This is a genomic window from Algoriphagus oliviformis (genome assembly GCF_017254915.1).
GTDB classification, from domain to species: domain Bacteria; phylum Bacteroidota; class Bacteroidia; order Cytophagales; family Cyclobacteriaceae; genus Algoriphagus; species Algoriphagus oliviformis.
Map to the genome: position 1 here is coordinate 57672 of NZ_JAFKCT010000005.1, position 114870 is coordinate 172541.

Annotated in this window: 104 protein-coding genes, 3 tRNA genes and 2 pseudogenes (2 of these 109 running past the window's edge); 60 read left to right on the top strand and 49 right to left on the bottom strand. The window is 52.6% G+C overall.

Annotation, left to right across the window (positions count from 1 at the left end):
* Positions 1-435: the 3' end of an L-dopachrome tautomerase-related protein gene (locus J0A68_RS12915; protein ID WP_236025587.1), read on the top strand. Its footprint begins 696 nt before the window's first position; 435 of the gene's 1131 nt are visible here — the last part of the coding sequence; its start codon lies beyond the left edge, outside the window; it ends in the stop codon at positions 433-435.
* Between the two features lie 58 nt (positions 436-493).
* On the top strand, positions 494-907 hold the full coding sequence (locus J0A68_RS12920; protein WP_206578634.1) for a cupin domain-containing protein: 414 nt from the start codon (positions 494-496) through the stop codon (positions 905-907).
* 167 nt (positions 908-1074) lie between these two features.
* Here J0A68_RS12920 and J0A68_RS12925 read toward each other — a convergent pair whose 3' ends face one another.
* A complete protein-coding gene (locus J0A68_RS12925) occupies positions 1075-1341 on the bottom strand; it encodes a hypothetical protein (protein WP_206578635.1) in 267 nt (88 codons plus the stop codon).
* Between the two features lie 516 nt (positions 1342-1857).
* On the opposite strand from J0A68_RS12925, the gene J0A68_RS12930 reads away from it, so the two are divergent.
* The 5 genes from J0A68_RS12930 (at position 1858) to J0A68_RS12950 (ending at position 5561) form a co-directional block, all read left to right on the top strand.
* On the top strand, positions 1858-2121 hold the full coding sequence (locus J0A68_RS12930) for a TIGR03643 family protein (RefSeq protein ID WP_206578636.1): 264 nt from the start codon (positions 1858-1860) through the stop codon (positions 2119-2121).
* A complete protein-coding gene (locus J0A68_RS12935; protein ID WP_206578637.1) occupies positions 2121-3233 on the top strand; it encodes an FAD-binding domain-containing protein in 1113 nt (370 codons plus the stop codon). The genes J0A68_RS12930 and J0A68_RS12935 overlap by 1 nt, the downstream gene beginning before the upstream one ends.
* Positions 3234-3257: 24 nt before the next feature.
* On the top strand, positions 3258-3887 hold the full coding sequence (locus J0A68_RS12940) for a flavin reductase family protein (protein ID WP_206578638.1): 630 nt from the start codon (positions 3258-3260) through the stop codon (positions 3885-3887).
* A gap of 65 nt (positions 3888-3952) precedes the next feature.
* On the top strand, positions 3953-4099 hold the full coding sequence (locus tag J0A68_RS12945) for a DUF2256 domain-containing protein (protein WP_206578639.1): 147 nt from the start codon (positions 3953-3955) through the stop codon (positions 4097-4099).
* Entirely contained in the window at positions 4083-5561 is a 1479-nt protein-coding gene (locus J0A68_RS12950; protein WP_206578640.1) for a cryptochrome/photolyase family protein, read from the top strand. Before J0A68_RS12945 ends, J0A68_RS12950 begins: the two co-directional genes overlap by 17 nt.
* Positions 5562-5902: 341 nt before the next feature.
* Here J0A68_RS12950 and J0A68_RS12955 read toward each other — a convergent pair whose 3' ends face one another.
* The 4 genes from J0A68_RS12955 to J0A68_RS12965 all read right to left on the bottom strand — a co-directional run bounded on the left by J0A68_RS12955 (position 5903) and on the right by J0A68_RS12965 (position 11090).
* The gene (locus J0A68_RS12955) at positions 5903-8260 is read right to left on the bottom strand and encodes an alpha-L-rhamnosidase-related protein (protein ID WP_206578641.1); all 2358 of its coding nucleotides are present in this window, start codon (positions 8258-8260) and stop codon (positions 5903-5905) included.
* Between the two features lie 91 nt (positions 8261-8351).
* A complete protein-coding gene (locus J0A68_RS12960; RefSeq protein ID WP_317195117.1) occupies positions 8352-9767 on the bottom strand; it encodes a carboxylesterase/lipase family protein in 1416 nt (471 codons plus the stop codon).
* Positions 9764-10021: a hypothetical protein gene (locus J0A68_RS22855; protein WP_236025588.1), complete on the bottom strand. Its 258-nt coding sequence runs from the start codon at positions 10019-10021 to the stop codon at positions 9764-9766. The genes J0A68_RS12960 and J0A68_RS22855 overlap by 4 nt, the downstream gene beginning before the upstream one ends.
* 112 nt (positions 10022-10133) lie before the next feature.
* On the bottom strand, positions 10134-11090 hold the full coding sequence (locus J0A68_RS12965; protein WP_236025589.1) for a TolB family protein: 957 nt from the start codon (positions 11088-11090) through the stop codon (positions 10134-10136).
* 144 nt (positions 11091-11234) lie between these two features.
* Here J0A68_RS12965 and J0A68_RS23025 point away from each other — a divergent pair, with 144 nt between their 5' ends.
* On the top strand, positions 11235-11705 hold the full coding sequence (locus J0A68_RS23025) for an NUDIX hydrolase (protein WP_317195112.1): 471 nt from the start codon (positions 11235-11237) through the stop codon (positions 11703-11705).
* A 25-nt stretch (positions 11706-11730) separates the two neighbouring features.
* Positions 11731-11985, top strand: coding sequence for an NrtR DNA-binding winged helix domain-containing protein (locus J0A68_RS23030; RefSeq protein WP_317195113.1), 255 nt, complete (start codon positions 11731-11733; stop codon positions 11983-11985).
* A gap of 84 nt (positions 11986-12069) precedes the next feature.
* Here J0A68_RS23030 and J0A68_RS12975 read toward each other — a convergent pair whose 3' ends face one another.
* The 15 genes and pseudogenes from J0A68_RS12975 to J0A68_RS13045 all read right to left on the bottom strand — a co-directional run bounded on the left by J0A68_RS12975 (position 12070) and on the right by J0A68_RS13045 (position 23719).
* Positions 12070-12456, bottom strand: coding sequence for a DUF2255 family protein (locus tag J0A68_RS12975; RefSeq protein ID WP_206578642.1), 387 nt, complete (start codon positions 12454-12456; stop codon positions 12070-12072).
* The gene (locus tag J0A68_RS12980) at positions 12453-13679 is read right to left on the bottom strand and encodes a PQQ-dependent sugar dehydrogenase (RefSeq protein WP_206578643.1); all 1227 of its coding nucleotides are present in this window, start codon (positions 13677-13679) and stop codon (positions 12453-12455) included. Before J0A68_RS12980 ends, J0A68_RS12975 begins: the two co-directional genes overlap by 4 nt.
* A gap of 84 nt (positions 13680-13763) precedes the next feature.
* A pseudogene (locus J0A68_RS12985) lies at positions 13764-14087 on the bottom strand ((R)-mandelonitrile lyase); the annotation flags it as partial.
* 84 nt (positions 14088-14171) lie between these two features.
* Entirely contained in the window at positions 14172-14633 is a 462-nt protein-coding gene (locus J0A68_RS12990; protein WP_206578644.1) for a cyclophilin-like fold protein, read from the bottom strand.
* A gap of 8 nt (positions 14634-14641) precedes the next feature.
* Positions 14642-15703: an NAD(P)-dependent alcohol dehydrogenase gene (locus tag J0A68_RS12995; RefSeq protein WP_206578645.1), complete on the bottom strand. Its 1062-nt coding sequence runs from the start codon at positions 15701-15703 to the stop codon at positions 14642-14644.
* 181 nt (positions 15704-15884) lie between these two features.
* Positions 15885-16382, bottom strand: coding sequence for a cupin domain-containing protein (locus J0A68_RS13000; protein WP_206578646.1), 498 nt, complete (start codon positions 16380-16382; stop codon positions 15885-15887).
* 610 nt (positions 16383-16992) lie between these two features.
* Positions 16993-17859: a helix-turn-helix domain-containing protein gene (locus tag J0A68_RS13005; protein WP_206578647.1), complete on the bottom strand. Its 867-nt coding sequence runs from the start codon at positions 17857-17859 to the stop codon at positions 16993-16995.
* A 145-nt stretch (positions 17860-18004) separates the two neighbouring features.
* Positions 18005-18862, bottom strand: coding sequence for an aldo/keto reductase (locus J0A68_RS13010; protein ID WP_206578648.1), 858 nt, complete (start codon positions 18860-18862; stop codon positions 18005-18007).
* Positions 18863-19270: 408 nt separating this feature from the next.
* Positions 19271-19516 (bottom strand): hypothetical protein, encoded by a 246-nt coding sequence (locus J0A68_RS13015; RefSeq protein WP_206578649.1) that lies wholly within the window; start codon positions 19514-19516, stop codon positions 19271-19273.
* A gap of 68 nt (positions 19517-19584) precedes the next feature.
* Complete coding sequence (locus J0A68_RS13020; RefSeq protein WP_206578650.1) at positions 19585-19893, bottom strand: hypothetical protein; 309 nt, start codon at positions 19891-19893, stop codon at positions 19585-19587.
* 4 nt (positions 19894-19897) lie between these two features.
* Complete coding sequence (locus J0A68_RS13025; RefSeq protein WP_206578651.1) at positions 19898-20836, bottom strand: zinc metalloprotease; 939 nt, start codon at positions 20834-20836, stop codon at positions 19898-19900.
* A gap of 100 nt (positions 20837-20936) precedes the next feature.
* Complete coding sequence (locus tag J0A68_RS13030; protein WP_206578652.1) at positions 20937-21284, bottom strand: hypothetical protein; 348 nt, start codon at positions 21282-21284, stop codon at positions 20937-20939.
* A 360-nt stretch (positions 21285-21644) separates the two neighbouring features.
* Entirely contained in the window at positions 21645-22124 is a 480-nt protein-coding gene (gene ku, locus J0A68_RS13035; protein ID WP_206578653.1) for a non-homologous end joining protein Ku, read from the bottom strand.
* Between the two features lie 198 nt (positions 22125-22322).
* The gene (locus J0A68_RS13040) at positions 22323-22730 is read right to left on the bottom strand and encodes a response regulator (RefSeq protein WP_206578654.1); all 408 of its coding nucleotides are present in this window, start codon (positions 22728-22730) and stop codon (positions 22323-22325) included.
* 518 nt (positions 22731-23248) lie between these two features.
* Positions 23249-23719: a PRC-barrel domain-containing protein gene (locus J0A68_RS13045; protein ID WP_206578655.1), complete on the bottom strand. Its 471-nt coding sequence runs from the start codon at positions 23717-23719 to the stop codon at positions 23249-23251.
* Positions 23720-24121: 402 nt separating this feature from the next.
* Between J0A68_RS13045 and J0A68_RS13050 the strand changes: the two genes are divergently transcribed.
* Positions 24122-24484, top strand: coding sequence for a hypothetical protein (locus tag J0A68_RS13050; protein ID WP_206578656.1), 363 nt, complete (start codon positions 24122-24124; stop codon positions 24482-24484).
* Positions 24485-24902: 418 nt separating this feature from the next.
* Entirely contained in the window at positions 24903-25088 is a 186-nt protein-coding gene (locus tag J0A68_RS13055; protein ID WP_206578657.1) for a CsbD family protein, read from the top strand.
* A gap of 271 nt (positions 25089-25359) precedes the next feature.
* On the opposite strand, the gene J0A68_RS13060 is transcribed toward J0A68_RS13055, so the two are convergent.
* Positions 25360-25433: transfer RNA gene (locus tag J0A68_RS13060), tRNA-Ile, on the bottom strand.
* A gap of 98 nt (positions 25434-25531) precedes the next feature.
* On the opposite strand from J0A68_RS13060, the gene J0A68_RS13065 reads away from it, so the two are divergent.
* On the top strand, positions 25532-26161 hold the full coding sequence (locus tag J0A68_RS13065; protein WP_206578658.1) for an HAD family hydrolase: 630 nt from the start codon (positions 25532-25534) through the stop codon (positions 26159-26161).
* The gene (locus tag J0A68_RS13070) at positions 26154-27263 is read left to right on the top strand and encodes a site-2 protease family protein (RefSeq protein ID WP_206578659.1); all 1110 of its coding nucleotides are present in this window, start codon (positions 26154-26156) and stop codon (positions 27261-27263) included. The genes J0A68_RS13065 and J0A68_RS13070 overlap by 8 nt, the downstream gene beginning before the upstream one ends.
* A 137-nt stretch (positions 27264-27400) precedes the next feature.
* Here the strand turns inward: J0A68_RS13070 and J0A68_RS13075 are convergent, their stop codons facing one another.
* The 6 genes from J0A68_RS13075 to J0A68_RS13100 form a co-directional block, all read right to left on the bottom strand.
* Positions 27401-27697 (bottom strand): rhodanese-like domain-containing protein, encoded by a 297-nt coding sequence (locus J0A68_RS13075; RefSeq protein ID WP_206578660.1) that lies wholly within the window; start codon positions 27695-27697, stop codon positions 27401-27403.
* Between the two features lies 1 nt (position 27698).
* Positions 27699-29540 carry a T9SS type A sorting domain-containing protein gene (locus tag J0A68_RS13080; protein WP_206578661.1) on the bottom strand — a complete coding sequence of 614 codons (1842 nt, stop codon included), beginning with the start codon at positions 29538-29540 and terminating at the stop codon, positions 27699-27701.
* Between the two features lies 1 nt (position 29541).
* Positions 29542-30300, bottom strand: a complete 759-nt coding sequence (locus J0A68_RS13085; protein WP_206578662.1) for a PASTA domain-containing protein — start codon at positions 30298-30300, stop codon at positions 29542-29544.
* A gap of 124 nt (positions 30301-30424) precedes the next feature.
* Positions 30425-33496, bottom strand: a complete 3072-nt coding sequence (locus J0A68_RS13090; protein ID WP_206578663.1) for a M43 family zinc metalloprotease — start codon at positions 33494-33496, stop codon at positions 30425-30427.
* Positions 33497-33509: 13 nt separating this feature from the next.
* Positions 33510-33758 (bottom strand): NifU family protein, encoded by a 249-nt coding sequence (locus J0A68_RS13095; protein WP_206578664.1) that lies wholly within the window; start codon positions 33756-33758, stop codon positions 33510-33512.
* Between the two features lie 6 nt (positions 33759-33764).
* Complete coding sequence (locus J0A68_RS13100; RefSeq protein WP_206578665.1) at positions 33765-34859, bottom strand: Mrp/NBP35 family ATP-binding protein; 1095 nt, start codon at positions 34857-34859, stop codon at positions 33765-33767.
* 162 nt (positions 34860-35021) lie between these two features.
* Here J0A68_RS13100 and dnaG point away from each other — a divergent pair, with 162 nt between their 5' ends.
* The 5 genes from dnaG to J0A68_RS13125 all read left to right on the top strand — a co-directional run bounded on the left by dnaG (position 35022) and on the right by J0A68_RS13125 (position 41848).
* Positions 35022-36959: a DNA primase gene (gene dnaG / locus J0A68_RS13105; protein ID WP_206578666.1), complete on the top strand. Its 1938-nt coding sequence runs from the start codon at positions 35022-35024 to the stop codon at positions 36957-36959.
* 63 nt (positions 36960-37022) lie between these two features.
* Entirely contained in the window at positions 37023-38255 is a 1233-nt protein-coding gene (locus tag J0A68_RS13110) for a bifunctional 3,4-dihydroxy-2-butanone-4-phosphate synthase/GTP cyclohydrolase II (protein ID WP_206578667.1), read from the top strand.
* A gap of 59 nt (positions 38256-38314) precedes the next feature.
* The gene (locus J0A68_RS13115) at positions 38315-38989 is read left to right on the top strand and encodes a hypothetical protein (protein WP_317195114.1); all 675 of its coding nucleotides are present in this window, start codon (positions 38315-38317) and stop codon (positions 38987-38989) included.
* Positions 38990-38995: 6 nt separating this feature from the next.
* Positions 38996-39775 (top strand): 5'/3'-nucleotidase SurE, encoded by a 780-nt coding sequence (gene surE / locus J0A68_RS13120; protein ID WP_206578668.1) that lies wholly within the window; start codon positions 38996-38998, stop codon positions 39773-39775.
* 93 nt (positions 39776-39868) lie between these two features.
* The gene (locus J0A68_RS13125; RefSeq protein WP_206578669.1) at positions 39869-41848 is read left to right on the top strand and encodes an ATP-binding protein; all 1980 of its coding nucleotides are present in this window, start codon (positions 39869-39871) and stop codon (positions 41846-41848) included.
* On the opposite strand, the gene J0A68_RS13130 is transcribed toward J0A68_RS13125, so the two are convergent.
* The 4 genes from J0A68_RS13130 to J0A68_RS13145 form a co-directional block, all read right to left on the bottom strand.
* Positions 41798-42670, bottom strand: coding sequence for an ABC transporter substrate-binding protein (locus J0A68_RS13130; RefSeq protein WP_206578670.1), 873 nt, complete (start codon positions 42668-42670; stop codon positions 41798-41800). The genes J0A68_RS13125 and J0A68_RS13130 overlap by 51 nt on opposite strands.
* A gap of 72 nt (positions 42671-42742) precedes the next feature.
* On the bottom strand, positions 42743-44068 hold the full coding sequence (locus J0A68_RS13135; RefSeq protein ID WP_206578671.1) for an MFS transporter: 1326 nt from the start codon (positions 44066-44068) through the stop codon (positions 42743-42745).
* 32 nt (positions 44069-44100) lie between these two features.
* Entirely contained in the window at positions 44101-46539 is a 2439-nt protein-coding gene (locus tag J0A68_RS13140; RefSeq protein WP_206578672.1) for a glycoside hydrolase family 31 protein, read from the bottom strand.
* Between the two features lie 193 nt (positions 46540-46732).
* Positions 46733-47761: a LacI family DNA-binding transcriptional regulator gene (locus J0A68_RS13145; protein WP_206578673.1), complete on the bottom strand. Its 1029-nt coding sequence runs from the start codon at positions 47759-47761 to the stop codon at positions 46733-46735.
* A gap of 405 nt (positions 47762-48166) precedes the next feature.
* Between J0A68_RS13145 and J0A68_RS13150 the strand changes: the two genes are divergently transcribed.
* Positions 48167-49483, top strand: coding sequence for a DUF5723 family protein (locus J0A68_RS13150; protein WP_206578674.1), 1317 nt, complete (start codon positions 48167-48169; stop codon positions 49481-49483).
* Positions 49484-49622: 139 nt separating this feature from the next.
* On the opposite strand, the gene J0A68_RS13155 is transcribed toward J0A68_RS13150, so the two are convergent.
* Both J0A68_RS13155 and J0A68_RS13160 read right to left on the bottom strand, forming a co-directional pair.
* The gene (locus tag J0A68_RS13155) at positions 49623-49817 is read right to left on the bottom strand and encodes a hypothetical protein (RefSeq protein WP_206578675.1); all 195 of its coding nucleotides are present in this window, start codon (positions 49815-49817) and stop codon (positions 49623-49625) included.
* A gap of 90 nt (positions 49818-49907) precedes the next feature.
* Entirely contained in the window at positions 49908-51023 is a 1116-nt protein-coding gene (locus J0A68_RS13160; RefSeq protein ID WP_206578676.1) for an alanine racemase, read from the bottom strand.
* A 299-nt stretch (positions 51024-51322) separates the two neighbouring features.
* Between J0A68_RS13160 and alaS the strand changes: the two genes are divergently transcribed.
* Genes alaS through J0A68_RS13175 form a run of 3 tightly spaced genes read left to right on the top strand, consistent with a single transcriptional unit; the run spans position 51323 to position 56543 of the window.
* Positions 51323-53947, top strand: a complete 2625-nt coding sequence (gene alaS, locus J0A68_RS13165; protein WP_206578677.1) for an alanine--tRNA ligase — start codon at positions 51323-51325, stop codon at positions 53945-53947.
* 18 nt (positions 53948-53965) lie between these two features.
* A complete protein-coding gene (gatB, locus tag J0A68_RS13170; protein ID WP_206578678.1) occupies positions 53966-55426 on the top strand; it encodes an Asp-tRNA(Asn)/Glu-tRNA(Gln) amidotransferase subunit GatB in 1461 nt (486 codons plus the stop codon).
* A gap of 4 nt (positions 55427-55430) precedes the next feature.
* On the top strand, positions 55431-56543 hold the full coding sequence (locus J0A68_RS13175; RefSeq protein ID WP_206578679.1) for a TlpA disulfide reductase family protein: 1113 nt from the start codon (positions 55431-55433) through the stop codon (positions 56541-56543).
* Between the two features lie 394 nt (positions 56544-56937).
* On the opposite strand, the gene proC is transcribed toward J0A68_RS13175, so the two are convergent.
* Positions 56938-57738, bottom strand: a complete 801-nt coding sequence (gene proC / locus J0A68_RS13180; protein ID WP_206578680.1) for a pyrroline-5-carboxylate reductase — start codon at positions 57736-57738, stop codon at positions 56938-56940.
* Between the two features lie 184 nt (positions 57739-57922).
* Here proC and J0A68_RS13185 point away from each other — a divergent pair, with 184 nt between their 5' ends.
* The 7 genes from J0A68_RS13185 to rfbB all read left to right on the top strand — a co-directional run bounded on the left by J0A68_RS13185 (position 57923) and on the right by rfbB (position 62697).
* Entirely contained in the window at positions 57923-58345 is a 423-nt protein-coding gene (locus J0A68_RS13185) for a hypothetical protein (protein ID WP_206578681.1), read from the top strand.
* Positions 58346-58357: 12 nt separating this feature from the next.
* Entirely contained in the window at positions 58358-58804 is a 447-nt protein-coding gene (locus J0A68_RS13190; RefSeq protein ID WP_206578682.1) for a hypothetical protein, read from the top strand.
* A gap of 10 nt (positions 58805-58814) precedes the next feature.
* Complete coding sequence (locus J0A68_RS13195) at positions 58815-59021, top strand: helix-turn-helix transcriptional regulator (RefSeq protein WP_206578683.1); 207 nt, start codon at positions 58815-58817, stop codon at positions 59019-59021.
* Between the two features lie 78 nt (positions 59022-59099).
* Positions 59100-59294 (top strand): hypothetical protein, encoded by a 195-nt coding sequence (locus J0A68_RS13200; protein ID WP_206578684.1) that lies wholly within the window; start codon positions 59100-59102, stop codon positions 59292-59294.
* Between the two features lie 85 nt (positions 59295-59379).
* The gene (locus J0A68_RS13205; RefSeq protein WP_206578685.1) at positions 59380-60546 is read left to right on the top strand and encodes a glycosyltransferase family 4 protein; all 1167 of its coding nucleotides are present in this window, start codon (positions 59380-59382) and stop codon (positions 60544-60546) included.
* A 39-nt stretch (positions 60547-60585) separates the two neighbouring features.
* Positions 60586-61638, top strand: a complete 1053-nt coding sequence (locus J0A68_RS13210) for an NAD-dependent epimerase (RefSeq protein WP_206578686.1) — start codon at positions 60586-60588, stop codon at positions 61636-61638.
* A 3-nt stretch (positions 61639-61641) separates the two neighbouring features.
* Positions 61642-62697, top strand: coding sequence for a dTDP-glucose 4,6-dehydratase (gene rfbB, locus J0A68_RS13215; RefSeq protein WP_206578687.1), 1056 nt, complete (start codon positions 61642-61644; stop codon positions 62695-62697).
* 143 nt (positions 62698-62840) lie between these two features.
* Here the strand turns inward: rfbB and J0A68_RS13220 are convergent, their stop codons facing one another.
* The 3 genes from J0A68_RS13220 to serA form a co-directional block, all read right to left on the bottom strand.
* Positions 62841-63344 (bottom strand): hypothetical protein, encoded by a 504-nt coding sequence (locus tag J0A68_RS13220; protein WP_206578688.1) that lies wholly within the window; start codon positions 63342-63344, stop codon positions 62841-62843.
* Positions 63345-63349: 5 nt separating this feature from the next.
* Complete coding sequence (locus tag J0A68_RS13225; RefSeq protein ID WP_206578689.1) at positions 63350-64615, bottom strand: sulfite oxidase; 1266 nt, start codon at positions 64613-64615, stop codon at positions 63350-63352.
* Positions 64616-64776: 161 nt separating this feature from the next.
* A complete protein-coding gene (serA, locus tag J0A68_RS13230; RefSeq protein WP_206578690.1) occupies positions 64777-66669 on the bottom strand; it encodes a phosphoglycerate dehydrogenase in 1893 nt (630 codons plus the stop codon).
* 216 nt (positions 66670-66885) lie between these two features.
* Here serA and J0A68_RS13235 point away from each other — a divergent pair, with 216 nt between their 5' ends.
* Together J0A68_RS13235 and J0A68_RS13240 are read left to right on the top strand one after the other, a co-directional pair.
* Positions 66886-67401, top strand: a complete 516-nt coding sequence (locus tag J0A68_RS13235; protein WP_206578691.1) for a DUF4920 domain-containing protein — start codon at positions 66886-66888, stop codon at positions 67399-67401.
* Entirely contained in the window at positions 67401-67604 is a 204-nt protein-coding gene (locus tag J0A68_RS13240; RefSeq protein ID WP_206578692.1) for a hypothetical protein, read from the top strand. Before J0A68_RS13235 ends, J0A68_RS13240 begins: the two co-directional genes overlap by 1 nt.
* A gap of 42 nt (positions 67605-67646) precedes the next feature.
* Here the strand turns inward: J0A68_RS13240 and J0A68_RS13245 are convergent, their stop codons facing one another.
* Both J0A68_RS13245 and J0A68_RS13250 read right to left on the bottom strand, forming a co-directional pair.
* Positions 67647-68531, bottom strand: coding sequence for an HAEPLYID family protein (locus tag J0A68_RS13245; RefSeq protein WP_206578693.1), 885 nt, complete (start codon positions 68529-68531; stop codon positions 67647-67649).
* A gap of 39 nt (positions 68532-68570) precedes the next feature.
* Complete coding sequence (locus J0A68_RS13250; RefSeq protein ID WP_206578694.1) at positions 68571-68969, bottom strand: hypothetical protein; 399 nt, start codon at positions 68967-68969, stop codon at positions 68571-68573.
* Positions 68970-69090: 121 nt separating this feature from the next.
* Here J0A68_RS13250 and J0A68_RS13255 point away from each other — a divergent pair, with 121 nt between their 5' ends.
* From J0A68_RS13255 to J0A68_RS13280, 6 genes are all read left to right on the top strand, one after another.
* Positions 69091-69462 carry a DUF983 domain-containing protein gene (locus J0A68_RS13255; RefSeq protein WP_206578695.1) on the top strand — a complete coding sequence of 124 codons (372 nt, stop codon included), beginning with the start codon at positions 69091-69093 and terminating at the stop codon, positions 69460-69462.
* A gap of 25 nt (positions 69463-69487) precedes the next feature.
* A complete protein-coding gene (locus J0A68_RS13260) occupies positions 69488-69853 on the top strand; it encodes a DUF2237 family protein (protein WP_206578696.1) in 366 nt (121 codons plus the stop codon).
* Positions 69854-70074: 221 nt separating this feature from the next.
* A complete protein-coding gene (locus J0A68_RS13265) occupies positions 70075-70755 on the top strand; it encodes a TetR/AcrR family transcriptional regulator (RefSeq protein WP_206578697.1) in 681 nt (226 codons plus the stop codon).
* The gene (locus J0A68_RS13270) at positions 70745-72442 is read left to right on the top strand and encodes a peptidase domain-containing ABC transporter (RefSeq protein WP_206578698.1); all 1698 of its coding nucleotides are present in this window, start codon (positions 70745-70747) and stop codon (positions 72440-72442) included. Before J0A68_RS13265 ends, J0A68_RS13270 begins: the two co-directional genes overlap by 11 nt.
* Before the next feature lie 4 nt (positions 72443-72446).
* Positions 72447-73799: an HlyD family secretion protein gene (locus J0A68_RS13275; protein WP_206578699.1), complete on the top strand. Its 1353-nt coding sequence runs from the start codon at positions 72447-72449 to the stop codon at positions 73797-73799.
* The gene (locus J0A68_RS13280; RefSeq protein ID WP_206578700.1) at positions 73796-75181 is read left to right on the top strand and encodes a TolC family protein; all 1386 of its coding nucleotides are present in this window, start codon (positions 73796-73798) and stop codon (positions 75179-75181) included. Before J0A68_RS13275 ends, J0A68_RS13280 begins: the two co-directional genes overlap by 4 nt.
* Positions 75182-75188: 7 nt before the next feature.
* Here J0A68_RS13280 and J0A68_RS13285 read toward each other — a convergent pair whose 3' ends face one another.
* Entirely contained in the window at positions 75189-76499 is a 1311-nt protein-coding gene (locus J0A68_RS13285; RefSeq protein ID WP_206578701.1) for a tagaturonate reductase, read from the bottom strand.
* Between the two features lie 44 nt (positions 76500-76543).
* On the opposite strand from J0A68_RS13285, the gene J0A68_RS13290 reads away from it, so the two are divergent.
* A complete protein-coding gene (locus J0A68_RS13290; protein WP_206578702.1) occupies positions 76544-76825 on the top strand; it encodes a DUF1330 domain-containing protein in 282 nt (93 codons plus the stop codon).
* 467 nt (positions 76826-77292) lie between these two features.
* Here J0A68_RS13290 and J0A68_RS13295 read toward each other — a convergent pair whose 3' ends face one another.
* Positions 77293-78927 carry a UxaA family hydrolase gene (locus J0A68_RS13295; RefSeq protein WP_206578703.1) on the bottom strand — a complete coding sequence of 545 codons (1635 nt, stop codon included), beginning with the start codon at positions 78925-78927 and terminating at the stop codon, positions 77293-77295.
* A 49-nt stretch (positions 78928-78976) separates the two neighbouring features.
* On the opposite strand from J0A68_RS13295, the gene J0A68_RS13300 reads away from it, so the two are divergent.
* Positions 78977-79969, top strand: coding sequence for a sugar kinase (locus J0A68_RS13300; RefSeq protein WP_206578704.1), 993 nt, complete (start codon positions 78977-78979; stop codon positions 79967-79969).
* Positions 79969-80637: a beta/alpha barrel domain-containing protein gene (locus J0A68_RS13305; protein WP_206578705.1), complete on the top strand. Its 669-nt coding sequence runs from the start codon at positions 79969-79971 to the stop codon at positions 80635-80637. The genes J0A68_RS13300 and J0A68_RS13305 overlap by 1 nt, the downstream gene beginning before the upstream one ends.
* Before the next feature lie 81 nt (positions 80638-80718).
* Here J0A68_RS13305 and J0A68_RS13310 read toward each other — a convergent pair whose 3' ends face one another.
* Positions 80719-81357, bottom strand: coding sequence for a peroxiredoxin (locus J0A68_RS13310; RefSeq protein WP_206578706.1), 639 nt, complete (start codon positions 81355-81357; stop codon positions 80719-80721).
* A 196-nt stretch (positions 81358-81553) separates the two neighbouring features.
* On the opposite strand from J0A68_RS13310, the gene J0A68_RS13315 reads away from it, so the two are divergent.
* From J0A68_RS13315 to J0A68_RS13335, 5 genes are all read left to right on the top strand, one after another.
* Positions 81554-81886, top strand: a complete 333-nt coding sequence (locus J0A68_RS13315) for an arsenosugar biosynthesis-associated peroxidase-like protein (RefSeq protein WP_206578707.1) — start codon at positions 81554-81556, stop codon at positions 81884-81886.
* Positions 81886-82941 (top strand): arsenosugar biosynthesis radical SAM (seleno)protein ArsS, encoded by a 1056-nt coding sequence (arsS, locus tag J0A68_RS13320; RefSeq protein WP_206578708.1) that lies wholly within the window; start codon positions 81886-81888, stop codon positions 82939-82941. Before J0A68_RS13315 ends, arsS begins: the two co-directional genes overlap by 1 nt.
* Positions 82942-82943: 2 nt before the next feature.
* Positions 82944-83549: a TIGR04282 family arsenosugar biosynthesis glycosyltransferase gene (locus J0A68_RS13325; protein ID WP_206578709.1), complete on the top strand. Its 606-nt coding sequence runs from the start codon at positions 82944-82946 to the stop codon at positions 83547-83549.
* Between the two features lie 41 nt (positions 83550-83590).
* Entirely contained in the window at positions 83591-84238 is a 648-nt protein-coding gene (locus J0A68_RS13330; protein ID WP_206578710.1) for a DUF6134 family protein, read from the top strand.
* 450 nt (positions 84239-84688) lie between these two features.
* Entirely contained in the window at positions 84689-85759 is a 1071-nt protein-coding gene (locus J0A68_RS13335) for a VOC family protein (protein WP_206578711.1), read from the top strand.
* Here J0A68_RS13335 and gap read toward each other — a convergent pair.
* Positions 85756-86769 (bottom strand): type I glyceraldehyde-3-phosphate dehydrogenase, encoded by a 1014-nt coding sequence (gap, locus tag J0A68_RS13340; RefSeq protein ID WP_206578712.1) that lies wholly within the window; start codon positions 86767-86769, stop codon positions 85756-85758. The genes J0A68_RS13335 and gap overlap by 4 nt on opposite strands.
* Before the next feature lie 184 nt (positions 86770-86953).
* On the opposite strand from gap, the gene J0A68_RS13345 reads away from it, so the two are divergent.
* The 4 genes from J0A68_RS13345 (at position 86954) to J0A68_RS13360 (ending at position 91759) form a co-directional block, all read left to right on the top strand.
* A tRNA-Glu gene (locus J0A68_RS13345) sits at positions 86954-87025 on the top strand.
* Positions 87026-87083: 58 nt separating this feature from the next.
* Positions 87084-87155 (top strand) — tRNA-Glu (locus tag J0A68_RS13350).
* A 339-nt stretch (positions 87156-87494) separates the two neighbouring features.
* A complete protein-coding gene (locus tag J0A68_RS13355; RefSeq protein ID WP_206578713.1) occupies positions 87495-90908 on the top strand; it encodes a HEAT repeat domain-containing protein in 3414 nt (1137 codons plus the stop codon).
* Positions 90905-91759, top strand: coding sequence for a PIG-L deacetylase family protein (locus J0A68_RS13360; protein ID WP_206578714.1), 855 nt, complete (start codon positions 90905-90907; stop codon positions 91757-91759). Before J0A68_RS13355 ends, J0A68_RS13360 begins: the two co-directional genes overlap by 4 nt.
* 121 nt (positions 91760-91880) lie before the next feature.
* Here the strand turns inward: J0A68_RS13360 and trpS are convergent, their stop codons facing one another.
* Positions 91881-92855 (bottom strand): tryptophan--tRNA ligase, encoded by a 975-nt coding sequence (gene trpS / locus J0A68_RS13365; protein WP_206578715.1) that lies wholly within the window; start codon positions 92853-92855, stop codon positions 91881-91883.
* A 70-nt stretch (positions 92856-92925) separates the two neighbouring features.
* On the opposite strand from trpS, the gene J0A68_RS13370 reads away from it, so the two are divergent.
* From J0A68_RS13370 to J0A68_RS13380, 3 genes are read left to right on the top strand one after another with little or no spacing between them, the layout of a single operon-like run.
* On the top strand, positions 92926-94023 hold the full coding sequence (locus J0A68_RS13370; RefSeq protein ID WP_206578716.1) for a DUF1573 domain-containing protein: 1098 nt from the start codon (positions 92926-92928) through the stop codon (positions 94021-94023).
* A 55-nt stretch (positions 94024-94078) separates the two neighbouring features.
* A complete protein-coding gene (locus tag J0A68_RS13375) occupies positions 94079-97792 on the top strand; it encodes a T9SS type A sorting domain-containing protein (RefSeq protein ID WP_206578717.1) in 3714 nt (1237 codons plus the stop codon).
* A gap of 10 nt (positions 97793-97802) precedes the next feature.
* The gene (locus tag J0A68_RS13380) at positions 97803-98672 is read left to right on the top strand and encodes a hypothetical protein (protein ID WP_206578718.1); all 870 of its coding nucleotides are present in this window, start codon (positions 97803-97805) and stop codon (positions 98670-98672) included.
* Positions 98673-98822: 150 nt separating this feature from the next.
* Here J0A68_RS13380 and J0A68_RS13385 read toward each other — a convergent pair whose 3' ends face one another.
* On the bottom strand, positions 98823-99206 hold the full coding sequence (locus J0A68_RS13385) for a hypothetical protein (protein WP_206578719.1): 384 nt from the start codon (positions 99204-99206) through the stop codon (positions 98823-98825).
* Positions 99207-99388: 182 nt separating this feature from the next.
* Positions 99389-101845 carry an alpha-glucuronidase family glycosyl hydrolase gene (locus J0A68_RS13390; protein ID WP_206578720.1) on the bottom strand — a complete coding sequence of 819 codons (2457 nt, stop codon included), beginning with the start codon at positions 101843-101845 and terminating at the stop codon, positions 99389-99391.
* A gap of 219 nt (positions 101846-102064) precedes the next feature.
* Between J0A68_RS13390 and J0A68_RS13395 the strand changes: the two genes are divergently transcribed.
* On the top strand, positions 102065-102889 hold the full coding sequence (locus J0A68_RS13395; protein ID WP_206578721.1) for an HpcH/HpaI aldolase family protein: 825 nt from the start codon (positions 102065-102067) through the stop codon (positions 102887-102889).
* Between the two features lie 23 nt (positions 102890-102912).
* Positions 102913-105042: an SMP-30/gluconolactonase/LRE family protein gene (locus J0A68_RS13400; protein ID WP_206578722.1), complete on the top strand. Its 2130-nt coding sequence runs from the start codon at positions 102913-102915 to the stop codon at positions 105040-105042.
* 77 nt (positions 105043-105119) lie between these two features.
* Here J0A68_RS13400 and J0A68_RS13405 read toward each other — a convergent pair whose 3' ends face one another.
* Both J0A68_RS13405 and J0A68_RS13410 read right to left on the bottom strand, forming a co-directional pair.
* Complete coding sequence (locus J0A68_RS13405) at positions 105120-106988, bottom strand: gamma-glutamyltransferase family protein (RefSeq protein ID WP_206578723.1); 1869 nt, start codon at positions 106986-106988, stop codon at positions 105120-105122.
* An 18-nt stretch (positions 106989-107006) separates the two neighbouring features.
* A complete protein-coding gene (locus tag J0A68_RS13410) occupies positions 107007-108065 on the bottom strand; it encodes a carboxypeptidase-like regulatory domain-containing protein (RefSeq protein WP_206578724.1) in 1059 nt (352 codons plus the stop codon).
* Positions 108066-108248: 183 nt separating this feature from the next.
* On the opposite strand from J0A68_RS13410, the gene J0A68_RS13415 reads away from it, so the two are divergent.
* From J0A68_RS13415 to J0A68_RS13425, 3 genes are all read left to right on the top strand, one after another.
* Entirely contained in the window at positions 108249-109664 is a 1416-nt protein-coding gene (locus J0A68_RS13415) for a DEAD/DEAH box helicase (RefSeq protein WP_206578725.1), read from the top strand.
* 76 nt (positions 109665-109740) lie between these two features.
* Complete coding sequence (locus J0A68_RS13420) at positions 109741-110571, top strand: N-acetylmuramidase domain-containing protein (protein WP_206578726.1); 831 nt, start codon at positions 109741-109743, stop codon at positions 110569-110571.
* A complete protein-coding gene (locus tag J0A68_RS13425; RefSeq protein WP_206578727.1) occupies positions 110571-111014 on the top strand; it encodes a DUF1572 family protein in 444 nt (147 codons plus the stop codon). The genes J0A68_RS13420 and J0A68_RS13425 overlap by 1 nt, the downstream gene beginning before the upstream one ends.
* Positions 111015-111022: 8 nt before the next feature.
* Here the strand turns inward: J0A68_RS13425 and J0A68_RS23170 are convergent.
* Positions 111023-112247, bottom strand: a pseudogene (locus J0A68_RS23170) (APC family permease).
* A gap of 343 nt (positions 112248-112590) precedes the next feature.
* On the opposite strand from J0A68_RS23170, the gene J0A68_RS13435 reads away from it, so the two are divergent.
* The 3 genes from J0A68_RS13435 to J0A68_RS13445 form a co-directional block, all read left to right on the top strand.
* Positions 112591-113295: an NUDIX hydrolase gene (locus J0A68_RS13435; protein ID WP_236025591.1), complete on the top strand. Its 705-nt coding sequence runs from the start codon at positions 112591-112593 to the stop codon at positions 113293-113295.
* A 302-nt stretch (positions 113296-113597) separates the two neighbouring features.
* The gene (locus J0A68_RS13440) at positions 113598-114191 is read left to right on the top strand and encodes a TetR/AcrR family transcriptional regulator (protein ID WP_206578728.1); all 594 of its coding nucleotides are present in this window, start codon (positions 113598-113600) and stop codon (positions 114189-114191) included.
* A gap of 126 nt (positions 114192-114317) precedes the next feature.
* On the top strand, positions 114318-114870 hold the 5' end (the start) of the coding sequence (locus J0A68_RS13445) for a M1 family metallopeptidase (RefSeq protein ID WP_236025592.1). Its footprint extends 1286 nt past the window's final position; only the first 553 of its 1839 coding nucleotides appear in the window; the start codon lies at positions 114318-114320; the stop codon falls past the right edge of the window.

A 114870-nucleotide genomic window follows, 5' to 3' on the forward strand; every position in this document is an offset into this window, starting at 1 on the left:
GCGCTAAAAGTGAATTCGGATGGAATCGCCCTTAGTCCAGACCGAAAATACCTCTACTTTAAGCCCCTTACCGATGACCGGTTGTACAGAATCGAGACTGGATTGCTGAGGGACTTTAAGGAAACGGATGCCCAAATAAGCCGGAGCGTGGAAGATCTGGGGAGATTCGTGACCACCGATGGGATGATTTTTGACAAGCAGGGCAATCTCTACTTTGGAGACCTTGAGGCCAATGCGATGGTGAAGATCAGTCCTGATCTACAGATGCAGACCATCGTCAAAGATGATGAAAAACTGCTCTGGCCGGACAGTTACAGTATTTCCGAAGACGGCTACCTCTACCTCACCACCTCGCAGATACACTTGATGCCTTGGTTTCATCAGGGCCAGGAGAAGTTCAAAAGGCCTTTCGCCGTGTATCGCATCAAACTGTAATCTCTATCATATCCTAGTTTTTGCCTTGATGATAGATTCGTCCCCAAAAAATATGAAAATGAAAACAATGCTCTTTTTGGTTGCTCTGCTCTGTTCGGCAGCGCTACATGCCCAGACTGTTCAGACATTTACCTTGGAAGAGTTACCGACCAAGCCCGTAAACGAGCTGCTGAACCGGGCCATGATCTCTGGAGAACAGGGAACGATTGGCTATTTCACCTATAAGAAAGGTGCTGTCGTACCTACACATCAGCATCCAAACGAACAATACTCTCTCATCACCAAGGGGAGTGTAAAAGTGACCATTGGTGAAAGGGAGTACATCGTGAAGGCGGGTCAGGGGATTATCATTCCTCCCAACTTGCCGCACAGTTTCGTTGCCTTGGAGGATGATACCATCGATATTGATTTTTTCGCCCCGCCAAGAGCGGACTGGATCGACGGCACCGACAATTATTACAAGGATAACTGAAGCCAGTTTGGGATGGAGACGAGGCAAGTTTGCGAACGGGTCGTCATCCATTGTGCCGGTTGGTGACGTTGCACCCCGGAAGTTTCAAGGCAGTTTGGTATAGTCAAAAAAAAGATCCCGGATGGCAGGTCCGGGATCTTGACGTTTTGCTCCAATCTATCTGACGGCTAGGCCAGGGCCTTGGGAGATGTCGTGGATTGGGGTAGGGGCTGGGAAGGTCTTTTTTCCGACCTTGACCCTTGATGCATCTGAGGCGTCACCGGCCTAAGGTAAGATACCAAGCCGGTACTTTTTAGCCATTGGTCAAGCTCCCGCTGCTCAGACTCCTGGAGCAGTTCTTTTGCCTTTCTGTATTCCTTTGCGACCAGGCCGCCGTCAAAGCTGACCTTTTCAAGTATGGTTTTGTAATATTCCAGAAATGTGTTTTTTGCCATCTTCAAAAATTCGTTTTGGGTTTTACATCTCGGCCAGTCCAATGCTGGCTTCTCTGGATTTCCGTCGGTGGCCCTTCCGATGCCAAAATCATCCAGCAGGTCAAACAATCTCCCGCCGGGAAAGGGCTGGGCTAGGCAGGTGGGCCATTCCTTTTCTCCACTGTGTTCATTGTTCTTTCAAGTTAATGGTTAAACAACTAGACAAGCCTGAGCCGGACGCTTCTGGTACCTGTTGCGAAGCTCTTGGCCCATGGCCGAATGAATCGCGATTCTTTGAAAATCCGACGTTCAACCGCCATGCCAATGGCGCTGAGGCGTTTTTCTTGACAGTTTTTTGCTGAAAAATTGTCAGCGTTGTCAGTGGGAATTTAGCGCCCAGACCGAAAAGCCGGGGAAATGCATCGCCGCTGCCCCCTGAAAATGCCTGCTTAGTGATCGGTCGCTAAACATTTTTTGCCGTTTGGGCTTTTTCTACTTGGACAACAGATCCCCTGGTCTGGGGGATAGCAGCAAGCCATGACAGCAAGAGAACTGGATAGGATCATAGAAATGGCCTGGGAAGATCGCACGCCCTTTGAAGCGATCAAATTCCAATTTGGGATGGGTGAAGCCCAAGTGATCAGCTTGATGTGCAAGGAGCTGAAGGCGAGCTCCTTCAAGATGTGGAGGAAAAGGGGGAATTCTGGCGTCAGCCAAAAACACCTGAAAAAGCGAAGTCTTGAAATGCTTCGTTTTAAGTGTTCCAGACAGAAAAGCATTTCCCAAAACAAGATCTCCTGATGTACACCTTCCCAACGGATATCTCTTCGATCGAACATCGGCTGCGACATATCCAGCCCATTGCCTACGCGTCTACCAGAAACTTCAAAGACGGGCAAGTGACGCGGTTGAGCCCCTATATTTCTCGCGGGGTGATTTCTACCAAGCAGGTGCTGGCACATATCCAGACACTGGAGTTGCCCTTTACCCAGGTGGAAAAATTGGTTCAAGAATTGGCTTGGAGGGACTACTGGCAGCAGATCTGGATCTCCAAAAAGGAGGGGATCATGCGGGATTTGAAGCACGTTCAGAGTCCAGTGACCAATTTTGAAGTACCTAAGGCGATCCTAGACGCGCAGACCGGGATCTCCGCGGTGGACGAGGCTATCGTGGAATTGTATGAAACGGGATACATGCACAACCATATGCGGATGTATGTGGCCTCCATTTGTTGCAACATCGCCAAGTCGCATTGGCTTGAGCCTGCCCGATGGCTGTACAGCCACTTGTTGGACGGGGATCTTGCCAGTAACCATCTGAGCTGGCAGTGGGTGGCGGGAGCCAATTCCAGCAAAAAATACTACGCCAATCAGCGCAATATCAACCGCTATTTCCAAAGCGACCAACAGCATACTTTTTTGGACGTGGAGTACGATGAGTTTGACAATCTGCGGACTCCCGACCTTCTCAAAGAGACCCAGCCGCTTCGAGTGGATCTCAAACTGCCACAATTGGAGATTCCGAAGTTGGCGAATTCAAAAACCACCCTGGTTTACAACTACTACAATCTGGATCCCTATTGGCATCAGGACAGGGAGGTGCAGCGGGTATTGCTTTTGGAGCCGTCGTTTTTCGCCAAGTATCCTATCCATCAGAAGTGCCTGGACTTTGCGATGGCTTTGAGCCAAAATATAGCAGGCATCCAGCCCTTCGTGGGGGAGTTTTCGGACTTGGCCGCCTTGGTGGATGCCCAAAATCTGGTTTTCAAAGAGCATCCTACAAATTCCCACTACCATGGCCGGGAGGAGTCCAGAGAATGGATGAGCTCCGTCGTGGGCTACTATCCTTCTTTTTTTGCCTTTTGGAAAAAGTGCAGAAATGAGATCGCCACAGCCTATGAATTTGCCAAGTGACCCATCACCAAGCCGCCCCAAAACATGCAACTACAAAAAGAAGAACTCGAAAAACTAGACCGGAAGTACCGCCTGAATCTGATCAACTCCATCTCCGGGATAAAGCCTGCCAACCTGATCGCTACCAAGTCCGTGGACCAAAAGGAAAATGTCGCGATCTTTTCCTCCGTAGTCCACCTTGGTTCTGATCCCGCCCAGCTGGGATTCGTCATGAGGCCACAGTCCGAGGTGCCCCGGGACACCTACCCGAATATTGTCGAGACGGGATGCTATACGATCAACCAGGTGCCGGAGTCACTGATCAAAAAAGCCCACTACACCTCGGCAAAGCTGAAAAAAGGCGACTCGGAATTTGCCCGAATGAAGCTTCAGCAGGAGTACATCGGGGGATTTTACGCGCCCTTTGTCAAAGAAAGCCAGATCAAGATCGGGATGAAGCATTTGGAAAGTATCCCCTTGCCCAACGGATGCATCTTCGTGGTCGGGACGGTCGAGCTGTTGGCAGTTCCCGACGCTGCGGTCAATGCCCTGGGGCAGCTGGATATGGCTGGTGTCTCCGGCGTCGGGATTTCTGGGCTGAACAGCTACTATGGGCTCAGCAGATTAGATACCTTCCCCTATGTCCGCGAGGGGGAGATCCCGGATTTTGAATAGCTGTCGCGACCTGGCGGGGGAGATCAATGCCCCGCTGTGAGGATCTCTTGCAAACCTGAAATCGGATGAAGAAAAACGAACTTCCCCAAAAAAACTGTCCAGTCTGCAACAGGCCCTTTTCCTGGAGGAAAAAATGGGAAAAGAACTGGGGAGAAGTCAAGTATTGCAGCGAAAGATGCAGAAGAAACAAACCCCATGACCCAAGCGATTAGCCTTGTTTTTCCCCACCAGCTTTTCCATTCCGGACCTTTGCTGGAAAACGCGCACGACATTTATCTGGTGGAGGAACGGTTGTTTTTCAGCCAATACCGATTTCACAAGCAGAAGCTCGCCTTCCATCGGGCTTCGATGAAAGCCTACCAGGACTTTTTGGAGAAAAGCGGAAGGACTGTCCGATACATCGAGAGCTCGTCAGAGCTAGCCGACATCCGCAAATTCAGGAAGGAAATCGATCGGGAAGGGATCGACGCGATCCACTGCATCGATCCGGTGGATGATTGGCTGGAGAAAAGACTCAGGAAAATGGCGGCTTCTGTCGAATTGACATTCTACGAAAGCCCTGCTTTTTTGAACACCCGTGAGGAGCTGTCCGATTTTTTCAATCCAAAGAAGGAGTCTTTTTTCCAGACTGCTTTTTATAAGCAGGAGCGGAAGAAAAGGAAGATTTTGGTGGATGGGAATATGGAGCCGGAGGGAGGAGAGTGGACGTACGATTCGGAAAACAGGAAGAAATATCCCAAGGGCAAGACTCCTCCATCCGTCCAATTTCCGGATGTTTCTCCATTTTGGGAGGAAGCGCTGGCCTATACCAAAAAGCATTTCGCGGATAATCCGGGCAAGCTGACCCAAGCGCCCATCTATCCGATTGACCAGCTCCAGGCAGAGGCTTGGTTGGACGAGTTTTTTCGACATCGGTTTCATGAGTTTGGGGACTATGAGGATGCGATCGTGAAAAACGAGTCTTTGTTGCACCACAGCCTCCTTTCCCCCTTGATCAACGTGGGACTCCTGCTTCCCGGATTGGTTTTGGAAAAGTGCCTGGACTTTGCGCAAAGCGAGAAAGTCCCCCTCAATTCCGTGGAGGGATTTGTCCGTCAGCTCATGGGGTGGCGGGAGTTCGTTCGGGGGATGTATTGGTGCAAGGGCGGCTATTCCCGAACCAAGAACTTTTGGGGTTTCAAGAGGAAGATCCCGGCCAGTTTTTATGACGGCACGACGGGTATTTTGCCCGTGGACGAGACGATCAAAAAGGTCCTGAGCACGGGATATTGCCATCACATCGAGCGGCTGATGGTACTGGGGAATTTCATGTTGCTCTGCGAGTTTGATCCGGATGAGGTGTACCGCTGGTTTATGGAGCTGTTCATCGATGCCTACGATTGGGTGATGGTGCCCAATGTGTATGGGATGAGCCAGTTTGCCGATGGGGGGCTGTTTGCCACCAAACCCTACATCGGAGGGTCTAATTACCTCAGGAAGATGGGCGACTACCCCAAAGGCGAATGGGAAGCGGTGTGGGACGGGCTCTTCTGGAGCTTTGTCGCCAGACACTCGGATTTTTTCCAATCAAACCCAAGGCTCTCCATGATGTACCACACCTGGAATCGAATGGGGGAGGACAAGAAGGAGAGCCATCTCCGCAAGGCAGACAAGTTTCTCGAAGGCATTTCGTAGCGGCGAAATGGCGGATTTGATACCTGTGTTTTCGAGAAGCCTATGTCCCTTGAATGCGCGGCACGCAGGGGAGTAATTCTGTGACTAGGGATCTATTGGTAGATCGCTTCATCCTTTTGCCCGATGATAGCTGCGCCAGCGCCTCATTCAGGTGCCGGTAATACTTGCGATCAGGGCCAGCCTGGTTTGAGAGTATGTCGATTTTTGCGATCCGATGATAGATCCCTGAGGCGGAGAAAGCCATCGTCGAGTAAACTTCTATATGCAAGGACTACCGAAGCCCAAGCTGGACCGGATGATGGATATCGGCTAGGGCTGTAGCGGAACAATCACCATGAATTCTAATTCAAAGAGATGCGGTTTGTGCCTTCTTGAAGCGGATACAGGGTTCCCTGGAATACCAAAGAGCCTACGACTCCTTTAGGTAAATGTACCGTCGCTGATTTGGCAGGTCCTAGGTCATAGCTCACCTCAATCTCCCCGTTCGGATGGGGCATTTTTCCGGACAGTTCGGTGAATTCTCCCAAATGTGGCTCTATTTTGACTCGGCGAAATCCCGGCCCGTCACTGTCGATCCCAAGTATTGTTCTGTAGAATTCGATATTTGGGCTTGATCCCCAGGCGTGACTGTCGGATCTGGTTTTGTCCAGATCGGAAGTTTCCGCCCAAGTAGTCAATCCCATGTCAATCGCTTTTCGCCAAACGTCCAGATAGGTCAGGTACTCGTCCCCTTTTCCCACATCCACCAAGGCCTGGTGGATGTAATATTTGAAATAGATGGTCGCTTCGACCATGTTGTTTTCCAATGCGAGCATTTTATCTCCAACAGCTCTAGCGCTCTCACCTTCGACAAGTCCTGAGAGGATAGCCAAGGCATTGGCATGCTGGGAAAAAACATCCTTTTCGGATCTGTCAGCAAACAACCCTTTTCCGGCATCCCAATACTTTCTTCGAATAGTAGCTTTCAGTTTCTCCGCTTCTTGGAGGTAGTTGGCTCCCAGTTCGGGGATTCCCAAATGCTTCTCCAAGTCTGCCGCATACTGCAAGGTCAGAACCATTTGCAAATCCAAAATAGCCGAATTGCCATCTGCGCCCATTGGGGGAATACCCGGTCCCCACTCAGGTCCAGTCGCCCAATCCACAAATGACCAAAACGGGAGTGTCCCCAAAGACCCGTCATCACCCTGTACACTTTGAAAATACTGGATCACAGACCGGGAGGAGTTGAGCTTGGTTTTCAAAAACTCCAAATCAGAACCATACATCAGATAGTCATGAAGCATTCCCACATACCACATGGAAAAGGGAGGAATGTACTGAGGGCTAGCTGATGGATACCGGCTGAAAGTCACACCTTCCGGCTGCTGGGAATAGGAGATTTGGTTGATCGAATTTTTGGCCAATCGGTCGTCTCCCGTGTTGTAATAGGAAATCATCATCTGAATCCTCCCATCTCCAATGTACTGCAGCTGCTCGTAGTAGGGGCAATCCAAGTAGGAATCCACCGCACAAAGGCGGGCTGTTCTCCACCCGATTTCCAGGATTTTTTGGAGTTGTGGGTCATCGGATCCAAACTCCGCCTTTAGCTCAAATGGAAATCCGGTAAATGTCGCTTCCATTCCCTGAAGTGTCAAAGGCTCGTCCTTGGTCTCCACCTCCAGTTGGATGTATCGGTAGGTTCTATAATTCAGCGGGGTAAATCGTTGCTTTTCTGAGCCATCGGTGACAATCTGGTCAAATCTTCCGACCATCGTTTTTCCCGCTATCTCATTTCTGTTTCCCTTGGATCTTTCTTCACCATACAGCGCTTCTGCATACGTGATCTTGACGGTAGCGTCTTTTCCTTTGGCAAAGGTAAAAGTGGGGTAAGCGTTGGTCAGGTAGGTCTGGTCGAGCAAGATGCTGGCTTTGGAATTGGCGGGAACTTGAATGGGCGAATTGCCGAAGGTTTCCAAAGCCACGGAAACGCCCTCCGTTCTTCGGATTGTGGGTTTTTTCTCCGGGGAAAACTCAAAAGTTGGGATTCCCGAAGGAATCAGCATCCAGCCCATCGGTGCTCCGAAGGCTCCAACTTTTGACTTGGGGACTCCGGGGAAAGATGCTTGTGCCGCTGGCCAAGCTTCGTCATTGAGGTCCGGAGACTGCCAGTCTTTGATGTAGTTTTCCATCTGGATGTTTTCTCCCGGTCCAGCAGCATAATATCCGTAAACCCTCACCTGAATCGGAGCGTAAGCTTCATCTTTCCTCGCCTTCCAAGAATCGTTGGTAGCAATGGCAGACGCATCACCTTCACCATCCACTATAAACCCCGTGCGCAGCGAAATCTGGGCTTCGGCTTTTCCAGCTCCTTCGTTCCAGACCTTGGCAGCAATCGTGTTTTTGCCGGATTTCAAATACGGAGCGATATCGTAAGTGTCAAAAAACCAATGCTCGATGTCGTTCCTGGCAGGTCCCACACCGATAAACTCCCCATTGACATAAAGGCGGTATTTATTGTCCGCAGACACATGGATGACATACTTGTCAGGCTTGGCAGAAAGATCGAAACCCTTTCTAAACACATAAACGCCATACTCGGCGGGTTTGCTTTCTGCGGCAGTAATCCATCTGGCATTCCAGTTTTTGGTCAGAAAATCTGGATTGATCTCCTGTGAAAATGCGAATTGGCTGCTTAACGAAACAAAAACCAGTAATAACATCCACGTACTAATTCGGGATTTGCTGTTTGGTATATGGGCTGCGGAAATCATAAAGGTTAAGTTTTTGGGTTTAAGAAACGATAGGTTTAAATCAGCTGGTGACTAGTTTTCCGATTTCTCTCCAGGTATCCAACTCATCGTGGAACCGATTCTCGATCACTTCGCAGTCGGCATCGATTCTCAAAGTAGGGCGGGTTTCCAGATTATAGGCTGGCCATACCGGCTCCCCTTCAGCGGAGGGTACTCCCGTTTTGGCGAAGTTGCACCAGTATTCGGCAAAATTGTGAGAAGCTTTGAAGCGGTCAGGTTTACCCCCTCCAAATCCCATTCTCGGCGCTTCTCCTTCTTTTGGAGGAACCTCATTGTTGAACTTGAAGGAAATGTCCATGGCATGGGGAGTTCCCATTTCGTATTCAGTGCCTGGGATTTTCATGTCGGATTTATAGCCGAAGTTGTAGAGATACACCGGTGCACCCCCTTGTTTGGCTTTCTTTTCGGCGATCTCTATCGAGCCTAGTCCCATCATGTTTATGGAGGAAATCGCCACAAATACATCAGGAGCTGAGGCTTGTGGATTGGCCTTTCGATAGGTCTCGACCAAGGCTTGCGCATCGGTCCCAAAGGGACCTTTGAGCCTTTCGGTGATTTCTTCGAAATTCATCGAGAAAGGCGCGATATCTCGGCTTTGCCATGCGAAAAAATTGTATTCATCTTCATTCCAGCCTACCAAAAGCGGTTTGTTTTTGGAGATTTCCACTGCCTTGGGGTCGAATGGATGGTGGGGCAACACGACTCCATCCACCACTGGCCCAAACCCCCAAATCGGATTTTCGCCGATTGGCCCATTGAATTTGGGTTGAAAAGGAGGGACGGTAGGGATGGTGTTTTGGATCTCCAACAGTTTTTCGGCCGGGATGTCCAAGAGCTTTTTCCAGTCACTTGGATCTATTTCCAACTTTTCCAGCACTGCGAGGGTTGTTTTCTGAGCCTGTTCTCTGCTCAGCATTCTGGCTCCGGGGCCGCTTTCGATGGATGTTTTGTTGAAAAAGGGAGCCGCCTCCGGCATGGCATACAGACAGGCGGTCTTTCCTCCTCCTCCCGATTCACCAAAGATCATTACGTTGTCCGGATCTCCTCCAAAATTTGCAATGTTGTCATGCACCCACTTGAGTCCCAGGGCAATATCCTGCACCCCCCTGTTTCCGGAGCCGGTGTATTCTCCCCCGGCTATTTCATCCAGATAAAGAAACCCCAACAGACCCAGGCGATGGTTTGTCTGGACAACGACTACGTCAAAATTCCTGGCCAAATTGGCACCGTCCTGTCCTCCAGATCCACCCGAACCGATGACATAGCCGCCACCATGTCTGTAGAACATCACCGCCCGTTTCTTCCCATCATTGGCTGGAGTCCAGACATTGAGATACAGGCAGTCTTCCGATGGGGCAGGCTCACCTCTTCGTGGACCTTGGATTGCCGGAGCTCCTAGTTCCAGGGTGTCCTTTATTCCGGTCCAAGGCTCCGGATTGAATGCTTTTTTGAAGCGGTTTGCTCCCGAGGCTTTCCTCCGTAGGGAATTCCCTTGTAGATGTTTACTCCCTCTACCCGTGAGCCTCGGATCTGGCCGTACAAGGTGTCAGCTAAGACGAATTCTTCTTTTGGACTAGTAGAAGAAAAGCCTGAAAACGGCAAAGAAATCAGTGCGGTCGAAGCCGAGAGTTTCACAAGGAAATCCCTTCTTCCAGGAGAAAATTGTTTCATGAGTTTTTAGCAGGTTTATTATCTATAATTAAGATAATGTGATTTAAGGTAGTGAGGATAAGAGGGTATGTCTGTCCTGTACTGGTAGGTTTCAGGCCGTTGGATTTGAGTGTCAGTTCAGCTTATAGCTTACAAAAGCAATCTTTCGACTATCCGGACTCCATGAGGGGACGTTGATTGTGCCCTGACCTCCAAAAAATTCCGGAGTCAGGTCTTTGATTTCTCCAGTGTTTAAGTCCATCAAACGGAGCTTCACCTGCTTCCCAAATGGATGTCCTTCTTTTTGGTCTTCCAGATAAGAGATATAGACTATCCATTTCCCATCCGGTGATGGGTGGGCAAACCAATTGGAGTAGCTGTCAAAGGTCAGCTGCTCAGGATTGGAGCCATCTGCTTCTATTCTCCAAATTTGCATTTGGCCTGTCCGGTAAGAATTGATATAGATGTGTCTTCCGTCTGGGGAATAGTCTGGCCCGTCGTCTAGGCCCTCCGTATCGGTAAGGCGGGTTTCTTTCCCCCCTTGGACAGGAATTGTGTAGATGTCAAAGTTTCCATTTCGCTCTCCCGTGTAGGCGAGTGTTTTTCCATCCGGACTCCAGCCATGCCAGAAGGACATCACCTCAGTGGTCACTCTTCGAGGTGTCCCGCCTTCGATAGGCAAGAGATAGACGATTGATTTATAGGATTTGGGGGACGGGTCGTTTTGATCATTGTGACTGATGGCGAGCCATTTTCCGTCGGGAGATATGCCGTGGTCATTGTTGCAGGCAGTGGCAAAACCAGTGTTTAGATGGCTGGTTTCCCTGCTGTCCAGATCCAGGGTATAAAGGCTGCCCAAGCTGTTTAGAATAAGGTAATTGTCAGGGTGCCAGTTGGGGGCTTCAAAATGCTTTGGCATAGTGGCCAATGTGTCTATCACACCGGTGGTGATGTCCACGGAATGCACATAGCTGGTGGTGTCCTGGCCAGTCTGGGCAAAGAGACAGAGCGGTGACACCAACAGGAAAAAAGTGAAGGAACAGCACTTTTTCATTTTCGGAAATTCCAGATAGCTAGGGATGGGCAGCATGAGTTTATTGGGTTTTTGGATTAATTGGTTAAAATGTACTCACTTTTCCACATTATCTAAAATATAGATAATAAGGATCTGGCATCCGGAAACCGGCGTATGGTCTGGTTTTCAAAAAAAAATGAAATTTGAGTTCTCGTTGCTATGCCAAAATTCGACGTCACGCTATATATCGCCCAGCTTTCCATCGACTGCGTAGTATTCGGCTATGAAGATGGTGAAATCAAGGTATTGCTTTCCAAGCCCAGTTACCTCCAGGATTTTTGGTCCCTTCCCGGGGGGTATGTTTTGAAAACTGAAGGGACGGACCAGGCCGCGTGTAGAATCCTGACCGAAAGGACGGGGTTGGAAAACATATTTCTGGATCAGTTTCGCGTGTTCGGCTCGGAGGGCAGGGTGGTAGGCAGTGAGCAGGTCGATCAGATCAAAGCGGGCCTTATTGCGTTGAATCCCGAAATGTATGACGAGGAAATCGTCTCTTGGATGGCGGAGAGGTTTGTCAGCATCGGGTATTATGCCTTGGTGGATATCAAAAAATGTGAAGCCCAAAACCGGAATGTTGGAGGAAGCACTGACTTGGTTTTCATTGGCACAGGTACCGAAGCTGACCTATGACCATTTTTCAATTTTGGAGCATGCATTGGATTCTTTGCGATTGGGTTTTGACAAGAAGCTGATCGGGTTTGAGCTGTTGCCGGAAACATTCACCATGAAGGAAGTCCAGAGCCTGTATGAAGCCGTGTTTGAGAAAAGCTTTCCCATGAACAATTTCCAGAAGAAGATTCTTGATTTGGGCATTTTGGAGCGACTTGAAAAGAAGTTTACCGGAGCTGCCAACAAGGCTCCGTACCTCTATAGACTCAAAAGGCAGAAGTCTGTCTCCTTGAGCAGCTGAGCTGCGTCTGCTGGTTCGGGCCAGGCATCTGAGGCTTTGCTTCGATGTCGGGTTCGATGGGCTTTTTGGTCTCAGGAGTGCTCTTTATTGCCAAGGGAGAATTTGCACAGTGGCTGATCTAGCCCTTGCGCTGATCATGGAGTTTAGGTAAGGACTTTCGGCATATTTCTTTCTGTAAGCCTGGTCTATTTTCTCGTTTATTTCTCCTTGGACGGACTTGAATTTTACTTTTTTGTCCATGCCTGCTGCGGAAATTTTCCCCATCCCTTGGTTCATGGCTGACTTGAACCACCGAGAGGAAGTGCCATGGTAGGCTCTCACAAACAATTGATCATCCACGGATACAGACCATATCCAAGTAAGGGGGCCGTATGTGATTCCATCCTCCCGGAGTGCGGCGATGTGGAAATCATCTTTCGAAGCGATTGTTCTGATCTCATCAGAACTTAGTGTCTCTGACAATTGATTCATTTTTTGGTACTGATACGATATAGTCTTCCGTTTTCATCATCCGTGATTGCGTATAGGGCATCATCCGGACCTTGGACGACATGCCTGAACCGTTGTTTTTCCTCTGTCAACAGTCTCTCCTCACCGACAATGCGGCCGGTCGCGTTGTCGATTACTAGTCGGGCAATATGCATCCCCCGGAGCATCGCCACAAAAAGGTTGTTTTTCCATTCAGGGATTAGGTCTCCATCGTAGAAGGTCATCCCACTGGGCGCTACGGCAGGGTCATAATAATAGACCGGAGACTCCATTCCAGTCTTTTTGGTCAATCCGGTTCCGTCAACTGGGGATCCGTCGTATTCCAATCCAAAGGAAACCTGAGGCCATCCATAGTTTCCCCCTTTCTTGATTCGATTGATTTCATCTCCGGCTCTCGGGCCGTGTTCGGATTCCCACAGCTCCTGAGTGGCAGGATTGAAAGCCAGGCCTTGTGGATTTCGGTGTCCTAGCGACCAAATTTCAGGAAGGGTGTTTTCTGCATTTTCAAAGGGGTTTCCTTTGGCAGCTTTTCCCTCCGGTGTGATGCGGATTATTTTTCCCAAAGCAGCATTCATTTCTTGGACGTCCTTTCTTCCATTTCTGAATCGGTCTCCAAAAGTGACCAAGAGCATACCCTCCGAATCAAAAAGCAATCTGGATCCAAAATGAAATTTACCACCTTGGGTGGGTTTGATTTCATAGATGATTTTTACGTCTTGGATTTCAGTCTCGTCTCTCGAAAGTACTCCAGATGCGACTTGATTCATGGCTTCACCCTCATAGGTGGAGACGTAGGTCCAAAAAACCTTTCTGGAAGTCTCGAAGTCTGGAGAAAGTTTGATGTCAAACAGTCCTCCCGAGCCCTCATATCGAACTTCCGGTACGCCTTTCAACGCAGGGCCAACTTGGCCTTCTTTCGATATTAGTTTTATTCTTCCTGGTTTTTCGCTGACTATTAGTTTTCCATCAGGTAGGAAATCCATTCCCCAGGGAAAATTGAGCTTATCGGTAATTGTTTCGACCGAGTAGTCCGTTTGTGTCCTGACGCCTGGGGCTCGGGTCTGTTCTTGGAAATCAGGGCATTGGGATTGGGCTTCTTTTGAAGCTTTTTCCACGGATTGAGCGGACACGTCCTGTCCAAGAGATGGATTGGTGTGAAGTAGGATTCCAAAAATCAAGAGCTTCACAAGCCGGTGGTTTTTCATGGTTACACGGGTTTACAGTCAGGATTATAGATTGAATCGACGCCATCTCTTTTTCCGGGAGTTGCCGAGAATCAGCTGTAGGACTTATTCATTGGCATATTGTTCGTCAGATACCTGTTCCATCCAAGTGACCACTTTTCCGTCGACTTCTTCTTGGATTGCGAGATGGCTCATGGCGGATTTTGGAGAGGCGCCGTGCCAGTGTTTTTCCTCCGGTTCGAAATAGACGACGTCGCCGGGACCAACTTCGATGATAGGACCTCCCTCTTTCTGAACGCATCCCAACCCGGATTGGATGATGATCGTCTGACCGGCTGGATGGGTGTGCCAGGCTGTCCTTGCTCCGGCTTCGAAGGTGACCATTGCGCCTTGGGCGACGGTCTTGGGCTGTTTGGCAAATACGGGTTCTACTCGGACCTGTCAGGTAAACCAGTCTCCGGGGCCTTTGAAAGATCCCCGAGTTCCATTTTTGGTAATCTCCATGTTCGTTATTTAAGGTTTGAAAAGAGTTGCCGTGTCTACGTGTTTGATTGCTTGCACCAAGCCATCTACGTTTTCAATGTTTCCCAAAGGAATCAATCCCGAGGCATAAGCGGCATCTTTGTAAAAGATCGCTACATCGCCCCAGGGGGCATAGTACATGATATTTCCCTTTACCGGCTTTGCTCCACTGGGAGCTTCGTTTTTGGAGAGTTTTTTCGGAGGGTAGAAAATCTTTTCCAGTCCCGCAAAGTCTTCAAATTCAACGGATAGGGGGAGTTGGTCTAAAAGACTTTTGGAAGCAGGATTGTCCAACAGTTCCACTGGGAACTGCTCTTGTCCTACTTGAATGATCAGGCTTGGTGAATCAGTCATAGCAGAAGATAGGGAAGAAATCTCTTCTTTGCCGCCTGCAGGGATTGGGGTTGCTGCAACGACCGCCAGCAGGACGAGCAATATGAGACGAGATTTCATGCGGATGATTAAAAGGTGGCGGCGTCGATCACGTATCTGTAGCGGGCTTCCTTATTGACTACTTTGCCCCAGGCTTCGTTGATTTCCTCGGCGGAAATGATCTCGATGCTCGGTCTGATGCCATTGGCGGCACAATAGTGGATCACTTCCTGGGTTTCGGGGATGCCTCCGATCAAGGATGCGTTGAAGTTTACCCTGGCAAAAGAAAGCATCAGATTGTTGATGTTGATTTCGGATTTGATCGGCATGCCCACGAGCGTAAATGATCCGTAAGGTTTTACGCACATGATATAGGGGGTGACGTTGAACTGGTAGGGGATGGTACAGATCATGTAGTCCAGTGTCTTGCCGTAAGCCTGCATGGACTTGTATTCTTCATCCACGACGATTACCTCTTTGACCCCCCAGGACTTGATGTCCTCTACTTTATCGGCAGTAGTGGTAAACGCGTAGACTTCCGCTCCTTTGGAAACGGCGATTTTGACGGCCAGATGCCCCAGCCCACCGATACCTGCAACGCCCACCTTGTCTCCGGATTTGAAGTTGGCCTTCATCAATGGAGAGTAGGTCGTGATCCCTGCGCAGAGCAGTGGTGCTGCTTCTTCGAAGGAAATGCTCTCGGGGATATGTACCGCAAAATGGTCTCTTACCACGATTTTGTCGGAGTATCCGCCTTGGGTAATGCCGGTAGGTTCCGCGGGATTCGGGAAGCCGTAGGTAAATTTGGTCTGTCCTCTCTCGCAAAACTGCTCTTCCCCATGGGTACAGCTTTCACATTCCATGCAGCTGTCGACCATGCAGCCCACGCCGGCACGGTCGCCTACCTTGAATTTGGTGACGTTCTTTCCCACCGCGGAGACGATTCCCACGATTTCATGGCCCGGCACCTGTGGATAGATTTGTTTTCCCCAATGGCCTTTTTCCTGGTGAATATCAGAATGGCAGATGCTGGCGAATTTTATATCAATGAGGATGTCGTCATCGCCAACCGGTCGGCGTTCGAATTCGAATGGACTGAGCTTGCCTGATTCGTCTGTGGCAGTATAGCCTCTGGTTTTTATGTTTTCCATAAAAGCTTGTTTAAGTGATTGGACATGGGGATGCTGTGGATCGGCCATCAGCTGAAGAGGGCTGGAGAGCGATACGGCAGCTCCGGCAAGGGCAGATTGCAGGAGGAATTTTCTCCGGGAGCTACCTGGTGTTGAATCCTTGGAGTTGGTCATGATTTCTAGTTGGCTTGGTTGGTCTGTTTTAGTCCTTGTATTGCTGGTCGGCGACTGCTTCCATCCATTGGACTATTCCCTTTTCCGTATTGGGGAGAATGTAGAGCTGCTGCATGCCTTGGTCGGGACTCGCACCGTGCCAATGGCGTACATTGGGAGGGCATATAGCCACACTTCCTTTCTTTAGAAGCTGCTTGGGCTCTCCTTCGATCTGATGGTAGCCTTCACCAGCGGTGATGATCAATATTTGTCCTGCGGGGTGGGTATGCCAGTTGCTTCTCGCTCCCGGCTCGAAATACACGTTGCCAATCATGGTTGTCAGGGAGGTGTCGCTTTGGACCAGGCCGTAGTTGTAGGCGTTCCCGGTGAAGAAGTTTTCAGAGCCTTTTTGTCCTTTGGGGAAAATACCGTCGCTCTCAGCGGATGCCTCGGCAGTGCTGCCCTTCGTGTCCTGCCCCAAAGTAAAGTGGCTGGCAAACAGCAGTAACGCGATACATGCGTATTGGCTTTTTTTTGAGATTTTCATCGCTATCTGGTTTAGGTTAATCGTGTCTTTGGGAAATGGAATCCGCTTTGGGTTGAATGGGTTGCCTTGGGGACTTAGGTCGTAGCAGCGCCGGTCAGAGGATTTGGATGGAAGCCTTTGGGTCCGACAGTCCGGGTTTCCACCACGGCATTTTCACTTATAGAAATCCCCGGCAATAGGGTTGCCCCTGCTTCGGTCCAAACGTTTTTTGGAATGGACATTGCCACCGTTCCCCTTTTCGATTTAGGCTCTGGGGATGGGTTTTCCTGGCAAGCCTGAGCTGTTGTTTGGAAAAGGGACTTTTTGGCAAAGTCTGTGTGGCCCGAGGCAGCCGCTGGAGCGGCGGGTTTCGGGGTGGTCACAGCGTGCGTGTTGATTTTATGGGAAATAGCGGCCGAGTATGCTACTGCGTGTCGCGAGATCGACTTGGCGCGGATTTTCCCTAGGGTTTGTTTGTCATGCAGGTCATCCATATGGGATTTCGGATCTGATCCTTGACAAAATTACCTCAGCCTGAAGGACGGGGGTTAAAGAAAATCAAATGAGTTGTTAAGGTATTCAAACATGAAGGGCTTTATTGGAGGATTTGCAAATGTTCCGATGCCGCAGGTTATCGCAGCGCTTTGGGATTTGTGCCCACGTGTTTTTTGAAGAAGTTGTTGAAGTAGGTTGGGTACTCGAATCCCAGTGCGTAGGCGATCTCGCTGATGTTCCAATCGGTGTGTTGCAAGAGCGCTTTTGCTTCGACAAGGATCCTGTCGGCTATAAGTGCGGAGGTGGATTTGCCGGTGATTTCTTTGACAGCCCGGTTGAGAGAGTTGACATGCACCGACAAAACCTGGGCGTATCCTTGTGGGGAATTCAGTTGCAAAGGGGAATCCGGACTCTCGATTGGAAATTGACGTTCCAATAACTCCAAAAAGACGGAGGTGAGTCGGGCCGCACCATTTTTATGCTGGACAAAATTCTCTGAGGGCTTCATTTTCAGGGCTTCATGCAAAATCAAATTGATGTAATTTCTAATCAAATCATCTTTGAATGCATATTCGGACTCCTGCTCTTCGATCATCTTGTCAAAAATCCCGTTGAGATTAAGTCGCTTTAGTTCAGTGATTTTGAGAATCGGCGTCCCGTCAATTTTAAAAAGTGGTGATTGGAGCAGGCTTTCTGTCCGTTCGCTGTGATTAAAGAACTCTTCCGAAAACAGACAGGTATATCCGACATATTGGCTAGAAAGAGTTTCCCAAGAATAAGGGATATGGGGGTTGCCAAAAAACAAAATAGTATCTTCTTCCCGATAGCTTTTGTCCGCGTAGTTGATGATGCTCCTTCCGGTAGTCAGGCAGATTTTGTAAAAATCCTTGCGGCTGTAGAGGCGGGTTGCATTCCCGTCACTTTCGATCCGAAAGGCATTGAAACCCTTTAATTTTAGCTTTGAGTTATATTCCGAGAGTGGCCTTTCTACAATTTGTGCCATGTCTTAACTTAAGAATTTCAAATGGGCTGTCGGTTGCGCACTACAGTGGTCTTCAAAGGACGGGCACTGCGGCCGACTTGAGGTTGAAGCCTGACGCGAACGTATCGCGTCGGGCTTGGGAGATATCCGCCAATTAAAGCTGGTCTTATTTGGCAAAAACAGGGAACACACTGGCTTCACCGTAGTTTTCTATTCTTTCGATGTTGCTCAGGAGCTCCATATCTTCGGAGCTGATCTCAAAATCTACGGAGGCGTTTGACTTCATGTGGACTGGATTGGCGGTCTTTGGAATTGGCAAGAGCCCCAATTGCAGGGTATAGCGGATCGCCAGTTGGGCAACGCCCACCTTGTATTTGGCAGCCAAATCGATCAATTTTTCATTACTTGGAATTTCTCCGTGTCCGATGGGAGAGTAGGCTTCCACCAGGATGTTTTGTTTTTGGCAGAAGTTGATCAGCTCAAGCGGGGTGTTGCCGATATGAGCCAATATCTGGTTGACCATTGGCTTGACGGTGCAGCCGGCGAGGATGTTTTCGAGATCTTCTTTTTCGAAGTTGGACACGCCGATAGCTTTGAGTTTTCCTGCCTTATAGGCATCTTCCAGAGCTCTCCAGGCTTCTTTGTTTCCTTCGGCAAAGGATTCGGTTCCGAGAAACTTGCTCCAAGGTTTAGGGCTGTGGATGATCAGTAGGTCGATGTAGTCCAACCCCATTGTTTCAAGAGATCCATCAATTGCATCGAGGGCCTGCTGATAGTTTTTGATTTCAGCGGCCAGTTTGGTCGTAATGAATAGTTCTTCGCGGTTAGCGCCAGCAATTTTCACTCCCTCGCCGACCCCCCGCTCGTTTTGATAAGCCTGTGCGGTATCGATGTGCCTATAGCCCAAGGCGACGGCTTCCTTTACAGCCTGGGCTACCTTGTCGTCACTGATAAACCAGGTGCCCAAGCCCAATTTGGGTATTTCAAGACCGTTGGACAGTCGGTAATTTTCTTCTAGTACCATAGCGTTGTCAAAGTTTTTGTTGGTTCAATTAGCTGATTCAAAGGTAGAATCAGGCTGGCTTGCCCACTAAAGAATTTCAAACTGATGCTTAATAGAATCAAACAGCCGACTCAAGAGACGTGGTTGGGAAAGACAAAATTCTTTCAGTGGCTGGGATTTTTAAGATACGGGTTATTGCTGCCCAGATGTGGCTATGGAGGGGGGGCGTAGCGATGACGGAGGTTTGGGCCTACTTGAATGATTGGAAACTACGCGGTTGACGACAAGCGCTTATTATAATATTCAAGTAAAGCATTGTTGGTTGAAGATGGATTGGGGTTTGATGGTTCGGGGGGATTTTTGCTGTCGCGGATCAGCGGACTCTTTCGATTTGCCGACCAAGCCCTTTTGTAGCCCGAGTAGTTCGTTTCAGAGGCGGATTTCGGTGCATGAACCCACTTGTACATGAAGCTCGGTGAGGTGCAGGGCCGCGCTTTCGTTTTCACGGGGAAGGGGAGAGGGGAGGTGTTCGGGGAGCAAGGCATAGAGCAGGAAGCCTCCCGCGGTGTAGAAGACCGAATAGGAAACACCGGTCACCTTCGAGACGGTAGGCATCCAATCCATGATGAACACGGCAAGGCCCACAACGGCTAGAAGGAGGATAAAGGTGTCCATGGTCAATCCGGTTTGCTCGTTTGGAATGGAGGCAGGTAGGGCGTCTGGCTCCTGTTTGGGCTCTTTGCTTATTTGGAGATGATCAGTAGGTCAATACTCAGCAGGTGGACGTCCAGTAGGGTTTCCCTGCCTTCCAAAAGGATATGGATCGTTTTTCCGTCTTCTTCCACCGTCCATCTTCCCTCGCTGAAGGCGATTTGGTCGGTGGGGGCAATTCCCTCACGCCTGACCGTACCGTCGCCGAAGAATTCGATGGCATCCCTGTTTCTGGACAGGCCCATAGGATAGCCCGCAGGCCGGTACACCAGCTGCTCGCCGCTGTCCTCCTCATGGGCGTGAACCCACCGTTTTGCCAGAAATTCCAAGCGTATGGCCATGGCGTCAAACTTGGTTGATCAAACCTGCCCTCGGACCCATCAGGCTGGCCCGCATTCTCGCCACCTGGCCCGGGGTGAACATCACCATCGTGTCGTCGTCCACATAGTCCATGTAGTTCATGAACATATCCCCATGGGGGCCATTGTTGCAGGAAATATGCGGGAATAGGGGCTTGTTGTAGTTGGGCAACTGTTGGGTCGGGGTATCCTCTATCGAGTCGGAACCGAAGCAGTGCTCGGTATCTCCCCAAATATGGCGCAGATTGAGGTAGTGGCCCACCTCGTGGGTGCAGGTGCGACCCAGGTCGAACGGAGGTTCAGCCGTGCCCTGGGTGCCGAAGGCCTTATAGAGTATTACCACGCCATCTGTCTCCCGCGGGCCACCGGGAAACTGGGCGTAGCCCAAAAGCCCCCCATGGAGGTTGCAGACCCAGATGTTGAGGTAGCGGTCGGTAGGCCACGCGTCCGAACCGCCGCGGGCTGAAAACTTCACCGAATCCAGGTGGTCAAAACCCCTCATAGCCGTCTTTGTCCGGATGATTCCGCTGGTGGGCTTGTCCTCCGGATCCCGTGAGGCGAGGGAAAAACGAATCCCAGAATCCATGGGCAGATCACCCCATACGGCAGGAATGGCGGATTTGTCTGGATTGGTGGAGCTGAAATCCCTGTTCAAAACCTCGATTTGGCTCAAGACTTGGAGATCGGATATGTTCTGCTCCTCGGTTTCATAGACGATATGTACCACCACCTGCAGGGTAGCCGTGGGAAAAGACTGCGTGCGGTCCGTCTGAGTCAAGGCCCTAGACAGCCGCTCTATCTCCCCGAGGTTTGCCCGGAATTGCGGATACCTCTCCATGAGTAGGGTGTTCGAGGCCATGGTTCCACAGGTTCTGTAAAACGGTCGATCCGCTTCGGAAAAGTCGTTTACGGTGATGTTTTCCATATCAAAGGGGTTACGGGATTTTGGGTCAATGATCCTTATAACAGCGTGGCATCACCCTTTGTTTTCCCTACAATCTCGGAAGGGTACCGGTGACCACGTTTCAGGATTCTTCGGTGTTTTTGTCTGGGACGGATTTTTCCAGCAGGCGTATCACCTGCAGGATGGGTCCTGTTTTTGTCCTGAAGTATATTTTCCTGGTCTTACCGTTGGACAACTGCAGACTCAGTACGAACGCCTTTCCTCTCCACAACAGGTCAATCCTTTTGAGAGCCCAGGATTTCAGGTCGTTTTCCAAGTGTATTTTGGTGGTATTCAGCGGGTGTTTGATGAGCAAAATCCCGTCACCTTTCATCTCCACGTTGCTGCTCGTGTTGGTTTTGGAAAGGAAAAGCACTGCAACCAAAATTATGATCGCAAGAGAGACCAGGCTCATTGCCAGATAAATCATTGCGGTTGGGTTTTGTTGAAACAATAACCAAGTCCCAATAAAAATGCCATGGGAAGACAGAGCCGAACATGTTGTGAAAACCCTCCGGTCCTACACGTAAAATACGGGTTGGAAACCCTTCAAACCATCGAAAACGCGGGGGGTAATTTGTTCCGGCGCCGCGGTTTGGGCCTGTTTGTGCCGGTTTTTCTACGTTCCGGGCCACTGCTCGACGAACCTGTTACAAGCTTCTGTTTTTTCCCGAACCTCCCAGTCAGGATGGAAAAAAGAAGCGGCGTGTGGAATTTTGGAGATTGGCTGGGGTTTAACGCCACGCCTGACTCGGAATTCGCCCGAAACTGTTCCCTTACGGACATGGGGCTATTGCACCAAGACATCCGGGTGCAGGCTGATCAGGGCCAGGTTTTCCCGTTGGCGCATGACAAAAGTCGCCAAGCCCAACTTGTCGGTTTTTTTAAGGCTATCCCGCAACAGGTTGTAGGACTTTCCGCCTTCCTTTTGCGGTTCCAGGTAATAGGGTTTCTTAAACAGCATGTCAGAAACCTCCTTGGCTTCCACAAAGGCCTCGATGTCCAGGGTTTTGCTCTTTTCCACATTGGCCATCTCGAAATCCCCGTCATCCAGGACGACGTATTTTTCGTCCATTTTATAGCCTTTGACGATGTCTTTCCATTTTACCTCTTTTCCGGTGCTCTCGTTGACCCGCTTGAAGCGGATCCGCGAGTGGTCCCTGGAGTCCAACATATCCAGGTCGATGGTCCTGGATTCCGAGGCGGAATACATCTTTACAGGGATGTTGACCAGGCCAAAGCTGATTGAGCCGTTCCAAATTGATCTCATGGTTTGTGCGGTTAAGTCCCATCCGGGAAAACCAATTTCCGTTCCATCCGAAACGGGTTTCCGTCTAGCCCAACTCAGGTAAACCAATGGGGAAATATCGTTTGTTCTGCCCTGCAGACAAGAGGAGGGCTGCCGAAAATGGAATCGGCAAGGTGTTGGAATTCTTGCACAGTATGGGCAAGGCAATCCTATGCCGGATTACTCGGGCATCAGGAATACCAGGTCAAAGACCGCCTGGACATGGTTGCAAAGCTCGCCAAACTCGCAGGGTTTGGTGAAAAACCGCTCTGCACCAAGCCTAAGGGATTCTTCCCTGTCTACCGGGTCGGAGGAAGTGGTGAAGACGAATACAGGAATATGTTGGAGAAGGATGCTGCACTTGAGTCTGGCCAAAAAACCCTTTCCGTCCATACGCGGCATGTTGAGGTCCAAAAAGATCACGTCTGGCAGGCGTAGGAGGTTGGAGTCGAGCAGCTCCAAGGCGTGTACCCCGTCTTTTGCTTCCTGTATTTCGGAAACGGGATAGATCTCCAGGATCGCTTCCCGGAAAAAATCCCGGTCATCCTGATCGTCGTCAACTAAAAGAAAATATTTGGTTCCAGTCATATAGAGGGGCTTTATATCCCATCGCTGGAATTAAGTATAATCTAGGGAGAATTATATTCAAATAAAAGTATATCGTTTTTATTAAAACAATAATTGATAATTGAAAAATACTAAGTCGCTGTTTGGGGCAAATTGGGCATGGTTATTTTTGATCTTGGTGGTTTATTTGGCAAAAGGTAGTGATTTGCTCTTATCTGTTGATTATCAGATGGTTGTGCATTGCATGGGTAGTGATTATATATAATATATAATGTATTATGGATATATAATTATGTGTTAAGAGGATTGGCCGTGATTGCTGGGGGTTGATTTTTTGGAAGGTTGGAAAGGGAATGGCCGAAGACGGGAGAGGGAAAAGCTGGATGTATATTAACCAATTAGCGCTCCCTCTGTTTGGAGGGTGATGGGCGTTTGCTTCCGAGAACCAATCCACGTCTGATTGACATGGTTTGAAACGAAAAAGCCAGCCCAAATCGGACTGGCTTGTGGTTTTCGGACAGTTTAGTGCTGTCCTCCGATTAAAGGCCCTTTTCGCTGGACCTCAATTCTTCAGCTGTTCTCGAGTCCAGGTCAAACCTTTCGTCTTGGTCGAAATAGATTCGGTTTTCCCTGTCATAGCGTCCGAAAAGACTTCTGGGCTCCTCGGCGTAATACGATCGCAGGGTATGGATAAATTCCGACTGGGGGCCGGTCGGCCAGTTGTCCTCGTCAAAGCCGGGAGCGTTTTCAAGCGTCTCTTTGCTTTCCCTTACGGTGATCACACCGTCATGTGCCGCATGGAAATGGAAAGACTCCATCGGCATGGCCAAGAGCTTGGAACCTAAGTTCAGGAAGCCTTCGTCCACCTTCAATACCACGTAGTCTACCTGGCCGGTGGAGGTGTTGATCATAAATTCCTTGATGGCACCTACAGACTGGTCACTGGAGGTTTTTACGGTGCAGGACATGGCCGTCGTGCAACTGATCTGGGAATGGTTTGTACTGTTCATGGTGTTAGTTGGTTAAGTGAGTATACTGTTTGCCTGTCTAAGTCCCATATCCGTGCCGTCCGCCAAAACGGACCGATTTGGGAATATTTCCCGCTCCGAAAGAGTTTGGGTGTGGTCTGCTTTCCCCTTATGGTGTAATTTTTTTCAAGGAGGTAGTGCCGCTACTGGCTTCCCGTCCGGTTTTGGGCCTCGGTATAGAAGTTGGGCTGATATATCCTAACCAAATCAAGATAGGTAATGGAAACATTGATTGACAATTTACGGGGTATTCGGCCTTGCTTGCTGATCCTTTCTTTGCTCGCCTTTTCATGCGCTGAGAGGGAAAGGGAAAACGACGGTAATGAAGGATTCAAGGACTCTACAGCCTTACGGAATCCTTCGGAAAACTTTGGTGGGGATTTTTTGGAGGACTCCCTCCATGTCGGCAATTCGGTACGGATTGAACTGGCCAACCCGGGAAATTTTGACTGGGAATCCTTCAAACGGGATTTTGACAAAAGAGAGGAAGGTGACGAGAGCCTGTCTGGGGACGTTGCCGCCGGTCCATGGACGGTATGGAATGAATTCCAATACCGGAGGGTATATAGGTATGTGGACGATGGCCTGTGGCTCCAAACGTACTATCGGCCAATGGACAGTACAGGTAGGAGCAAAAATGCAGGCCGCGTGTTGCTGGACAGCCAAAACCCCGACTATAGGCAGATGGGGCCTCTATGGAGCGACATGCTGATGAGGGGAAGGCACCTTTCGGACAGCCTTCGCTAAGCGCAAACGCACATTGTTTTGGGGGGAAGTGTTTCAAATGGGAGTAGTCTCTAAGCGCCACAGCTGATGTGGTACCATGGGCATCTTCGCAGTGGCTTTTTGAAGTTGGAGAATTTCATAGCGACAGGGTTGGTTTCGGTGAATCTCCAACTGGGAGGTACGGTGACGTACCTCCTTTTTTTGTGCTGCTTCATCAGGAGATATGGCATACGCGGTCTCATTTTACATCGAGGCCCTGTTGTGAAATTGATGAGACATAGTGTGGACATTGTCTCCGTCCGAGATTGACCGGAAAACCGGGGGGGATAGAAAAATAGCCTATTCCGAGCTGTAGGCCGTCTTTTGATTGGGATTTTGGAGTGGTCTACCCCTTGGTACAGCCTTTGGATAAACTTGTTCGAACTAAAACCAATTAACCATGGACAGTACCAAAAACAAAATCAAGGGAAACTGGAACGTCATCAAGGGCAAACTCAAGCAGGAATACGGCGACTTGACCGATGATGATCTGACCTACGTTGAGGGCAAGGAAGATGAGCTCTTGGGAAGACTTCAGAAGAAGACGGGCAAGACCCAAGCGGAGCTAGAGCGGTTTTTCGACTAAACCAACACCGACTAGAAGGGTGCCGAGAGGCACCTTTTTTTTTTGCCCTTTTGATTAAAAAACGATTTGGATACGGGCTTGTTTGAAAGGAGACCTGGGGCAAAAACGTCGTCTAATTGGTCCGATCTTTCACGAAAATATCACCTTTGACGGGGCAGAACATCGAATCGCTAGAATTAACGAGGTAGTTAACTTTGTCTATTTGATTAACTGCGAGTTAAGAGGCAAAAAAATGGGCAAAATCCTTCAAAAAAGATCTTGCCCAGGAGGGTGGGCCCACTTGGAATCGAACCAAGCACCTACTGATTATGAGTCAGTTGCTCTAACCGAATGAGCTATAGGCCCGTTTTGACTTCCGGTTTAGCGCCTCTATTCGCCGCAAACCTTGGTTTTGGGAGTGCAATGTTACATATTTGGCTTCAAATACACAACCCGGACTACGAATGAAAAAAGCCCCTGACGCCGACTTTTTGATCTTTGATTTGGGCAATGTAATCGTCGATTTGGACTACGGCCGCGCTTTTGAACTGATCAAATCCCTGGTACCAGCCAGCGAGCATTCCAAGGTGGAGGATTTTTACCTCACTGACTTTCACAAGGCTTACGAAAAGGGAGAGATAGATTCCCCCACGTTCCGGGATGAGGTTAGGGCTTACTTTGGGCAGTCTTGGGAGGGGCCGGAGGTAGACCGCCTTTGGAACAGCATCTTGGGGCCCATCCCCAAAAAAAGGCTGGAACTCGTCGAGAAGCTCAAAGCCGATTACCAGCTTGCGGTGCTCAGCAACACCAACGCGATACATATCGACGCCGTGTACCAAATGCTCAAGGAGCAACATGGAATGGACGGCTTCCAGCCGCTCTTTGACCGGATTTTCTACAGTCATGAGATGGGACTTGCCAAGCCCTCGGTAGAGATCTACGAAAAGATGCTTGCCGAACTGGGCACCACGGCAGACCGAGTCGTTTTCTTCGACGATCTTGAGGCCAACGTCAGAGGCGCTGCCTCGATAGGCATCCATGCCGTACAGGTGACCGGACCAAATGTGATCTTTGAATTCTTTGGACATGTATAAACCCAAAGAATACCTGATCCACGGATTGCTTTTCCTGCTGACTTTGATCACGGCCACCTTGGCGGGAGGAGAGTGGATTTATTCAAGGTTTGTCATCGGAGAGGGGGAGTCTGCACTTACTTGGGAGTATTTTACCAAATCCCTCGCCTTTTCCATTCCCTTCATCGGCATCTTGTTGGTCCACGAGTTAGGCCATTTGTTCACTTCACTCTATCACAAGGTAAAGTGCAGCCTGCCTTATTTCATTCCGGCCTGGTTTGGCTTCATTGGCGGCCCATCGATCGGTACGTTTGGAGCGATCATCCGGATGAAAGGCTTTGTAAACAGCCGTAAGAAGTTCTTCGATATCGGGGTTGCCGGACCGCTTGCAGGCTTCGTGGTGGCTGTGGGCGTACTTTGGTACGGCTTTGTGACTTTGCCGCCCGCGGAATACATCTATTCCATCCACCCTGAATATGCCGATCCCAACTTTGCCGGGTACGAGGAAGGGACTATTGACTTCGAGCTGGGTAAAAACCTCCTGTTTTGGGGCATGGGGGAGCTGCTGGCTGAGCCTGACCGGATGCCGGCGATGTCGGAGGTGATCCACTATCCGGTTTTGTTTGCCGGGTATCTGGCGCTTTTTTTTACCGCGTTGAATCTGCTTCCCATCGGACAGCTGGATGGAGGGCACGTGGTTTTTGGCTTGTTTCCCAAGTACCATCGGCAGATTTCCATCGGCGTTTTTTCCCTGTTTTTGGCCTACGCCGGGGTCGGAGTCATACAGCCGGGGATGGCGCTGGATGAGCTGATGATAAGGATTCCCCTCTACGTCGGCTTTCTGTATATATGCTATTCCCGTACCGACTTTACTACCCAAACCAAGTTGACCCTGGCCCTTTCCCTTGCCGCAGGGCAATATGTCCTCGCCTTCTTCCGGCCGGACTGGGACGGGTACCAAGGTTGGCTGTTTTTTGCTTTCCTCTTGGGAAGGGTCATGGGACTGAAGCATCCAGAGGTGAGCGGTCTGAGGGAGTTGGATTGGAAGAGAAAGTGTGTCGGCTGGCTGGCTATCCTGATCTTTGCGATCTGCTTTTCGCCGAAGCCGTTTATTTTCAGTTAAAAAAAATCCCGCTAAAATTATAGCCTTTTGCCGCTGTTTTTGCAAAGCGGAGCGGTGACTTGGATCCTTTGGGGAAAGGAAGGCGCTACGGTTTCGGGCATAAAAAAGCCGGAATTGAAGTTCCGGCTTGTTGTGTTTTATAGGGCTCTGTAGGCCAATATCCCCCCGGGGACGTTGCGCACTTGGCTGAAGCCCTTGCTTTCCAAAAACTTCTTGGCATTGCCGCTGCGGGCTCCGGAGCGGCAGTGGACGATGATCTCCTCGTCTTTGAACTTTTCCAACTCGCCGATTCGGTGGGGGAGCTCTCCCAAGGGAATGTTGTTGGCTCCGAGGTTGTCCTCTTCAAATTCCCATTCTTCACGGACATCGAGAAAGTGGAATTTCTCTCCTTTGTCCAAGCGCTCTTTCAATTCAGAAACTGTGATGTCTTCCATATTATCTGTTGACTAAAATTCGGAATGATTGCCGGCCTGCTTGGGAAACTATATTGATGACGTAGATTCCTGGCCGCTGTCCTTCAAAATTAATGATTTCTCCCGCATCGTTCCTTTCCCGAGGCAACAAAATCTGCCTGCCGAAGGAGTCGAAAACGGCAATTTCCACAAATTTCCCCTCGATATGCACGCGATCTACCACAGGGTTGGGATAGATGCGGAAGCTCGCTGCCGGCAGAGCGCTCTCTTCAAAAGGAGGGGCCAATGCGACATGGGGACGGATCTGGAGTGCCCCTTTGACGGCCTCATTTTGCACCCAGCCTGCGCCCACGTTGTAGAAGATCTTGTCGCCGTGGTCGTTGACTTTGTCCAGCCCCACGTGCACGAAGTCGTTGGAATACTGCGTGAATCCCACGTGAAACTGCCCCGAGACCCGGATGTTGGTGTCCAGTTCGTAGTAGACGAATTGTTGCCCCGGTGCTTTGGCAGGGATCAGCGACTCCTTTACCAAAATGGGCGCCTGCTCTATTTCATCCCATACCACGATATCTAGGGCTTGGTTTGCTTGTGCGGCATTGGTGAAGTTGATGGAAATGCCCTTGATGTACACTGGCGTGGGCGTCTCATAGCGGACGGCGAGCTGGCCGGCCCGTTGGTTGATGCCCGCGGAATAGTCCGCCGAGCCGTTGTCATAGGCGAAGAAATCACGAAGCGGGAACACGCTTTTCACCGTATCGTTTTGCCGGAAGTCCACGGACGCGTAGCGGGTCGTGTCGCCATTTTGGAGGGAAAAAAGCAGCCCATCCCCGGAGGTGAGGGACGTGACAGCCACCAAGTCTGTCTCCTCGGTGGGTGCGGGGATCTCAGCAAAGTCCCTGCTGAGGAAAGTCCGTCTTTCCAGCGCGTTTGGCACAGGATCGAAAGGCGTGTTTTCGTTCACCGATAGAAGCTGTCGGCCTAGGCTGTCCTCCAGCTCGATGGAGTATTCCATGGCCCTGAATCGGTTTTCGAGGTTCAGGAACTCGTTTTTGATTTGGGACCAGGCTCCATTCTGCGCCTGACCGAGCAGGGCAAGGGGATAAGCGCCGTAGTCACCGAGTCGGAGCTGGTTTTGCCCCGTAAGTGCGCGATCCCTGTAGTAGAGGTCTGTTTCCGTCCGGTTGTAGTGGAGATAGACATAGTCCAGCAGCCAGCTGTCAAAGGGGCCAGCCTGTCGGCCATTGGACAGGAATCTAAACTGAAAGGCTGCGTGCTGCCATGCCGGCAAGATTTGTATCAATTCCTGGGTAAAGGCGTTTCTGTCCAAATCCTCGCCGCCCTGTCTAGTCCATACCGTATTCCAGCTGCCGGAAGCGTCCAACACCTGCAAGCTCAGCCTGTCCCTGCTGTCTGGAGCCTCCGCTTTGCCTCCAGCTTGCCAGAAGAAGCTCAGGTAAAGGCTTTCCCTTTGCCCTGTTGTCAAGGTGCTGAGATCAAAGGGCTTGCTGGTCAGGTAGTCACTGTCCCCTTGGTCACGGATTTGGAGGGAATAGGGGCGGCCGCTGGCGTCTGAGCCATTGAACAGAATTTGGCCAAGAGAAGGGGCATTTTGGCCGATGGTCTCGGTGTAGGAAGCTCCAGCCACCGTCCATTTCAAGGTGTCTATTCCAGCCGAGAAATCATCCCAAAAGGGGAGCGTGTTTCCTTCCTGAGTCCTCGCCTGATCGTATCCGCCTAGCCGTGGGGCGTATTTTTCGCGGTGTATCGATGCAAACTCGACAAACTGGGCCAAGACCTCTCCACTTTGCAGCAAAGCCAGTGCAAAGAAGAAAAAAATGGTCCGGCATGAAAGTTCGTGTTTCAAATCACTGGTTTTTGGAAATCCAGACGTCTATCGGCTCGCCCGTTCTCACCTGCGTACCTGCCGGCGGCGCCTGTAGGAAAATCCTGTCCGGAGCTACCGAATCGGTGCTGGAGAAGTTTTTGTTTCCCACCCTGAGTCCAGAACCCAAGATCAGGAATTCGCCCTCTTCGAAATCCAGCCCGGTCAGATCGGGTACGAACAGAAGCTGATTTCCGTTGCCGTCGCCTACGGTCAGATCGATCCTCGCGCCCTTGGGGATTTCGAACCCTTCCCTGACAGTCACTCCACGATAGCGCTGCTCCAGCACCACGTTGATTCCGATATCCGGCACATAGACGATGTCACCCCGCTCCAAGCCGATGTTTGCCAAGATTTCCTGAACGTTTTTCAGGGGCATATTGACCAGGTTAGGCATTTTGATCATCGGAGCATTTCGCGCATTGAGGGTCAGGTAGATCTTGCGACCGCTCTTGACTTGCGCGTTGGCCTCAGGGATCTGCTTGAGGATGGCGAGGGCTGGCAGTTCCGTGCTGAAACCCGAGTCCAGGGAGACCTCGTATTGAAGTCCTGTGTTTTCCAGCAGGTTGGTAGCTTCTTGGTATTCGTAGCCGGAGAGGTCCGGTACGGAGACGGTTTCGCCGTGGTTGGTATAGAGCGGGAGGTATACTTTGAGGAAAAGAAACCCGAAAAGGATGCCGAGAGCGATGACAATCAACAGGTTAATCAGGATTTTTTTGATCGAGTAATTGAAGGAATTCATTGGGGAAATAGTGTCTGTCTAAGATAGCTGGATTTTTGGACGCTTGGAGAACAAAATCGCCAAAATCACCCCAAACGCACCGACAAAAAATAAGCCGAAGAGTGGGGCTTCGGCTTATTTTAGATTAATTAATGAACAGTCGCTTGATTTCCGTGAGGGAATTGCTCGAGATCCGGATGACATACAATCCCGACCTAAACAGCTGCGTGCTGAAGGTATAGGTCTGGTTTAAGGTGCCCGGATACACCACCTCGTGCACCACCGCCCCGCTGGCGGAGATGATCTGGATAGTCACGTCGTCAGCCGTTGGCAGGTTGAATGCAAGGCTGAAATAGTCCCTGGCAGGATTGGGGTACAGCACACTCGAACCCTCCACTGGAATGACGGGTTCAGGGTTGGCATTGAGGAAAAGCTCGATGTTGTCCAGGTAGACGGGTGAGTCATTTTCCCCGGCCACCGATAGGACAAAGGCCAGCCTGGACTGGTTGCTGCCTGTCCCAGCGATGCCGCTGAGGTCTGCATAGTGTCGCAGATAGTCGCCTTTGGAGTTGGGATTGGCCTCGCCTACCGACACCGTGGACAGCTCCGCGCCCGCAGCGGCCCACACCTCGGAATAACTGAGCCCCCCGTCCTGGCTGGCCAGCAGGGAGAGTCGGGTGGCGTCGCTGACCTGGCCTGCCGCCAGGTCAAAAAAGACCGAAGCTTGGCTGGATGCTGTAAGGCTAAATACCGGGCTTCCCAGCCAATAGCTGTTGCCGGACTCGCCGTTTTCGAGCTTGGCGACATTGTCTGGACCGGAATCGGAGCTCACCGGATTGACTACCCAGGCCGTGAAGTCATTTTCCGGATTGATGGTCAGCCAGGGATTGAGACTTGTGCTGTTGTCAAACTTCTGCCTCCACGGAGCGGCGATGGAATCGCTATTTTCTAGATGGTATCGGTTGAAAATGGGCGGTGTACCACCGTTTTGGTCAAAATTGGGTTCATCCACCGAGTATCTCAGCCTGTTCTTGCCGTCCGTGGTAGATTTAGCCAGCTCAATTTCGATTTGTTCCTCCGGCGCCAGCACCAACTCGGAAGCGAGATAGGACTCAGGCGTCGAGGTGTTGGTAGTTCTGTTGAAGAGGAACTTGGAGACGGACAGGTTGCCTGTGTTGCTGACTTGGATCACTTCGTCGCTGTGGCCGCCGGTGCTGATCGGAGTAGGGGTCAGGATGCCGTCTATTTTTACCTCGTAGCGAAGCTCCTCGGTGGGGAGAATACGTATGTTTCTCAGGTAGATGTTGTTGCCGTAGGCGTTTTTGTTGACGATGGCTATCCGGACTTTTCCCATCTCTCTAAATCTGCTCAGGTTGAAAATCTCGATCCGGAACTGGTCTACCGAGTTGGGAATGAATTCCTCTACCGTCGCGGTTGACGTCTCCAGCCTGGAGCCTGATTTCTGGTAGTTGACGTTGACCAAGTCGAAATTGGCGCTGCAATCCTCCGATACCGAGATCAGTAGCTCGTCCTCGTAGCCCGTTTGGTTGTAGGGCGCGTGGGCTACCTCAAATACCAACTGCGCGTTGGGATACTTGTCCAGGTCGATGATTGGGGAGATGAAATAGTCATACTGCCCCTGAGCCTCATATTCGTAGTTTCTGAAGAGGACGGCTTGTTGACTTTGACCGTTCAGCGTGAGGTTGGTCCGCTCCCAAGTCAGGCCTTGGTCGGGGTTGGAGATCACCCAGTCTCCCGGGAAGGACTGGGGATTGTAGCTATAGGGTAAGCTGATTTCCCCTTGCAGCACGGGGCTGGAGCTTTTGAGGTTGTTTTCGGTGTTTTCGTCCACCTGATCATTCACCTGAGTGATCTCAAATTCGACGAAATTGTTGCTTGGCTGCAGTAGGAAGGAGTTGAACGATAGAGTGGCTGTTTCTCCGGTCTCCAATCCCATGGTGAAGCGGCGGCTCTCGACGACGATGCCATTGCTGCGAAACTCTACCCTGGCGGAAGTCACCCGGTTAGTCCCTGCATTTTGGACCACGACCTGGGGGAGGACATTCAGGTCACAGATCGCGTCGACCGGCTGCAGGATTCTAGCCAAGGAAAGGTCTCTTTCCACCAAAACCGGGTCTTGCGTTGCCCTGTTGTTGACCAGGGTCACCCGTCGGGGGCTGTTTTCCAGCACGACGTTAAAACGCTCCACTTGGCCCAAGGTGAAGAGGTTCATACAGGCATCGGGAGTATAATCCATGTAGTTTTGGATCATGTTGCTCACACCGCAGGAGGTCTTGCTGGGGTTGCTGTTGCACACGCTGTTGGACGAGTCTTGGGTGGGCGTGTCGGTAACAAAGTCGTCCACGTCGCATCCTCCGTCGCCCCAGATATGGCGGAGCCCAAAGTAATGGCCTACCTCATGGGTGGCCGTCCGTCCCAAGGACGCTGATACAGCGGTGCCGCCCACCCCGAAATACCGATAGTCTATCGTGACTCCATCGATGTTGGCAGGCGTGGGGGAAAAGTTGAGCCCGGGGAGGTCGGATACGGGAAAGGAAGCGTAGCCGATATAGGGCGATACCAAAGGCACCACCCAGATGTTCATGTATTCTTCGGGATTCCACTGGCTGAGCTGGCCGATTGCCGTGGCATCGGTATTGGGATCATAGGTGGTCTTGGTGCCCTGTACCCGGACTATGCCGTTGGTGGGGAATCCGTCTGGGTCTTGCTTTGCTAGGACAAACTCGATATTGGCATCGGCAGCGACGGGGAGAAACTGCGCCGGAGTAAGGGTGGCATCGGCGTTGAGCCTTCGGAAATCTTCGTTGAGGATGCGGATCTGTTCAAGGATCTGGGAGTCCGGAATATTAGCCCCGGAGCCTACGCTGGTACCGTTGTGGATCACGTGTACGACCACCGGGATTAGGCGAGGGTCTTCCTGTATTCTTGCGATCTGGGGGGAATTGCGTCTGGAAGTGATCTTTTGGTCTAGCCAATCCTCGAAAAATCCCTCCGAACCAAAATAGCCCATATCCTTTTCCATCTTTTCCTGGATCAGGGTATGGGCACATTTGTCTGTGTGGGAGTGGGCTGAAGATGCACCCGAGAGGGACGAGTTTCCCAGTGGGGTGAGACTTTGCCCAAGCGAATCAAGCGAAGGGGAAAACAGCCCCCAAATCGACAGGATTGCGCCAAAAATCCAAAAACTCCTTTTCATTCAACGCGGTAGATCAGGCAATGGTAAGATTGACTGCTTCTACCCTCACGATCTCGGGGATGGCCCGCTTGATCGCTTCTTCTATTCCCGCCTTTAGGGTCATGGTGGACATGGCGCAGGAGCCGCAGTTTCCCATCATCTCGATCTTCAATACCAAGTCGTCGGTGAGTTCCACTATCCGCACATTTCCACCGTCGGCCTCCAAATAAGGTCTGATCGTATCTAGGGCAAATTCGATTTTTTCTCTTAGTCCAGCTTCCATTATTGCTTATGCTTTTACTTCTACTACTGATGTTTTTTCGATTGAGGCGTTGCGAATCGCCACCTGACGGGCGACGGACTCGGCCAGTTCCATGTAGGCATCTTTGGTGAGGCCGGTTTTCAACACGGCAGGGTATCCCGTGTCGCCGCTTTCCCGGATGCTCTGTACGATGGGAATTTCTCCTAGAAACGGCACCGCATATTTTTCGGCCAATTTTTTACCACCTTCTTTGCCGAAGATGTAGTACTTGTTTTCGGGCAACTCCTCGGGTGTAAAGTAAGCCATATTTTCAACAACACCTAAGACAGGTACGTTAATTTGGGGCTGGCGAAACATGGACAATCCCTTGTTTGCGTCAGCTAAGGCTACTTTTTGGGGAGTGGTGACGATCACTGCACCAGTCACCGGCACGGTCTGCACCATGGTCAGGTGGATGTCAGAAGTGCCCGGAGGAAGGTCTATGAGCAGGTAGTCCAGCTCGCCCCATTCCACATCGGCAATGAACTGCCGCAGCGCAGAGCTGGCCATCGGGCCTCTCCACACCACCGCACTGTCGGTAGGCGTAAGAAAGCCGATAGACATCAGTTTCACGCCGTATTGGGTGATGGGGACGATGATGTTTTTGTCTCCTTTCTTTTTCACCGTAGGCTGCTCGCCCTCGACGTTGAACATGGTCGGGACGGAAGGTCCCGAGATGTCCGCATCGACCAAGCCGACTTTTGCTCCCAGCTGGGCCAAGGCCACCGCTAGGTTGACCGAGGTGGTGGACTTGCCGACGCCACCCTTGCCAGAGGCTACGGCGATGATGTTTTTGACTTCGGGAAGGATAGGAGCTGCGTCACGCACGGTAGTCACCTGGGAGGTCATGATGATGTCCCATTCCCAATCCTTGCCGTGATCCTCCTGCAGTGCCTCGATGCAGTTGTTTTTGATGACTTCCTTCAGCGGGCAGGCTGGAGTGGTGAGTACCACCTTGAAAGTCGCTTTTTTGCCCTCGATATGTATTCCCTGAATCATCCCCAGGGAGACCAGGTCTCGCTTGAGGTCTGGATCTTCGACTCTGGAAAGTGATTTTTTGATTGATTCTGCAGTCAATTGCATGCGTAATTCTAAATTTTTTGCAAGTTACTCCAAGAAAGTGGCTTTACGAAACCACAATTGGACTCTCAGTATGAGTGAACTCACTCACAGGGGAAATAGTTCTGGGTACAACGTGTCCCTTTTTCCCGACACAGGTCTTAACTTTGCCCTCTTTTCTTATCCATGGGTATCAGCAAGCTGACAACAGACAAAGTAAAAGAGCGCGTCGACATCGTCGAAGTGGTGGGAGACTATGTGCCTTTGAAAAAGAAGGGGCAAAACCTCTGGGCCTGCTGTCCCTTCCACGGGGAAAAATCCCCCTCGTTTTCCGTTTCCCCCTCCAAACAGATTTACAAGTGTTTTGGCTGCAGCAAGGCAGGCGACCCGATCCAGTTTGTCATGGACATCGAGGGGGTTGGCTTCCAGGAGGCGATCCGCCATCTAGCCGGCAAGTACGGCATAGAGGTAGAGGAGGATGAGACCCGTACGCCGGAGCAAGACCAGGAGCAAAGTGAGCGGGAGAGCCTTTTTATTGCACTGAACTTTGCCAAGGATTTCTTTGTAAAAAACCTTCGAACGGATGAAGGTAAGTCCATAGGCCTGAGCTACTTCAGAGAGCGTGGATTTTCGCCCCAGATCATCGAGAAGTTTGACCTGGGCTATGCGCTGGATGGCTGGGGCCACATGCTGAAGGCGGCAAAATCGGCCGGGTTTAGCGAGGAGATCCTACTCAAGGCCGGCCTTATCCTACAAAAAGAGGGCGATCCGAGCCGGATCTACGACCGCTTCCGTGGCAGGGTGACTTTCACCATCCACAACGTCAGCGGCAAGCCCATAGGCTTTGGCGCGCGTATCCTCACCAAGGATAAAAACCAGCCCAAGTACATCAACTCCCCGGAGACGCCGATCTACCACAAGAGCGACGTCCTCTATGGAATCTACCAGGCCAAAAAGGCCATCCGCGACCAAGACAACTGCTATCTGGTGGAGGGCTATACCGATGTGGTGTCAATGCACCTATCGGGCATAGAAAACGTCGTCGCATCCTCGGGTACCTCCCTTACAGAGGGCCAGATCAAGTTGATCAAGCGCTTTACCAACCAAGTCACGGTCTTGTACGACGGCGACCCCGCGGGGATCAAAGCCTCCATCCGGGGGATAGACCTGCTGCTGGAAGGTGGACTGAACGTCAAGGCCGTAGTGTTCCCCGACGGCGAGGATCCCGATAGCTTCTCGAGGAAAGTGGGCTCCCAGGCTTTTCAGGATTACCTGAAGGAAAACAGCCGCGATTTCATCGGTTTTAAGATTGGCTTGTACCAAGATGAGTTTGCCAGGGATCCGATCCGCAAGGCCGAGGTGATCCGAGAGATCGTCCAAAGTATCGGCAAAATCCCGGATCCCATCGTTCGCTCGGTCTATGCCAAGGAGGCCTCTGGATTGTTGCAGATAGAGGAGGAGATCATCCACACGGAGCTGAATAAGTCTCTGATCAAAAGCAATAAAGAGCATTTTCAGAAAGCAAAGGAAGAGGCTGAAGCCGAGCAGGTCTTGGAAGGGTTGGTGCCCACCAAAACCGAGATCTCGGTTGACGATACACTTCGGCTTCAGGAGAGGGAGACGATTAGGCTTTTGCTCAACTATGGCTGGCAAAAGCTCGATCACGAGGAACTGCATCTCTGCGAATACCTGCTTTCGGAGACAGAGGAAATCGCCTTCCACACACCGATCTACCAAAAGATCCTGGGCATTTACCGCGACAGTCTGGCTAAGGGAACTATACCCAAGACGGACTTTTTTGTCTCCCAGCAGGATGCCGAGGTCCGGCAGGTGACCATCGACCTGATCACGCCGCGCCATGAGGTCTCGGTGCATTGGGAGGGACGCCACCAGATTTTAATCAACACGGAGTCGGATGACTTGGCGGCAACGGCTTTTAAGTCCATCCTCAGACTGAAGCGAAAGCTGGTCTACAAGATGATGGATGAGGCAAAGCAAAAGATCAAAGCGGCCGAGCAGGAAGGCTCAGATCTGGATAAGGTATTGGAGCTGCAGCAGATATATTTTGAGCTCAAAAAAGTCCAGCTGGAGATAGATCGGGAGCTCGGAATTGTAATCGGGTAAAGCCAAACTTTCTTTGGTCATGTCCGGTTATAAGAGGAAAGCGATTAAATTGCGCCCTTATTTATGAATTCAAATACTACCCAAGTGGAAACGTATCAGCTAGACCCTATCGAAGACGCCATCGAGGCCATCAAAAACGGCGAAGTCATCATCGTAGTAGATGACGAAGACCGGGAAAATGAAGGGGATTTTATCTGTGCGGCCGAGACCGTGACTCCTGAAATCATCAATTTCATGGCCACCCACGGACGAGGCCTGATCTGCGCTCCGCTCATTGAAGACCGCTGCGAGCAGCTGGGGCTCGAACTGATGGTGGGAAGCAACACCGCGGTGTACGAGACGCCTTTCACCGTCTCCGTAGACCTCATAGGTCATGGATGCACCACCGGCATATCCGCCTCGGATCGCGCCAAGACCATCCGAGCGCTCATCGACGACTCCATCCATCCCAGCGAACTGGGCAAGCCTGGCCATATTTTTCCCCTGAAAGCCAAGCGCGGAGGGGTCATCCGCCGAGCTGGACACACCGAGGCTGCGATTGATTTTGCCAGACTGGCGGGCATGGCTCCGGCAGGAGTACTGGTCGAGATCATGAACGAGGACGGGACCATGGCACGACTGCCGGATCTATTTAAAGTCGCGGAGCGGTTTAACCTCAAGCTGGTGTCGATCAAAGACCTGATCGCTTACCGACTGAAAAACGAATCCCTGATCAAGCGGGAAATCGGCGTGGAGCTCCCTACCGGTTGGGGGGATTTCGACCTGATCGCATTTCGCCAGACCAATACCCAGGAGATCCACATGGCCTTGATCAAAGGTACTTGGGAACCCAACGAGCCGGTTTTGGTGCGGGTACACTCCTCCTGCGTGACCGGAGATATCTTTGGCAGCTGCCGATGTGACTGCGGTCCACAGCTGCACGCCGCAATGGAGATGGTGGAGAAAGAGGGCAAGGGTGTCGTCCTCTACATGAACCAGGAGGGGAGAGGCATCGGCCTGATCAACAAGCTGAAAGCCTATAAACTGCAAGAGCAGGGTATGGATACCGTGCAGGCCAATGTCGCCCTCGGCTTGCCGATGGACAGCAGGGACTATGGGGTGGGTGCACAGATCCTCCGCGATCTCGGCGTCAGCAAAATCCGCCTGATCTCCAACAACCCCAAGAAAAGGGTAGGACTGTTGGGCTATGGCCTGGAGATCGTCGAGCAAGTGCCGATCGAAATCGCTCCAAATCCCCACAACGAGAAATATCTCGCTACGAAAAGAGACAAGATGGGGCACAACATCCTTAAATAAAGGGCGTTGCCTTCTTCTAGAATAAGTGCCAAAGCGAGCGGACTAAACCCCGTTTCGTTTTGGCACGTATTATCCTAAGCACCACGATCACCATGAAAAGGACTATTCTCACCCTAGGTTTCCTGTTCCTGAGCTTGGTATTTGTCTTAGCCCAGAACAACCAGTTTCCCTCCCAGATTTGGCACAAGGGAAACATCTTCCTCAACGACGGATCGACCGTATCCGGTCTCATCAAATATGACCTGGACAACAATCTGGTTCAGCTTCAGACCGAGACCGTGGACACGTTCACTGCCTCCAATGTGTCCAACTTTGAGATTTACGATGAGATCTTTGGGGGAGTGCGCCGATTTTACAGCCTTCCCTATGCGATCAACGGGCAATATGAAACCCCGACTTTTTTTGAAGTACTGACTGAGGGCGAGGACATCGCCTTGTTGTGCAGAGAGTACATCGCGACCGATACGCGCGGGATGAACAATAGTTGGGGCGCCATGGGCATGAATCCGTTTTGGGGTCCTCAAAACTACTCCGGCTACCGTCTGGCATTCAATTATTACTTTTTCAAAAACGGGCGCATGGAGCGCTACAGCCTGAAGCGAAAGGATCTGTTTGCCATGCTTCCGGGATACGACGATGAGATCAACCTCTTCATGAGAAAAAACAGGTTGGAGCATGACAAGCGGGGAGATTTGCTTAGAATTACCGCTTATTACAACCAACTGCAGAATTAATTTTTTATGCCAAAACCGCTGATCCTCGTCTCCAATGACGATGGGATTACCTCCAAGGGAATCCGTGTACTCGTATCTGTGATGAAAAAGCTCGGCGATGTCGTTGTCGTGGCGCCTGACAGCCCCCAGTCGGGCATGGGACACGCGATCACGATAGGCGAGACACTGAGGCTCTATGAGGAGGATATTTTTGAGGACGTGACGGCCTACAAGTCCAGCGGCACTCCCGCGGACTGCGTCAAGCTGGCCAAACACTATGTGCTCAAGGATCGTACCCCCGACCTCGTCGTGAGCGGTATCAACCACGGCTCCAATACCTCCATCTCTGTCCTGTATTCGGGCACGATGTCCGCGGCCATAGAGGGAGCCTTGGAAGGCTTGCCTTCCATCGGCTTCAGCCTATGCGACTTCTCTTCCAAGGCGGATTTTTCCCATGTCGAGGAGTGGGTCGAAAAGATCGCCCGGCAGGTTCTGGAAAGGGGAATTGCCAAAGGTGTGGCGCTAAACGTGAACTTTCCCCCAAAGCGCAACGAACCGATCAAGGGCATAAAAATCTGCCGACAGGCGGATGCCAAGTGGCAGGAGGAGTTTGCCGAACGCTACGACCCGACCGGCAGGAAGTACTTTTGGATGGCCGGCAACTTCGTCAACTTCGACAAAGGGGAGGACAATGACGAATGGGCTATCGCCAACAATTACGTGTCTATCGTGCCCTGCCAATACGATCTGACCGCCCATCACGCCATCACGCAGATCAACAAGGACTGGGATTGGGACAAGCTTTGAGAAAGGCGCGTTTTTTCGTTGAAAAATCCCCAATCGGTCTTTATGTTTCTGATTATCCTTATTTTGCAGCAGAACTATAACTAGTCTAGTATTGTGAGTCGCCCGATTCTGTTGTTTTTTGTCTTTTTGCTGGCTTTTCCCCGATTTGGCTTTTCGCAAGAACCAAACACGGATAGCATCAAGGCAGTCCTGCCCCAGGCCAAAGGGAAGGAGCGGCTCCATCTGCTCAACGAGCTGGCGACGGCCCTGCGTGAGCGATCCCAAAATGAGGCTTTTTTCTATTCATTAGAGGCAGATTCCCTGGCGGAAAAACTCGGTGACGGGCTGGGCAAAAGTCGAGCGCTGGAAAATATCGGCTGGATATACTATCGCCGAGGCCAGTGGCAAAAATCCTTCGAATATTCTCAAAAGGCTTACGAAATCGCCATTCAAAACGATGACCGGCTACAGGCGGCCCGCCTGATGAACAATCTCGGGGCGCTTTACTACGAGCAGCAGGACTACGCCATGGCCATCGGGCAATTCAAGAAGGGTTATGAACTGGCTTCCCAAGTGGGAGATTTGGGCACCCAGATCAGAAGTCTCAACAACATCGCGCTGAACTTTACCATGACTGAGGGCTTGGACTCCGCGCTGAGCTATGCGAGGCTGGCTATCCGGCTCAACGAAAACTCGGGTTCGCCCTATCTGACGTCCTTTTCACACCGAGTCATCGGTGACGTATATCTGGCCAAAAACAACTACGATTCCGCCGAAGCCATGTATGAGAGCTCGCTGGAAATGGCCCGTACCCAAGGGGTGAAGTCCTTCGAAGCCGGTGTCCTCCATCGTCTGGGGCATGCTTACCTGTTGGCGGACAAGCGAGATGAGGCGGAGCAGCTGCTGCTCTACTCCGTCGAGCTCTGTGAGGCCAACAACTTCCTGGACGAACTGTCCAAAACACACTTTTATCTGGCTGAGCTTTACGAGGAGAAAGGCAACGTGCAAAAGGCTTTTTTCCACCAGTCCCGTTTTTTGGAGCTCAACGATGAGCTGCAAAACAAGACGAACCGGGATAGGCTCGCCCTGCTCCAGAATATGTTTCAGAGCAACCTCCGCGAGTCTGAGCTGGAGTTGCTCAAAGCGCAAAACGAAAACCAAGCCTACAGGCTGGAAACCTCCCGTCGCTACATCATTTTCTTCGCCATCGCCGCGGCACTCGTAGGCGTGCTGGTGGTAAGGATGTACATCCTCAACAAAAGCGTCCGGTCATCCAACACGGACCTGCTCGTCCAGCAGCGTAAGATAGAGGAGCAAAACCAAGAGCTGGAAAGCCAGTCGGAGCAGCTCAAGGAGATGAACGATACCAAAAACAAGCTTTTCTCCATCTTGGGGCATGACCTGCGCGGGCCCATCGCCCAGGTGAAGTCGGTCGTCGATATGTTTTTGGCAGGACATCTGGAAAAGGAGGAGTTTGACGAGCTGCTTCATGTGCTGAACAAGGATATCGACTCGGTGAATTTCACCCTGAACAACACCCTGAAATGGTCCATGTCGCAGATGGAAGGCTTTCACGTCAATCCCGCTCGTTTTGACCTACGGGAGGTGGTGGAGAATTCGCTGCAGCTGCTCCAGCCTTCTTTCAAGGAAAAAAGACTGACGATCTTCAACCACATGGAGACCAAGGTCGAGGTCTTTGCTGACCAGGATCTGATCGAAGTCGTGGTCAGGAATATCCTGAACAATGCCGCTAAGTTTTCCAATTTCGAGGATTCGGTGACGATTTTTTCCGAGCGGGACGAGCAGTGGGTCTACTGGTGCGTACAGGACCAGGGGGTAGGGATGAGCGAAGAGCAGATCAGCCTGATCCTGTCCGACTCCTATTCGCTCACGAGGTCGCGCCAGGGAACCAACCGGGAGAAAGGTTCCGGCCTTGGCTTGCAGTTGACCAAGGAGTTTATCCGCAAAAGTGGGGGCAAGCTATCCATCGAAAGCCATCCAGGTCACGGCACCAAGATATGGGTGCGGCTCCCCAGCATCGAATCAAGCCTCAATGGCGAGGCTGCCATCGGCAAGGAAGAGCTCAAGGCCTAGCGGCTGCTTCAGGATTCCCAGTTCGGTCATGGTAGCCATGGCATCTTCCAGTTCTTTTCGTGAGACGCTCGGAGCGGTACACCAGCGGGTTTGCCGCAGCCATTTTTCCAATTCGCCCTGCTCCAGCCCGTAGCGATCGGAGAGGATTGCGGCATTTTCGGGGTCTTTCATCAGTTGCTCGGAGAGGGCGTAGACCCTGTCCCGTACTTCCATGAGGAGGCTGCCAAATTCCCCCAGAGCCTTTTCCGAGGCGACCATGACAAAGCAAGGCCAAGGACTTGGCACTTCCCCGATCCGTTTCATAGTGCCGTTGCTCACCATCGGGGCTGTGGTGTATTTTTCCCAGAGAAAAATGCCCTCATCGCCTGCATCCATCGCAGCCTTGGCCCCTTCCATATTGCCGATGATCCCAAAGGAAAGCTCCTCGGGACTCCAGCCCTCCCGCTTGGCCAAGACCAAACCCATGAGGTGCGATCCAGAACCCATCCGGCTCACCAGCAGGCGCTTTTCACCCAAGTCCGCTAGCGTATCGACCTCGGAGTCTGCCCTCAGATGGATGCCCCAGATCAGGGGAGTAGCTACGTGAAAGCCGATCATTCGGGAAGGGTTGCCCGCTTCGAAATCCTTCAGAAAGCTCTCGGTCAGCAGCAGCGCCAGGTCCGCTTCGTCATTTCTCAGCGCCAGGTTCATCTGCCCGGAGCCGCGAGACTCATCCGTCCAAGCGATGCGGACGCCGCGCTCGGCAAAGGGCTGCTCTTGTTCCAAAAGCCGGAACGGGAAGTTGAAATGTTCGGGGACGCCGATGATGCGGAGGATTTTCATGGTAGTGACTTTGGGGTAAAAATAGAAAAGCCGTCCAAAATCCGGACGGCTTTTGTTTTTTCTTGGCGACTATCAGTCGTGGGTGGCGTGTCTGTCGGTGATCAGGAGGTTGGAAAGGCCAGCGAGGATCAAAAGGGTACCTGCGAGCAGCATGGTGTTGATCACGGCTTCGCCAAAGAGGAGCTTGTACAGGAAGTTTACTCCGCCCAGCGCGGCGACGATCTGCGGCAAGACGATGAACATGTTGAAAATACCCATGTAAACGCCCATTTTCTTTGGCTCCACCGAGCCCGAAAGCATCGCGTAGGGCATGGACAGGATGCTGGCCCAGGCTATCCCCACCAGGGAAAAGCAGAGATGGAGCATCCAAGGCTCCGTGATGAAATAGATCAGGATAAAGCCCAGGCCGCCCAAACACAGACTGACCAGATGGAGTAGTTTTCGGTTGATCTTGACCTTGGAAGCGACAAAAGCCAGGATCAGCGCATAAAACATGGAGACCAGTCCATAGGTGCCGAGATAGCTTCCCACGCTGTCGGCGGCGTCGTTGTAGGCCGCGGAAGTGGTGTCGGTAGCGCCAAACACATGGGCGGTGATCGCCGGGGTAGCGAAACTCCACATCGTGAAAAAGGCAAACCAGGAGAAAAACTGCACGACGCCGAGCTGCTTCATGACGGTGGGCATTTCGGCGATATTCTTCATTATTTCCCCAAAACCGCTTCTAAACCCCTTTTTGAGGGATTTTTCCTTTTCAAACTCTGCGAGATCCTCTGGGGGATACTCTTCTGTGGTGAGGATAGTGTAAAGGATGGAGGTGAAGAGCACCATCGCCCCGATGGCAAAGGCATACTTGACCGAGTCGGGAACTACGCCGGCTGGAGCGGTATTGGAGACGCCCAGCTGGGTCATGAGCCAAGGCAGGTTGGAGGCTACCCAGGTGCCGATGCCGATGATCAGCGTCTGTACCACAAATCCGTAGCTGCGCTGGGAGTCGGGAAGCTTGTCCGCCACGAGGGCGCGAAAGGGCTCCATGGAGATGTTGATCGAGGCGTCCAAGATCCATAGTGCCCCCGCTGCCATCCAGAGTGCGGAGGAGTAAGGGGCAAAAAACAGCGCAATGGTACTCAGGACCGCGCCGATGAAAAAGAAGGGCTTCCTCCTGCCAAATCGTGGATGCCAAGTGCGGTCGCTCAGGTGACCCACGATAGGCTGTACCAGCAGCCCGGTGAGCGGAGCGGCGATCCAGAGAAAGGGGATGGCGTCCTTGTCCGCGCCCAGGGTCTGGAATATCCGGGACATGAACCCGCCCTGCAGGGCAAATCCAAACTGGATTCCTAGAAATCCGAAACTCATGTTCCAGATCTGCCAGAAGCTCAGCTTTCTTTTGGCTAGTTTCATTTAGGTTTTTGGGTTTGGGATGAGGGGAGGACTTACTTCAGGCCTTTGATCACAAAAGACTCCGGCAGATGGGCAAGCTCCAGATAGGGTAGGTTTTCGATTTCAAAATAGGGGTGGTCCATCTCTGGCAAAGGGTCAAATTCGGTCAGTTTGCCGAGGAAGGCGTAATTTTCTTTGGAGAGCTTGATGCTCTTCCCGGCCAGCTCTACGCTTTGGCAGCCAAAGCCATGCAAGTACAGTCGGATCTGGCCGTAGTCGCTGGCATAGTCCCCCTCGACAGGCCCAAAGTGCAGGGATTCGCTGACCGGGTCGTAGCCGATCTTTCTGCGCAAATACATGCCCGACTGATAGCCAAATCCCTCTCCTTCGTCTTCGTAGTGGATGAACTCGGAGGGAGTGCTGCCCTTGTAGAGGTGGATGCGGAGGATACCGTCGTGAGCCTGGCCGCTATGCTCCACCTCGGATTGGCAAGTGAGCAGCTGTCCGCCTTTGACATAGACGGGGAGGTAGTTGAGCGGGCAGTCCTGGTAGATCGTCTGCGGACCGGTATGTTTTTGGTCGGAAAAGAGGTAGTACCACTCGCCTTTGGGCAAGTACACTTTGGTGATGCTTTTCGTGCTTTCCACGGGAGCCACGAGCAGGGAGGCGCAGAAGAGATACTGGTTTTGGTAGGCCGAAAGATAGATCTGCGGCTCGTCCGAAAATTGTACGGCAAGACTCTCGGAGATAGGCAGGCCGGTCAAGCTGCTGCCGTAAAACTTGCTGTAGAGTGTGGGCAGGAGCCTATATCTGAGCTTCATGTAGTTGCGGCTGATCTCCTCTACCTCTTCTCCAAAAGCCCAAGGCTCGGCATCGTTGCTGTTGATCATGGAGTGGGCGCGGTAGAAGGGGGCAAAAGCGCCTATGCTCATCCATCGTGCGAAAAGCGACTTGCTCGCCTCTCCTGCAAAGCCGCCGACGTCATATCCAGCAAACGAAACGCCGCTGATTCCGAGGCTGTTGACCAGTCGGATACCCGCCAGCATGTGTTCCTCTGAGGCCACATTGTCCCCCGTCCAAGCGGCGGCGTAGCGTTGGATCCCGGAAAAACCCGCTCGGGTCAGCACGAAGGGACGCTTTTCTGGATTTTGGAGCAGAGCGCCTTCCTGGGCACTTCTTGCCATTTGCATACCGTAGATGTTGCGGGCTTTGCGGTGGGAGGCTTTTTCCCCCTCGTAGTCAAACTCGATCAGGTTGGGGGTGAACTGCCCCCAAGAGGCCGGCTCGTTCATGTCCGTCCAAAACCCGTCCACGCCAGCCTCGGTGTAGAAGGCCATCTTTTGCGCCCACCAGTTCCTCGTTTCGGGCTTGGTGAAGTCGGGAAAGGCGCACCAGCCTGGCCAGACTTGACCCTCGTAGATTTTCCCGTCGGGATAGCGGACCAAAAGGTCCTGCTCCAGCCCTTCCTCGTAGGGTAGGTAGCCTGTTTCGGTCTTGATCCCCGGGTCCATGATCACCACGACCTTGAATCCTTTTTCCTTCAGCCTGGCGATCATCGCCTTGGGATCTTTGAATTTTTCCCCGTCAAAGGTGAATACCTTGTACTGTTCCATGTGATGGATGTCCAGATAGATCACGTCGGCAGGCATTCTTTTGTCCCGGAAAGTCTGGGCCAGCGTGTACACTTCCGAGTCGGGATAGTAGGAGTAGCGGCATTGCTGGAAGCCAAGCGCCCACTTCGGAGGCAGCTGCATGCGCCCAGTCAGGCGGGTGTAGGAGCTGATGATCTCGCCCACGCTGGGCTGATGGATAAAATAGTAGTCCATGTCCCCGTCTTCGGCGCTGAAATACACGAAGCGGTTGTTGGAAGCTCCAAAATTGAAAACTGTCTTGTGCGTATTGTCGAAGAAAATCCCGTAGTGTCCTTGGGCATGGATGCCGATGTAAAACGGAATGCTCATGTACAGCGGATCGTCGCCCACGCCGTAGGCAAAGTAATCGGTGTTCCAATTGGTAAACGCCCTGCCCGCGCGGTCTAGGTTGCCGGTCTTCTCCCCGAGGCCTATGAACTTCTCCTGAGCCTGTACTTGCTTGTAAGCGGTGACTTCGGTGCCTAGCCATGCGATTCCCAGGGAGTCATCCTGGTTCAGGAGGTTTCCAGCCTGGTCAAAAAAAGCTAAAGTGAAGCTTTCCAGGCTGATCTCCAGGCGCAGCAGGGAAGTAGTCAGGACGAGTTGTGTGCTGTTTTGGGTGAGGGTAAAAGCTGTCTTTTTTGCTTGGGCGACCACCGAATAGGGGTTGCTTTCGAAGCTGTCATGGATGCTGGCCTGAACCCGGATGATGCCGTCCTCCAGCACGCGGATACGAAACCGGGCAGCTGGGCTTTCCCCCTCCAGGCCATCCGGCAAAGCCTGCCAAGAGCTGACTGCTCCAAATCCTCTATGGCGAGCCGAATTGCGGGAAAAGCTGCGGGGCGAGTGGGACGAAGTCATAAGCAGGTAAGGTCAGGTGCGGTGGCGTACCCGGCTAAATTAGAGAGGAAACCGAATAAAACGATGGGATACTAAACCCTTTTTATTCAAGAGTCTGCGGCTTTGGCTCTCCAAAAAAGCGCTTTACGAAAAGGGAAAGCCTATTCAAACGTTTGCAGTTATCCACGGAAAATTTTCCGTCCCGGGTGCAAAATCAGCGGACGGAGGACTTTCTCACGATGAGCTCGGTGTCCAGAATGACCGATTTGTCTGCCTCCTCGGGCTTGAACTTCTTTTCTATCCAGTCCAGCAAGAGCGCAGTGGACTTGACTCCCATCTCGAAGCCCGGCTGGTAGACGGAGGAGAGTGTCGGGTCCACCATGGAGCAAAATTGCCAGTTGCTAAAGCCTACGATGCCCACGTCCTGCGGCACGCGGAGCCCAGCGGCCTTGCAGGCCATCATCGCGCCGACGGCCGTCATGTCGTTGTGGGAAAAAATCCCATCCGGCCTTTGGGGAAGGCTGTGCAGCAGCTTCGTCGTGACCTGCTGAGCTTCTTGGTCGGTTCCCAGGAAGCAGGGCACCACCCACGCAGGATCGGGCTCGATGCCATGGTCCCGGAGCGCCGCTTGATAGCCTCTGAGTCGCTCTTGGGAGATTTTCAGGTTGGGCGGGCCAGCGAGGTGGACGATCCTGCTGAATCCCTGGTTTAGCAGGTGCTTGGTGGCCGAGTAGGCACCGCCAAAGTCGTCCACGGTCACCGTGATGGCTTTGGGGATCTCGGGAACACGGTCAAAAAACACGATGGGGAAGCCCTTTTCCAACAAGCTGCTGAAGTGCCCAAACTCGGTCGTTTCCTTGGAATAGCTGATGAGCACACCGTCAATCTGGTTGGAAAGCATGGTGTCGATACTTGATTTTTCCCGGATGAGCTTTTCGTTGGTCTGAGTCAGGATGACATTGTAGCCTCTGGAAAAAGCCTCTTCCTCTATCCCGCTGATCACCGTGGAAAAGAAAAAATGGACCACTTCGGGGATGATGACCCCGATGGTGAAAGAGCGGCTGTGCCTTAGCGAAAGGGCGATCGCATTGGGGCGATAGTTCAGTTTTTCGGCCATGGCCTTCACCTTGCGTTTGGTCTCGCTGCTGATTCCCGGATAGTTTTTTAGCGCCCTGGAAACCGTCGATGCGGAGAGGTTGAGCTCCCTCGCGATGTCTTTGATAGTGGCTTGCTCGAGCTTCATGGCCTTGCAGGGACTGAAAAGAAGGGGTATTTCATAGTTTAGGAATAACGAGTTTGAATCGTTGACAGAAGAAATTAGGGCCGAGCAAATTGGACAAAGTTGGGCAAAGTAGCAAATGCTGGCCAGGTATGTCCGAAAGGCCCGAAGGATGTGGGCTGCCGGCAGTCGAAAGGAGGAGAAATATGCTAGGCATTCTTTCCATGGTTTTCGGATTTGAGGCCAAGAAGGCCGCGGAAATGCCAGTCTCTTACCTGATTTTTTTGAAACATAAGCTTTAAAAAGATGGCCTAAGGGATACTTTTTTACCTATCTTGAAACCATAGAATAGTCCAGCCGGGGCTTCGTCTTTCCGGCTTACTTACCACCTACCAACCATCAATCCATTTTTACACCCTTTTGTTTTATATGAAAAAAACGATCCTTTTCCTCTCGGGGCTGCTGATGTCATTGTCGGGCTTTGGCCAAAATTTTGTCGGCGCCCAGATAGACAGCCGAATGGGCGTGCAGTCCCTGACGCTAAACCCGGCGCTTGGTACCCTCTCGCGCACCAAGCTGGACATCAACCTGATCTCGGTCTCGTCCTTTGTCGGAAGCGACTACCTCTCCATCAATCTCAGTGACCTGGGAAGCCTCACGGACGGTTTTGACGTGGACGAAGATCTCGAGACCAATCCGCTGCCGGACAACAATTTCTTTGGGAACGTGGACGTGCTCGGCCCGTCGATGCTGATGCGGCTCAACGAAATGAGCGTGCTGTCCCTTACCACCCGAGCTCGCGGTTTTTTCAACCTGAACAACGTCGACGGGGACTTCTACGAGCTGGTGACCAATCCAGAGACAGGCCTGGTAGACTTCAATGCCGAGATGGAAGACCTGTCCGGCATTGGGCACGTATGGGGGGAGATCGGCTTGGGATATTCCCGCCTGCTGGTGGATCGGGCCACGCACAGTTTCAGTGCTGGGGTAAATATGAAGCTGCTCTTGGGGGCGGGCGGAGCCTTTGGCGACAGCCCCTTGCTCCGCGCCGACTACAATTCCTCCAATGACATGGTGACTACCCAAGGCACGCTGGACTATGGTTATTCTGTGGGCTTTGACTCAGAGGATATCGACTTTTCGCAGGTCCAGCCGGGTTTCGCGGTGGATTTGGGCTTTATCTACGAGCTCAAGGGAAACACTATAGGCGACGACTACAAGCTGAGGGCGGGTATATCGGTGTTGGATATCGGTTCTGTAAAATACAATGATGGTTACCGTGTGAATTATGTGATGGATGCCACCATCCCCGCCAGTGAATTTGAGGAAAAAGACTTTCAGGAGGTCTTGGACGACAACTTCGAAGGGACCGAGAGGCCCTTTGAAGGCCAGTTGGGACTGCCAACCTCTTTGCAGCTTTTTGTGGACTACGGCATCAGCCACCGCTTTTACGTGAGTGGACAGGCGGGCTTGGCGCTCAGCAAGGACGGCGACATCCCCGTGAGCCGCGTGATCAACACGACCACCATCACGCCAAGACTGGAGATGCGCTGGCTGAGTGTCTACAGCCCGATCAGCTGGAGGCAATATGACTCGGCGCCTTCCTGGGGTCTGGGTTTGAGAATGGGCCCTGTGCTGATAGGGTCTGGCTCTATCCTTACCAATGTGCTCTCCAAGAAATCCCGAACGGCAGACGTCTATGCGGCGATCAAGCTGCCGATTTACGGAAAGGATAAGGTCGACTGAGAAGGGGCGATTTTGACATAAGCAAACAGCCGGGCGAAACATTGCCCGGCTGTTTTATTTTGATTGGAAAATGGAATGGGATCGGATCAGTCCGCTGATTAGATTGGTTTGATGCTTTTCTGTCGTTTGTCCTGCGGCTTCATTCTCTCCAATACGCTTCGATCATGCATAACACATGCAGGATGAGCCCGGGCAAAATGAACAGAAAGTAGCCCGCCACGACGGCAATCAGCCAAATCAGTCCCTCAATGCGCCGGCCGCGGCGCATCTGGCCCCAGCCGGGGATCAGAAAACTCAAGAAAGCTGCGGTGCTCGGGTCTACGATGGTGGACATAGGTCGTGAATGGTTTGTTCGATACGAGACTACTTGGATTCGATCTTACTTAGAAAGGATAAAATCCCCTTCGCTACGGACGATCACCAGCTACTGCGAAACAGCTCCTTGTCCCTCGCAGTGGTCGATCTGCTTTCCGTCTAGACTCAGGTATCCGCCCATGCAGTCTGCGGTCATACAAGAGTGTACGGGAAGAACGCCAAGAAGGTCGCCGACCTGCACCTTGGCCAGCAGAGAATCCGAGGCTTTGATGATGCCATGCTCTTGGGAAACGCTCTTCAGGTAGGAGCGGTCGGCAGGGATGGTCCAGCCGGTTTCGTTCAGGAAAACCACCTCCCCAAAGTTCTTGTTGCCTTCGCCGTCGACCAGCACGTCTTTGGCAAAGTGGACACCGCCCCCGTGGACGAGGATTTCCTTTCGCTCCCGGCTAATGTCCACCACCGGCACGGCGAGACACACGGAGATGTCCTCTTTTGCGCAGCTGCCCAGCTCGGCCTGCATCAGGTCAAAGAAGACGAAATTGCCCGGGCCAATCTCGTCCACATCGCCGAAGTCCTCGGTCACAGCGCAGCCCGGCGTGTCGCCTACACGGGTCACCAAGTCGGGAAATTCGCTCTGGTATTTCGTTTTGAGCATGTGGAGGGCCTGTCGGCTTTGTTCGTAGATCCCAGCTTTGTCGGGCGTATAGTATGTATGGCCCGGATGGAGGTAAAAGCCTCTGAAATGCAGCTTGTCCGATTGGGCGGCGATGCGCAGGATTTCCTCGATGGTGCCAAAGTCGGAGACGTGCACGCCCGTCCGGCCATAGCCCGCGTCGATTTCGATGAAGAAACCTACGGGATTGCTGAGGCCGTCCACGAGCTTTTGGGCAGTCTCCGGATTGACTATCTGGACGGAAAGGGACTGGGACGCCGCCAGACGGTCCAGCTTTGGGATCTCCAATGGGTTGAAGGGAAAGGCGATGTGAACCCTGTCCCAGCCTTGACCGCAGAGGTATTCGGCCATCTTGATCGAGGAGGCGGTCACTTCCCGGATTCCATATTCCTTTGCCCAATTTCCTATTTCGTGGGACTGGGCGGTTTTCCAGTGGGGCACGAGTTTTTTTCCGTGGCGCTGGGCCTTGTCGGCCATGCGCTTGATGTTGGCTCGGGTGAGGGGTTCGCTGATCAGGAGAGTGGGGGAAGTGATTTGGTCAAGATAGGACATGTCGTGTCTTTGGTTTTTTTACTAAAAGTAAAAAGTAAGCATCAAGTAGCAAGACGGAAGAGGCCAAGACTCGTGGGAGCCATGCTGCTTGCTTTCAAAAAAGCTGATATCCGATCGGAGGCGCGGGCATCCGGAAAAAAACAAATTCGTCAAGGCGTAGTCTGGATTTTTTGCAACTTTCCAAAATCCCGGAATAGATGTGCGTAAGCCCGCCTTTTCTGCTAATTTTGTCACCCTATAAAAAGCGCCTCTTTAGGCCAAGAAACAAGAATAATTCATTTCTGCACCCCAGACCTTCCATGGAAGCCAAGAAAATCCGGAGTACCTTCATCGAGTTTTTCCAATCCAAACAGCACCAGTTCGTTCCTTCATCCCCCATCGTGGTCAAAAATGACCCCACGCTGATGTTTACCAATGCGGGGATGAACCAGTTCAAAGACGCTTTTCTCGGCAACGAGATAGCCAAATACCCCAGAGTCGCCAACTCCCAAAAATGCCTTCGCGTGAGCGGCAAGCACAATGACCTCGAAGAGGTCGGCGTGGACACCTATCACCACACCATGTTTGAGATGCTGGGCAACTGGTCCTTTGGCGACTACTTCAAGAAGGAAGCCATCGCCTGGGCTTGGGAGCTGCTGACCGAGGTGTACCAGCTGCCGAAAGACCGGCTTTACGCCTCTGTGTTCAGAGGGGACCAAGGGGACAAGCTGGCCATGGACCAGGAAGCCTATGACCTTTGGAAAAGCATTGTGCCCGAAGACCGGATCATCATGGGTTCCAAAAAGGACAACTTCTGGGAAATGGGCGACACCGGACCCTGCGGTCCCTGCTCCGAGATCCACATCGACCTCCGTCCTGAGGCCGAAAGAGCCCAGATCCCTGGTCGCGACCTGGTCAACAACGACCATCCGCAGGTGATCGAGATCTGGAATCTCGTCTTCATGCAGTTTAACCGCCTGGCAGACGGCAGCCTGAAAGAGCTTCCTGCCAAGCACGTGGATACCGGGATGGGCTTTGAGCGTCTGGTCCGGGCGATACAGCACAAGTCCTCCAACTACGATACAGACCTGTTCAAGCCCTTTTTGGATGCCATAGCAGCCAAATCCGGCAAGAGTTATGGTCAGGACGAGCAGACGGATATCGCTTTCCGCGTGATCGTCGACCACATCCGTGCGATTGCTTTTACCATCGCTGACGGACAGATCCCGTCCAACAACAAGGCTGGATATGTCATCCGCCGAATTCTCAGAAGGGCCGTTCGCTACGGATACACCTTCCTCGGCTTGCAGCAGCCTTTCCTGTTTGAACTCGCTCCGCTGATCGCGGAATATTTCGGGGACATCTTCCCGGAGGTGCGGCAGCAGCAGGAGTTTATCGCCAAGGTGATCCAAGAGGAGGAGGCATCGTTCCTCAGGACTCTGGACAACGGCCTGAAAATGCTCGACTCGATCAAAACCGAGTTGACCGCGAATGGCGAGAAGGTGATCCCTGGAAAGACCGCTTTTGAACTGTACGATACCTTCGGCTTTCCGCTGGATTTGACTTCCCTGATCTCCAGGGAGAATGGCTTCTCCGTCGACGAGGCTGGTTTTGCCGCGGAGATGGAAAAGCAGAAGACCCGCTCCAGGGCGGTGTCCGAGCAGGAGACCGGCGACTGGGTACAGGTGGGCGAAGATGCTGGGGTGGAGTTTATCGGCTACGACTTTACCGAGGCCTATTCCCATATCATCAAGTACCGGACCATCACCGACAAGAAGGGCGACAAGTACCAGCTGGTCTTGGACAAGACACCTTTCTACGCCGAAAGCGGCGGGCAGGTAGGGGATACCGGTTGGCTGATCTCCGACGCCGAAAAAATCCGAGTAGTCGATACCAAGAAGGAGAATGACCTGATCGTTCATTTTGTGGAAAAACTGCCAACGAAACCCGAGGCAAGGTTTTCAGCAGAGGTGGACCAGGAAAAGCGGGTGCTTACCATGAACAACCATACCGCGACGCACCTGCTCCAGTCGGCCTTGAAAGCCGTGCTCGGAGACCATATCCAGCAGCGGGGCTCTCTGGTCAACGAGAACTTGCTCCGCTTCGACTTTTCCCACTTCGGGAAAATGACGGAAGAAGAAATCGCGCAGGTAGAGGACATCGTCAACGCCAAGGTGCGCGAAAACATCCCGCTTTCGGAGCAGAGAAACGTGCCGATAGAGGAGGCCAAAAGCATGGGCGCAACAGCCTTGTTTGGAGAGAAATACGGGGATTTTGTTCGGGTGATCACCTTTGACAAAAACTTCTCCGTCGAACTTTGCGGCGGAACGCACGTACCTTCTACAGGCCAAATCGGACTGTTCAAGATCACCTCCGAGGGATCGATCTCCTCTGGCGTGCGCCGAATCGAGGCGATCACTTCCAAGGCGGCAGATGCGTACCTGCGGGGCCAGGAGGCACTGGTAAAGGAAATCTTGGACTTGCTCAAGAATCCCAAGGACGCCAAGAAGGCCATCGAAAGCCTCCTCCAAGAGCGCAATGACCTGAGAAAAGAAGTCGAGTCCCTGCACTTGGAGAAGGCCTCCGGGCTGAAGAATGAGCTGCAGAAGCAGTTTGTCGCCAAGGAAGGTGCAAACGTGCTGGTGGCCCAAGTGGAGCTTCCCAATGCGGACTCGTTGAAAAAACTGGCCTACGAATTGAAGAACGAAACAGCGGATGCCCTGGTGGTATTGGCTGCCAAAATAGAAGATAAGCCGCAGATAGCCGTGATCTTGGATGAAACCCTGATCCAAGGAAAAGGCTTGAATGCCGGCCAGATCGTGCGCGAGCTGGCCAAGCAGATCCAAGGCGGTGGAGGAGGACAGCCTTTCTTTGCCACAGCGGGTGGAAAAGACCTCGCCGGTCTGGAGAAAGTGGTGGCCAAGGCCAAGGAAATGTTTTTATAATCGCTGAAAAACAAGGAAATGTTGAGCGAAGAACTCAAGGAGAAATATCAGTTGGTAGTAGGGCTGGAAGTACATGCCCAGCTGCTGACTGAGAGTAAGATGTTTGCCGCGGATGCCAATCAGTACGGGCAGTCGCCCAATACGCTGATCTCCGCGATCACGCTGGGACATCCCGGCACCCTGCCCAAAGTGAACAAAAAGGCGGTGGAGTATGCCGTGCGAATGGGCCTGGCCTGTGACTCCGAGATCACGAGGTACAATATTTTCTCCCGAAAAAACTACTTCTACCCCGACCTGCCCAAGGGATATCAGATCACCCAGGACAAGGGGCCGATCTGCGTCGGCGGTACGGTGCCGGTCAAGCTCTCCGACGGTAGCGAGCGGGTCATCCGACTCAACCGCGTCCACATGGAAGAGGATGCCGGCAAATCCATCCATCTAGCTGGTGAGCCGGATACGCTGGTCGATTTCAACCGGGCCGGGACTCCGCTGGTGGAGATCGTGACCGAGCCGGATATCCGCAGCTCGGAGGAGGCCTATGTCTTCCTGAGCGAGATCAAAAAGCTCGTCAAATACCTCGACATCTGCGACGGCAACATGGAGGAGGGCTCCCTGCGCTGCGATGCCAACGTCTCCGTAATGCTGAAGGGCGCCAAGGAATATGGCAAAAAGGTGGAAGTGAAAAACATGAACTCCTTCCGAAACGTGGCCAAAGCCATAGACCACGAGCACGAGCGGATCATAGGTTTGCTTGAAGCTGGACAGGAAATCATCTCTGAGACCAGGACATTCGATGCGGACAGCTGCACGACAGCCAGCATGCGCACCAAAGAGGACCTAAACGACTACCGCTACTTTCCCGAGCCGGATCTCAGCCCAGTGGTCATCTCCGAGGAGTGGCTTCAGTCAGTGAAAGCTTCCATGCCGGCTTTGCCGCGTGAGCTTTTCGCCAAGTTTGTGGAGAAATACGGTCTGCCGGAGTACGATGCGGCGTTCCTCACAGAATCAAAGGAGATCGCGCTGTGGTTTGACGCGCTTTGCTCCAAAACCCAAAACTACAAGGCCGCGTCCAACTGGATGATGGGGCCCGTGAAATCACACCTGAATGAGTCTGGCCTGGATATCGCAGAGTATCCCGTGAAGCCGGAAGCTTTGGCGGACTTGATCGCCTTGGTGGATGGGGGCAAAGTGGCCTTTTCCACCGCTTCCAAAAGCATCTATCCCGAGCTGGCCAATGCCAAGGGGGAAAGTGCGCTGGAAATTGCCCAGCGGCTCAACCTCATCCAGGAGAGCGACGAGGACTCCCTGAAGCCTATCGTCCAGAGCGTCTTGGATGAAAACGCCAAGAAAGTGGCGGAGTACCGCTCTGGCAAAAAAGGCCTGATGGGCATGTTTATGGGAGAGGTGATGAAAAAATCCAAGGGTAAGGCAGACCCGAAGGTCGCTACCCGAATATTGACAGAATTGCTTGAAAACTAAACTTATGAAATACGCAATGGTGGGAGTTTGGCTAGTTGCTGTGATGGCGTTGTTCTCCTGTGGGGGAAATGAGTCCGGTGCCGACGGAATGGTAAAAGTGACCGGAAAGATCGAAAATGCCCCAGAGGGCGTGGTGGTTTTGTCCCAGTTTACCGACAATCGGCCCAAGGTGCTCGATACCCTGGAGCTGGGCAAAGACGGGGAATTCAGCTACGAGCTGACCGTGGACGCGCCGACTTTCTATGAACTGAACATACACGGGCAAAAGATGGTCCGCCTGGCCCTCTTCAAGGAAGACGTGGACGTGAAGTACAATTTTTCCAATCCGGAGAGCCTCGCGATAGAAGGGTCCAAGGATACCAAAGAACTCATGAAGGTGGAAGAGCTGATGCTGGCCTATCAGGGGGAAGTAAACAAGCTCAACGAGGCCTACTACGAGGCCATGAGCAAAAACGACTCGGAGACGATCAAAAATATCCAGGCCCAGGCCATGGAACTGGAGGAGCAGCAGGCCGAGCGCGTGAAGGAGTCGATCACCAGTATGGGCGATTCTTTTGCCTCGATGGCGGCGATTGGATTGCTCAATCCCAAGACCGACTTCCAATTTATCGACGAGCTGGTCTCCAAGCTGAACGAGAACTACCCAGGTACCACTTCTATTCTTCAGTTGAAGCAGCAGCTGGATGAGATGAGGGCACTGTCCGTGGGGCAGCCAGCTCCGGAGATAGAGCTTCCTAACCCCGAAGGAAATTCCGTGAAGCTCTCAGACCTTCGCGGAAAGTATGTCCTGATCGACTTCTGGGCGGCTTGGTGCAAGCCCTGCCGTCAGGAAAACCCCAATGTGGTAAGGCTATACAACCAGTACAAGGACAAAGGCTTTGAGGTCTTTGGCGTTTCCCTGGATCGTACCCGTGAAGACTGGGTGAAGGCAATCGCTGACGATGGCCTGACCTGGACACAGGTGTCTGACCTGAAGTACTTTAATTCCTCCGCTGCTGAGCTGTATCAGATCGATGCGATTCCGGCTACTTACATGATAGATCCCGATGGGAATATCATCGCAAAAGACCTCAGAGGGCCTAGCCTCGAAAACAAACTGGCAGAGCTTTTTGACTGATCTCAAAGAGTGCCATAAAAAAGCCCCCGGCCTGCGAAGGTCGGGGGCTTTTTTATGAGCAGTTGGGATTTAAAACAAAAAGGAAGGAGGAAAAAATTACCAAACAGTCCTTCCTTTAAAAATCGAGTCTCTTAAAAAGGAATAGCAAAAGTTGTTTATCACCCGAGACAAATCTAATGAAAACATTTAAAAGAAAAACAACCCTAAAATTATTCTTTTTTAAAGTAGTATTAATATTCTGATAAAAACAGTGAATATTTCAAGTTTATAGTTTGTCCACGCGGTCTAAACGCGGTTATGGCTTTCTGAAATTTGAATTTTCCAATCCGAAATTTTTTCAAAAAAAAACCACCGACGTATCGGTGGTCTCGTTTTTGGCCCATTTGGCATAATTTTATTTGGCTATTTTGTCGTAACTGGCAATTACCCCCCGTACCATGGCTGAGCTAAAACCCTGGTGCTCCATCTCGTTGAGCCCTACGATGGTGCAGCCTTTTGGGGTGGTTACCTTGTCTATCGCGGCCTCGGGGTGGACGTTTTTTTGGATCATGAGCTCGGCGGCGCCTTTCACGGTCTGGTTGACGATTTTGCTGGCGGTGACCGAGTCAAAGCCGATCTGGATTCCCCCTTGGATCATCGCGCGCATGAAGCGCAGTACGTAGGCGATGCCGCAGGCTCCCAGGACCGTCGCAGCCTCCATCAGATTTTCGTCTATGGAGATGGTAAAGCCGATGGAGTCAAAGAGCTCCTTGACCTGCTCCAGCTGTATGGGATTGGCTTGCTCGTGGCATACGCAGGTGATGGACTCCTGGATATCCGCAGCGATATTCGGCATGGCGCGAAAGGTCACGGTCTGCGCATCCAGCACCCCGTACATTTCCTTCAGCGTGATGCCCGTAGCCAGGGAGATGAGTAGTTGCTTTTTGGGATCGAGCACCGGCTTGATCTCCCTCAGGATGTTGGTGACGTTGTACGGCTTTACTCCCAGCAGTACGAGGTCGGCGTACTGCGCGGCAGAGAGGTTGTCCGAGTGGACATGCACGCCTTTGGCTTCAAACTCCGCGAGGCTTGCGGTATTTCTTTTGGTCAGGGTCAGGTTTTTTGGGTCAAAATCTTCCCTCATCAGCAGCCCGCTTGCGATGGAGGTACCTAGGTTGCCACAACCTATGATGGCGATTTTCAGATTGGAAATCATGGGGATTCGGATTATTAACAGGTTTGAAGGGCTAAATGTAATCAAAAGGCCGTGCCGATTGCCAGAATTGCGAATGTTCTACCGGCGAACGCAGAATTCTCAAAAAAGAAGTGTGTGAATATTTGCAAAAATATTTTTACAATATGTAAAGAATGCTTTACATTTGGGAAAGAAAACATGACAGATGGAAAAGAACTCAATTCTCAACGTGCCGCTGCTGTCTCCGGGATGGAAAAAGCTGGCCTTTGTGTTTTTCCCGCTTCCGGTACTGCTGGTAATCGGGATGGCCTTTGTGAATCCCCAGAGTGACCCAAATGACGCCGCGCAGATGATCTACGGCTTTTGGGCGATAGGATTCGGGATCTTGAACCTCACCCGGGAGAAGGTGGAGGACGAGATGATTCGGAGCTTTAGGCAGCAGGCCTTTCAGACCGGCTTCTTTTGGTTGATCTGGGGGCTTGCTGCCCTGATGCTGATCAACTACCTCCGGTATCAGTCTATCGCATCGGAGATGTTTACCGCCTACCTCGTGCTCTTTTTGCTCAACCTCTACATCTATGGGGCATTCCAGTATCAGAAGTACATGGCATCCAAAGACGAAAACTAAACCAACTATTCTATGCTTACCAAAATCCTGTTACCACACCGTTACCAGAAGCTGGGCTGGGTCTTGCTTCTGCCGTTTGCGCTGCTTCTTTTCGCAAACAACTACTTCGACTTCAATCTCGCCTGGCTGGAGTTTGACGTTCGCAAAGGGAACCTTTTCGAAGAATCGAGGGAGAATTTCACCAACGAACTGGCCATGATCGGCGTGTTTGTGTCGCTGTTTCTGATTGCTTTCTCCAGAGAAAGGCAGGAGGATGAATACATCCAAAAGCTGCGTTTGGATTCCCTGCTGCTGGCCTGCTATGCCCATACCTTCATCCTGGTCGTGGGGACGGTGCTGTTTTACGGCTTCGGCTTTCTGGAATTTATGGGCTACAACATGTTTACCATCCAGCTGCTCTTCATCGCGAGGTTTAGGTGGGTGCTTCATCGGCAAAAGCAGTCCCTGCTGGCCTTTTGATCGAAGTGACATGAAAAACACGATCAAAGTGGAGCGGGCCAAAAAGGACATGACCCAGCAGGATCTGGCCGAAAAGGTGCAGGTATCGAGGCAGACGATCAACTCGATCGAGGCGGGAAAGTACGTGCCCTCTACGGTGCTAGCCCTCAAGATTGCCCGGACGTTTGGCGTGGCGCTGGAGGATATATTCGAGCTGGAGGCAGTAGACTGGGCGTAGCCAGCCACGCTTCGCAAAAATATCAATCGGATGGGCTCTCCATTCTTGTGGAAACAGGGTGGTCAGACGGCATTGGTCTTGAAAAGAATGCTGCCCAATGCCACGGAGGAGGAAATCAAAGCTTCACTCGATGAGGTCGGTGAGGTCTGGAATGTCATCGAAAATACCTCTGTCATACATGATTGGGGTTGGCCGACTTTTTCCAAGGAAATCCGCCAAGCCGGCAGCAATCAAAAAGTTAGGGTGGAAGTGAGGACGATAGAAATCATCTAAGGGGATTTTTTGGGCTTGATTTCCATATTTTAAAGCCCATAAGAGCGTTAAACTTTTACCTTTGCGCTTTTATAATCCCTTTTTGATGCCCAAGCTGATTCGAATCACCACAGTTCCCCTTTCTCTCAAACTTCTGCTCGCCGGGCAGATGAAATATATGAAGGAGCAGGGCTGGGAGGTCATCATGGTCAGTGCGGAGGGCAGGGAAGTGGATCAGGTGGTCAAAAGCGAGGGTGTCCGCCACGAGGTGGTTCCTTTTACCCGCAAGATCACCCCGCTCACCGACCTGAAATGCATCTGGCAGCTGATGCAGCTCTTCAAGAGGGAAAAGCCGGACATCGTACACACGCATACTCCCAAGGCTGGCCTGCTTGGCATGATTGCCGCCAACCTCGCCGGAGTGAAAACCCGAATCCATACCCTGGCGGGCATCCCCGCGATGGCCGCTGAGGGCAACAGGAAAAGTCTGCTGGAAACAGCCGAGAAGTGGACCTATTCCAACGCCACGGAGATTTGGCCCAATTCGCCAGGTCTGTGGAAGTTTGTGTCGAAAAACGGCCTCTGTCCAGAGTCCAAGCTCCGCATCATCGGCAAAGGCTCCTCCAACGGCGTGGACCTAAGCAAATTTAACCGCGAGTCGCTCAAGGAAAACCACCTGGTGGCGGCGACGATGCGCATCATGCCCGGGGAGGACGAGTATATCATCCTGGCCGTAGGCAGACTGGTCAAGGACAAGGGGATAGAGGAACTGGTTGCTGCTTTTTTGGAGTCCAAGATCGTCAATAGGTCCAAGCTGGTCTTGCTGGGGACTTTTGAGCAGGACTTGAATCCGCTTGCACCAGAGACCATACAAACCATCCAAGACCATCCCAAAATCGTGCAGATCGACTGGACCGACCATGTAGCCCACTACTTGGCATTGGCGGACGTCCTGGTGCATCCCTCGCACCGGGAGGGCTTTCCCAATGTACTGCTGGAGGCCGGGGCCATGCATGTGCCGGTGATCTGCTCGGACATCATCGGCAATACCGACATCATCACCCAGCAGAAGACCGGCTTGATTTTTCCGGTCAAAGACGCCGCGGTGCTGAAGGAAGCGCTGGAGTTTGCCTTTGTGAAGCGGGATCGCATGGCTGTCTATGCGGATAAGCTCCATCAGGAAATCATCGAAAACTACGACCGAAAAGTCATCCAAAAAGAGATTTTCGCCAACTATCGGCGTCTTTTGACGGCTGCAGAGAGTGGAGAATAATCTATATTTGGGCCAGAATAATCAAGCTTACTTTTCCCTATGAAGTACCTCGTGACCGGCACGGCCGGATTTATCGGATTTCATGTTGCACAAAAACTGATCGATCGCGGAGAGGAGGTAGTCGGTCTGGATGTCATCAATGACTACTACGACATCAACCTGAAATATGCCCGTCTGGAGCATATGGGGATAAAAAAAGAATCCATCGAAAGGGGAGAGCTTGCGCAATCCGGGACCTTGCCGGGCTATCGTTTTGTCCAGCTCGACTTGGTGGAAAAAGAGGCGCTGCTGGAGCTTTTTGCTAAGGAAAAGTTTGATGTCGTGATCCATCTCGCCGCCCAGGCGGGCGTGCGATACTCGCTGACCAACCCTGAGGTCTATATCCAGAGCAATATTGTGGCTTTTCTGAATATCCTGGAGTGCTGCCGTTTCCATCCAGTCAAGCACTTGGTGTACGCCTCCTCCAGTTCCGTCTATGGTGCTAACGAGAAGATGCCCTTTTCGACCTCAGACTCGGTGGACCACCCGATCTCGCTCTATGCTGCGTCCAAAAAATCCAACGAGCTCATGGCCCACACCTACAGCCATTTGTTTGGGATTCCGACGACGGGATTAAGGTTCTTTACGGTCTATGGGCCGTGGGGCAGACCGGATATGGCATTGTTTCTGTTTACCGATGCCATCCTGAAGGGGGAGAAAATCAAGGTCTTCAACTACGGTGAGATGAAGCGTGACTTTACCTACATCGATGATATTGTGGAAGGAGTGGTCAAAGTCGCGGACAGGCCCGCGGCGGCAAACCCTGAATTTGATCCGCAAAACCCCGATCCGGGGAGCGGAAAGGCACGCTTCAAGGTGTACAACATCGGCAATTCCGCTCCGGTCTTGCTGATGGATTATATCCGGGCCGTGGAAAAAGGACTGGGCAAAGAAGCGAAAATGGAGTTGCTTCCGTTACAGCCAGGTGATGTGCCTGCTTCCCACGCCGATGTGCAGGATCTCGTAAGGGATACGGGCTACAAGCCCAACACCCACATCGAAGCTGGGGTGAGAGCCTTCACGGATTGGTATTTGGACTACTATAAAAAATAAGAAATGAGCAAAACTATCCTGATCACGGGAGGAGCCGGATTCATCGGCAGCCACGTGGTGCAACTTTTTGTGACGAAGTACCCCGAGTACAAAATCGTCAACCTCGATGCCCTGACCTATGCAGGCAACCTGGAGAACCTCAAATCGGTGGAAGGCGCTTCCAACTATGTCTTCGAAAAAGCAGATATCCAAGACGCGGACTTGCTGGATGAGATTTTTGCGAAGCATCAGGTCACCGACGTGATCCACCTTGCTGCGGAATCCCACGTGGACCGATCGATCACCGATCCCTTGGCTTTTGTAAAAACCAACGTCTTTGGTACCGTAAACCTCCTCAACGCCGCGAAGAAGGCTTGGGCGGGCCAGCTTGACCAGCACCTGTTTTACCATGTGTCTACCGACGAGGTCTATGGCTCGCTGCACGATGGGGGATTCTTTTTGGAAACAACTCCCTACGATCCCCAGTCGCCCTACTCGGCTTCGAAGGCCGCCTCGGACCACTTTGTCCGTGCCTACGCCAATACCTACAAGATGCGCACGGTGGTGTCCAACTGCTCCAACAACTACGGGCCAAACCACTTTCCCGAGAAGCTGATCCCGCTCTGCATCAACAACATCAAAAACATGCGTCCCCTGCCAGTCTACGGCAAGGGCGAAAACGTGCGTGATTGGCTCTTCGTCAAAGACCACGCACGGGCGATCGATACGGTTTTCCATAAGGGAGTCGCTGGAGAGACCTACAATATCGGCGGCTTCAACGAGTGGAAAAACATCGACATTGTCCGCTTGCTTTGCAAGAAAATGGACGAGAAGCTGGGACGCGAAGCCGGTACCTCCGAGAAGCTGATCACCTTTGTGACCGACCGTGCCGGACACGACCTGCGCTACGCCATCGACGCCACCAAGATCCAAAAAGAGCTGGGCTGGGAGCCAAGTCTCCAGTTTGACGAGGGAATCGAGATCACGATCGACTGGTATCTGGCCAACGAGGAATGGCTGGAGCGCGTGACCTCTGGTGCCTATCAGGACTACTATTCTAACCTGTACGAAAGCAGGTGAGGGAATATATCGGCTGTCCGATGACCCATACTTTATCCAATGAATAAAGCCCCGACTTATCCTCGGGGCTTTTTGCTTCTGGTTTTTGACATAGATCATCGCTGAAGCGCCTTCTCTAATGTCTTGAGTCTAGCGTCTCGCCTCTAATTTTCCAGCTCATACCATTCGATGTCCTTGAGCGGCATCCTTCGCCCTTTTGGAGCTTCGGGGGCGTAGTGGGCAGCGAGATAATCCAGGATGGCGGGCTCGTTTTCGCCCAAGTCCCAAAGGCCCTGGGTTTGCTGCATCCAGACGATTTTCTCTTTCCATCCCTCGCGGGTAAAGCGGTTTTGAAGGATGATCGCACTGGAATGGCATCCGGTACAGGTCGTACGCACGATCTCAAAGCCTTCGCCTACCACGAGTCCGGTGACCACATCCTTTCCATCCACTACTTCGCCGCTGAAGGGCTCGTTGTTTAATTTCGATTCGATATCGGCGGTCTCAACGGAGTCGGAAGAGCCCTCGTAAAGGGTCAAGAACGCGACCGTTCCCAACAAGACCAGCACAACGAGGACTAACCCAGCGGTGCCAAGAAGGAGTCCCTTGAAGAGCTGCTGGGTGTCTGGATTGGGGAGAGGTCGGTTCGTTTTTGGGTTTCTTTCCATCTTCCTCAGCTTACTTTTACGGCGATTCGGTGACAGGCATTGTTGAGGTAGCCCTTGGGGTTCCAGCCGGGGATGACCATGGGCTGGGAGATGCCCTGGCTGTCGGTGGCTTTTGCCCAGATCTCATAGTAGCCAGGCTGTGAAAAGCTCAGCTCGGTGCTCCATTGCTGCCAGGCAAGGCGGTTTGCCGCTTTTTTCAAAGCACAAGTCTTCCATGTGGCTCCAAAGTCCACCGAGACCTGCACCTCCGTCACCTCAAACTCTCCTGCCCAAGCGTGTCCTCTGACGTTCAGCTTTTTTGATCTGGAAAACATCGCCCCTGTTTTGGGGAAGGTGATGAGGGACTTCACCGGCATGGACTCGATGATGGCCATGTCCTCGTCGGGCACCGTGTCACCGGGAGCGACGGGTTTCTTGGGCACTCGGTAGGAGTCGCCTGTCATTTTCGCGCCGTCGTGCTCCTTGTTTCGCACCACGAGCTTGTTGACCCACTTGCCGGAAGTAGAGGCGGGCCAGCCTCCACAGACCAGCCGAAGCGGGTAGCCATGGGCGAGGGGAATATCCTGTCCATTAAGAGACCAGGCCAGCAGGGTCTCTTCCTGCATGGCTTTGGCGATGGGCACGCCGCGGGAAATGACCGGCTTGGATGCGTCACCGTTCAGGTGCTTGTCCACGCCATAGTAGCCGATGTAAACCGCGTCGGACTTGATGCCTACGTCTTGCAGCACGTCGCGAAGGCGGACTCCCGTCCATTCGGAGCAGAAGACCGCCCCTTCTTCCCATTGGTTACCAGCCGTGGGAGGATAGAATCCCGCGCGGCCGTTTCCCCCGCACTCGAGCACGAGACGGTAGGTGTAGGGCTTGAAGTTCTTTTTGAGATCCGCCAGGCGGTAGGTCTTTTCCTGATTCACGGACTCTCCGCCTATGGTCAGTGTCCAGTTGGCAGCGTCGATGTTCTCTGGGATCAGGCCGTTGTTTCGGATGAAAATGTGTTCAAACGGCGTCACTGCATCGTCCAGCTGGTGCGGGCGCGCTTCGACATTCCAAGGGCGGTCGCTTCTGACGATCATCTCCGGGCTTTTGCCCTTCATCGGGTCGGGCTCTTGGGAAAAAATGACGGGCACATAGCCCTTGGGCATCGTGGCCGCATGGACGATCTCAGCACCCAAAACCGCCGAAAGGGTGGTCAGAATGCTTTTTCGCAGAAAAGTGCGGCGTGGATTTGGGCTTTGCTTGGCCTTGCTGAGCTGGTTTTTGCCAGGTTTTGCCATGGTATAGATTGGGATTGTTGTTGGATTGTATGCATTTCAAAAATAGCCAAAACTTGCAATTTGGGGCTTTTTTTTCCAGCAAAGGCAAACTCGGCATATACCAAAAGAAAATGCCAGCCGGAAATCCGACTGGCATTCAGTAAGCAAGCTTAGGCTTCAGCTCAATAGAGCGTTCTAAATCGGATCGTGCCTGGAATCTCCTTCAGCGCTTCGATGGCTTCGGTTTCGTAGGCCTTGTCGATGTCGGTGATCACGTAGCCGATCTTTTCGTTGGTCTTGAGGTATTGGCCCACGATGTTGATGTTGTAGTTGGCGAGCACCTGGTTGATCTTTGCCAGTACCCCAGGTTCGTTGAGGTGAATGTGGATCAGGCGATGGGCATCTTTGAGGAACGGCAACTGGATATTCGGGAAGTTGACCGAATTGTAGGTGTTGCCGGTGTTGATGTATTCCATGATTTTGCCGGGCACGAAGCGTGCGATGTTTTCCTGTGCTTCCAGCGTACTTCCGCCGATGTGAGGCGTCAGGATCGTATTTGGCAGGCCTTTGAGCTCGGACTCAAAGGGTTCTTTGTTGTTTTTTGGCTCCTCGGGGAAGACGTCCACGGCACATCCCGCCAAGTGGCCGGAGAGGATAGCGTCCTTCAGTGCCGGGATTTCGACCACGTGGCCACGGCTCAGATTTACGAGGATGGCGCCTTTCTTCATCTTGGCTATCTTCTCGCGGTCAAGCAGGCATTTGTTGTCTTTTCGGCCATCCACGTGCAGAGAGATCACGTCGCAAGTCGCGAGCAGTTCGTCCAGGGAGTTAACCTTGGTGGCGTTGCCGAGGGCGAGCTTTTCGATCACGTCGTAGTAGAAGACGTTCATGCCCATGTTTTCTGCCAAAACGGAAAGCTGCGCACCGATATTGCCGTAGCCGATGATGCCGAGCTTTTTTCCGCGAATTTCAAAGGAACCCGTCGCGGACTTGTCCCAGTTGCCCTGGTGCATGCCCACGGTCTTGTCCGCAAAGCGGCGCATCAGGAAGATGATCTCCGCGATGGCCATTTCCACGACAGATCGTGTGTTGGAGAAGGGCGCGTTGAATACCGCGATGCCTTTTTCCTGGCAGGTTTCCAGATCGATCTGGTTGGTACCGATGCAGAAGGCACCCACGGCCAGCAGGCGATTGGCGTTTTCCAGCACCTTTTTGGTCACGTTGGTCTTGGATCGGATGCCTAGGATGGAGACGTTTTTGATCTTTTCGCAAAGTTCCTCTTCGCTCATCGCACCGGAAGCGACCTCGACTTGGTAGCCTTCCTCGGTGAGGAGCTGAACGGCGATGGGATGTACGTTTTCCAGTAGGAGAACCTTGATCCGGCTTTTTGGGTAGGAGAATTTCGTGTTCAACTTATTGATGTAAAGTATTTCGTCAAAACTCGGGGCGATGTGATCCGCTTGGCTGACCACCTTGGGGCGGTGTACGTTTTCCACAAACGCGTAAAACTTGTTGGCCAGCCCAGAAGCCTTGATTTCATAGTCCGTGTAGCCGTCTCCGATGACATAAATATCGCCTTCGAGGTTCACATTTTTGATGGTTTCTGCCTTGCCGTTGTTTTTGGAAAGGGGATTTTCACGGTTGAAGTCGACGATATCGCCCGCTTCGTTGTAGACAAAGTCGTTGGCAAAGACATTTTCCTTCAGAATGCCGTACTCCGACACGATGGGGATGATGAAGTCCTTGAATCCATTGGAGACGATGTACACGTCCTGGGCGTTGTCCCGAAACCATTCCTTGTTGCGCTCAAAGGACTTGGAGACTTTCTGGCGCAGCGCGGTGATTAGATCTGAGATTTGGGCCTTGCTGGCTTGAAGGATGTCAAGCCGCTGCTCTAGACTTTCACGGAACGTGAGCGAGCCGTCCATTCCCTTGTCCGTGATGTCTTTGATCGCCTGCAGTTTATCCGCTCTTTTGGGGTCGTTTGCCAAGCTGATCTCGCCAAGTATGTCGAGCGCTTCTACTTGGGTGAAGGTACTGTCAAAATCAATGATGAATTTTTTGGTCTGGGCCATGGTACAGGGTCAAATAGGTCTAAGTGCAGGTAAAATTAAGGGATTGTTAAAAAAATCGAAGGTTTGTTGCTGGAATTAATCAGAAAGTTTTTCATGTTTGAAAATTCACCAATCATTCGATGGGAAATGCCGCGTTTGCAATCGATTTTCCCGGAAATAGAAAAGGGTTTTTCCCAAACCGTCTTTTGGGTTAATTTTGGATAAAATAGAAAAGCGATGAAAAAATCATTTTTGATAATCACAGCAATGGCCGGGATGCTAGCTTTCTCCTGCCAGCAAAAAAGCGAAGTGGCCGAAACCACCACCTACGAGGTGGTAGGAGAAGTGGAGACCGTGCCCGGAAACTACGGAAATATCGTGCAGGGCGAGGAAATCTCCAGTACCGCGGAGATGGTGTCCCAGGTGGAGTCTTCCGGTGAGTTTTCCGGAAAGATCGCAGGAGAGATCAAGGAAGTCTGTAACAAAAAAGGCTGCTGGTTTTCCATGGACTTGCCAAACGGCGAGACCATGCGGGTGACGTTCAAAGACTACGGATTCTTCCTGCCGACCAATTCCCAGGGCTTTCCCATTGTGATCGAAGGAGTGGCCACACTCACAGAAACTGACGTGGAGACGCTCCGTCACTATGCCGAAGACCAGGGGAAAAGCAAAGAGGAAATAGCCGCGATCACCGAGCCGGAGCGCAAGATCAGCTTTGAGGCTACTGGAGCACGAATCAAAGCCAAAGTCTAATGCCTCTCGCACTGGACAACCTGCGCGTGGGCAGGAGATACCGCCTCGTCAATCAGGGCGAAGTCCGCACGATCGAGATCATGAACCGGCTCTCAGGGGATGATTTCAAAGTCAAGGATCTGGACACCCTAGAGTACTACACGATCCACGAGCTGCTGCAGTGGGGCAAGGGGAAGGACTACGATCTGGAAGAATACAATTAGAAAAAGGAGCCGAAAGGGCTCCTTTTTCTATAATAAGCCAGTCTAGTGCACGGCCCGAAATCCGGGCTCGTAGATGATCCTCAGGAAAGAGCCTAAGCCAGCGTCGGGCTGCGAGACCGGGATGGCCGATACGATGCCGATCATCAGGTTGTGGGCGAGCCCTACCCGCATCTGCGGTCGGAGCGTGGTGGTGGACTTTCCTCCATGGATTTCCTGATTCACCTCTAGCCCGAGAAAATTGCGGGTTCCACTGACCATGTAGTGAAAGTTATAGTTGACTTCGAAGCCGACATCCGCTTTTTCGCCATAGGCCTTTTCGATCTTCGGGCCGGTATAGATCAGCGTGTGATAGTTGCTGCCCCAGCGCTTGGCGGCCACGAGAAAGGGGTTGAAAATATTGCCCTTGAAAGCGTCTTCTTTGCCTAGCTTTTTCAAGTCCACCAGCTCAAACTCGTGGATGTAGCCCAAGGCCAGGGAGGTGTTCAGCCGCTCCGACACGAGAAAGGTGTACTGCGTGGCGACTTTGAGGGATTCGAGGCGGTTGGCTGGCGCGCTGGCCTCGGTACTTCCGTCGCGGAAAGAGTAAAGGCTAAACGGCAGCTCCACCTCCAGACCAAGCCGGTCTAGGGGAGCCCACTCGTATTCGACCAGCGCCTGAAACTCATCGTACTTTCTCATGTCCTGCATTCCGAAGGCCACATTCCATTCCTTTTCTCCCTTGCGAGCCCCCAAGTCACGGATCAGGTCGATGTAGAGTGGCTCGGCGTGAAGCACTTTTGGCCTGAGTGCGATTGTCGGCTGCTCCATCTCATCGATGAAAAGGCTGTCAAGCTGCTGTCTTTGGATGCGAAGTGTGTCGCTGTTTTCCTGCGCGTACGCGCACAGGTGCGCCCAACCCGCCAGGGTCAGGAGTAGTATTTTTTTCATGATGGATTTGTTTGGATGGGTACTGATTTTTTGGAAAAATCAGGCCCAATCCGGTGGCGGGCTCGGGGAGGAGAGATGCCCGCTACTCGTCTGGACAGGGACAGGGAGGGCTGGCCGCGATCCCTCGACCAGAGGCAGCCAAAGGGAAAAGCCTGGAACTTCGACGATGGCCAGCTTGATCTTTTCGCCGGCGTTGTCCTCCTGCTGGGTGCCATTGTCCGGGATAAAATCCTCCGAAACGTCAAAGCCCCACTCGAAAACCAGCTCGGAAATCGTGTCCATCGGATCGGTCAAGTTGACCTTGTCGGAGAGGAGGATGTCGCCTTCGTAAAAATTGGCGGAGAGGTTGATGAAGTTGAGCGTCAGGACAAAAAGCAGGAATCTGCTCCAGCTGCTGGACCTCACTCGGCCGATCAATGTCCTGTTTTTTTGCTCCATTATCCCGTCAGAAACGGCTGGAGAAGGAATTGGGTTGGGAAAAACTTCAAATCCCGTCTCCTAAAACGTAACTTTGGTCACAGAGCGGGAGGCCTTCCTGCGTTAAATTTCAGCAAAAAAAATGTCTAAAAGTTTGGGTCTATCCATCGCCGCTGCCAGATGTCCTCGGTGCCGCGAAGGAAGTTTGTTTTCGGTCAGCCTGCTTAGCTACAGAAAACTGTCGGAGGTAAACAAAAGTTGCGCCGTATGTGGTGCCAACTTTCACCCCGAACCGGACTTTTACTACGGAGCGATGTACATCAGCTACGCCTTTTCTGTGGCCTTGATGATCACTTCCCTTACCGCCATCAATGTGCTCGTGGACGTGCCGCAGCTTTGGATGTACCTCAGCACCGTGGTGGTCCTCAATATCATCCTGCTGCCGGCTATGCTGCGATACTCCAAGGTCCTGTATCTCTACGGACTGAGCAAGCTGAAGTACCGGGGATATTGACGCTTACACCCAAAATAGGACAACGATGGCAAAAAATGTATTTGGCGAAAACCTGATCCCCTGCAGCATGATGCCGCTCACGGGCTTTTTCCGAACGGGCTGCTGCGAGACGGACGAGGAAGACCGGGGAATGCACACCGTCTGTGCGGTGATGTCCGATACGTTTTTGCGTTTTTCCAAGGGCCGCGGCAACGATCTGAGTACGCCCCGTCCGGAGTATGGCTTCCCTGGACTGCAGGCCGGTGACAAGTGGTGCCTCTGCGCCTCCCGCTGGATGGAAGCCTACCAATGGGGCTGCGCTCCGCTGGTGTACCTCGAGGCTACGGATGAGGCCACCCTGGATATTATCCCCCTGGAGCTGCTGGTCAGCCACGCCCTCAAGACCGTCTGAAGAATTTTTTGCCGCCGGTGAGGATTTTCTGGTTTCCATCTGGCTGGTTCGGACTTTCTGCAAAGGTCATACGTTGCCAACTTTTTGCCGCAGGTTTGTCCGCCAAACAGAAGTAGACCGCGGGATTTTACATTTCTGTTAACATTACTAACAAAGCGCAAAGTTTTACAAACTTTTCTCGCCCTTGGCCGTTAAGTGATTTCGTATTTCTTTTTTGGAAAATGGAATCGATCTTACGAAAAATGAAAGTGGAGGTCAGTCCCAAGCTCTATTTTAAGGAACCTTTCAGCTCAGACCTTGGGATTTTGCTGGTCAAGGAAGGGGCGAAGCTGCTTCGCGAAATGGGTTTGGAACTGTTTACCTTCAAAAAACTTGCGCAGAAAATCGGCAGTACCGAGGCGGCGATTTATCGGTATTTTGAAAACAAACACATGTTTTTGCTTTACCTCTGTGCTTGGTACTGGGCCTGGATGGAGCACAACCTGGTCTTTTCCACCTCCAATATCCCAGACCCCGAGGAGCGGCTCGACATAGGCGTACGGCTGATGGTGGACGGGCCCAGGTTTTTGGAAAACGAGTTTCTCGATCCCAAACTGCTCCGGGAGCTGGTGATCAACGAGTCAATCAAGGGCTACCTGACCAAAACCGTGGATTCCGAGCATGAGTCGGGCGTATTTGACCAGGTATTCAGTTTTGGCGACCGCCTCTCCAATATCCTCCGCGAGGTCAATCCCGATTACGAGTTTCCCAAGACCTTGATATCCACTGTGATGGAGGCCAGTTTGCTCCAGTCATTCAATTCCCAGCACCTACCCGAAATGACCGAAACAACCAGCAAAGGCAGCGAACGCTACCGGTTTTTTCATCAACTTGTATTCAAAGCAATATCCAATGGCAAGTAATTCAGACACCACCCCTTTGAAGCGGTTTTTCGGTTTGCTCAAAGAGGAGAAAAACCAAGTGTATGCCATCTACTTCTACGCCATCCTCAATGGTCTGATCACGCTCTCGCTGCCTCTGGGCATCCAGGCCATCCTAAACTTCATCCTCGGAGGGAGGATCAGCACTTCCTGGGTGGTTTTGGTGATCATCGTAGGCATAGGGGTGGCATTCGGTGGGTTTCTGCAGATCTCCCAGCTCCAGATCATGGAAAAGCTGCAGCAGCGGATCTTCTCCAAGTCCGGGCTTTCCTTGGCCTACAGGCTTCCCAGGATCAAGACCGAGATCATGCACGGGCGCTACGGCCCAGAGATTGTCAACCGGTTCTTCGATACTGTCAACCTGCAAAAGGGCCTGTCAAAACTCCTGATCGATTTCTCCACCGCCCTGCTCCAGGTCGTGTTTGGCCTGCTCTTGCTTTCGATCTACCATCCGACCTTCATCTTCTTTTCACTGATCCTGATCGCCATACTCGGCCTGATTTTCTATTTCTCAGGCCCCAGAGGGATGGAGACGGCGCTGAAGGAGTCTACGTACAAGTACGAAACCGCCTATTGGCTGGAGGAAGTGGGCCGCACGCTCAATTCCTTCAAGCTGGCTGGAGGAACGCGATTGCCAATTCTTCGGGCGGACAAGCTGATCCAGAAATACGTGGAGTTTCGCGTGCGCCACTTCTCGGTGCTGATCTTCCAGTTTAAGGTGATGGTGGCCTTCAAGGTCTTTACCGTGACCAGCTTGCTGATCGCTGGTAGCTTGCTGATGATCAACGAGCAGATTTCCATCGGGCAGTTTGTCGCCGCAGAGGTGATCATCGTCATGGTGATCAACTCGGTAGAAAAGCTCATCCTGTCCCTGGAGACCGTGTACGACACGCTGGTGGCTACCGAGAAGCTTGGACAGGTGATGGACATGGAGATGGAGCATCACAGTCCGGATGAGAAGATCATCACCTCCAGTGCGGAGGGGCTGAAGTTTGGGATGGAAAATGTGACCTTCCAACCGCATGATTCCTTCGAACCTTTGCTGAAGGGCGTGAGTCTCAGCATTGCTCCGGGGAAGAAAGTCGCCCTAACGGGCAAAAGCGGCAGCGGAAAAAGCTCCATCATCGCGCTTTTTGCTGGGCTCTATGAGCGATATGGGGGAAAAGTGTCGGTCAATGACCTATCGCTGGAATACCTGAATCTGGAGAAGTACCGCGCGATGGTTGGGGAGTTTCTGGAGCTGCAGGAGATCTTCAGCGGCACGATCCGGGAAAACATCCTCATGGGAAGGGACTTTGACGACGACCATCTGCAATACCTCTTGGGCTTGGTAGATCTCCAAGACTACCTATACCACCTCCCCAAAGGCCTCGATGCAGTGCTGCAGCCACACGGCCGGGGACTTTCGAAGTCTGCCGCCAACAAGATCCTGCTGGCCCGCGCACTGGTGGGCCGACCCAAGGCCTTGTTTATGGAAAACGACCTCGCAGAGTTGGATGCGGAAGTGCGCGCCCGAGTGGTTGATTACCTCTTCAAGGGCGCCTGGACGCTGGTGATGGTGACCGGAGACGAATCTATTCTCAGCCGCGCCGACGAGGTCATCTGGATGAACGCCGGCAAGCTCAACTATCAGGGAAGCTATGCGGGATACAAACAACTAAAAGCCTGAGACCATGCTGAATATTTCATCAAATAAGATCAAAGAGTCTATCCCCTTCAGTGGCTCCAAAAGCCTGGTCATGACCCTGCCACTGAAGGAGAACCAGCGCCGCTTGAGGGTGCTCACGGCCATCGTACTTTCTGCGTTTATCATCCTTTTTGTCCCGTGGACGCAAAACGTGCGCTCCAAAGGCTACGTCACCGCACTGAGGCCGGACCAGAGGCCGCAGACCGTGCACTCGGTCTTGGCGGGTAGGATAGAGGCCTGGTATGTGGCGGAGGGTGATTTTGTGGCCAAAGGAGACACGATACTCAGGATCTCCGAGGTCAAGGACGAGTACTTCGACTCCCTGCTTTTGCCCCGTACCCAGATGCAGGTCGATGCCAAGGCCCTCTCTGCCAAGTCCTATGCGGAAAAGGTAGGCGCCCTTCAGGCCCAGATCGATGCGCTTCGCAGAAACAATGTCCTGCGCCTGCAGCAAGCCGAAAACAAACTTCGCATGGCGGAGCTGAAAGTGGAGTCGGACAGCATCGAGCTTGTGCAGGCCAAGGTGAATTTCGACATTGGAAAATACCAGCTGGAGCGATCGGAAAAGCTCTACGAGGAAGGACTTCGATCACTGACCGACCTGGAGTCCCGCAGGCTAAAATTCCAAGAGGTGAACGCCAAACTCATTTCCTCGGAAAACAAGCTGCTCAGCAGCAAAAACGAACTGATCACCGCACGAATCGACCTCGACGCGATCGACAACGACTTCAAGGACAAGCTCGCCAAGGCCGAGTCTGATATGTACACGGCCATGTCTTCGCAGTTTGACGCGGAGGCGAGCACCACCAAGCTGGAAAACCAGTATTCCAACTATCAAAGCCGGGTGGGCTACCGCCATATCCTGGCGCCCCAAAACGGATACATTGCCAAGGCCGTCCAAGTGGGGATAGGCGAGACGATCAAGGAGGGCGATGAGATAGTCAACATCGTCCCGGCCGATGCCGAGCTTGCCGTGGAGATGTTTGTACAGCCGGTGGATCTGCCGCTGATGAAGGTGGGCAACAAGGTCCGCTTCATCTTTGACGGCTGGCCTGCCATCGTCTTTTCCGGCTGGCCGCAGATCTCCAACGGTACCTTTGGCGGCGTGGTCGTGGCGATAGACCAGTTTGCGGGAGCAAACAACCAATACCGAATCCTGGTGGTGGAAGACCCCGAGGAAGAGCCTTGGCCCGAACAGCTACGAATGGGCTCCGGCGCAGACGGGATCGCCATCCTGAATGACGTCCCAGTCTGGTACGAGATCTGGCGACAGCTCAACGGCTTCCCTGCTGACTACTACACCCAAGAGCAAAAAGACCAAGCTGCATCCAAGAAATGAGAAAACTCAGTCTGCTTTTTCTGTTGATTTTCAGCGTCATGGGAGCCAAAGCCCAGGATTCCACCCGACTCGGCTTTGCGGAGTACATGGAGTGGGTGCGCCTGTACCATCCCGTTTCGGCCCAGGCGGAGCTCAACCTTCGCATGGGACAGATGGAGGTGCGGCAGGCCAGGGGAGGCTTTGATCCGCTGCTCTATGGGAATCTCGACAAGAAAGACTACGGGGATCGTACCTACTACGACAAGCGTGAGGCCGGCGTGAGTATCCCGACTTGGATGGGAGTGGAGCTCAACGGCAACTTTGAGCAAAACACAGGCTACTACCTCAATCCCGAATCGACCGTGCCCTCTGGCGGGCTCCTGTCCGCGGGTGCTTCGGTCAATCTGGGGCAAGGCCTGATCCTGGACGAGCGCCGAGCGACTTTGCGAAAAGCGCAGATCTACCAGCAATCCACCGAGGTGGAGCGCACCAAGCTCCTGAACGAGCTCAATCTGAGCGCCACGGAAATGTACTGGAAATGGGCGATGGCCTACGAAAATCTCCAAGTGCTGAGGGAAGGGGTGGACTTGGCAGGCTTTCGCTTCAATGCGGTGAAAAAAAGCTACGAGCAGGGCGATGTGGCCGCCATCGACACGGTAGAGGCGTACACCCAATTGCTGAACCGACAATACCGCCTCCAGACGGCGGAAAACACCTTTTTTGCCACTACCCAGGAGCTGAATACCTATCTCTGGGACGAAAACGGCGAGCCCATGCTCCTCGGCGGACAGGTCATTCCCGAGAGTTTGTATGGGGAAATCCCCAGCAATCCCGACACGCAAGAGCTAAGGGCGGCCGTGGCTTCGCATCCCGATCTGCGCCTGACCGACTACGAGCTGGCGAGTCTCGATGTGGAAAAGCGGCTCAAAGCGCAGCAGATCATTCCCACGGTCAAGCTGAAGTACAACTTCCTGGCGGAGTCTTTTTCCGAGTTTGAGGAGTCGCAGTTTTATGAAAACAACTACAAGTGGGGGCTGTCTGTCTATACCCCGCTGCTTTGGAGAAAGTCCCGCGGCGCAGTCGGACTGGCCAAGGCAAAAATAGACTTCAAGCAAAACTCGAGGGATCTCAAGGAAATCCAGCTGCGCAACAAGCTGGAAACCGAACTGAACAATTGGCAGGTGATCAACCAGCAGCTGATCACGTATTCCGCCAATGTGGAGAGCCTGGAAACCCTGCTGGCCGGTGAAGTCCGCAGGTTTCAAATAGGCGAGTCCAGCCTATTCCTGGTCAATGCACGGGAAGTCTCGGTGTTTGACTCGCGGCTTACGCTCAACGAGCTGGCTTCGAAGCTGAGGATTTCCTATGCAAAGACGCGGTATGCGGCTGGACTCGGCTTTTGATTGAGGTTTACTTCTTGAAAACGGCGGTGTAGGCTGCATCCAGATCAGCGCTCCAGTCCAGCTGTAGCCATTCGGATACGGCGAGCTTGAGGTTTTCCGCTTCGCTTGCCTCTTTCGACACCTTTTCAAACCACCCTTTCACTTCCGCACCATCACGGATTTTTGCTGGATTTCTCAGGTAAAAGAGGATCATCGACAGCAGGCATTGGCTTAGTCTGCTTGGGAGTTGTCCGTTTTTTGCCTGAAAGTCGGTGACGATGGGCAGCAGTCTGCTTTTGAGTTTGGCGATGCTGTTGAGGGAGATGTCGCTAAGCTTATGTGAAACAAAGGGATTTCTGAACCGATCCAGTACTTCCTCCGAATATTTGGCCAAGGCAGCCTGATCCAAGTCCATGGTCGGAATGATTTCCTCCGCGATCATCGCTTTGAGAAACTGCTCCCGCTGGGCATCGCCTATCCATTCGCCCACGGTCTCGATTCCATTCAGCATGCCGTGGCCGGTCATGGCGGTGTGGGCAGCATTGAGGATGCGCACTTTTCGCAGGGCATAGCCAGCGATATCCTCTGCCAAAATCACTTCAGAATTGCTTTCCAGGAAAGGCAGCTTGTCCTTGGCCGAGGCTGGGCCTTGGATAGCCCAAAGCGCATAGGGTTCCGCTTGGACCAAAAAGGGATCCGAGTCTTTCAGCTCCAAATCCAGATGCGCGGGAAACCCGGGCACGATGCGGTCCACGAGGGAATTGAAGAAGGTTGTTTTTTCGTCAAGCCAAGCCAGAAAATCCTCCGAAAGGTTCCAAGCCTTGGCGTGGTCGACCACAAAACCCTTGAGGAGATCGCCGTTGTTTGGCAGCAGCTCGCAGGGCAGGATGACGGTCTCCGCTTGGGGGAGGGTTTGGAATCTGCGGTAGAGCCACTGGGTCAATCGAGCCGGAAAGGATTCCGCAAATTCCTCGATAGGGCCTTCATTTTTCCAGACCATACCGGCCTCGGTGACGTTGGACACGAGCCATTTGACGCTGGTCGAGCTGGCAAAGGCAAAGAATTTGTCTGCCTCGTCAGGCAGTTTTAGGCCGTCTTTGACATTGTCTAGCTTCTGGATAGCCTCGACTTTTTGCCCGTCTTTGAATCCCGCCACGAGCAGGTTGTACTCGAAGCCCTGCGCGGCAAGTCGGTCGATTCCGCTTCCGTTGGTGGACTGTATGATGCAGATATTCAGGTTTTTGTCAAGGTTTTTGAGGTCTTGAACCATGGAGCCTAGGAAGGCCCGAAGAAAATTTCCCGTTCCAAATTGGAGAATTTGGATGTCAGAGTTTGCCATAGTTATTGTTTTGAGCAATTTGGTTTACTGTTAAAATCAACTCCATGTCCGCATACGTTTTGGTAGAAGTCGATATTCACGACGGCTCATTATACGAAGAATACAAGAAATTAACACCGGCCAGCATTGCCGCCTACGGGGGGAGCTTCGTCGTCCGTGGCCTGCCTGTACAGGTGATGGAAGGGAGCTGGGATCATGACCGACTGGTCTTGCTGGAGTTTCCGAGCAAAGAGAAAGCGTTGGAGTGGTACCATTCGGAAGCGTACCAAAAAGCCAGGGCAATCCGCGAGCAGGCCTCATCAGCCAATTTTCTGATCATCGGCTAGGGTTTTTTCACCACAGAGGGCGGGAGAAAAGGGGAGGCCTTCGGCGCTGTTGCCATACGTCTTTAGCTTTTCCTCCTATTCCTCTGTGTACTCCGTGGTAAAATTTTCTTATTGGATTTTTTCACCACAGAGGGCCGGAGAAAAGGGAGAGCCTTCGGCGCCGCCGTTTTACGTTTTCCGCTATTCTTCCGTTGTCTTGCTTCTCAGGAAGCAGGATATTGAATCGCAGACTTTTAACCGCAAAGGTCGCGACGGGCCGCAAAGAAAATATAGTGTGCCTATAGACAGGCCATTTCTCCGCCTTTGAGACTCGATGAGCGAAAAATGGCTCGCTAAGGCGCAAGGACGCAGAGCGGTTAAATGCTTTTTCTCCAAGCCCTCCGCGTACTCCGTGGTAAAAAAAGCGGTAATGCTTTTCCAGAAGCTGTCAAAAAAAACGCCCCGGATATCCGAGGCGTTTTGGTTTTTTAGAGCGACACTCCCCGCTTCCAGGGGATGAAGTCGTAGTTTTTGTTCTTTTCCGCTTTGGTGGTCACCTCGCCGCTGGCGACTTGGATGACCAGATCCAGAAGCTTGTCACCTGCCGACTCGAGGTTGTCCTCGCCAGAGATGATCGTGCCTGCGTTGAAGTCGATGATGTCGGCCATGCGGGTGGCCATCTTGGTGTTGGTGGATACCTTGATCACCGGGCAGACCGGGTTGCCGGTAGGCGTGCCGAGTCCGGTGGTGAAGAGGATGATGTTTGCCCCGCTGCCTGCGAGTCCGGTCGTGCTTTCCACGTCATTTCCTGGGGTGCAGAGGAGGTTCAAGCCTGGGTTTTTGACATATTCGGTATAGTCCAGGATGTCGGCAATGGGTGCGGAGCCACCTTTTTTGGCGGCGCCACAAGACTTGATCGCGTCGGTGAGGAGTCCATCTTTGATGTTTCCCGGGCTTGGGTTCATGTCAAAGCCGCTGCCTACCCGCTTGGCGGCCTCGTTGTAGGTTTCCATTAGATGGACAAATTTGTCTGCCATTTCCTGGTCGGCGCAGCGGTTGATGAGGTTTTGCTCGGCTCCGCAAAGTTCCGGAAATTCGGAGAGGATCGCCGATCCGCCCAAGGCCACCACCAGATCGGATACACGACCCAAGGTCGGGTTGGCGGAGATCCCCGAAAAACCGTCTGAACCGCCACATTCCAGTCCGATGACGAGCTTGCTCAGAGGGACTGGCTGTCGGGTGATTTTATTGGCTTCCACGAGCCCTTCAAAGGTCTCCCGGATGGCCTTTTGGATCAGGACTTCCGTGGTGCCTTCCTGCTGCTGCTCGCAGATGACGATAGGCTTGCCTTTTCCTTTTTGGATTTTGGACAGTTTGTCCAGCATGATGCTGGTTTGGGCATTTTGGCAACCCAAGCTCAGCACGGTGGCTCCGGCGACGTTGGGGTGGTTGATGTAGCCTGCGAGGAGGGCACAGAGGGTCTCTGCGTCGTGCCGTGTACCGCCGCAGCCCAGGTCGTGGGTGAGGAAGCGGATGCCGTCTAGGTTTTCGAAAATCCTACCATCCTCAGCCACGGCTGTATCCGCAACCGTTTCCGTAATTTTTTTGCCCTGCACGCCAGAAATGAGGTTTTTGATCTGGACTTCGTAGGGGTTTGGAGTGGTGAAGCCCAGTGCGTTTTCGAAGGCTTCTTTGAGCAAAAGCACGTTGGTGTTTTCACAGAAAACCATGGGCAAAACCAACCAGTAATTAGCTGTACCTACTTGATTGTCAGCTCTTAAATAGCCGTTGAAGGTGCGGTCTTTCCACTTGGATACATCGGGAGCCGACCAGGTGAATTTACCGGGGTCGGCGGTGTATTCGCGGGTTTTGTGGTGGATGTTTTGAAGGGTGATGGCGTGGCCCAGCGGTATGGCCTGGGTAGCCTCTCCGACGATGGTGCCGTACATGAGGATGTCTTCGCCGGGCTGGAAATCCCGCATGGCAAACTTGTGTTTGGCAGCGACAAATTCCTGGATTTCAAGCTCTAGGCCGTTTAGAGCTACTTTTTGGCCTGGTTCTAGGTCGGTGAGAGCGACTCCTACATTGTCCGATGGGTCGAGAAGGAGGGAAGTATTGTTCATGATTTTTATTCCTTAACTTGGTCAAAACTAGAGAAAAATTTATTCTTCGATGAAGAAAATAATCACACTTGGGGAAGTCATGCTCAGACTTTCGCCTCCGGGAAACCAGCGTTTTTTTCAGGCGCAGTCCCTAGATGTTGAATTTGGCGGATCTGAAGCCAACGTAGGTGCGGCCATCGCTTATTGGGGCGAGCACGTCGCGCATCTGACCGCTTTTCCCGATAGCGAGATCGGCTGGGCCGCCTCCGGGCAGCTCCGCAAAAACGGCATCGACACCCAGTTTATCCCCCATATTCCCGGCAGGATGGGGATCTATTTCCTCGAAAATGGCGCGATGCAGCGCAGCTCCCAAGTGATCTATGACCGGGCCGGTTCGGCTTTCGCGGGCTTTGATGGAAAGGACCTCGACTGGGATGCGATCTTCGAAGGAGCCAGCTGGTTTCACTGGTCGGGGATCTCCCCGGCGCTGTCCAAGGAATGCGCCGACCTGACGCTCAAGGCGCTGCAGGAGGCCCAAAAACGGGGCGTGACCGTGAGCGGTGACCTGAACTATAGAAGCAATCTCTGGAAGTTTGGCAAAGAGCCCCATGAAGTCATGCCTGCCCTGATGGAGCTGACCAACGTGTTCATCGCGGGTACCCGGGATTTCAAGCAGTGTCTCAACGAGGACTTCAAGAACTTTGAGGATGCCCGACAAAAAGTGTTTGAGCGCTATCCCCAGCTCCAGTATTTGGTGAAGACTGACCGGGAGTCGCACAGCTCCTCCCACAATACGATGACTGCTTTTCTCTATGGCAGAGACGAAACCTACAGCTCCCGGAGCTATGACCTCACCCACATCGTGGACCGGGTGGGGACCGGCGATGCCTTCGCTGGGGGACTGATCTATGGATTGCTCCACATGAAGCCGAATGAAGCCATCGAATTTGCCATGGCGGCGGGTGCCATCAAGCACTCCGTGCCCGGCGATGTCCTGCTTTGCTCACTACAAGAAGTAAAAGACCTCGCCAGCGGTGAAGCTGTCGGCAAAATCAAGCGATAATGAGAAACCCAACACCTTTTATCCAGCGCATGCATGCCGGTGGCATGATGCCTATTTTCTTCCATCCCGACGAGCAGGTTTGCCTCGATCTCCTACACGCAGCCTATGAGGGCGGCGTGCGCGTGATCGAGATGGTCAATCGCGGGAAGGAAGCCAAATCCATTTTTCCAAAAATCAAAGAAGCAGCAGACAAGCTACCGGGCCTCTATCTGGGTGCCGGTACGATCTACCATTCCCATGAAGCGGAAGAGTTCATCGACATGGGGGCGGAATTCATCGTGGCACCCGTCATGAACCCAAAGCTGGGTGACTATTGCAGCAAGGTCGATGTCCCTTGGATCCCGGGCTGTGGCACGGTGACGGAGGTTTTTCAAGCCCAGGAGCTTGGCTCAGAGCTGGTGAAGATCTATCCGGCCAATGTCTTGGGTCCGGACTTTGTCCCCTCGGTGCATGCGGTGCTGCCTAAGATCGAGCTGATCCCGACTGGTGGGGTGGAGCCTACGCTGCCAAGCATGAAAAAATGGTTTGACGCAGGGGTACTCTGCGTGGGGATGGGCTCGCAGCTTTTCAGAAAAGACCTCATTGCCAAGCGGGATTTTGAGACGATCAAGACTTCTGTATCTGAGGCGATGGACATTATAAAGTCCCTGCAAGAAGGTAAGAGCTAAGTCTAGTCCGCTTTCTTCAGAAAACAGAAAAGCCCCGAAAATCGCGATTTTCGGGGCTTTTTTATGTTTCATTCGCTGCGATCAGTCGATGTTGGGCTGGGGCGTCATTCTCAGGTAGGGCTTGACGACCTTGTGGCCTTTGGGGAATTTCGCTGGAATATCCTCCGTTTTGATAGCCGGAGCGACGACCACATCGTCTCCATGCTTCCAGTTGGCCGGAGTCGCCACGGAGTAGTTTGCGGTGAGCTGAAGGGAATCGATCACGCGCAGCAGTTCGTCAAAGTTTCTCCCCGTGCTGGCAGGATAGGTGATGATGAGCTTGATTTTCTTGTCGGGTCCGATGACAAAGACTGACCTCACTGTAAAGTTTTCGTTGGAGTTGGGATGGATCATGTCATAGAGTTCAGAGACTTTGCGGTCCTGGTCGGCGATGATCGGAAAGTTCACCACGGTGTTTTGGGTTTCGTTGATGTCTCCGATCCAGGATTTGTGGCTGTCCAGCCCGTCCACGCTTAGGGCGATGACCTTGGTGTTTCTCTTGGTAAACTCATCCCGAAGCTTGGCTACCGCACCCAGCTCGGTGGTACACACCGGGGTGTAGTCTGCGGGGTGTGAGAATAATACTCCCCATCCGTCGCCGAGGTATTCGTGGAAGTGGATGGTGCCTTCTGTGGTTTCTGCGGAAAAATCGGGAGCGGTGTCCCCTAGTCGTAGTGCCATAATGATTGGTTATTTAAAGTCTATAGATTTAATAGGATAAATTTAAGGTTAAAATCCGGAACAATCGAAAGGGAATGCGGCGTTTCTTTTGTTCCTTTTCCGAATCGTTTTTGGATATTGTTGCTAAGCTTGACAGCGGAATGATCTCTATCCGACCATTGATTCGTATATCTTTCCGAATAATTTCAACCCCTATATGAAAACCTACTACAATCCTGAAGACCTTAAAAAATTTGGCAGCATAGGTGAACTCCAAAAATCCATGGCCGACAAGTTTTTTTCCTATTACAATGAAGTCTTTGCCGAAGGCGCGCTGACCGCAAGGGAGAAATCCCTCATCGCGCTCGCCGTCGCCCACGCCCTGCAATGCCCTTACTGCATCGACGCCTATACTACCGACACCCTGGAGAAAGGCTGTGATGAGGAGCAGATGATGGAGGCCGTCCACGTGGCTGCGGCCATCCGGGGTGGAGCTTCGCTGGTACACAGCACCCAGATGATGAACAAGATCAAGGAAATATCGATGTGATGAAGTCACTCAAGGCACAGCAACATAGTCTTTCGGACCCGACTGTTGAGCTGGATGTTTTGGAGCAAAGGCACCCCGGCGGGACGGAAGGTCACTTTCACCATTTCCTGGAGCGGATAGGGATGTATCCGCTGCGGCCCACGGCCCTGGAGATCTTTCAGGCCAATCTGGGCAAGATGTGCAACCAAACCTGCAAGCATTGCCATGTAGACGCCGGCCCTGACCGCAAGGAAATCATGGATCGCGACACCATGTCGCTCTGTCTGGATGTGATCAGGCGGGAGCGATCCCTCAACTGTGTGGACCTCACCGGCGGTGCGCCGGAAATGAATCCGGACTTCAGATGGTTTGTTGAAGAGATCCGTGCGCTTCGGCCGGACATCAAGATCATCGTCCGTTGCAATCTGACCATCATCCTAGCCAATCCCCGCTTTAGGGATTTGCCGGAGTTTTATAAGGAGAATGGCGTGGAGGTCGTGTCATCCTTGCCCTATTTCACGGCAATGAAGACCGATTCCCAGCGCGGCGAGGGGGTTTTCGGTAAATCACTCGAAGCCCTCCAGCTGCTCAACGCAGTGGGCTATGGAAAGGAAGGCTCCGGCTTGACGCTGAACTTGGTGTACAATCCATCCGGGGCTTTTCTGCCGGCTTCCCAAGCCGGACTTGAGGCGGAATTCAAAAAGAAGCTTTGGGACCGGTTTGGCGTCGCTTTCAACTCACTCTTTACCATTACCAATCTTCCCATTTCCAGATTCTTGGACTATCTCATCAATTCGGGCAACTACGAGAGCTACATGGAAAAGCTCCTGGATAGCTTCAACCCCGCTGCCGCGGCAGGCGTGATGTGTCGCAATACGATCTCTGTAGGCTGGGACGGCTACCTCTATGACTGTGACTTCAACCAGATGCTGGACTTGAAGGTGGCAGTTCCCGGTGGAGTCCATCTGCGGGATTGGGATTCCCAGGCACTTTCGACCCGGGCAATAGAGGTCAACAACCACTGCTTCGGCTGCACGGCCGGTGCTGGATCCAGCTGTGGAGGGGCTACAGTGTAATGATGTCCTGTTTGATTATTTTCCAGAAAAACGCGACGCGGGGAACCGTAAAGACCCGCATCGCGGCCACTGCTGGTGAGGATAAAGCGCTGGAGATCTACAATTGGCTGACCTCCTATACGCATGGGGTGGCCGGCGAGGTGAAGGTGGACAAGTTCCTCTTCTATTCCGACTTTGTCCCGGAAGATGCCGAGCACCACCTGCCTGGCTATAGTTTTGCGGTGCAGGAGGGAGGCGATTTGGGGGAGCGCATGAGCAACGCCTTCCGCATGGTCTTTTCCAAGGGCTATTCCGATGCCGTGATTATCGGTACCGATTGCCCGGAGCTCCATACCTCAGATCTCAACAGTGCCTTTTTGGTACTTAGCCACAATGATCTGGTGATCGGGCCTGCTCGCGATGGAGGCTACTACCTCCTGGGAATGAAGGGTTTTTACCCACAGTTATTTTCCGGGATCCCCTGGAGTACCGCTACGGTGCTGGAGAGGACGCTGGATATCGCCGATCGCGAGGGGATGGATTACGAGTTTTTGAAAATCCGCTCGGACGTCGATACCCTGGAGGACTGGGAGAACTTTTCTTCCAAGACTAATCCTTCACGAGCCTAAACTTTCCCCATATTTTATATATTGGAGGAAAAGCGCCCATGATGTCCAACCCAACCAGCCTATCAAAAACCAGAAATCCGGGGAAGTGTTTTTTCCGGATTTTACTGCTTTGCGCTGTTTTTTGCCTGGCCAGTCCTTCCTTTTCCCAGACCAAACCCGAGTCGATCAAGTTTGAAATCCAAGTGCTGGGCCTGAAGATCGGGGATCTCAATGTGAAGCGCTACCAGGTGGGGGATACGCTGCACTACCTGGCCCAAAGCAATGTCAAGTTTTGGTTTTTTGGCAATGTGGACGTGGAGATTTTCACGCACTCCAAGTACGTGGATGGGTATTTCGTCAAGAGCCTGTCCAAGTCCAACACCAATCGCGGCAACTTTGCCTCGAGCATTTACTGGGATGGAAAGAAGTACGTGGTGGATGCCGAATCCTACAAGTTTGAAAACGACAAGCCGGTGCAGGGCATGGTCCAGTGGTGCTCCGCAAAGACCTTTTTCGAAGAGATGGAGGAGGGGAAGACGTTCCTATCCGAAGTCTACGGACTCACCACGTCCATAGAGAAAACGGAGGCGGGAGTATACACGACGACCCTCAATGGCAACGAAAACGAATATACCTATCAGGGAGGAGACCTGCTGAAGGTAGTACTGGAGAATCCGATCAAAAATTTCCAATACAGGCGAGTGGATTGAGGAGCTCGGATTCGGGGTTTGGAAGAAAAAGCATCGATCGACAATTGCCCTTCTTGCCATCGGTATTTTGTCCCAAAATTCGATTTTTTTGGGACAAGGGCTTGTAACAAGCAGGTTTTTTGGTTTAAAACACTGGTTTAAAACATTCCATGGCTTTTTTGGAAATGTGTTTGGGTCAGATTGTTTATATCCCGTGATTTTTTCAATACATTGTAGGATATGAAGGCCAGTTTGGGAGGCGACGAGGTGGTCTAAAACTCCCTCGACCGGGCAGGATTCTTCAGTTAATTTTATCCGACAATCATCCGAAGTTCAATACATATTTCTGCGAAAGTGTACCGGGACCCATCCTGGATAAGGGTACAACCAGCTAATCGGTAGGTGTTTACATTGATTCTCATGGTGTTACTGCGGAAAAGCTAAAAACTAGGTACTCAACAATACATTACAATGGGGCAATTGCTAGAAAAGTCTTACCAAATCAACGGAATCCAACAAATCGGCATAGGCGTAAAGGATGTGCACAAGTCCTGGTCTTGGTACCGAAAGGCCTTCTCTATGGACGTGCCGGTCTTTGAGGACGAGGCCACGGCCAATCTCATGACACGCTATACCAACGGAAAAGCCGAATCGCGCCATGCCGTACTCGCCATGAACATGCAGGGCGGGGGCGGATTTGAGATCTGGCAGTTTACCAGCCGGACACCGGGGCCCAGCGATTTTGAGGTCCGGCCGGGCGACTTGGGCATCTATGCCGCAAAGATCCGTGTGAGGAATCTCAGCAGGGCTTTTGAGCATCTGAAAGGCTGTGGCGCGACCATTCTGACCCAGCCCTCCAAGGCCCCGAATCGCACCGGGAATTTTTTCATCAAAGATCCCTTTGACAACGTGTTCCAGATCGTGGAGGATTCCAACTGGTTTTCCGAAAACACCTCACCCACGGGAGGTGTCTTGGGAGTGGTGATCGGCGTGTCGGACTTGGAAAAGTCCATCTCCCTCTATCAGGATATTCTGGGTTTTTCGGTGCTGCACTACAAGGAAAAAGCTGTTTTCGAAGACCTTCCCGGAAAGGGCGAGACTTTCAAAAGGGCGCTGCTGTCCATGCCTTGCGAAGGCAACCCAGGCGCGTTTGGTGCCTTGCTTTGCCCGGCACAGATCGAGCTGATCGAGGTGCAGGGAAGGGAGTCCAGGCAGATTTTCAAAGACAGGCTCTGGGGCGACCTGGGTTTTATCCACTGCTGCCTGGATGTGAATGGCATGCGAAATCTGAAGAAAAAGGCCGGTGAGGCGGGGTTTCCGTTTACCGTCGATAGCGAAGATAGCTTTGACATGGGAAGCGCCTCGGGTCACTTCGGGTACCTGGAAGACTTTGACCAGACGCTGATCGAGTTTGTGGAAACGCATCGCGTGCCCATTCTCCAGAAGTGGAACCTCTACCTCAACCTCAAGAACCGAGACCACAAAAAGAACCTCCCCAAGTTTCTGGTGAAGCTGTTGGCTCTCAATCGGGTAAAAGCCTAGATCCCGGAAATTTTCTCTACCAAGTTTACCAGCCTGTTGGCGTAGCCGGACTCGTTGTCGTACCAGCCTACGACCTTTACCAGGTTTCCCTTGGCCGAAGTGAGCTCGCTGTCGATGATGCAGGAGTGGGGGTTGCCCAGGATGTCCATGGACACGATGGGGTCTGACTCCACCTGCAAAAATCCTCGCAGGGTGCTTTCTTCGGCACGTAAATAAGCTTGGTTGACCTCTTCGGTGCTGACTTCCCGCTTAAGCTCCACGATCAGATCGGTCAAGGAGCCGTCAGGCACAGGTACCCGCATGGCCGATGCCTCGATTTTTCCCTCCAACATGGGCAACACCCTATCCAACGCCTTTCCGGCATTTGTCGTGGTGGGGATGATGGAGTAGGCGGCGGCACGGGCTCTGCGCAGATCGCGATGGGGAGCGTCGTGCAGGTTTTGGTCATTGGTATAGGAGTGGACAGTCGAGGCGTAGCCCTTGACCACTCCGAAGTTTTCCTCCAAAACCTGGATCATCGGTGCGAGGCAGTTGGTGGTGCAGGAGGCGTTGGAAATGATCGTTTCCGATCCGTCCAGTATGCTTTCGTTGACGCCCAGCACGACCATGGGGATGCTGGTGTCCTGTACAGGTGCGGAGATGATGACTTTTTTTGCGCCCGCTTTCTGGTGTTTTTCGGCGCCCTCCCGGTGGGTAAATCTGCCCGTGCACTCGATCACCAGATCGACACCGAGTTCTTTCCAAGGGAGTTCTTCCGGATTGGCTTTGGAGAAGAGGCGTATGGCTTGCCCGTTTACAGTGAGGAGGTCACCTTCTACCTGGACCTTCCCCTCGAATTTTCCATGAACGGAGTCGTACTTCAGCAGGTGGGAGATCGCCTGGTTGTCGGCCAGGTCGTTGATGGCGACCAGCTGCATGGTGGGATGGGCTAGTAGGAGCTTGGCGGTATAGCGGCCGATTCGGCCAAATCCATTGATGGCAATCTTGGTAGTCGTTACTTCTGGACTCATGTCGGTTTTTTGTCTCTGCGAAATTAGCTAAAGGCTGGGACTATTTTCGAATCAAAATTTTGGGCCTTTGGTTCAGCTTTTTACCTTTTTTCCAAAGAAATTTTTGTGCTGCTTTTGGGTTTATAAATCTGACCGTCTATATTTGCACAACCTTTCGGAAAAGGACGTTTTCCGAGGCTTTTATGGTCCGTTCGTCTAGGGGTTAGGACGTATCCCTTTCACGGATAAAACACGGGTTCGATTCCCGTACGGACTACATAAGTTGCTGATTTTGAGAGTTTAAAGTCAGTGTATTGCAATTTTTATTCCCCTATGGTCCGTTCGTCTAGGGGTTAGGACGTATCCCTTTCACGGATAAAACACGGGTTCGATTCCCGTACGGACTACAAGACCCAAGGCTCAATCACCAAGTGTCTTAAATTATTTTTGTTTTATGGTTGTTAGTGGTTAAAGTGAATAAAAATCCCGGTCTTTGATCGGGATTTTTGTTTTTTACCCAAATATGATTATCCGCTTTTATGCCAATAGGTAGCCGTGACAATCCGAAAGAACTCTAAAATTTGGGCTTTGCCCTACTTCGGTCATCGGTCATCGGTCTTCCGACCGGGTTGAAGAAGCAAATTTGTTTACTGGCAAGAATGCGGATCGTCATGTATCCCATTTATATCAGCGGCTATCAGTTTGTTTCCATTTTTCATACTTTGGGTGTCCAATTAGTCAAACCTATGCGCAAACCCCAAAACCAACCGATTCATCTCAGTACCCTCGTTCTGGCCGGTCTTATTGCCTTTTCATCCTGCAAAAAAGAGGAGCCGGTAGACCTCCGCATCAAGACCCTGACCAAGGAAGAAATCGCCGTGCAGGCGGATGCCGCCAGAAAATCCATCAGTCCCCAGCTCGCCGAAGGGCTCAAGCTGGAAGTCTGGGCGGTGGATTCCCTGGTGCAGGATCCCATCGGTATTCACGTCAACGACGCCGGAGAGGTCTTTTACACCCGCTCCCCACGCAGGACTACCTCGGAATTTGACATTCGTGGACACCAGTCCTGGGAGATACGATCCATTGCTATCCAGACCATCGAAGACAAAAGCGCTTTTCTCCGCTCGGAGCTTTCTCCGGAGCGATCCTCCGAAAATACCTGGCTGGCCGATCTCAATGGCGACGGCTCCCACGACTGGCGTGACATGACCGTGGAGGACAACGAGGTCATCAAGCTGCGCGATACGGACGGAGACGGCCTCGCAGACTGGTCTCAGGTGCAAGTGAAGGACTTCAATGACGACGTCACGGACGTGGCAGGCAGTGTGCTGACGACCGAGGATGCGATGTTTGTCGCTTCAGGGCCGGATCTCTGGAGACTGGTGGACAAAAATGGGGACGGCATCATGGACGAAAAGACCTCGCTTTCCCATGGCTATGGCGTACACATCGGTTTCGGTGGGCACGGCATGTCCGGCGTGGAGATGGGCCCTGACGGAAGAATCTACTGGGGAGTGGGCGATATCGGCTTCAACGGCAAAAGCGCCGACGGAACCGAATGGAAATACCCCAACCGGGGGGTGATCGCCCGGGCCAATCCCGACGGCAGCGACTTTGAAGTCTTTGCCATGGGCGTACGCAATACCCATGAGTTTGTCTTTGATAACTACAACAACCTCATCTCCGAAGACAACGACGGCGACCATGCCGGTGAAAAAGAGCGACTGGTCTACCTGACCAACGGCTCCGACTCTGGATGGAGAATCAACTGGCAGTTTGGCAAATATCGCGATCCAGACAACAATACCTATAAAGTATGGATGGATGAGAAGCTGTACCTCCCACGCTGGGAAGGACAGGCGGCATTCATCACCCCTTGCATCCAAAACTACGTCAGCGGCCCGACAGGCATGGTCTTCAATCCGGGAACTGGCCTTGGCGAGCGCTGGAAAGACCACTTTCTCCTAGTAGAGTTCGTAGGAAGCGCGGCTAGCTCAGGCCTACATGCCTTCCAACTGCAGCCCAAGGGTGCGACCTTTGAGATGACCAAGACCGAAAAGATCATCGGGGGCTTCCTGCCCACCGGGATAGACTTTGCCCCGGACGGATCGCTCTTTATGGGTGACTTTGTCAATGGCTGGGACGACAAATATTACGGTAGAATCTGGAGATTGACCGACGAGACCGCGGCAGGTTGGGCTTTGCAAAAGCAAACCGAAGCCGAAATCAAGGCGGATTACAAGACACTTTCCGAAGGTGAATTGAAGCCAAAGCTGGCTTTTGAAGACCAAAGGGTTAGAAGAAAGGCGCAGTTTGAACTGGCCAAAAGAGGTGACAAAGGGGCCAAAGTCTTCCAGGAAGTGGTCGCCGACAAAAGCAACCAATTGGCCCGCATTCACGCCATCGTTGGCTTGAGTCAGCTGGCCAGGCTGGTGGATAGGAAGCATGCGGATGCAATCGTGCCTTTGCTGAAGGATTCTGATCCCGAGATCCGAGCCCAAGCCGCCAAGTGGTTGGGGGACATTCGCTACGACAAAGCAGGGAATGACCTGATCGCCGGACTGAAAGACGAAAACGCCCGGGTGCGCTTTTTCAGCGCTGAGGCCATAGGTCGCAGCAAAAATGCGGATGCCGTCCACCCTTTGATCGCGCTCTTGGAATCAAACAACGACGAGGACGCCTACATCCGCCATGCGGCTACGCTGGCTTTGTCCCGCATCGGACAGGTACAGCCGATTGCCGCGCTTTCTACCCATCCCTCCAAGGCGGTGAGAATGGGCGCAGTGATCGCCTTGAGAAGGCTGGAGTCTCCCGAGCTGGCCAAGTTTCTCGGCGATTCTGACGAGCTGATCGTGACAGAGGCAGCCCGTGCCATACATGACGATTTCTCCGTGCCTGCCGCACTTCCGGCACTCGGGGCGATACTTAATACCACGCCTTTCCAAAACGAAGCCCTCATCCGCCGGGTGATCAGCGCCAACCAGCGCGTGGGCAAGGATGAAAACCTGGATCAGGTGATTGCCTATTTGGGAAAAGCAAACGTGCCCGAAGCGCTGCGACAGGAAGCGATCGCTACGATCGGTACTTGGGCTAAGCCATCGCTGGTGGACCGTGTGGACGGTCGCTATAGAGGTGAGGTCAGCAGGGATGCTGCCTCGATCAGGGAGAAAGCCAAAACCACCCTAGTGGCACAGGCCAATGCCAAGGAGGAGAATGTACGCATGGAGTCGCTGAAGGCGATGGGCAAACTGGAAATGACCGATGCGGCGGACGTGCTCATGGCGAAGCTGAAAGCCGACCCTTCGGAAATGGTCAAAGTCCAAGCATTAAACTCCATCGTAGCTATGAACGCGCCAAATCTCGGCGATGCCATCACCGAAGCCATGAACAGCAACGCCCAGCAGCTGCGCGTAGCCGGACTGGGGCTTTTGGCCGAGACCTCGCTCGCCAGTGACCAGAAAGTCGCTCTCCTCACCGATGTCATCCAGAAGCGAACCAATCCTGAGAAGCAGACGGCACTTTTGACTTTGGGAGCTTTGGAGGATAGCAAAGACTTGCCGGTGTGGAAAATTATCCTTTCCGATTTCGAGTCGGGAAAACTCCCCGATGCGACTTGGGTGGAGCTGGAGGAGGCGATCACCGCCACGGGTTCCGCTGAGCTGAAAAGCCAGTTTGACGCCCTCTTGGAGGCGAAATCCGGCGGCGAGCGCTGGAAGCAGTTTGCGGGAGCTTTGGCAGAAGGAAACGTGCGGCAGGGCAGGAGGATCTTCTTCGAAAACCAAACTGCCCAATGTATCCGCTGCCATGCCTACGATGACATGGGCGGTAATGCCGGTCCGCCACTGGACAAGATCGGCGTCACACTTTCCAGAGAGGAGTTGTTGATTGCGTTGGTAGAGCCGAGCAAGCGTCTGTCGCCTGGGTTCGGGTTCATCTCCGTGGAGCTCAATTCCGGTGACAAAGTAGCCGGCACCATGATGTCGGAGGACGCCAGCTCCATGACCGTGAAAGTCGGCACCGAAGACCAGGTCATCGCCAAGAAAGACATCAAGTCCTCGCAGATGGCTCCATCCAGCATGCCAAACATGGGCGACCTCCTGAGCAAGCGGGAGATCCGCGACTTGGTCAGCTACCTGAGTACCTTGAGAAGAACAGAATGAAGAAATTATTGATTGTTTCGTTGGGTCTCATCGGGTTTATCCTGCTGCTTTCTCCCTGGATCTTGATCCTTTTTGGGAAAAACCACCTGCATGACCACGATGTGCCCCAACAGGAGCAATTGGTGAAGGGAGAGCCCAAATACCGCGTGTTGGTAGTTTTTCCCCATCCAGATGATGAGGTGACGGTGGCCGGGACGCTGATGAAGCTGAAGGAAGAAGGGCACGAAATCCAAATGGTCTGCCTTACCCGCGGGGAAAAAGGAAATTCCTCAGGGATAGCGGACGAAGTCCAGCTCGCCAAGCTTAGGACCGACGAGATGCAGAAGGCCGCTGCGCTGATCGGCGCGGACCAGCTGCATATGAAAAACTACCCCGACAGTGGCCTGGAGGAGGTCGGTCTGGACTCGCTGAAGGCGGCCGTCCGCGAGCTGATCGAGCAAATCCAACCCGACGTGCTGATCTCCTATGACTCCAAAGTCGGCCTGTACGGCCATCCAGACCATAGACTTACCGGTCAGGCGGTAGAGGAAGTTTTTCTGGAAAACAAAGGTAACGAGGGCTTTTCGCCTGGAGAGATGTATCAAGTCACACTCTGCAAAAAGCAGGTCAAGCTGGCGCTGAAGCTTTCCTCGGGCTTTCAAAAAAACTACCCAGAAGACCCCAACCTTGGCCTTCCCGAGCCGGACTTTTCGGTGCAAACCCGCGAATATTTCCCCCGGACGCTCGACGTCATGCAGGCGCACGCCACCCAGCAAGCGGTGCTGAAAGACTTGATGCCCTTCCACGACAATGTGCCTACGTGGATCTATTCGAGGATCTTTGACCGGGAGTACTTCCGAGAAGTGAAGTGATTGCTTGTTAGCAGTAAATAGTAAGTAGTAAGTCGTCCCTTTAACCACTTACTACTGACCACTCACCACTTACACTTTCCTGCTGACCTGTCTTGCTACTAGCGTCTAGCTACTTTCTACTCTATTTAAATCCCAGCTTTTCCCTTACCCGATTTAGCACATCCATGGCGATGGTACGGGCTTTTTGCTCGCCCTCGGCGAGGCGTTTTTCGACCTCTTCGGGATGGGCCATAAAGAAGTTGAAGCTTTCCCGCTCTTTGGCGTAGTTGCTCAGGATGAGCTCGAGCAGTTCCTTCTTGGCATGTCCATAGCCATAGTTGCCGCCGAGGTAGTTTGCACGCATTTTTTCGGTTTGCTCCGCGGTAGCGAGTAGGCTGTAGAGCCTGAAGACGTGGCAGGTGTCCGGATCTTTGGGCTCCTCCAGCGGTGTACTGTCGGTCACGATGGAGTTTACGTTTTTCTTCAGCTCTTTTTCAGGCAGGAAGATGTCGATGTAGTTGTTGTAGGACTTGCTCATCTTCTGCCCGTCGGTGCCGGGGATGATCATCACCTCCTCGCTGATTCGGGGTTCGGGTATCACCAAGATATCCTCTTCCATGATGCGATTGAAGGTGCTGGCGATGTCCCGCGTCATCTCCAGGTGCTGCAGCTGGTCTTTTCCCACCGGCACCAGGTCGGCTGAGTAGAGCAGGATGTCCGACGCCATCAGCACGGGATAGGTAAACAAGCCCGCATTCACATCTGCCAGGCGCGCAGACTTGTCCTTGAAGCTGTGCGCATTGGCCAGCATGGGGTAGGGAGTGAAGCAATTGAGGTACCAGGTGAGTTCGGTCACCTCAGGGATGCGGGACTGGCGGTAAAAGGTCGTCTTTTCGATGTCCAGGCCAAAGGCAAGCCAGGCAGCGGCCACCGCCAGGGTGTTTTGCTTGCGCAGTTCACCGTCCTTGCCGGAGGTAAGGGAGTGGAAATCTGCGATAAAAATGAACGCTTCTTCCTGGTTTTGTTCGATCAGCTTGATTGCCGGTACGATAGCCCCCAGGATGTTGCCCAAGTGCGGGCGACCGGAGCTTTGGATGCCCGTGAGTACTCTTGCCATTTGCTTAAATTTGGGGCAAATTACGTAAATCAACCTAAAATGAAGGTGAAATTATGCGTTAATTGCAGCTATGAACCGTTTTGCTTTTACCCTTTTTCTAGCGTTTAGTACCCTGTTTTCCCTATCCATTGCCCGTGCTCAGCAGGGCGATGTGCCCAAGTTGATCTGGAAAGTCAACCGGATCAACATCGGTACGGTACTGGAGGAAGAGGGACTGCAGCAGGCGGAGTTTGAGTTTACCCACACCCAGGATTCCCTGTTTTTCATCGAGGAAGTGATCCCCGAGTGCGGCTGTACGGCAGTCGAATACACGCAGGATACCCTTCAGGTAGGGGAGTCCGGCAAGGTGACCGTGTCCTTTGACCCCACTTCTTCGGCGGGATTTTTCTCCAAGCTGATCGTGGTACGCGGCAATCTCTCCGGCATTCAGGATTCCTTGTATCTGGAGGGGATTTCGATTCCCTATCCTTCCGATCTGCAGCGGGCCTATCCCATTTTGCGTGGGCCTTTGGGTTTTCGCCTGCGGAAAGTGAATATGGGCGACGTCTTTGACAATGAGCCCAAGATCAAATACGTGGAGTTTTTCAACCGCGGAGAAGCGCTGCTGGACAAGGGGGCGCTGAGGTCGGTGACTCCACCGCATATCCAGATTTCCCAGGTGCAGCAGTTTGTTCGTCCCAAAGAGCGAGGTCTGCTCATGGTGCGCTATGACGGCAAGCTGAAAAATGACCTGGGCTTTTTCGAGGATATCGTGCCCATTCGCTGGGAAAATGTGCCTTCTTCCGAAGTGAAGCTGGAGATCATTGCCGACTTGTTCCAATATTTTGCCCCGATCCAGAAAAGCGACCTCAACCAAGTGCCACAGCTGGTCATCGCCCAAAAAGAGGTGGATCTGAAGGAAATCAGCTCCAAGGCAGTGGTGAGGAGGTCAGTCACGCTGACCAACCAGGGCAGGCAGACTTTGGAAATTCGGAAAGTGGAAGGCAACTGCGAGTGTCTGGTGCTGGAAGCTCCCAAGGCCAGTTTGGAGCCGGGGGAAAGCATGGAATTGAGCATCGTCTTTGATCCTGCCGGAAGAAAAGGAATAGACCAGCGCAACATCTATGTCTTTTCCAACGATCCGGTGAATCCCGTGCAGCTGATCGTGGTGAAGAGCAGGATTGAATAAACGAAGCTTTGTTTAATTGGGGAAAAATCCCGTGATTCAAGCCGATTTCTTCGATATGAGACTAGTCTTTCGGATCTTGGTTTTGACGGTGTGCTGGTCACTTTTTTCCGGCCTTTCGGCCTATTCCCAGAGTAATTTTAGGATTTTTCCCTACCTCCAAGCTACTGACCAAAATCTGGTTCAGCTCCGGTGGTTTTCCGGCCAAGCCCATGCCTCAAAGGTCGTGGTCAGAGACTCAAAAGGGGTGCAGGTCGCTTCTGCCGACGTCGCGGGAGTAGAAGCAAAAGAGCTCTACTACACCCATGCGGAAAAATCACAGACCATCACGGGACTGGCCGGCCAGAGCTGGATCGGCGCAGAATTATACTTTCGATATGATTTCACGTTTCGGGTGCCTTTTGGCGAGGAGATTAGCTATGAGGTGACGCTCGGGGAGCAAAAGTACCATGGTAAATTCAAGTCCGCTCCCGATCCCAAAGCCTGGGAATCCATCCGTTTCGTAGCGCTGTCGGACTCCGAGACCGAACCACGGGGGAGGGTGACCCACCGCGCCTGGTATCCTGGCCAGCCCTTGGTGCGATTTTATCCCGTTCCGACGGCCTGGAAGCAGAAGTTTGGATCTACGACGGAGCAGGGAATCGAGTTGCCAAATTACGTCCTGACCGAGACGGAAGGCTACGCCGCCAATTTGGAGATCATCAATGCCAGAAAGCCCGACCTGATGCTGATGCCGGGAGACTTGGTGCAGGGGGGAGGCTATATGCCGGCTTGGGACGAATTCTGGCGACACAATGCGGGAGAGTTTGATTCTGGCCTGTCGGGCTATCCCATCGTGGCCGCCCTTGGAAATTGGGAGTCGTATGGTGGTGTAAACAATGGCTATGGTACCAATGAGCTGGGAGTATTCAATCCGATTGTCGGCCGTTCGAGATTTCACGCGTTTTTTGATATCCCCACCACCGATCCCCTGCAAAAGCACCGACAGAGCTACTACCGCACCGACTACGGGCCCTTGACCATTCTCACACTGGATTCGTCCAATGGTACCCCCGATGCCAAAACCTCCGATACGCCAGCCGAGCAAAAGCTCAAGGGGAAAGCCTACACCGGGCCGGGCACCGACACCCAGGAAAACTATACCCAAGCGCAATATGACGCTGCTGGCGGAAGCGACCTTTCCGGTTTTGGCCCAGGCACTCCCCAGTATGCCTGGCTGGAAGTAAACCTGAAGCAGGCCAGTGAGGCGGGGCGCCTGATTTTCGTGCAGTTTCATCACATCCCGTTCAGCTCCGGAGAGCATGGCGTGCCGATGAACCATGAGCTAGCGACAGGCCAAGGTGGCACTCCGATGCGGGTGTTGCATCCGCTTTTCGAAAAATATGGAGTCATCGCAGTCTTGGCCGGACACGATGAGCTTTTCGAGCGGAGCTTCGTGGATCTCGACGGAGACGGCAAAGGCGTGCAATACTATGACGTGGGCGTAGCGGGGGACGGCATGCGTGGAGTGAAGCGGGATTGGGACAACAATCCGCTCGCTACCTTGGACTACAATGAGTTCTCTCAATGGACTGCCGACCAAAAGTCCGTCGAGAAATGGGATACTTCCGGTGCAAATCCGGTTTTGGTCGATGGCGGCAAGCACTACGGCCACTTGGAAGTCAATCTTAAAAGGGTAAAGGACGGAAACAAAACCTTCGCGCAGATCGATTTTGAGCCCGTTTACGCCTTTCCGGTTTTGGATCAAAACTACAACCTCCAACGTGTGGAGCGTCGCGTCTATGACGACAAGCTGCGGATCTTGGTCGAACTGGAAGAGCAGGTTGTTTCACCGGATTTTCTTTCCGAGATATCCTTGGAGCTTGATGAAAACGGGAAAGCCTCCACCGCACTCAAAGATTATCTCAAAAATGAAGTTCAGGCGGACTGGACGGCGAGTTTCTCGAGACGCACCGAGTACAGTTGTGCGGATCTGGAGGGGACGGAAAACGAACTCAAAATCAGCGACTCCAAGGGGAACTCTTGGACGAAAGTGGTGCTGGTGAAAGTCAAAGACACAACCGCTCCTAAAATCAACCTGAAAACCCACAATCTCCAATTTGATTTGGCAAAGGGCTTTTTGGAGATCAAGGCGGAGGATTTTGTGTCGTCGGTGACGGACAATTGCGGGGTCAAGACGCTTGCAATCAACAAAACCCGCATCTCTTGCAGCGAATACCACTTGCCCATGGAAGTCGTCATCGAGGCCATCGACCACAGTGGCAACCAGAGCCGAGAAGTCCTGGTACTCTCGCTTCCCTCGATTGAATCCCAGAAGATCTCCATTTCTCCCGAGTCCGGCTCGCAGTACACCGTCGGACAAAAGGCCGAGATTCGTCTGGGCAGTGAGTTTGAGTTTACGCTGGAGGGCTGGTACCGCAACGGGCAGCGCCTGGATATAGAGAAAGGAAACGCAATCCTGACCGGTGAGCCGGGTACGTATTGGGCGAGGCTTTACCCCAAGGGTTCCGACTGCGCGGTGGAATCGCGAAAGACGGAGATCCGCTTTGCGGATGTTCCATGGAAGATCAAGGAGTCGGTGGAGCTGGTTTTGGGAGCAGAGGGAAAGGCCGAATTACGCCCCCAGGATGTATTGGTGACTTGGCCATTGGCAGATACGAGCTTGGAAGTGACCTTGGGCCAGACTCTTTTTTCCTGCGAAAACCTGGGCGAAAGCCAGGTTACTGTATGGATCAAAAAGCCGGGAGGAGACACCTGGGAGCTGAAAGTTCCCGTGCTGGTGAAGGACGAAACCAAACCAGTTTTGGTACCCAAAAATATCAGTCTCGAACTGGACGTGATGAAAGGCGTGGCCGAAATCAGTCCCCAAATGCTTCTCTCCGAGTCTGGCGACAACTGCGGGATCAAATCCCTGACCATAAGTAAAAACCGCTTTGTCTGTGAGGATGCGAGCAAGGAGTTTTCGGTGACAATCCGTGCTGAGGATACTTCTGGCAACGTGACGGAAGCAGTAGCACAGGTATCGGTGGTGCGTTCCGAGCCGGAAAAAGTCGCGATTTCCGGTCCGCAGCTATTTTGTCAGGGTGAAAAGGCGGTGTTGGCGCTTAGCTCCTCCAAGGCTTTTGAGGTAGTGCGCTGGCGAAGAAACGGCGTCGAAGTCCCCGGCCAAACAGGCAAAGCGCTCGAAGTATCCGAGGCGGGAAGCTATCATGCGGTGATCCGATACGTGGGTGGATGTCTTTCCGAAACGGCCGCCTTTGAAGTCCAAGTCGCTCCCAAGCCCGTTGGCGAGATCGTGGTGGACGGGAACGTGCTCCGAGCGCCGGAAGGAAGCTTTTCCTATCAGTGGTATAGGAATGGGGAGAAAATCAGCGGCGCGACGAGCCGGACGTTTACCGCAAACGAATCTGGTGACTATTCCGTCGAGCTTCGCAACGAGGCGGGCTGCGCCGCCATGCTCAAGGCGTTTACGCTGACGATTTCGGGTTTGATCGGAAAGCCGGTGAGTCAAGCGCTTGAGCTGAAGCTTTACCCTAATCCAGCTTCTGACCGCGTTTTGGTGGAGCTGCCGGATGGGGCTTTGGCTGGAGGTCCCCAGATTCAGCTGTTCTCGACGGAGGGAAAAGAAGTGACTGGCAGCGTTGCGATTGCCGTCCTCGACGATTCGAAACTTGAGATTTCCCTAAACCGAATGGCTAAGGGAACGTACCTGATTTGGATTGTCGGTGAAGGCCAAAAAACCTATTTTGGTAAGCTGATGATTCTCAACTAAACCCAAACCCATGAAGCGCTTTTCCTTTTTCGCCCTCTTTTTCATCGCTCTCCAGCTCTTTTCTTTCGCCCAAACCATCCCCTACAGCAAGGGAAGGATCGTGATCAGCTCTGATGGCAATGAGCATGACGAGGATGACTGGGCGGCCACGCCGATGAGCTTGGCGCTACTTTCGGCGCGGGAGCTCCAAGACCAATTGGTCGTTTATGTCTTCAGCGACCACATCTGGGGGTCAAACAAGGAGAAACCGGATGCCGCAAACCAGATGCGCGAAAGTGCCTTCATCGGGGCAAAGACCTTTGGCTTTAAAAAGACAAGGTTCATCGAGGCCGCGGCCGCCCCAAACTATGCCGTGATCGAGCTCACCCTGCAGATCAACAAAAGCTCCGCAAAGGACCCGCTCACCATCATTGCCGCTGGACCCATGGAGGTCGTGGGCGATGCGATCAACGAGGCCGATTCCACCAAGCTGAAGTATGTTCGGCTGATTTCACACTCGGTTTGGAATGACGAACACGCTGACAAGCCCTACGACTGGGAAAAGCACGAAGGCTGGACTTGGGCCAAGATGGAGGAGAAATTTGGCCCGAAAGGCCTACAGCTAGACCACATTGCCGACCAAAATGGAGGCGGGGACTACGAGGGGCTGAAGACGGAGCTGACCCGCTATGATTGGCTGAAAAACTCGGACAAGAAAGATGGAAAGCCTTTCTCCAAAGGTTCTTGGGACTGGCTCTATGGCCGACTTCAGGCCGCGCAAAAAGGGGAGGAGTTTGACCCCTCGGATGCGGGAATGGTGCTTTATCTGCTGACGGGAAAGCAAAAGAACAACCCCGACGACCTGCGGGAAATCTTGGAAAACCCGGGGAAGGTGAAATAAGCTGGAAGACGGAAGTAGCCAAAGGCTGATTTTGTCGCTGTTTTCCAACAATTACCTCCTCAAGGGTTTTCCCGGGGCCTCAGCCAATTTTTCAATATTCCAAAAAAAAGCGATGATTTCCGAAAGTGAACAAAGGTAACGGACCGGCGATCAGTCATCCTCGACCAGGTCAAAAGTCAGCTCGGCGTCCGCAAGATTGGCAGAGCTGAGGCCTACGCGATAGGTGTAGTACCCGTCCCGCAGGGGTGTCTCTCCCACATAGTCATCCGGGATCAGGGAAAAGTCGCGGCCTCCGGCGCGAAGCCAAACCGAGCCGTATCTGAACGCATAGTCAAACTGGCGGTACTCGGATTGGGAGCGGGAGAGCACTTCCCCAAAAGTCCTTTCCTGGTTTCCGGACTGTACGGTGACGCTTTCAAAGCTGACGTCGGAGTTGTTGTGCACGCGGATAAAAACGCCTCGTGGACCACCGTCCTGAATGTGGCAGGCGGTGAAGAAAAGGAAAACCAGCGCAAAGATTCCAGCGAGTTTCATGTCAGAAGATAATGAAATTTGGACAAATCCAAGCTGGCTTTCATTCCTTCAGATTAAAAAGCAAAGGGGGAAATGCAACGCGGTATCGAGGAAAGAATGGTTTTTGACGCTGACTCGCCGGTCTTTTGGCGACTTATATGGCACACGTCCGTACGTAAGAACCTTGGCTTGCGCTGTCCCGTTTAGCGATTCCGTCTTTGCGTGTCCTCGTCGTCATTTCTGATGATCCAAATCTCCGAAACCTGCGCGCCGCGTCCCGCTTCCCCACAGGTCCAAGCAAAGGTCACGTTGCCGTCTTTGATCGCCTCCGATGGGAGTGGAAACTCGTAGATCGGCTGGGATCCCGTCTGGATATAGTCATGGACTGGAAGTCCGTCGGCAGTCATCTTCATCCTGGACCTAAACCTTCCCGTGTAGGCTACCCGGATCGTGTAGGTACTTTCGGGATCAAGACGGTCGTAAAAAATCTCCAGCGGCAGGTCATATAGTGCGGTGACCTGATGCATCCAGGCTTTCGGTGCGGCATCGCCTTCAAAGCCCTTGGCAGTGACCTCGTGTACCCATTCTTGGTCCTTGAGGCCTACGCCAAAGCTGACCCTGGGCGTTCTCAGATTTCCCGGGTCTTTGGCCAGGTCGTAGCGAAATACCACCCGTTCCCAGCTGGATGGATCACCAAAATTGTCGTAAAAACCTCCCGGCCCTGGATCGGTTCGGTGCAAAGTTTCTGAGATGATCGCTGCCCTTTCTTCTTCCGTAGCCGCACTTTCGGCTTTGGCAAGCTGGCTATAGATCCAGGCGACATCGTTCAGGGGGTTGTCAATATTGTCTATGAAGTTGCCTCGGCCTCCCATCGCCCCGTGCCGCTCCACGGTCAGTTGGGCTCCGATGCTTTCGTAGAGTTCATCGGCGAGCGATTCACATTTTTTCTTCAGATCCAGCGCAACTGGCTCCTCCCAGGCTGCTGCTAGGGTGGCCTTGCTGAGGTGGATGGCGGAGCTGGTGCCGAGTTCCTCGTAGTTTCCAAGTTGCTCGAGGGCGTTTTGCTCCAGCCAGGTTTCGCGCACCACGCGCTTTTGGATATAGGCATCAAAGTAGGCCCGGATCAGCCCCATCTGGAAGCGGAAGTTTTTCCTGACTGTTGGACTGCTTTTTTTCTCAATAGCCACCCATTGCCGCAGGGTGTTTTGTACGTCCGTGTTGGTCAGAAGGGGACCTCTGATATTTTGCTCCAAGGCCACAAAAGCCTGCGCTAGCTCTTCGGCCATATCCGCATCGATAAAGTAGCGGGCGTAGTCTCTCAGGGTTTCGATTTCGGCGGTCTCGGGATTCCAGTCCTGGTCACTCCAGATGAACTTGTTCAGGTCATCATTGGTGCCTTCGGAGTAGGAGATGCTTCCGTTGGCGTACTGATCCAGGGCATTGTGGATCATTTTTTCGTCGTTGGGACGGGGATTGATGCATTCCCTGCCCAGGGTGATCGCCCAGGCCAGATCCCATCTTGGTATCGGATATTGGGAACTGAGGCTGTGGGTGATGTCGGGATATCTGCGGATGGGAATGTCCCGGTTTAGTCTGTCGCGTATTTCATCGATCGGGATTTTGACCCAAGGTCCAAAGACCACGCCGCCCAGCCATTCCGGATTTTGGTTGACATGGGCAAAGAAGATATCAAACCATTCCTTGGTCGGGCGGAATACCTGGGGCGAAATCCAGATTTTGGCCTTGGGGTGGTATTCGTTGAGAATGCCCGCCTGCTGCTCCAGCCAATCAAAGAGTACCTCCGGCTCCACATCGCCGGGATCTCCGCCGGGAATGAAGAGGTGATCCAGTCGCGGTACGGTGGAAAACACCTCGCGACGCTCCTCGATTTCCTTTCTGAGGGAGTCTGGATGCACATAGTCCTGGCCCATGTTGGGATACCACATCCACACGTCCAAGTCGTATTTTTCGCAGATTCTGGACTGCTCCCGGATCATGTTGATGGCTGGCAGCTGCATGTGCCTGCTGGTGAAGTCATCGTCGGTACGCGGGGGCATGATCTCGATGCTGTTGGCACCGAAGATCGCCAGGTCACGGATATATTGGTCAAACTGCTCCACAGACCAGGCATCGTAGCTGTTGGTTTTGGGCCGGTATCCGAGCTGGTGACCGCGGATTTCGTATCGGGGCGAGGAGGCCAGATTGAGACTCTGGGGAATGAGAATCTCGCCAGCGCTTAGCTCCATTTTTCTCAGAAGTTTCCCCACACCGTACAAAGCCCCACGCTTGGTTTTGGCTTCGATCACGACCTTCTGCTCGACGGATAGCACCACAATCCGGTATCCCTCGTCGTTGATGGCTTCCAAGGTACGGAGGGGAGCGGAGAGATTTTCGGGGAGCTCGGCCTGACCAAGAGTCAACACCAGTTGCGGTTGGGTTGATTCTAGCTTTTTTGCCTTCTGGACTTGCAGTCCGGAACGCTTTTGCACTTCCTCCTGAAGCACGAGGATGACCTGCTCCAGCTCTTTCGCTTCGTTTTTTGGGACATAGAGTGAGGTTTGGGAAAAGTCCAGCATGTCTTGTGCCTCGGCTGCATGGAAAGTGAAAAATCCCAGCAGGAAGCAGACTAGGATCAGTCTCGGGAAAGTCGCGGATATCATGGGCTAGGGGCTGAAAAAGGTTCTTTCTTCTCCCATGATATACCCTCGATGGAGCGGAAAGGGCTATTCGCTACTCACTTGGGGCTAGATCAATCGCCTGAGAATTTTCTAAAGCAGGTTTTTTTGCCAGCTCTTCAAATTCAGGAAATTCCTGTAGTACGATTCCATCGTCATCGGGTATTCCATTGGTATAGGATGACTTTTCCAGCTGATATGACCATGTCCCACTTTCAAAAGGACGATCTAAAACAAAAATTGGTACAGGGGAAAACCGTCTATGGAACCTGCGTCACGAGCAATGCCCCCCGCTGGGTATCGGTAGTCGCCGATTCGGGATTGGATTTCGTGTTTCTGGACACCGAGCATATCGCCATTGACCGCGCGGATCTCTCTCGGATGTGCCTGGCCTACCAAGCGAAGGGACTGACGCCAATCGTGCGAATCCGTCGGCCAGACCCCTATCGGGCCAGCCAAGCCCTAGATGACGGCGCCATCGGCGTGATCGCTCCCTACCTGGAAAACCCAACCCAAATCCGTGAGCTGGTAGGAGCCATCAAATACCGTCCGCTGAAAGGGGAAAAACTGGAAGAAATGCTCAGGGGGAAAAATCCTTCGGCCGAGCTAAAAGGATACTTGGATCGCTTCAACCACGGCAACCTCTGCATCGCCAACATCGAAAGCATCCCGGCTGTGGAGCGGCTTGATGATTTGTTGGGCATTGAGGGGCTGGATGCGGTGTTCATCGGGCCGCATGACCTGTCCATCAATATGGGGATTCCCGAGCAATACGACCATCCGGATTTTGTCGCCACGGTCACAACGATCATCCAGAAGGCCAGAAAGAATGGGCTGGGAGTGGGAATCCATTTTTCCCTGGAGCCCCAGCGGCAGATCGACTGGATCAAAGAGGGAGTGAACATGGTGGTCCATAGCTCGGATATGGCCCTGTTCAGCCAAAGACTCCGCGCCGACCTCCATCACATCAAGTCCTCTACGGGAGATTTTGGCCACAATGGAGGGTCAGAGGAATCCGTCACTGTCTAAACGCTAAAACAAACCACCAGCTAATGAAATTCTATATTGCAGCCTTCGTACTCTTGGTGAGTGCGGCATTTACATTTCCGAAAAGGGAAAAAACCTTCTTCCAGGATGTGGCGACGATCCATGATTCGAAGTATGGGCTACCTGAAGGGACGATCAACCGTATTCAGATCATCAATGCTGTCCCAACGGCTCAGTCCAAGGACTCTTTCGTTGAATTCAACGGAACAAGATGGATAGCCTCAAAAAATAAAATCGAGGCCGAGCATCTTCCCGAAAAGAACCTTCCGGCAGGAGTAGGGAAGATATTATCCGCCATCAGCTACCAGGGAAAGCAATGGGTCGGCACCGAAAAGGGACTTTACCGCAACACAGGCGGGAGCACCTGGGAGACCGTACTTCCTGCGGACGAAAAGTATAGCTGGTCGCCAAGGGAAGTGGCGGCGATGGTGGTCGACAGCAAGGGAAACCTCTGGTTTGGCTCGCAGCAGGGAGTAGGTCGACTGGCTGGAGGGAAATGGAAGCTCTTCACAGGAGCCGAAGGACTTCCCTACAATCACTTCACCAGCGCGGCAGCGGGACCCGACGGAGAGGTTTGGTTTGGAACAGAGAAAGGCGCCATCCGGGTGGAAGACGACTATTTCTATTACCGGTTTAGTCGGCGTTGGCTGCCTGACGACGCTGTCAATGACATTGCGGTAGACGAGTTTGGGGCAGCATGGATTGCCACCGACGCGGGGATCAGCCAGATCGCTTCCGTGCCGATGACTTTTGAGGAAAAGGCGGCGTTTTTTACGAAGCTTACCGAAGACCGTCACGTGAGGATGGGCTTTGTCGCGCCCAACAACCTGCAGGTGCCGTTTGACAAAAGCTCCTATCAGCTGGGGATTTCGGACAATGACGGCATGTACACCTCCATGTACGGCGCAGCGCAGGCATTTCGCTATGCGGTGACAGGAGACCCGGAGGCCAAAGCACTTGCCGACAGAAGCCTGAAGGCCTGTAAGTGGCTGGTGGATATCACCCACGAACCGGGCTTTCCGGCACGCGTGATCATCCCGATCGATTATCGCGAGGACGTCAACGAGCAATACAGCAGGGAGTACAACAAGCGTCACCAGCTCTCTGACCCTTTCTGGAAAGACATTTATCCCCGATTCCCGACCAGTGAGGATGGAAACTACCGATGGAAGTGCGACACGAGTTCTGATGAGCTTGCTGGACATTTCTTTTTCTATGCGGTCTATTACGACTTGGTGGCCGAGACAGAGGAGGAAAAAGCCATGGTCCGGGAAGTGGTGGCGGACATCACCGATCACCTGATCCGAAACGGTTTTGTGCTTCGGGACTACGATGGGCTGCCGACCCGTTGGGGGAATTTCTCTCCCGAGTACATGGCCTCGATTTGGGGTTGGGATCAGAGAGGCTTGAATTCCATGATGATGTTGTCGTTTTTGAACGTGGCGAGCCATGTGACCGGAGATGCGAAATATGAGGCGTCGGCCAAGATGCTTCGTGATCAGTACAATTATCACATCAATGCCATGCATGCCAAGGAGTTTTTTCCGCCGGAAAATGTTGTGCCTTGGGACAACAACCTGTCCCTGATGAGTTTCTATGGCCTGATCAACTATGAAAAAGACCCAGCACTTTTGTTGATCTATCGAGAGGCACTTGAGAACACTTGGCTGCATATCAGCAAGCAAAAGAACGCCTTTTGGAATACCATCTATGGAGCTTTGGCGCAGAAGTTTACCGAGGATGCGGAAAGAGGATTGTTTGATCCAGAGGTAGTGTATCCCGAAAACAAGCTCTATGCACCAAACAAGGTGAAATCGTACAGCGACTGGGATGCGCGAAGCGAAGACATCGTAGAAACCCTAGAGCGGATTCCCCTGGACATGATCGGGTACGAAATGGACAACACCCACAGGCTGGATGTACAGCTGGATCCGACTCCCGGTCAAAACCCTGGGATTGGCTGGCGATATGATACCTATGCAGTGCCGGTAGACGAGCGGGGACACGTGCGGCAGGACAGGGATGGATTTGCGCTAGTGTACAGAGAGGTCGGAGGTGGAATGGCCGAACAGGAGGGGACTTTTTACCTTTTGACCTACTACATGGCGAGGTACCATCGCTTGATTATCAACTGAGTTGGGTGAAAAAAAAGACCCATCCGAAGCTTATTGCTTCGGATGGGTCTTTTTAGGGCGTTTTGCTGGAAAACAATCTACCAAGCTATCCCATAGTCGTCCCCGTAGTTGCTGGCGCCACCCCAGAGGGTGCCGTGCTTCCAGTCCAGCCAGATGGCGGTGATGGGCCCGGAGGTTTTCCCCCAAAAATCCATCACGTAGCCTCGCTTCAGCAGGTCCCGGCGTACCCAGTCCGGCGTGTCCTGCCGTAGGGTGATCGCGCCTGGCTTGATTTCATGGTCCCCAAAGGAGCTCTGCATTTGGTAGGAGTTGAAGTTGGCGGCCTCGACGGCTTCCTGCACGTTCATGTCAAACTCTACCACGTTGAGGAAAAACTGCAGGAGGTTTTGGTCCTGGGAGTCTCCGCCCTGCACGGAAAAGGCCAAGAGCGGCTTGCCATCTTTCAGCGCCATGCTGGGCGTGAGCGTCACTCGGGGTCTCTTGCCCGGTTCGGGAAGGTTGTAGGGGTTTAGGTTTTTGTCCAAGACAAAGCTCTGCATGCGCTGGGAAAGGCCTACGCCCGTGTTTCCCGCGATCACGGCCGGAACCCAGCCCCCGCTCGGAGTCACGGAAACCACCCACCCCTCCGCATCCGCAGTCTGTACCGAAGTGGTGCCGCTTTGGAACTCGGAGAGGAACTTTTCGTCCACTTGGGAGTCTATTTCGGCTGGGCTGAGTGCAGCAAGTGCCTGGGCCTGTTTTTTCAAAAGCTCGCTGTGGGGATTGCTTTCACCCTGGAAAGGATAGGGATCGCCAGCTGTGATCTTGGGGTCGTTGGTCGAGCCGATCAGCTTGGCGCGCTCTTTTGCATACTCCTTGGAAAGCAAGCCCTTCATGGGAGAGTTGACAAAGGCCGGATCGCCATAGTAGAAGTCCCGGTCGGCAAAGGCCAAGCTCATCGCTTGGTAAACCGTGTGGATGTAGTTGGCGGAGTTGTAGCCCATGGACTTCAGGTCAAAGTTTTCCAGGATGTTCAGGGACTGGAGCAGAGCCGGACCTTGGGTCCATTCCTGCAGCTTATACACCTCGATGCCCTTGTAGTTGACCTGCAGGGGTTCTTCGATTTTCACCTTCCAATTGGCGAGGTCTGACTCGGTGAAGAGTCCGCCTTGCTCCCTCGTCCCCCGTACGATTTCCTTGGCGATGTCTCCTTTGTAGAAGCGGTCGTAGGCGGCATAGATGGCTTCCTTTCGGGATTTTCCAGCCTTCAGAGCCTCTTGCTCCGCGGCCACCAGCTTGGACAGCGTTTGGTAAAGGTCGTCCTGGACGAAGATTTCTCCTGCCTCTGGACCTTCCCTTTTTTCTCCCAAATGGGTCAAAAAGACAGCCTTGGAATACGGCCATTGCTTGATGCGGTTTTTCTGGGCCTCGATGGCATTGGCGGTTTGGGCCTCGATAGGATAGCCTTTGGCAAGGTCCATCGCGGGCTTCAGGACTTGCTCCAGACTGAGCTTTCCGTATTCTGCCAGCATGGTCATGATCCCACCGGGCGTACCGGGAGTGGTGGCGGCGAGAGGGCCGTATTCCGGAGGGTAGGCCATTCCCTGGGATTGGTAGAAGTCCACGGTCGCTCCGGTCGGTGCGTAGCCGAGGGCATTGATGGCGATTACTTTTTTCTCTTCGGGATGGTAGATCAAGGCTTGCGTCTCCCCGCCCCAAGAGAGCACGTCCCACATGGTGGACGTCGCTGCGATCATCGCGCAGGCGGCATCGACGGCATTGCCGCCCTGCTGGAAGATCTGCGCTCCGGCCGTCGCAGCCAGGGGTTTGCCGGTGATGGCTACCCAGTTTTTGCCATGAAGGATGGGTTTGTTGGTGCCGATGGTGCCTGCTCCGAGCCCAGGCAGGCCCTGGCCCATGGAGCCAAAAGAGAGGAGAAGGAAAGCGAATAGGTAGATTTTTCTCATAGGTACTAGGTGTAGTGCTTAGTCATTTTCGTCCAAAAGCTGGTCCATGATGGGGACAAAGCCTGGAAATAGGGAATTGTAATAGGTGAAGAGCTGGAAGATGGCTCCGTTCTTTTTGAGGTCGATCTCGTTTGCCGTGACGAAGGCTTCCATTTCCTCGGCCTTGTCACCAAAGATCGGAAAGAGATGTTTTCGTCTCTTGGGCACCTCAAAAAGATTTTTCTCCTTGAGGTAATAATAGACGTTTCGCTTGATGATCTGGTCGTTTCTGTTGCCCACCATCAGCGCGGTGTTGTAGTTGGATTCTTTAAAAACCGCCATCGTCCTGCGCATCAGCGGCAACTCACCCTCCACGAGCACTTCGAAAAAGCCGGAAATCGGCACGCCGTCCTCCATGAAATCCATGCCGTTGACAAAGTAGCGGGGAACCTTGTAGCTGCTGTCCATCCACACGATGTTTTGGATGCGCAGGCCAGGTATGACGGAAACCAAGTTCTTTTCCGGCTCCATCAGTTCAAACATGTTGGAGTTGATGTTGTAGCGCACGCGAAAGCCCTCGAGCACAGCTTGGTCGCGGTACAGTAGGATGGAGGCTACATTCCACTGGTTGTCGAGGTAGAAGTTGCCTTCGACCTTTTTGGGTTCGGGCGGGATTCCATACAGGGTATTGCCGATCATGTTGGGGCGCTCGGTGAGGAGGCGGCTCACGTTGGTCGCCCGGATGGTTTTCTGCAAGGCGGCTCCCGTGCCTTCGCTGCCGTATTTGGTAAGGTATAGGTTTCCCAGATCCAAATCTTCCTCGAGGCGTATGACCTTTTCCAGGGTGTTGTAGCCTGAGAAGGCGACAGCGAGCACATATTTCTCGGCGAGGACGTTTTCGATCTGAAAATTACCCGCTCCGTTGGTGAGGTCTCCGAAGGCCGTGTTGCGGAGTGTCACGGCAGCACCTTCCAGGTATTCCTTGGTATCATAGTCCAAAATCCGTCCCCTCAGGCTGTAGTTTTGCGCCTGGGATGAGAAGTGCATCCCAAGGAGAAAGCAGGCAAGCAGCAAGACATGCAGGCGGGGGTATCGCATCAGGGGGGCAATTGGACCGTCTAGTAATATAAAACAAAGCTTGGATTGTTGCCAATTCAATTGTTTTGGACCGGCATGGGGACGATCCAGAGGCTATCGATTGGCTTTCTACGGTTTAAGGGCGTATATTTGAAAGGGCCATCTGTGTTGAAGGCCGATTTTCCCTTATAAATCACCACTAGTTTGAGTTTTACATCATTCAATTTTGAGTCCTCGCTTCAGGAAGGGCTCGATGCCATGGGCTTTGACCGCCCCACACCCATACAGGAAAAAGCAATTCCGGTAATTCTTGAAGGCAAAGACCTGATCGCCTGCGCCCAAACCGGGACTGGAAAAACCGCCGCTTTTGTACTTCCCATACTCAACAAGATCTCCAAAGCCGGCACCAACACGCTGAATACGCTGATTTTGGCGCCCACCCGGGAGCTGGCTATCCAAATCGACCAACAGATCCAGGGCTTCTCCTATTTTCTCGGTGTCAGCTCCGTGCCGATCTACGGCGGTGGCGACGGCATCGTGTGGGAGCAGCAGAAGAAAGCACTGGAGACCGGAGCCGAAATAGTAGTCGCCACACCAGGACGTCTGATTGCCCTGCTGGCTGGGGGAAAGATCGACCTCACCACGCTGGAGCATCTGATCCTGGATGAGGCCGACCGGATGATGGACATGGGTTTTTCGGATGACATCCTCAAGATCGTCAACTACCTTCCGCAGGATCGTCAGACCATCCTCTTTTCTGCGACCATGCCTCCAAAGATCCGGCAGTTTAGTATGAAGATCCTTCGCAATCCCGAGGAGATCTCCATCGCGATCGGCAAGACGGCGGAGGGCGTGACCCAGTCGATGTATTCGGTCTTTGATGGACAAAAGGAGGCGCTCGTCCGCCACATCCTTTCCCGCAAGGCCTATGAGGCGGTGATTATTTTTGCCTCGACCAAGGACAAGGTAAAAGCACTCTACAAAGTGCTTCGCAAGCAGTTTGAGATTGAGGCTTTTCACTCTGACCTGGAGCAGGTAGAGCGGGAGAAGATCATGTCCGACTTCAAAAACAAGAAAGTAAAGATCCTCATCGGTACAGACATCATCTCCAGGGGGATCGATGTCGTGGGCATTGAGCTGGTGATCAACTTTGACACGCCAAGTGATCCGGAAGACTACGTGCACCGGGTCGGAAGGACGGCGCGCGCCGACAAGGAAGGCGAGGCCATCACCTTTGTCAATCCCAAAGACCAACACAAGTTTGTCCGCATCGAGAAGCTGATCGGCATGCAGGTGACGCAAAATCCCCTGCCTGAGGACTTCGAAAGAGGCCCGGAATATTCCGGCGACAAAGCCAAGCCAAGTGGCGGACAGCAGGCCGGATCCAAGCCGAAAAGCAAGAACAAGAAAAAGAAAAAGCCGGGCCAAAGACCCGCAGCTGAGGGAGGCCAAAAGCCTACTGGTGAAGGACAGCCACAGCAGGGGAACTCCCGCCAAAAGCACCGGCCAAAAAAGCCCCAAACCCCAAAAACAGACGCTCCGCAGTCAGAGTCCAGCGCTCCGGCTAGCGCGGAAAAACCCAGCAAATTTGGACAGCGCAAGAACGTGATCGAGTCCTGACTTTCAGGTCTTTGTTTTGGCATTTGTGAAGTACTTCAGGTATCTTGAAGTACTTTTCATTTTTAACCCCCACGCCATGCAGACCATCAAATTGAAATCCCGAGGCTCTTCTGTATCCTATCTCCAGGAACTTCTTGTCAAACTCGGCTATCAGATTCCCGCGACGGGATACTTTGGCAGCTTGACGGACGCCGCCGTGCGGGACTTTCAGCTGAAAAGTGGCCTGGTCTCCGACGGAGAAGTGGGAATCAAGACTTGGACCATTCTGATCGAGAAGACCAAGCCCGCCCAGGCGCTGGGGGACAAGTTTTTGTCGGAACAGGATCTGAAGGACTTCGCCAACCGGCACAATCTGGAGCTGGCGGCAGTCAAGGCGGTCAATGAGGTCGAGAGCAGCGGAAAGGGGTTCTTTGTGGACGGCCGACCCAAGATATTGTTTGAGGGCCATGTCTTTTGGGATCAGCTCAAGAAGGCCGGCATAGATCCGTCACCTCTGGCCAATGCCTCCAATGCAGACGTGCTGTATTACAAATGGACCCGATCGCACTACGTGGGCGGGCCCAGAGAGTACGAGCGCATGGAAAAGGCCGCCGCTATCTTGGCAGACCCAAAGGTGAAGTCCGCTGCGCTGTCCTCAGCGTCCTGGGGCAGCTACCAGATCATGGGCTACCACGCGGCCAAGTTGGGATATGCCTCCGTGCAGGAGTTTGTCGACCAGATGTATGTGCATGAGCGCAACCATCTGGAGGCCTTCGGAAGGTACATTACGGCCTTTGGTTGCATTTCCCATCTTAGGGCAAAAAACTGGGCAGCTTTTGCAAAATGCTACAATGGACCGGGCTACGCCCAAAACAAATACGATATCAAAATGGCGAAAGCCTATGAGAAGTTTTTAAACCAATCTTGATGAACACCGAAGAAATAAACCGACTTTTTCAAAGAGACCTGGATCGGCTGGGAAAAGAACTCGCAGCCTACACCGAGGAGAGCAAAATCTGGATCGTGGACCGGGAGATTGCCAATTCGGCCGGCAATCTGGCCATCCACCTTTTTGGCAACCTGCGCACCTTCATTGGCCTGGATATGGGGGGCATTCCCTACACCCGGGATCGCGACCGGGAGTTTGCTGCCAAGGGCATCGCCAGAGTGGAACTGCTCGCTGAGCTGGAAGAGGTGAAAGAGATCGTTTCCAAATCCCTTCTAGCCTTGGATTCCAGCAGACTTGGGGAGATCTCCATACAGAAGTTTTTTGGCTACGAGATGTCGATCGGATACTTTTTGGTGCACCTCTACGGGCATTTCAACTATCACCTCGGTCAGGTCAATTACCACCGTCGCCTGTTGGAATAGAGGGGGATTTACTTTTCGGAGACCTTGCGGTCAAAGAGGAAAAGCAGCAGTCCCAGGGCCACGATGCCCAAGCCAGCCATGCTTTCGGCAGGTCTGTCCCAGAAAAGGTACACCATCACGGCTGAGCTGAAAATCAGGTAGATGTATTGGATCCAGGGTTTCAGGGGACTTTTGAAACCATTCTGCTTGGTGATCCTGAGCGAGGAAAAAACGGTAATAGTACCCATGAGTTGGAGCACAAATCCTGCGTAAAGCATGATCTGCTCAAATGAGCCTGACAGAAAGAGGATTAGGCTCAGCAGGGTATTGAGCAGGACAGCCCTTACTGGTACTCCATGGGAATTGACTTTGGCCAAAGGCCTCCAGAGCCGAAAGTCCCGCGCAATGGCATAGGTGATTCTCGGGCCGACCCAGGCGTATCCCGAGATCGTCGCGATGAGCTGTATCCCGATGAAAAGACTGACCACCAGTGCTCCTCCAGTTCCGAAAAGGTTGCCAAAGGCCAGGTCGGCCACTTCCACTCTCCCGGACAGCTGCTCCACGGATGCATGCTTGAGCAGCACCAGCTGAAACAGCACGTACAAAACCGTCACGGCGAGGGTTGCCCAGATCAGGGCCTTGGGGAGGTTCTTTTCCGGCTGATCCCACCTCCTCGATGATATATGCGGCAGAATTCCAGCCGGTGTAGGCGTAGAATACGTAGATCAGCGACACTGCAAACCCGGGTAGCAAGACCTCGTCCCGCCAGGAGGCGGAAAAGTCCAAGGAGGGAAGCCCGACTCGGGATGGGAGGAGAAAGCCCAGCAGAACCAAGAGAAGCACAAAAAGTATCTTCACCAGGGTCAGGGCATTGTGGATCTTTGCGGATCGGCTGACTGAAAAGACATGGGCGAGCGGCACCGCCAGCAGAAAAAACAAGCCTGGCAAGCTGCTGCCACCAAAAATGGGGGAGAGGTACCCGTTCATCGCCATGGCGGCGATGGCAATGGGCGCTGAAAAACCTACCGTCAAAGAGATCCAAGCATACGCATAGCCCACAGCAGGGTGGATGGTCTCGGAGAGAAAGATGTAATCGCCGCCTGTCTTCCGGAAATGCGTCCCCAATTCAGCATAGACAAAGGCCCCGATCAGGGCCATTAGTCCTCCAAGTGTCCATAGCAGGAGGATAGACCAGGTATTTTGCACCTCTACCAGCTGGAATCCCAAGCTGGTGAAGACTCCGGTTCCGATCATATTGGCGATGACCAGAGCTGCGGCAGAGCGCCAGGAGATTTTGTTGGGTTGGAGATTCAATGGTTTGGCTGGAGCGGCGGTAAATTTCCCCAAAATACAGTCTGCACCCCAAGCGGGCAACGGAAGGCTTGGGGTTTTTTTACCCAGAAGATTCACTTGCGATCCAGACTATTTTATCTTGAATCATCCTGATGGCGTGTTAAAAGACCTACAAAAGTTGGTGGATTTGTGGTTTTTGTTCTTTTTCAATAGCGGCAAATTGGCGAGGGAAAGTTCATCTCCTATCTTTAGTAGATGCATACCGCACAATCAACCCATACAATTGACCTGAAATCCGAGCTCGATGACCATGTACCTCGCTCTCCTCTACGAGAACGTTAGACCCCTGCTGATCGCAGTAGACTGCATTATTTTTGGCGTACAAGACACCGAGCTGAAGCTCCTTATTTTCAAGCGGGAGGTGGAGCCCCTCGCAGGTGCCTGGTCTTTGCTGGGATCCTTTGTGAACCGGGACGAGTCTGTGGATACCGCTGCAGAGCGGATTTTGTTTGAACTCACGGGACTGGAGGATATTTATATGGAGCAGCTGCACTGCTACGGAGCGCTGGACCGAGATCCCGGAGGCCGGGTGGTGTCCATCGCCTATTGGAGCCTGATCCGGGTGGACCAAAACCATCTGGAGTTCAATGTCCGGTCCCATGAAGCCAAGTGGGTTTCTCTGGACAAAATCCCCGATCTGGTCTTGGACCACAGGGATATGGTGGAAAGGGCCATCGCCAACCTGAGGGAGAAAGCGAGATTTAAGCCGGTTGGCTTTGAGCTTTTGCCGGAGGAGTTTACGCTGGGTCAGCTGCTCAAGGTGTACGAAGCGATCTTTGACCACCCGATCGACAGCAGAAATTTCCGCAAAAAACTGCTGAATTCCGGTCTCTTGATTCCCCTGACCAAAAAGGACAAGTCCACGTCCAAGAAGGGATCTTTTTTGTACAAGTTTAATCAGGAGACCTATCGCCAGCTATCCCAAGAAGGCTACAACTTCGGGTTTTAGCCTACCAGTCATTTTGCCATAGAAGTCCAAGTTTCTGGGTCTGCTATTCTACCGGAAAAGCGGATTTCCGCCACGATATTTGCCTATTGGCTTTCAGATTGGCGCTGATCTTTTCAATGTTTGGCCTATTTGCCCTTTTCCAGCCCAAATCCCTTCCTGAGACAGCTGGAGCCGCATTTTCCTTCTGCCAAAGAATCCACAAAGGCATTTGACATTGGGTTTTATTTTGCTACATTTATAAATGTATATAGTACATTTAATCTGAGATATTTTTCATTGTTGGTCTTAATTATCAGCGTTTTATGAATTTGGATTTTGGAAAAATAGGAAAATCGACAGGAGCAGGGAAGAGGGGGAGCATGCAAAACTGGCTGGACGAAGGATATGCCATTTTTTCTTCCGAGGGCCCATCGGCAATCCAGGTCGAGCGCGTAGCGAGAAGCATGAAAAAGAACAAGTCGGGTTTTTACTACTTTTTCAAAGACCGGGAGACTTTCGTCGACAGCCTGATGCAGGAGCACCTGAGCCGATTGGATGCCATCACCTACCGGATTCGCGCCATTCGGGATTTCGATCCGGACTACATGAACCTCATGGTAGCGCACAGGGAAGTGGTGTTTTTTCAGATCCAATTGGTCAAAAACAGGGAAGTGACGCAGTTTCAAGAAGTATTGGAGCACTTCAATCTCAGGATCGCCGGTGCCGTGATTCCGGTCTGGAGTGACTATCTGGAGTCGTCTGTGGAGGTGGCGGACAAGCTCTGGGCGCTTACCCGGGACGCGATCTACTGTAGGGCCAGCCAGGAGAGTTTCGGCCTTGAGTGGCTTCGGGAGCTGATGGAGGAGGCGAGGCTGGTGGCAGGCTATCAGCCGTCGCGATCGCTTGCATATTCTTAGCGTCTGGAAGTTGCTGACAATGAGTCTCTAGCCCGTCCTCTCGGTGGACTCGCGACATATTTTATATAGCTGGTTTGGGCAGGCTTCCGCTAATCGTTTTCTTTGCCGAAAAACTAACGATTAACTATGTTCAACCGTACGATAAAGCCTTTTCTGGGGCTTTTTCTTTTTGCCTTCGCGCTGGCTGCCGAGGCCCAAACGGGCCGTTTTCAGCAAGCAGTGGATTACAAAATGGATGTCAAAATGGATGTCCAGACCAATCAATACACGGGCGTCCAAGAGCTCCAATACACCAACAACTCCCCAGATACACTCAAGAGGGTGTTTTACCATCTGTATTTCAATGCCTTCCAGCCAGGAAGCATGATGGATGTGAGGTCTCGGACCATTGCCGACCCGGATAGAAGGGTGGGGGATCGCATCAGCAAACTCAAGCCGGATGAAATCGGGTTTTTGCATGCCAAAAGTCTGAAGATGAACGGCAAGCCGGTCAAATTCAAGGAGGTGGAGACTATCTTGGAAGTGGACTTGGCGGAGCCTGTGCTGCCCAACTCCACGGTGACCTTTGAGATGGAGTTTCAGGGCCAGGTGCCGCTGCAGATCCGTCGCTCAGGCCGTGACAACGCCGAGGGAGTGCGTTACTCCATGTCCCAATGGTATCCGAAAATGGCCAACTACG

Bases quoted from the DNA above. Each gene is read 5' to 3' on its own strand.
- J0A68_RS12920 (WP_206578634.1), top strand. From the start codon at position 494: ATGAAAACAATGCTCTTTTTGGTTGCTCTGCTCTGTTCGGCAGCGCTA.
- J0A68_RS12925 (WP_206578635.1), bottom strand. From the start codon at position 1,341: ATGGCAAAAAACACATTTCTGGAATATTACAAAACCATACTTGAAAAG.
- J0A68_RS12930 (WP_206578636.1), top strand. From the start codon at position 1,858: ATGACAGCAAGAGAACTGGATAGGATCATAGAAATGGCCTGGGAAGAT.
- J0A68_RS12935 (WP_206578637.1), top strand. From the start codon at position 2,121: ATGTACACCTTCCCAACGGATATCTCTTCGATCGAACATCGGCTGCGA.
- J0A68_RS12940 (WP_206578638.1), top strand. From the start codon at position 3,258: ATGCAACTACAAAAAGAAGAACTCGAAAAACTAGACCGGAAGTACCGC.
- J0A68_RS12945 (WP_206578639.1), top strand. From the start codon at position 3,953: ATGAAGAAAAACGAACTTCCCCAAAAAAACTGTCCAGTCTGCAACAGG.
- J0A68_RS12950 (WP_206578640.1), top strand. From the start codon at position 4,083: ATGACCCAAGCGATTAGCCTTGTTTTTCCCCACCAGCTTTTCCATTCC.
- J0A68_RS12955 (WP_206578641.1), bottom strand. From the start codon at position 8,260: ATGTTATTACTGGTTTTTGTTTCGTTAAGCAGCCAATTCGCATTTTCA.
- J0A68_RS22855 (WP_236025588.1), bottom strand. From the start codon at position 10,021: ATGAAACAATTTTCTCCTGGAAGAAGGGATTTCCTTGTGAAACTCTCG.
- J0A68_RS12965 (WP_236025589.1), bottom strand. From the start codon at position 11,090: ATGCTGCCCATCCCTAGCTATCTGGAATTTCCGAAAATGAAAAAGTGC.
- J0A68_RS23025 (WP_317195112.1), top strand. From the start codon at position 11,235: ATGCCAAAATTCGACGTCACGCTATATATCGCCCAGCTTTCCATCGAC.
- J0A68_RS12975 (WP_206578642.1), bottom strand. From the start codon at position 12,456: ATGAATCAATTGTCAGAGACACTAAGTTCTGATGAGATCAGAACAATC.
- J0A68_RS12980 (WP_206578643.1), bottom strand. From the start codon at position 13,679: ATGAAAAACCACCGGCTTGTGAAGCTCTTGATTTTTGGAATCCTACTT.
- J0A68_RS12990 (WP_206578644.1), bottom strand. From the start codon at position 14,633: ATGAAATCTCGTCTCATATTGCTCGTCCTGCTGGCGGTCGTTGCAGCA.
- J0A68_RS12995 (WP_206578645.1), bottom strand. From the start codon at position 15,703: ATGGAAAACATAAAAACCAGAGGCTATACTGCCACAGACGAATCAGGC.
- J0A68_RS13000 (WP_206578646.1), bottom strand. From the start codon at position 16,382: ATGAAAATCTCAAAAAAAAGCCAATACGCATGTATCGCGTTACTGCTG.
- J0A68_RS13005 (WP_206578647.1), bottom strand. From the start codon at position 17,859: ATGGCACAAATTGTAGAAAGGCCACTCTCGGAATATAACTCAAAGCTA.
- J0A68_RS13010 (WP_206578648.1), bottom strand. From the start codon at position 18,862: ATGGTACTAGAAGAAAATTACCGACTGTCCAACGGTCTTGAAATACCC.
- J0A68_RS13015 (WP_206578649.1), bottom strand. From the start codon at position 19,516: ATGGACACCTTTATCCTCCTTCTAGCCGTTGTGGGCCTTGCCGTGTTC.
- J0A68_RS13020 (WP_206578650.1), bottom strand. From the start codon at position 19,893: ATGGCCATACGCTTGGAATTTCTGGCAAAACGGTGGGTTCACGCCCAT.
- J0A68_RS13025 (WP_206578651.1), bottom strand. From the start codon at position 20,836: ATGGAAAACATCACCGTAAACGACTTTTCCGAAGCGGATCGACCGTTT.
- J0A68_RS13030 (WP_206578652.1), bottom strand. From the start codon at position 21,284: ATGATTTATCTGGCAATGAGCCTGGTCTCTCTTGCGATCATAATTTTG.
- ku (WP_206578653.1), bottom strand. From the start codon at position 22,124: ATGAGATCAATTTGGAACGGCTCAATCAGCTTTGGCCTGGTCAACATC.
- J0A68_RS13040 (WP_206578654.1), bottom strand. From the start codon at position 22,730: ATGACTGGAACCAAATATTTTCTTTTAGTTGACGACGATCAGGATGAC.
- J0A68_RS13045 (WP_206578655.1), bottom strand. From the start codon at position 23,719: ATGAACAGTACAAACCATTCCCAGATCAGTTGCACGACGGCCATGTCC.
- J0A68_RS13055 (WP_206578657.1), top strand. From the start codon at position 24,903: ATGGACAGTACCAAAAACAAAATCAAGGGAAACTGGAACGTCATCAAG.
- J0A68_RS13065 (WP_206578658.1), top strand. From the start codon at position 25,532: ATGAAAAAAGCCCCTGACGCCGACTTTTTGATCTTTGATTTGGGCAAT.
- J0A68_RS13070 (WP_206578659.1), top strand. From the start codon at position 26,154: ATGTATAAACCCAAAGAATACCTGATCCACGGATTGCTTTTCCTGCTG.
- J0A68_RS13075 (WP_206578660.1), bottom strand. From the start codon at position 27,697: ATGGAAGACATCACAGTTTCTGAATTGAAAGAGCGCTTGGACAAAGGA.
- J0A68_RS13085 (WP_206578662.1), bottom strand. From the start codon at position 30,300: ATGAATTCCTTCAATTACTCGATCAAAAAAATCCTGATTAACCTGTTG.
- J0A68_RS13090 (WP_206578663.1), bottom strand. From the start codon at position 33,496: ATGAAAAGGAGTTTTTGGATTTTTGGCGCAATCCTGTCGATTTGGGGG.
- J0A68_RS13095 (WP_206578664.1), bottom strand. From the start codon at position 33,758: ATGGAAGCTGGACTAAGAGAAAAAATCGAATTTGCCCTAGATACGATC.
- J0A68_RS13100 (WP_206578665.1), bottom strand. From the start codon at position 34,859: ATGCAATTGACTGCAGAATCAATCAAAAAATCACTTTCCAGAGTCGAA.
- dnaG (WP_206578666.1), top strand. From the start codon at position 35,022: ATGGGTATCAGCAAGCTGACAACAGACAAAGTAAAAGAGCGCGTCGAC.
- J0A68_RS13110 (WP_206578667.1), top strand. From the start codon at position 37,023: ATGAATTCAAATACTACCCAAGTGGAAACGTATCAGCTAGACCCTATC.
- surE (WP_206578668.1), top strand. From the start codon at position 38,996: ATGCCAAAACCGCTGATCCTCGTCTCCAATGACGATGGGATTACCTCC.
- J0A68_RS13130 (WP_206578670.1), bottom strand. From the start codon at position 42,670: ATGAAAATCCTCCGCATCATCGGCGTCCCCGAACATTTCAACTTCCCG.
- J0A68_RS13135 (WP_206578671.1), bottom strand. From the start codon at position 44,068: ATGAAACTAGCCAAAAGAAAGCTGAGCTTCTGGCAGATCTGGAACATG.
- J0A68_RS13140 (WP_206578672.1), bottom strand. From the start codon at position 46,539: ATGACTTCGTCCCACTCGCCCCGCAGCTTTTCCCGCAATTCGGCTCGC.
- J0A68_RS13145 (WP_206578673.1), bottom strand. From the start codon at position 47,761: ATGAAGCTCGAGCAAGCCACTATCAAAGACATCGCGAGGGAGCTCAAC.
- J0A68_RS13150 (WP_206578674.1), top strand. From the start codon at position 48,167: ATGAAAAAAACGATCCTTTTCCTCTCGGGGCTGCTGATGTCATTGTCG.
- J0A68_RS13155 (WP_206578675.1), bottom strand. From the start codon at position 49,817: ATGTCCACCATCGTAGACCCGAGCACCGCAGCTTTCTTGAGTTTTCTG.
- J0A68_RS13160 (WP_206578676.1), bottom strand. From the start codon at position 51,023: ATGTCCTATCTTGACCAAATCACTTCCCCCACTCTCCTGATCAGCGAA.
- alaS (WP_206578677.1), top strand. From the start codon at position 51,323: ATGGAAGCCAAGAAAATCCGGAGTACCTTCATCGAGTTTTTCCAATCC.
- gatB (WP_206578678.1), top strand. From the start codon at position 53,966: ATGTTGAGCGAAGAACTCAAGGAGAAATATCAGTTGGTAGTAGGGCTG.
- J0A68_RS13175 (WP_206578679.1), top strand. From the start codon at position 55,431: ATGAAATACGCAATGGTGGGAGTTTGGCTAGTTGCTGTGATGGCGTTG.
- proC (WP_206578680.1), bottom strand. From the start codon at position 57,738: ATGATTTCCAATCTGAAAATCGCCATCATAGGTTGTGGCAACCTAGGT.
- J0A68_RS13185 (WP_206578681.1), top strand. From the start codon at position 57,923: ATGGAAAAGAACTCAATTCTCAACGTGCCGCTGCTGTCTCCGGGATGG.
- J0A68_RS13190 (WP_206578682.1), top strand. From the start codon at position 58,358: ATGCTTACCAAAATCCTGTTACCACACCGTTACCAGAAGCTGGGCTGG.
- J0A68_RS13195 (WP_206578683.1), top strand. From the start codon at position 58,815: ATGAAAAACACGATCAAAGTGGAGCGGGCCAAAAAGGACATGACCCAG.
- J0A68_RS13205 (WP_206578685.1), top strand. From the start codon at position 59,380: ATGCCCAAGCTGATTCGAATCACCACAGTTCCCCTTTCTCTCAAACTT.
- J0A68_RS13210 (WP_206578686.1), top strand. From the start codon at position 60,586: ATGAAGTACCTCGTGACCGGCACGGCCGGATTTATCGGATTTCATGTT.
- rfbB (WP_206578687.1), top strand. From the start codon at position 61,642: ATGAGCAAAACTATCCTGATCACGGGAGGAGCCGGATTCATCGGCAGC.
- J0A68_RS13220 (WP_206578688.1), bottom strand. From the start codon at position 63,344: ATGGAAAGAAACCCAAAAACGAACCGACCTCTCCCCAATCCAGACACC.
- J0A68_RS13225 (WP_206578689.1), bottom strand. From the start codon at position 64,615: ATGGCAAAACCTGGCAAAAACCAGCTCAGCAAGGCCAAGCAAAGCCCA.
- serA (WP_206578690.1), bottom strand. From the start codon at position 66,669: ATGGCCCAGACCAAAAAATTCATCATTGATTTTGACAGTACCTTCACC.
- J0A68_RS13235 (WP_206578691.1), top strand. From the start codon at position 66,886: ATGAAAAAATCATTTTTGATAATCACAGCAATGGCCGGGATGCTAGCT.
- J0A68_RS13240 (WP_206578692.1), top strand. From the start codon at position 67,401: ATGCCTCTCGCACTGGACAACCTGCGCGTGGGCAGGAGATACCGCCTC.
- J0A68_RS13245 (WP_206578693.1), bottom strand. From the start codon at position 68,531: ATGAAAAAAATACTACTCCTGACCCTGGCGGGTTGGGCGCACCTGTGC.
- J0A68_RS13250 (WP_206578694.1), bottom strand. From the start codon at position 68,969: ATGGAGCAAAAAAACAGGACATTGATCGGCCGAGTGAGGTCCAGCAGC.
- J0A68_RS13255 (WP_206578695.1), top strand. From the start codon at position 69,091: ATGTCTAAAAGTTTGGGTCTATCCATCGCCGCTGCCAGATGTCCTCGG.
- J0A68_RS13260 (WP_206578696.1), top strand. From the start codon at position 69,488: ATGGCAAAAAATGTATTTGGCGAAAACCTGATCCCCTGCAGCATGATG.
- J0A68_RS13265 (WP_206578697.1), top strand. From the start codon at position 70,075: ATGGAATCGATCTTACGAAAAATGAAAGTGGAGGTCAGTCCCAAGCTC.
- J0A68_RS13270 (WP_206578698.1), top strand. From the start codon at position 70,745: ATGGCAAGTAATTCAGACACCACCCCTTTGAAGCGGTTTTTCGGTTTG.
- J0A68_RS13275 (WP_206578699.1), top strand. From the start codon at position 72,447: ATGCTGAATATTTCATCAAATAAGATCAAAGAGTCTATCCCCTTCAGT.
- J0A68_RS13280 (WP_206578700.1), top strand. From the start codon at position 73,796: ATGAGAAAACTCAGTCTGCTTTTTCTGTTGATTTTCAGCGTCATGGGA.
- J0A68_RS13285 (WP_206578701.1), bottom strand. From the start codon at position 76,499: ATGGCAAACTCTGACATCCAAATTCTCCAATTTGGAACGGGAAATTTT.
- J0A68_RS13290 (WP_206578702.1), top strand. From the start codon at position 76,544: ATGTCCGCATACGTTTTGGTAGAAGTCGATATTCACGACGGCTCATTA.
- J0A68_RS13295 (WP_206578703.1), bottom strand. From the start codon at position 78,927: ATGAACAATACTTCCCTCCTTCTCGACCCATCGGACAATGTAGGAGTC.
- J0A68_RS13300 (WP_206578704.1), top strand. From the start codon at position 78,977: ATGAAGAAAATAATCACACTTGGGGAAGTCATGCTCAGACTTTCGCCT.
- J0A68_RS13305 (WP_206578705.1), top strand. From the start codon at position 79,969: ATGAGAAACCCAACACCTTTTATCCAGCGCATGCATGCCGGTGGCATG.
- J0A68_RS13310 (WP_206578706.1), bottom strand. From the start codon at position 81,357: ATGGCACTACGACTAGGGGACACCGCTCCCGATTTTTCCGCAGAAACC.
- J0A68_RS13315 (WP_206578707.1), top strand. From the start codon at position 81,554: ATGAAAACCTACTACAATCCTGAAGACCTTAAAAAATTTGGCAGCATA.
- arsS (WP_206578708.1), top strand. From the start codon at position 81,886: ATGAAGTCACTCAAGGCACAGCAACATAGTCTTTCGGACCCGACTGTT.
- J0A68_RS13325 (WP_206578709.1), top strand. From the start codon at position 82,944: ATGTCCTGTTTGATTATTTTCCAGAAAAACGCGACGCGGGGAACCGTA.
- J0A68_RS13330 (WP_206578710.1), top strand. From the start codon at position 83,591: ATGTCCAACCCAACCAGCCTATCAAAAACCAGAAATCCGGGGAAGTGT.
- J0A68_RS13335 (WP_206578711.1), top strand. From the start codon at position 84,689: ATGGGGCAATTGCTAGAAAAGTCTTACCAAATCAACGGAATCCAACAA.
- gap (WP_206578712.1), bottom strand. From the start codon at position 86,769: ATGAGTCCAGAAGTAACGACTACCAAGATTGCCATCAATGGATTTGGC.
- J0A68_RS13355 (WP_206578713.1), top strand. From the start codon at position 87,495: ATGCGCAAACCCCAAAACCAACCGATTCATCTCAGTACCCTCGTTCTG.
- J0A68_RS13360 (WP_206578714.1), top strand. From the start codon at position 90,905: ATGAAGAAATTATTGATTGTTTCGTTGGGTCTCATCGGGTTTATCCTG.
- trpS (WP_206578715.1), bottom strand. From the start codon at position 92,855: ATGGCAAGAGTACTCACGGGCATCCAAAGCTCCGGTCGCCCGCACTTG.
- J0A68_RS13370 (WP_206578716.1), top strand. From the start codon at position 92,926: ATGAACCGTTTTGCTTTTACCCTTTTTCTAGCGTTTAGTACCCTGTTT.
- J0A68_RS13375 (WP_206578717.1), top strand. From the start codon at position 94,079: ATGAGACTAGTCTTTCGGATCTTGGTTTTGACGGTGTGCTGGTCACTT.
- J0A68_RS13380 (WP_206578718.1), top strand. From the start codon at position 97,803: ATGAAGCGCTTTTCCTTTTTCGCCCTCTTTTTCATCGCTCTCCAGCTC.
- J0A68_RS13385 (WP_206578719.1), bottom strand. From the start codon at position 99,206: ATGAAACTCGCTGGAATCTTTGCGCTGGTTTTCCTTTTCTTCACCGCC.
- J0A68_RS13390 (WP_206578720.1), bottom strand. From the start codon at position 101,845: ATGATATCCGCGACTTTCCCGAGACTGATCCTAGTCTGCTTCCTGCTG.
- J0A68_RS13395 (WP_206578721.1), top strand. From the start codon at position 102,065: ATGTCCCACTTTCAAAAGGACGATCTAAAACAAAAATTGGTACAGGGG.
- J0A68_RS13400 (WP_206578722.1), top strand. From the start codon at position 102,913: ATGAAATTCTATATTGCAGCCTTCGTACTCTTGGTGAGTGCGGCATTT.
- J0A68_RS13405 (WP_206578723.1), bottom strand. From the start codon at position 106,988: ATGAGAAAAATCTACCTATTCGCTTTCCTTCTCCTCTCTTTTGGCTCC.
- J0A68_RS13410 (WP_206578724.1), bottom strand. From the start codon at position 108,065: ATGCGATACCCCCGCCTGCATGTCTTGCTGCTTGCCTGCTTTCTCCTT.
- J0A68_RS13420 (WP_206578726.1), top strand. From the start codon at position 109,741: ATGCAGACCATCAAATTGAAATCCCGAGGCTCTTCTGTATCCTATCTC.
- J0A68_RS13425 (WP_206578727.1), top strand. From the start codon at position 110,571: ATGAACACCGAAGAAATAAACCGACTTTTTCAAAGAGACCTGGATCGG.
- J0A68_RS13435 (WP_236025591.1), top strand. From the start codon at position 112,591: ATGACCATGTACCTCGCTCTCCTCTACGAGAACGTTAGACCCCTGCTG.
- J0A68_RS13440 (WP_206578728.1), top strand. From the start codon at position 113,598: ATGAATTTGGATTTTGGAAAAATAGGAAAATCGACAGGAGCAGGGAAG.